The organism is Marivirga arenosa (assembly GCF_030503875.2).
GTDB lineage: Bacteria > Bacteroidota > Bacteroidia > Cytophagales > Cyclobacteriaceae > Marivirga > Marivirga arenosa.
The window spans coordinates 576,716-692,058 of record NZ_CP129968.2; the positions used below are offsets into that span (position 1 = coordinate 576,716).

Here is a 115,343-nt window from a genome sequence, read left to right on the forward strand (position 1 = left end):
GTTGTAAATACTCAAAAAGATAGAGTAATTGTATATATAGAAAGTTTAGGCCTAGCTTTAAAAGCAGAAGTTAGTTCAGCTAAGTTGAAGAAATTAGGGAAAGATGAAGAAAATGAAGGAGGGAAGTATCATTTTTAGTCGAAGTGTAGCGCAGATCGGCAATAGCGCAAGCGTCCGCTTGGGTTTGTTGCAGATACTGAAAAGCTTATATGTGAAGATAGCTAGTCCAATCAGACGCTTGAACCATTGTGAGGGAATGGAAATCCCTTTATAATTGATCGGGAAGACCTGAACTTCAATATTTCATAATAACCGTAATTGCGAATCCCCTTAGGGTGAAGCAATCTTAGTATATTTTAAATACCTGCTAAGTTCCAGAAATGGGACTGAAAGGGCGAAGCTGTAAACAATTACGAATTAGTAATTTTATAATTAAGAATTAAATAACTAAAAGCCTATTGAAACTATCCCCGTGAGGGGATCATAGGGATGTTTCTAAAGATAAAACCAAAAATTAAATGTCAGACATCGCGATTAGCGTACAAGACTTAGGTAAAAACTACATCATCGGCCATAAAAAAGAAGGTGACTTTCGACATGCCATTAGGAATAAACAGTGAAACAATTAATCCAATGCAAACTAGCTAGAAATTATGCAGTTTATGGATTAGTAATATAATGAAAGATTTAAAGGTAGATATAGCTATAGTAGGTTTTCAAAAAGCAGGAACCACCTCCATTTTGAAATACTTAGCGCAGCAAGATGAAATTCAGGCACACCCACAAAAAGAGATGACTTACTTTTCTTCTCAAGCTGAGTTTGATGAAGGGTGGGAACTGGCACAAAAAAGATATTTTTACTCTGTAGACCCAGAGAAAAAATTACTCATAAAGCATGCTACTCTCATTCGACATGAAAGCAGTATAAAAAGATTGTATGAGCATAATCCTAAAGCCAAGATAATAGTTTCCTTAAGGGATCCTGCAGAACGTGCGTATTCTAGTTATTTGATGGAAAAGAGTAATGGGAACCAAACACAAAGCTTTAGCGAAGTGGTTAAAGAAGCTTTTGAAAATCATCAAAAAGGAGAGTCAGATTGGCGGTATAATGTATTTATCAAACTGGGAGAATATGTCAATTATATCGATATATTGGTAAGCTATTTTGGCAAAAAGTCCGTATATATTTTAAATATAGAAGACTTCCACAAAAATAAAGAAAAAGAATTTACTCGCTTATGCCAATGGCTGAAAATCGAAACCCCTAGAATATCCGTAGTGCAAAACCAGCACAATGAATACAAAGAAGCAAGATCAGGCTTACTTGCAAAAACGATATCTTCATTATTAAGAGAGGGGAGCATTGTAAAGAGAACTTTTAAGAAAATAATACCCTTGGAAAGGCAAGCATTAATGGGTGAGCAAATCAGGAATTTTGTAAAAAGAAAAGCTGTAAAGGAACCCTTAGATAATGAAACAAGAGAATTTTTGAATGCACATTATGTACCTTACCAGAAAAAGTTAAACGAAAAATATATTTCAATTGAGTAATACCGCAATATCTGTAGAAAATTTAGGCAAAAACTACATCATCGGCCATAAAAAGGAAGGAGACTTTCGACATGCGGTGGGAAATAAGTTGAAAAACATTTTCAAACCCGATGCCAGTGAGAAAGAAGTTTTCTGGGCTCTAAAAGATATCAACTTTGAAATTAAGCATGGTGAGGCAGTAGGCATTATCGGCAGAAACGGAGCAGGTAAATCTACCTTGCTGAAAATATTGAGCCGAATCACCGATCCAAGCACAGGTCGCTTTGAAATCAATGGTAGAGTATCTTCTTTACTTGAAGTAGGCACTGGTTTTCATGCAGAGCTTTCTGGTAGGGAAAACATCTACCTCAACGGCACTATACTCGGTATGAAGCGTGCAGAAATTAGGCAAAAATTTGATGAAATAGTCGATTTCAGTGGAGTTGAAAAGTTTTTAGATACACCAGTAAAGCACTACAGCTCTGGGATGAAGGTACGTTTAGCCTTTTCGGTAGCCGCTCACCTAGAGCCTGAAATCCTGATAGTAGACGAAGTATTAGCCGTAGGTGATGCTGAATTCCAAAAAAAGTGCCTAGGTAAAATGGATCAGGTTAGTAAGAATGAAGGGAGAACGGTGCTTTTTGTGAGTCATAATATGGTTGCAGTTAATCAATTATGCAGTAAGGGGATATTACTAAATTCTGGCAGATTGAATATGGTAGGTTCTATGAATGATATCATCAAGCAATATATAAATAGCAATGATGAAGGGGGACTAACTATTTGGAAGAACCACAATTTTAACAAAGATATCCCAATTGATTTAAAATCGGCTGGAACCTCTCTCGAAGGAAAACAACCAAATCTAAAGCTTGATATAAATCTTAGTGTACAATCTAATAAATATCATTCAAAATGTTTTCTTGCCTTTGATATTTTGAATGAAATGGATTCCGCTATTTTTCAATCGATTCCTATCGAAAAAGGCTTTATATCACCCTCGATGTCAGAAAAACATTTTACTTTTAGAGTACATTTGCCAGCTCTCATTCCTGGTAGATATTTTGTTTCAGTTTGGTTGGGTTCAAATTATACAGAAACAATTTTTTGGCATAAGAATATTCTTAGTTTTGATGTTAATGATAGCCCAATCGAGGGTAGAACAATGCAGCACTCAAAATCAAATGGTTCATTAATTTGTAATTCCGAAATGATTTAAAAATGAAAAATTTATTTCGAAAAATAATTAGAAAAATTGGATATGATATTAAATCATTCGATAAGTTTCATTTCAGAGCAGCCGAAATACAAAGGAGATTTAGTGATTATACAATGATCCCTAAAATGATATATTTTGATAATCTAAGTTTAGTGAGTAAAATTAGAGATATTGATGGTGTTGTTGTAGAATGCGGTGTTTGGAGAGGTGGTATGATTGCAGGGATTGCAGAATTAATGCCTGAGAGAGAATATTTTCTATTTGATAGTTTTGAAGGGTTACCAAAAGCCAAAGAAATAGATGGTCAAGCAGCTCAGGAATGGCAAAAAGATATATCATCCCCAAAGTATTATGATAACTGTAAAGCTGAAATGAAGTTTGCAGATGAAGTAATGAAACAAGTGGGTGTAAAATACGAGTTAGTAAGAGGCTGGTTTAAAGATACTATTCCTAAGAATAATAATATCAAAGATATCGCTCTCCTAAGGTTAGATGCAGATTGGTATGATTCAACAATTGTATGTCTTGAACATTTATATCCTCGCTTAAAAACTGGAGGGTTACTAATTATTGACGATTATTTTTCATGGGATGGATGTTCTAGAGCAATTCACGATTACTTAAGTAGTATAAAATCTAAATCCAGAATAAATCGAACACAAAATGGCGTCTGCTATATATTGAAAAATGACTAATAATACCCCGTATATTCATACTGAAAAAATCCATAATTTTGTTTCTCCAAACATTATTATTCCTATTATTAATAATTATTTTCAACCCAAATCATTGTTAGACGTTGGTTGCGGAACTGGAACATGGTTAAGAGCTTTTGAAAACCTTTACGGTATTAAAAACTATATTGGAATAGATGGTGATTTTATAGACAAGTCCAAGCTAGTAATAGATCCTAAAAAATTTGAAGAAACAGATTTAAATGAAGGTTTTAAACTTAATAAAAAATTTGATGTAGTACTTTGCCTGGAGGTAGCTGAACATCTAGATAAGATATCTGCAGCAAGATTAATCGAAGATTTAACTTTACACAGTAATATAATAATATTTTCAGCAGCAATACCGGGACAAGGTGGTCAAAATCATGTCAATGAGCAATGGCCTGAATACTGGGAAAGGCTTTTTAATTCTAAAAATTTCAAGAAATATGATATTATTAGAGGAAAAATATGGAATCATCAAGATGTAGATGTTTGGTATAAGCAAAACATTTTTGTTTACTCTAACTTAGATTTGACCTTTTCAGATGTTATAGTTCCTTCTTATATACACCCAGATTACTGGTTGAAAAAAACAAAACTTATAGAAGAGGTATCTAACTACAAAAATGGAGAATTAGGAATCAGGATTTCATTTAATTCTTTTATTAAAGCGTTAAAGAGAAAGCTTATTAATGGATAACCTTATAAGCGTAATTGTACCAGTTTTTAATGCTTCACGGTTCATAAAAGAATCTATAAATTCAATTCAAAATCAAAGTTTTAAAAATTTAGAAATATTAATCTGTGATGATTGTTCTATTGATAATTCTTGGGAAATCGTTAAAGATCTTTCAAATTTTGACCAAAGAATTAAGCTATATAAGAATCAAGAAAATATAGGGTATTTAAGAACAATAAATTTTCTGGTATCAGTGGCTAGTGGTAAATATCTAGCTTTTCAAGATGCGGATGATGTTTCACACCCTGAAAGATTGAAGAAGCAAATTAACTTTTTTAAAAAAAATTTAGATTATGGAATTGTAGGTACTAATTACATTAGGATAAGTGAAAGAGGTAGAAATATTGGCGATACAGTTCAATTATCTTCTAGTGATATTCAATTAAAAAATGAACTTAGAGAGCGTAATCCATTCATGAAACCTTCTATTATGTTCACGTCAGATGTTCTTGCATTTAGTGGGATGTATCGAGAAGAATTTTTGGAGATAGGAAATATTTCTGAAGACTTTGATTGGATCCTTAGAGTATCAGAAAAATTTAAAGTGGCAAATATTAATGATCATATACCACTTTACTACTATAGATCTGTTCCTACTGCAATGACTAAAGTAGTAGAAAATGTTGATCGCTTTTTTGGAACTGAGATATGTTTGAGACTGGCAAAGGAAAGAAAATTGAATGGAATTGATAGCATTGAAAGTAGTAATCTTCATATAATAGAAGAATGGAAAACTGAATTGAGAAAACCATTCCTTCAAAATAGAAATTTAATCTTTGAAAAGCTGTATGCAATCTATTTATATTCTAAGCTTAACAATCAGGCTATCTTAATATCATTAAAACTAATCATTAGAAAGCCATTCAATATCACTTATTGGAAGAAATTTATAGTCGCAGTCAAAGGTGCTATTACATGAATATAATAAACAGAATTGGTAATAAATTTATAAGAGTTAAAATGGATATATATTCGAAATTTCCTTTTTATTATCTTATAAAGTCAAATACTCCCTTAATATTAATGTACCATGGGATAGCTCCAAGATCTCCAATCTACCTTAATGAAAGGCATATTTATCCAGAAGTGTTTGAACAACATTTGAAATATTTAAGATCTTTTTGCAACCTAGTAAAGGTAGAAGATATCTTCAATAATAAAATTGATAAAAATAAAAAGAATGTTGCGATAACATTTGACGATGGTTATTGGAATAATCTTGAGTACGCACTACCAATTCTTGAAAAATACAAAGTACCTGCTCATTTCTTTATCACTGGCTTAAATACAACTAATCAGAGTATTCTATGGTCCGATTATCATGATCTAATTGCCAGTTCAAAAGTAAGTGAGATCAAAACTAACTATGGTATTTTTACTAGGACTAATCAAAAATATATGCCGTTTTATTCTAAATCAGGTGAGAACCTTCATGCATATTTAAAAGGACTTTCGTTTGAAGAAAAGTATAAAATTTTAAATAGTGGAGTTGATCAAGATATTTTATTGGATGAAAGAATGTTTCCTTATTGGAAATTATTAACCGATAGAGAAATTATTGAGCTAAGTTCCTCATCATTCGCATTTATAGGTTCGCATGGTTTCTATCATGACAACCTTGGGTATTTGGATAGAAATAATAATTATCTGGAATTGAATCGTTCGAAAACATATTTAGAAAATATTGTAGGAAAGGAAATTGATACAGTTGCATTTCCTGATGGTTCATATAACAAAAACACCTTGGAGATAGCTATGGAATTAGGATATAAATATCTTCTTGGGGTAGATCCACATAAACAGGATATAGATAATTATCCTTTAAAGAAAAGGATAGGGCTTTATATGTACGAGACGCTATCAATGCAAAAGGTAAAAATGATGAAATGAATTTTTCCTTTAAAATTGTTGATCTGTCAAATATTGAAGATTTTGAATACTTATTCTATACTGTTTTTAATAAGAATAAAGATATTGAAACTATAAATATTAGAAAAAAACTTTTCCCTAATGGTGCTCAAGATTTTAATGTTGGATTACTTGCTTACGATGAGAATAATAAGTTGGCAGGTGGTGTTGGTTTGTATGCTTCTTATTTATTTCTAGGTGAAAAAAATAAAGCTATAGTTTCACAAATAGGAGACGCTATGGTTCTTGAGTCTTATAGGAAGAAAGGTCTTTTCAAATCATTGGTAAAAGCATTGATAAATGAGGCGAAGAACCGGAATCACAAGTTTATTTTTACATTTCCCTCAATTGAAAATTTGGGTTCTTATAATACTTTCAAGAAAAATGGCTTTATTGAAATTGCTTCATTATATAAATACCATAAAAAAGTAAAACCCTTATTATTTTCAAGATTATTAAAAAAAATTAATTCTAGACTATTTGAAAAATATTCAAAACGCAAGAAGCTGATGCCGTTTGCGAAATTGGCGGAACAAAGATCTTCAATTAAGAGAAATGGGATCTTTTTCAATTCTAAATCATATAGTATAAATCATATGGTTCATCTTAATACTGTTAAAGCTTGGGTTAGTCTAAAAAGATTTAGTGTTTTAATTGGAGATTTTTCAGTTTTAGAGAAAAATAATATTGACAGTATGATTAATGATCTGAGTAATTATACAAAAAGTATTGGAAAAGAAGAGATTATTTTTTGCACTAATATAGACCTCGAAAAGGAATTTCTAGATCAGTATAAGTGGGATCATGTTGATTCTAGTCTTAGAGTTATGGTATGTCCTGTCAATATGGATGAGATATCAATTAATTCATTAAAATTCAATTATACTGATATCGATACTTTTTAGCGCATGAAGGTACTTCATATTACAGGTTGGTATCCAAACAAAATGAATACGAATGAGGGGATTTGGATTAAGAACCAAATTGAATCACTTCCAAAAGAAGTAATAAATAAAGTATATCATTTTGAAATACAAAAAAGTGAAAAACCTGGTATTATAGTCAATACCGACCATGTTCTCATTCAGAAAATAGTGTGTTTGCCATTTAGAAACTGGGTTATATATGAAATAATATATTTTTTTTGGTTGGTTAATTTGTTAATTATTAAGTCAGTTCATAAAGATTATGACATTATTAATTTTCATATAGCTTATCCAATGCTATCATATTTTCATAGAATAAAGAAATATATTAAAAAACCTGTAGTAATAACTGAACATTGGAGTGCGTACCATTTTAATTTTGGGGTCCCTAAGCCATTACCTAGAATTCAAAGAATTTTTAAATATAAAATTCCTGTAATTACAGTCTCATATGCTTTAAAAAGAGATATTGAAACTTTCTCAAACAGTGAATTTCCTAGTTATATTCTCCCAAATACTGTTGATGAGAATGTTTTTAAACCACCGATAGAATCACAGAAGAAATGCAAATTATTTATGATTAGTAATTGGTCTTATCCCAAAAGGCCTCTTTTAGCGTTTGAAGCATTTGTTAAAAGTGAGTTGTATAGAAACCATGAATTAATAGTTGGTGGAAAAGGTTCTCTGTGGGGGGATATGAAGGAATGGATATTATCAAATGATTATTTACATAAAATCAAACTAGTTGGAAGATTAAGCCCAATAGAAATAGCGAATTATTTAAGAGATAGTAAAGCGCTACTTCATCCCACAGAGTATGAAACTTTTTCAGTTGTATGTGCAGAAGCAATTTCAATTGGTTGTTTAGTCATTACTCATAAAGTTGGTGGAATTTCAGAGGTTCTAGAAAACAACGCATTATTTGTAAAGTCAAATTCAATTAACAGTTGGGTTGAATCAATAAATCAAGTTGATAGTAAACGAGAGATATTGCCTACTAAAAGATATTCTAGAAAGAATATTGGACAGTCATATTTAAAAATATTAAATGACGTGATTAGATCATATTAATGGAAGTATTCAAGAATATTTTAATTATTTCTTATCAGTTTCCGCCAGAAAATTCGGGTGGAAGTTTAAGGCCTTACAGGTTTGCACAGAATTTGTATAAGTATGGCTTAAAACCTATCGTTGTAGCTCGTTCTATTGGAAATGAAAAATTCGAAAGAATAGATAATGATAATTTCATTGAATATCGAATTCCTACAAAAAAGAAAAATTATTTATACAAGCTTAGAACGAGCTATTATTTTAATATTTATGATCCTGATTTTTATATCTGGAAAACTAATCTATATACTTATCTTGATAGAATTATAATAGAAAACCAGATTGATATTGTACTTATTACTATGCCTCCTTTTAGCATGTCTAGAATAGGTTATCGGTTAAAAAATAAGTACAAAATGAAGCTAATTTTTGATTGGAGGGATCATTGGTCACAATGGAATACAACTCCCTATGCTACTTATTTTCATTATATTGCTAATTTATGGTTAGAAAGAAAATGTCTCAAAATTGCAGATGTTAATATAGTAGTTACACCGCAAATGAGAAAGGATTTACTTAATCTGCATAAAAAAATATCCAACAAAAAGATAAAAGTAATAACTAATAGTTTTGAAGGTGGTATTGATTCATACAAATTGAAGCCAAAAAATTCGACCATTAAAATTGGTTATGTTGGTTCATTTTATTTTAATCCAAAATCAGAATTTCTAATGAAAGCCAAATGGTATTCTAAAAAACCTTATCAATGGTTTCAATACATACCTTTTGAAGAAGACTGGAAATACAGATCCCCCTATTATTTCCTAAAAATTATAAAATATCTAAAAGATCAGAATCAAATTAAACCTGATGATTTTAAATTAATATTTGCTGGTAAAAAGGAAGATTGGTTAGAAAAAATGATTTTAAGTATGGAGCTTACAGAATTTGTAGAATTTAAAGGTTTTTTAACCTATAAAGAATCTATGGATTTTCAAAGTGATTGTGATTATTTGCTTATTACCTCTTCCAAAGTGATTGGAGGTAGGGCATATACAATTGCAGGTAAGACATTTGAATATTTTCAAAAATCAAAGCCTATTATTGCAGTTGTTCCAGAAGGGGATCAAAAAGAAATAATATTACATACAAAAACAGGATTTATCCTTGATCCTGATGAAGTTGAAAAATCTTCTGATTATTTATTACAAATTGTCTCAGGGGCAGCATCCGTAGTGCCAGATACTGAAAGCATTTTACAATACAGTGCCGAAAATACTACCAAAAAAATTGCAAATATAATTAACAAATTTAATTGATTCTATTCGTATTGGAAGGCTAAGCTTTTTATAAATTAAAATTGAAAAATTTACAATAGATAGATTTAAAAATCATAATTATAAAATTATTCAAGGTTTAATTGACTTCAGATAACAAAATGTAAATTAACATATGGACAAAATTTAATTGTAAAAAAATATCAGTTGTATGGATTAAATCAATATCTAAATGTTATAATAAAGTCCAGAAAATATCTTAAAAAAAATTAAAATAGTGATTATAATTGGTGCTAAACGGATTCTAAAGATTATTTAAATTATTTTATAAAAATGGTAGAAATTATAAAATCTTTCCCACTACTAGTAAATAAAAAAGGTGAAGATTTAATTTGGAATCTCTTGCAATTTTTAATTAAGAAAAAAAGCACTTATAAAACAATCATCATTTCAGGTGATCCAAGAGGTGGAACAACATGGCTTTCAGATATAGTTTCTGAAATAAACAATAGTTCTTTAATTTGGGAGCCCTTAATGTTGGGTTATAATAATGAATTTAAAAGAATAGATTTTGATTATAGACAATATATACCCGAAAATAAAAATTGGGAAGAGGCTAAACTATTATTTAGAAAAACTTTTGAAGGTAAATCATTAAGTTCCAATTTATGTAATCGAAACACTTTTAATGAATTAATTAAAGCTGATAGAATAATTGTTAAATTTTGCAGGGCAAATCAATTATTACCTTGGCTTAGAAAAAACTTTCAATTTGAATATGATCCTATTTACATAGTTAGACATCCCTGCGCAGTAGTAGCCAGTCAGCTTAGGCAGGGTGGATGGGATAGAATATCACCTGATTTTAAAATTCCAGATTGCAAATTCCAAGAATTTTACAGTACACATTCTAAGTTTCTTCAAAATATTAATTCAAAGGAAAAAAGATTGGCGGCATACTGGTGCCTAGTAAATAGGATACCATTGAGTCATCCTAAAAATAATAAGGATTGGATTACCATTACTTATGAAGATCTTTTATTGGATGGGGAAAACCAATTAAGCAGAATAGAAAAACGTTGGAATTTAAAGCTTCCTGCTTCTTCTTATGAAAAACTAAATAAAGTCAGTACAACAACCTTAAAAAGCAGCCCGATCAATGAATTAGAAAAAACAGATCAGTTAAATCAATGGAAAAATTATTTGTCAGAAAAACAAATTCAGGATATTTTGAGTGTACTGAAATATTTTAATATCAATGTCTATGACTATGACTCAATGCCAAAAGTTAGGTTCTTATGAAAGTTTCAATTATTTGTGCTTTATATAATGAAGAGGAATATTTGGTTAAAGCAATTAATTCTGTTTTAACTCAAAATTATACAAATTGGGAATTGATATTAGTAAATGATGGTAGTACAGACTGTTCTAGTCAAATAATTAGGTCATATTCTGATCCTCGAATAAAGTATTTCTATCAATCAAATAATGGGGTTGCATCAGCCAGAAACTTAGGCCTTAAAAAGATGTCAGGTGATTTTTTTTGTTTTTTAGATGCCGATGATGAATTAACTCCAAATAGTCTATCTTCCAGACTTAGAGTTTTTCATAAAGATCAAAATATTGAATTTGTAGATGGAATAGTTATTTCCATTGAAAAGGAAAAAGAATTATACAGACCAAGATTTATTGGAAACCCATTCAATGACTTGATTAGTCTTTCAGGTAAAACATTTTTTGGCCCCACATGGATGATAAGAAATACAGGGAAAGTATATAAATTCAAAGATGGATTATCTCATGGTGAAGATTTACTTTTTTATATTTCAATTTCCAATTCGGGTAAGTTTGGATTTGTTGATGAAATAACATACAAGTATCGTCAACAAAATCAATCAGCAATGTCAAATCTTAAAGGGTTAGAAAAAGGCTATTTAGATATTTATAATGAGCTTAAAATTAACCCATTAGTAACAAGTGATCAATTGATTACATTTCATAGGAAATTTAAATCAATAATGGTAAAATGTTACTTTGCCAATTACAGATTTATAGATGCACTTGAAATTTTATTTAGATGAAAATTATATAGAATTTTAAAAGGTAGTCTTTATAATGAATTCAATAGTATTTTTATTAATTAGTCCAATGTATACTAAATACCTTGTCAAAGTAAAGAATATAATCTATCCTTAATTAATTCTTATATAGAATTTAATTATAGGGTTTATTGTATTAAGTTTTTATGAAAAACAAGTACAGAATTTTGTTTGTAGGTTATTGGAATGTAGATGATGGTTTGACCCATGCTACCATTTTCCCTCATTTAGAAATTTTGAAAAAAATGGACTCAGTCGAATATCTACATTTCTGTAATACGCAACGAGAGGGTTTAAAAGAAGTAAGCCGTAAGAAGGTTATAATCTTATCAGATGATTATACCCCTTTGTACTCAAAAAACCTACCATTAAATCATCTCAACAAAGTTTATGATTTTATTCAATTTCCTAAGTTGATAAAAGATTTATGTATAAAACATCAAATCAACTTTATTATTAGTAGAGGAGCTCCAGCAGGAGCTTTGGCATATTTGGCAACTAAAAAATTAAAAATTCCTTTTATTGTTGAATCCTTTGAGCCTCATGCAGAATACATGAAAGCTGGAGGAACATGGAATGAGTATGATCCTCGCTATATTTTTCAGAAGAGATGGGAAAGAAGACAAATAAAGAAAGCAAAAGCTCTAATAACAGTAACTCAGAATTATCGTGAAGCTTTAATTCATAAAGGAGTCTCTAAAGAACGAGTGTTTGTTGTGCCTTGTGCTATTAATCATAATCAATTTTTTCAAGATAATTACATAAGAAACAAAATAAGAGATGAGTTAAAGGTTACACCAAGTTCAATATTAGGAGTCTATGCTGGGAAATTTGGAGGACTTTATCTGGAGGAAGAAGCATTTGAAATTTTCCAGCAAGTCTTCAAATCAATTGAGAACTTCGAACTATTGTTACTTACAAATACTGACAAAGACTGGATTAAAAAAATGATTGAGTTATATCAACTACCTTCCAACCGAATCCATACGAGGTTTGTCGGTTACCAAAAAGTAAATGATTACTTGAATGCCGCAGATTTTGCCTTTGCTTTGTATAAATCAAATGAAGTGAGTTCCTTTCTAAGTCCTGTCAAACTTGCCGAATATTGGGCAGTTGGATTACCAGTGCTTTTAACACCAAAAGTAGGCGATGAACAGGATTGGTTGGAGGAGAAGGGATTAGGTGTTATCTGGGATAATAAGTCTAAAAAAATATTTGATCATATTTTAAGTTATGATTCGGAAAAAATAAGCAAAGTAGGACGAAATATAAGAAGTATTGAAATTGTTAAGTCAACATATAAAGACATATTAATTTGAAGCAGTTATTTATTTTAGTGGTTTTTCTCTTTTGCTATGAGAATATTTTTGGACAAATAGTAAATGCGGATTTTGACCTTCCGAATTCAGTTTGTCTCGAGGAAAACATATCATTAACTAATAATTCTATTAATTTTGACAGTTTAGAATGGGATTTTTGCTTTACTTCAATTACAGATGAAACAACGGTCTCGGAATTAACCAGTTTAACTGATGCAAGACGTCCACTTTCAGCTGATTATATTAGGCTTGATAATATTTGGTATGGATTAGCTGTAAATTGGGCTTCAAATACAATTACAAGAATGACCTTTAGAAATGGTATTGATTCTGCTCCCACTTTAATTGAGGATTTGGGAAATGTTGGAAATCAGCTAAGCCAGCCAGCATCTATAAGGATGATAATTCAAGAAGACACAGTTTACGCTTTAGTTCATAACTGGTCTGGTCAAAAGTTGGTAAGTTTGAAGTTTGCAAATGGTATATCGAACGTTCCAATTGCAAAAGAGGTATATTCAGGTGTTGGGCAATCGTTTCCCAAAATGGAAATAATTAACAGTCCAACAGAGCTTATTGCAGGAATCATAAATCCAAATGGAACATTGCAATTAGTCGATTTCCGAAATAATATTCAAAATAATATTACTGCCACAAATATTTACACTTCTTCAACAATTTCTGGAATGAATGATACACGCTCAATTAAGTTCATTGAAGAAGGTGGTAATTGGTATGGATTTGTTGGATCATTCGCGAATGGAAATATAGGTAGGTTAGATTTTGGATCGAACTTAATGGATGGTTTTGAGAATAGTGTTTCTAATGTCACATCGAATTTATACGAAGGTGGGAGTATAAATAATATTGAAATTATAAAAGAAGGCCTTGAATACAGATTACATATTTTGACGTTTCAAGGTAGGATATTCAAGGTAAACCTGGGAGTGAATATAGATACAGTTGGTATCATAAGTGGTTCTACAAGATATGGAAATGAAAGCAGTTATGCAGAAGGGTATAATATAAGATTTATCAAGGATTCTGGCGAACACAAGGGAATTTTAATAAATGATAGAAACAGGAGAGTTTATATAATTAATACCTATTCAAATTGTTCTTCGAATGTTACATTTAGTGTTGAAATGGAACCATCTCCATTTTATTTGAATAATGGTGTGAAAGTAATTGAACTGACTGCCTTCGACTCCAACGGAAACTCCTCCACCATCACCAAAGAAATAACAGTCACCAACAACCAAGCCCCTAATATCACCTACACCACTGGTGATAATTTATGTATTTCAAACCCGATTCAATTTAGCAGTCAAAGTACAGCCAATATCAGTAGTTATAACTGGGATTTTGGAGATGGCAATACCAGTACAGCTGAGAATCCAGCATACAATTACAGTACTCCAGGGGATTATGAAGTGCGTTTAAATGTAACCGATGCAAATGGTTGTAATAACCTTTTTGTCGATACGGTGAGCGTTTATGCAGAACCCGTAGCGGACTTTCAAGCAACAGCTCAGGGAAGTATTTGCTCTCAAAAACCTATCATGTTTGAGAATTTAGCTTCTTTACCAACTGAAGCCACCTTTGAATGGGATTTAGGAGATGGAACTACTTCAACGGAAGAAAACCCCGTTCATGAATATGCAGCAGCTGGAGATTATACCATTACTCAAATTATTAATATGGCAGGGTGTGTTGTGGAAAAAACCAAAACCATTACGGTAAATCCTGGGCCATTAGTTTCTTTTGAAACCAATAATAATTGTTTAGGTGAACTCATTCAATTTGCTAATACTTCAGAAGGGGAGTTTTTGGATAATTACACTTGGGATTTGGGGGATGGAACTCAAACTACTCAGGCAAATCCAAGTCATCAATATGATACAGCGGGAGTGTATCAAGTGCAACTAACCGCTTTTACGACCAATGGCTGTGACTTTACCATTACGCAAGAAGTGGAGATCTCACCTTTAGCCAATGTGGCTTTTGAAGCTGATGTGGCATGTGCCAATCAGGATACTCAATTTACGCAATTGGTCACTGTCGATCAATCAAATATTACAGATTACTTATGGGATTTTGGTGTGGCTGGCGTTCAAACGGATATTTCCTCAGAAGCTGATCCCGAATTTATTTTTCCAGAAGCAGGAACCTATGAAGTAGGCTTGCAAGTGACGACTTCCGATGGCTGTACCTCCTTTTCATCACAAAGCATTACAGTAAACGAAGTACCTAATGCTGAATTTGATGCCGAGAATAACTGTATAGGTCAATTAAGAAAATTCACTCCACAAGATACTATCAATAGTATTTCTCATTTTTGGGAATTGAGAGATAATGTTGGCAGTATAGTTCAGACTAGTCAGGAGACTGTATTTGAATACCAATTTGATGTTGAAGGAACTTACGAACTGACTTATAGACAAGAAAATGAGAATTTATGCAGTTCAACTAATAGTCAGCTTATTGAGATTTATGAAGAACCTCTCCCTGATTTCAGCTGGGATAAAGCCTGTGTTGGAACTGCCATTCAAATCGAAAATCTGAGTGATTTAAAAGGCAATTCATTAAAAAGTTATAACTGGAGTATTGATGGAGAAATTAGATCCAATGCTTTAAATCCAGAGTTTATTTTTGAAGATACTGGCTCTTATGAAATTAATTTGATCTTGGAAACGCAATCCGGTTGTTCTCAAAATATTAGCAAAATCATTGATATTAAACCTTCGCCAGAGTCCTTCTTCCAGCTTAATCAAAAGGTAGGAGCTTATCCATTTGATATCGCTACTACTGCCGATAATGCTGATATCATTTCATCAGTTCTCTGGACATTAGATGGGGATAGTATTTCTAGCGATCAAGAATTAACCTATACTATTAATGAAGTGGGTACTTATTTGCTAGGCCTAAGATTAGTCAATGCTGAAGGCTGTGTGGATGAGTATTTTGAGCAGATAAAGGTTAGAGAACCAAGCCTTGATGTGGCCCTGAATAATTTAACTGTGAATGAAGATTGTGAGTTTACCTCTTTTATTCTTAATATCAGAAATAGGGGATCATTGGTTCCAGAAAGAATTGATCTTAGAATAGATTTAGGTTCCTATGAAGTAACAGAAACAGTTAATGCCCCGATCTATCCAGAAGACAATAGAAATTATTCTTTAAGCCTAAAATTAACGGAGGAACAACGTAAAGGCTTGAAGAAGATCTGCATAGAAGCTAGCGCCAAATCTTCTATTATTGATGAGGACAATCTTGTAAACAATAAAGTTTGCACGAATCTGGAAAGTGGTTTTCAGGTATTGGAAATCTATCCTAATCCAGCTATTAGTCAAATTACTATTCCAATTATCACCCCAGAAAGTGATGTTTTAAGTTTTAGATTAGAAGACAGTAATGGTAAAAATATTAATAACTTCAATTATTCTCTAGAAGCGGGTTATAATGAAATCTCTTTCCAAAGAGATAACATTAGTTCTGGCGTTTACTTCTTGAGATTCCGTTTCCAAGGCGAAGAAGTCATCAAGAAGTTGATTTTCCAATAATTCCCCACTATTCCCTCCCTTTTAAAATTTCTCTCGCAAAGACGCTAAGGCGCAAAATTCCATTTGGCACACCCCTATAATCCCCTCAAGGGGATAGCTTCTCGAAAAAACTTCAATTATGAATTTAAGTATAAATCAAAAATTGCAATTAGTGGTATATAGTTTCATTATTTGAAAAGTATTCTCATGGCAGGTTTCCCCCTTGAGGGCGATAAGGGGGTGTTAGTTTTAATAACCCTTCTAATTTTCAAATAAAATCTTAGCCACAAGTACTTTCACCCTTTTGTTTTTCTAATAAATAGCTGTAGCACAAGCTTTACACCCCTATAATCCCCTCGAGGGGATATCACCTCGGAATTTCTTTCAGATTCAATTGGTATTTTTACCACATTGATTTAACTATCGAGATTTCTAATTATAAGTCTCAAATAAATCCTAAGAACAACTTTCCCCATTATGGACCTAACATGGCTTAACTTTATTATCGGTTAAAGAATATACACTTATACTGTAAAAGTAATGAACTAAAAAAATATGTTCATAGCATAGCTTCCCCCTTGAGGGGGGTAAGGGGGTGTTTTAATGGCTAAGACCTTCTACATTCTTGATGTATTCAAAAATAGAGTTTACTACTCATTCAGTCTGGGTTTTCACATCTTCATCATCGAATCTTAAAAACTTTACTCCCAAGCTTTCTAATTTTGATTGTCTCTTTTGGTCTAACTTAATTGCCGACTCATTATCATGTGAGCCCCCATCGACTTCAATGGCTAACATCAATTCATGACAATAAAAATTAACTATAAAACAATCTAATGGGACTTGTCTGTGAAATTGATAGCCTAGTCTTTTGCCCTTAATTTCTTCCCACAATAGGATTTCAGCTAATGTGCTATTCTTTCTGAGTTCTCTAGCTAGCTTTTTAAGATAGGGTTTGTAGGGAATAATTCTATTTCTGGTCAAAATTCTGCAGTTTGGTAGAACGTATTTCAAATTAATCAAAATTTTAAAATACTACTAGAACACCCCTATAATCCCCTCAAGGGGATATCACCTTGGAATTATTTTCAGATTCAATTGGTATTTTCATCACATTGATTTAACTATCGAGATTTCTAATTATAAGTCTCAAATATATCCTAAGAACAACTTCCCCCTCACGGGCCTAACATGTCTTAACTTTATTATCGGTTAAAGAATATACACTTATACTGTAAAAGTAATAAACTAAAAAAATATGTTCATAGCATAGCTTCCCCCTTGAGGGGGATTAGGGGGTGTTTTACTTTTGCGTCTTAGCGTCTTAGCGTCTTTGCGAGAGTTTGTAATATCCTCTTAAATCCCTACATTTGTATCACCTATCCAAGATCTCCGCACGAGGAATCTGCCCCTAATTCAAAACATTAAATTTCTTATTATGCAAAAGTGGAAAAAGCTATCTCAAAATGAGATAAGACAAAGGATATTTTCTGCACTTTCAGAAAATGTAGATTACTATAATGAAAATATTATTGGGTTGCCAGCTTCTCATTTAGATGATAAGGTGTTTTATCAAAATGCACCTTTTCTTGAGGATGCTCCTTATTTATCAACGCTAATTCACAATCCCAATCATATTGGGTGTCATACATTAGGAGAGTCTGAAAGCTTTTTTAGAGGCACACAGGAATTAGAAAAAGAGGTGATCAAAGTTTGTGCTGAAGATATACTGCATTGTGATTCTGAATATGATGGCTATGTAGCTTCGGGAGGTACAGAAGCAAATATGCAAGCAGTGTGGATTTACAGGAATTACTTTTTACAAGAGAAGAAAGCGAAGCTAAATGAAATAGCGCTACTCAGTTCCAGCGATGCTCATTATTCTTCAGCAAAGGCTTCTAATGTACTTCAAATTGATTTTTTTAAAGTAAAGGTTGATGAGAATGATAGATCTATCAGCAAAGAGACTGTTCATGAAACTATAGAAGAAGCTCAATCTCAAGGCAAGAAGTATTTTATAATAGTTGCCAATATGATGACCACTATGTTTGGCTCGGTGGATGATGTAAGTGTTTATACAGATACTTTTCAAGAGAAAGGTCTAGATTTTAAACTGCATGTTGATGGAGCTTATGGTGGATTTTATTATCCATTTGCTAAATCGGATAATGATTTGAATTTTAGTAATCCTCATGTAAACTCTATTACCTTAGATGCGCATAAGATGCTACAGGCACCCTATGGAACTGGAATTTTCCTGATTCGAAAAAACTGGATGCATTATGCTAATACACAAGAAGCAAGCTATGTTGAAGGTCAAGATTTTACCTTAATTGGATCTCGATCTGGAGCAAATGCAATAGCAATTTGGATGATTTTGATGACTTATGGACCGAACGGATGGTTCGAAAAAACATTGGTATTAAACCATAGAACTAAATGGCTTTGCGATCAATTAGCAGAGCAGGAGATTGAATTCTATCGATATCCCGATGCCAATATAGTCACCATTAAAGCCGAATATTTGAATCCGTTAATTTGTAAAAAATATGGACTAATACCAGACAATCATAAAGATCCAAAATGGTACAAAATTGTGGTAATGGATCATGTTACTATTGAAAAGCTTGAGTTATTTTTAAATGAAATAGACTAAAAAAAAGCGGTTAGAGAAATTAATTTCCCTAACCGCTTTTTTTAAATTTATTATTTAAATTTTTACTTATTCATATGGAATAATTTCGATAGGTAATCTGCAAAGATTTGCAAAATCTTCACCAATCTCCATCATATCATCATCAGATTCTCTATAGAACCATTTAATTTTAACTTCTTTCCCATCTTTATCCGTTAATGTTTCCATTTTATGGATCATATCTAACATTAATTTTGAAGTACTAGTATTAAAATAATCTAGTCTGAAATGCAATTCAGTTACCGGTAAAGGGTTTTCTAAATAACGGTTTAGATGGTCAAATATGGGAGTGAAAACATCCATTGGATTCTCAGGAATTGAAGAACCGGATATTTCAAAAAACCCCTTTTCAATATCTATTACTACAGTGGGGCGCTGGTGTGTGCCTGACATTCTAAACATATGGTATCAAATATGATAACAAAATACGTTAACTTCAAAATCTTGTTTTAAATTTCGACAGTTATTGGTTTTTTTACTGTTAATTTTTAAAAAGCTTACGAATTTAGTGATTTACTTTTAAGGTAGCGCTTTTTCTTGAGCAAATTTAACAATTATCTTAATTTTCATAAATAATAGAACAATAACAAGAAAATTGAAAATAATCTATCCAAATAGAATGTATAAATTAACAGTATTGTCGTGTTTATTAATGGCATTATTTTCTTGTAATGAGAAAAAAGATATGGAAAATAATAGAGTAAGTGTAATTGATTATAAGGGAAAAGATATGCATACCTTTTCGAATTCTGAAGAGGCAAAAATTAAGCATTTGAATTGGGAGGCATTTGTAGATTTTGAAAACAAAATTATTAATGCCATTGCTCAATTTGATATTGAAAAATATCCAAATGCAGAAAAAATAATCTTAGATACTAAAGGACTTGATATTGAAAAGGTATGGAGTAATGATCAAGTATCTATTGATTATGAATTAAAAAGTAAAGATGATTTATTGGGTACAGCCCTTCTTATTCCGATTAATAAATCAACTCATACAATCAGCATTGCTTATAAAACAAAACCAAATGCAGAAGCTTTACAATGGCTAAATCCTAATCAAACCTCAGGAAATCAACCCTTTTTATTTTCACAATCTCAAGCCATTTTGTGCCGATCATGGATTCCTATACAGGATTCACCAGGTATTCGATTCACCTTTAATGCAAAGGTGGAAGTACCTAAAGGATTTTTAGCTTTAATGAGCGCATCAAATCCTCAGGAAGTAGATACTACAGGGGTTTATGAGTTTCAAATGGAACAACCCATTCCTGCTTACTTAATGTCGTTGGCGGTAGGTGATTTGCAATATCAAAAAACTGGAAAAAACACAGGCTTTTATGCTGAACCCGCTACCATTGATAAAGCTAATCAAGACTTAGAAGATTTACAGTCCTTTTTGGAAACTGCTGAAAACCTTTATGGTAAATATAGATGGGAACAATTTGATGTTTTGGTTTTGCCGCCTAGTTTTCCTTTTGGTGGAATGGAAAACCCTCGTTTAACTTTTGCAACTCCAACAATTTTGGCAGGAGATAAGTCGCTGGTTTCATTAATTGCACATGAATTAGCTCACAGCTGGTCAGGCAATTTGGTAACTAATGCTACTTGGAATGATTTCTGGCTTAATGAGGGCTTTACTGTTTATTTCGAATATCGAATTATGGAAGCTATGTACGGAAGGGATTATTCTGAAATGTTGGCTTCTATTTCTTACAAGGAATTAAAAGAAGAGGTTAAGGAATTAATTGATGAAGGAAATGAAAAGGATACTCAACTTAAATTAAATTTAGAGGGCAGAAATCCTGATGTTGGGATGACAGCTATAGCTTACGACAAAGGATATTTCTTTTTAAGAAGGTTGGAAGAACTAGTAGGTAGAGAAAAATTCGACATCTTTTTAAATCAATACTTTGGTGAGTTTGCGTTTCAATCCATTAATACGGAGAAGTTTTTATATTATTTGGAACAAAATTTATTTGGAAAAAATGACATAAAAATGCCAGAGGATTTACTGCAAAACTGGGTTTATGAATCCGGAATTCCACAGGATATCCCAGCTCCCAATTCCCAAAGATTCTTAGCTGTTAATAATGCAATTCAAAATTGGTTATCTACTGAAAATATAGATACTCTTCAAACTTCTAATTGGAGTACGCATGAGTTTTTACATTTTTTTCATCAGCTGCCGGATAGCATAACGTATCTACAGGTACAAGAATTAGATCAAAAATTTAATTTCACTAATAGCGGGAATGCGGAAATACTAAGCGAATGGTTTTTACTTGCTATTAAAGCAGACTATAGACCTGCCTTTGGTAAAATGGAGGAGTTTTTAATAAACACGGGAAGAAAAAAGTTTTTAATGCCAATTTATACTAAGCTTTATAAATCAGATAATTATAGGGCGCTAGCGTTACGTATATACAGAAAAGCAAGAGAAAATTACCACTTTGTCAGCTACAATTCGTTAGATAAATTACTAAATTACAGTATCAACTGATTTTTAATCAAAAATAACTGGACATGTATAAAATTGAAAGACTTTTAGTTGCTCTTGATCTTACTAAAATGGATGAAGTACTTGTGAAATATACTTCTCATTTAGCTCAATTTCTAAAGAGTGAAAAAGTTTACTTTATTCATATTGCAAAGGATTTAGAACTACCAGAAGAGTTAAAAAAGAATTACCCTGATCTACTAGCCCCAACTGATGAGTCTATGATGGAGTCAATGAGGAAAGTGGTAGATAAATATTGGGAGACAGACCGCAAATGTGAAATCTCAATTGAGGTTAAGGAAGGAGATCCATCAGAGCAAATTTTGAAGTGGGTTGATATTAAGAACGTGGATATGATGGTGATGGGAAGAAAAAAGGAACTAAAGGGAGGCGGAATCATGCCGCACAAGGTTGCAAAAGTTGCTCATACTTCTTTAATGATGGTTCCCGAAGATTCTAGTTTTAAACTTAATAAAGTAGTAGTACCTGTTGATTTCTCAAAGCATTCTAAATTAGTGGTAGAACAAGCATTAGAAATTACTAAAGATAGAGATGTTTCTTTATCACTATTAAACATATTTAGAGTACCAATCGGTTACAACAAAACTGGTAAGTCTTATTCTGAATTTGCAAAAATTATGGAATCTCATGCTCAGCATGATTTTCAGGAGTTTGTTAAAAAGAATGATTTTCCAGATGACCTTATCTGTCATTATGGTTTAGATGATGATGATTTGCCAGCGGATAAGATTTTTGATTTTGCCTCAGAGCAAAATGCAGATATGATCATTATGGGATCAAAAGGAAGAACAGGGCTGGCCTCTCTTTTCTTAGGAAGTGTGGCTGAAAAAGTAATTAGCTATGATAGCCATATCCCTCTCATGATAATTAAAGAAAAAGGTGAGAACATGGGGTTTATTAAAGCCTTATTGAAATTATAAATTTAATCTTTTGAGTATAAAAAAGCCGAAGCAATTTAAATTACTTCGGCTTTTTTGTGAGTTTTGTCTAGTGCTGAAATAGCGTTACATGAACGCAATATCTTGAAATAATCAGATTATACTGTTTTTTGTTCATATAGTTCAGCAACTGCAGCAACTGCTTTATCAATATCATCAGCAGTATTAAACTTACTAAATGAAAAGCGCACATTAGGTCTTTCTGATGCGTTTCCTAATTCAGCAATTACATGTGAGCCAACATCACTTCCACTGCTACAGGCAGAACCACCACTAGCGGATATTCCTTTTATATCTAAGTTGAATAAAAGCATATCGCTCATGTTAGTTGGCGGTAAGCTAACGTTTAATACGGTGTATAAGCTATTATCTGAGTCTTCGCTTAATCCATTAAAAGCAACACCTTCTACTTTAGCTTTTAATTTTTGGATCATTCTGTCCTTTAAGCCTTGAATGTGATTATGGTGTTCCTCCATATCTCGGTAAGCAATTTCCATTGCTTTGGCTAGCCCAACAATTCCATATACATTTTCAGTACCCCCGCGCATATTTCGTTCTTGCGCACCACCATGAATAAAAGGATGAATTTTATGATCGTTGTTGATATATAAAAAACCAACACCTTTTGGGCCGTGAAATTTATGTGCGGCACCCACAATATGTTGAGCTTTTATCTCCTGAAGATCATGTGTGTAATGAGCCATGGTTTGAACAGTGTCGGAATGAAAAATGGCTTTATGTTCTTTGCATATCCAACTCACCTCTTCAATATCCAGAATATTGCCAATTTCATTGTTGCCATGCATTAATGAAACTAAACTTTCAGGGTGTTTCTTTAACCAATCTTTCAAAGCAGATAAATCTATTACTCCTTTATCATCAAGTGGAACGTAATCTAATTTGATTTGACCTGTTTTTTCAAGATGCTGTAAAGTATGTAAAACAGCATGATGTTCAATTTTTGAAGTGATCACATGTGTTATCCCTCTTTGCTCAATGCTGCATCTTAAGGCTGTATTATCAGCTTCAGTACCACCTGAAGTGAAGAATATTTCAGAAGGAGATGTATTCAATAATTCAGCAATAGTACGCCTTGATTTCTCAATTGCAGAACGAACTTCTCTTCCATGTGAATGGATTGAAGATGGGTTACCAAAATGATTGAGCATGTAGGGCTTCATCGCTTCGAAAACCTCAGGATCCAATGCGGTGGTAGCTGCATTATCTAAATAAATCCCTGCCATTGTTTAATTTTCTTTATTTGAAATAATTTCTTTTATATCAGATATCATTTTCTGTGCTAAATGCTCAGCTTTTGATTCTGAATCTGATTCTGAATAAATTCTGATAATAGGCTCTGTATTAGATTTTCTTAAATGAACCCATTCCTTATCAAATTCTACTTTAACTCCATCAATAGTGTTGATTGGTTGCTTTTTATATCGCTCTTGAATTGCTTTAAGAATTGCGTCAACATCAATTTCAGGTGTTAATTCAATTTTATTTTTAGAAATATGATAATTAGGGAATGAGGCTCTTAATTGAGAACATGATTTACCTGTTTTCGCCAAATGCGTTAAGAATAAAGCAATTCCTACCAAGGCATCTCTACCGTAATGAAGTTCAGGATAAATAATTCCACCATTACCTTCGCCTCCGATTATAGCATCGGTTTCTTTCATTTTGGTGACTACATTTACCTCTCCTACTGCTGAAGCTTCATATTTACCCCCTCTTTTTTCAGTAACATCACGTAATGCTCTAGTACTAGAAAGGTTTGAAACGGTATTCCCTTTTTGTTGACTTAAAACATAATCAGCAACTGCCACCAAGGTATATTCTTCTCCAAATGGCGTTCCGTCTTCATTTACTATAGCCAACCTATCAACATCTGGGTCCAACACAAAGCCTAGGTCGTATTGACCATTTGCTAATTCATTACTAATATGAGTTATATTCTCGGGTAATGGTTCAGGATTATGTGGGAAATTCCCATCCGGATAGCAATATAATTCTCTTACTTCAGCTACACCTAGTGATTTTAATAGTTTTGGGATAGCAATTCCTCCAGTACTATTTACTGCATCCACTACTACTTTGAATTTTCTTTCACGTATTGCAGCTACATCTACTAAAGGCAAATCGATTACCATGTCAATGTGCTTTTGAATGTAGTGATCTTGAGTAGTGTATTTGCCTATTTTCTTTACTTCGCTAAAATCATAATCAGCGTTTTCAGCTAAATCTAAAATAGCCTGACCATCTTCTCCTGAAATAAATTCACCTCTATCGTTTAATAATTTTAAGGCATTCCACTGCACAGGATTATGGCTTGCCGTTAGAATGATTCCACCAGCAGCTTTTTCTAAGGTAACGGCCATCTCTACTGTAGGAGTAGTAGAAAGACCTAAATCAACCACATTCATTCCCATACCTTGTAAAGTTGCAGAAACCAATTTCGAAACCATTTCTCCTGTTGGTCTTGCATCTCTACCAATAACAATTTTCTTGTTGTCGCTCTTGCTCTTAATCCAGGCTGCATATGCACTGCTGAACTTTACGATATCAACAGGCGTTAAACCTTCTCCCGTCTTTCCTCCTATGGTTCCTCTTATGCCAGATATTGATTTTATTAAGGTCACTTATATTTTTTTTTGATTCGAACGGCAAATGTACTAAAAAATGGAAAGCCAATGAATAAATTTCCTGTTTGATAGAAATATTAATGAGGTTAATCGTTTTTTATGGTACAGGTCATATTTTATTTTTTTACATTTAATTGAACTATAAATTATAATCAACCTTGTCATTAAGTTTAAAAAAATGGACTCATTCAGGTATCACAATGGATATGGATGATACTGCTAAACGCAAGTTATTTCTTGCAAATGTAATGGCTTTATCATTAGCGCTAGTGATGATTGTAGTGGGCTTAAATGATATAAGCAATGAGAATTACTTTGCTTCCTATCGAAGAATGGGAGTTTTAATAATTATGCTTTTTATCCCCATATTAAACTTCTATCGTTATTACAGATTATCAAAAAGTATATTATTGTTACTACCTAGTTTGATTTTATTAGGGGTTCCAATATTAATAGGTGATTTTTTTCCTGGTCAATTCATTTGGTTTCAATATGCAGCGGCCATTTTTTGTTCTGTTCCATTTATAATTTTTGAACATCAAAATGATAGATTATTCATTATCTTATTTTTAGTTTATTTCTTAACTATTACTCTCTTTATAGATAAGGTGTTATTGTATTATAGTAATCCACCTGAAGCTATGAAGGAATTAGTATCTAATTTTACAGATTTTAAAATCCCACCTCTTTTTATTGCTCTATTTTCTACCACTACATTTTTATGGTATAATAGGACCAATGCAGAATATGAAAGAAAGTTAAAACAAGCCAATATTGAATTAGAGGAAACGCATGAAGAATTAATTGCTAAGAATGAGGAATATGAAGCGATAAATCGCAATCTTGAAAATTTAGTAAAAGAAAGATCACGTTTAATTGAAACTAAAAACCGACAAATTATTGATTATGCTAATATAAACGCCCATAAAGTAAGAGGTCCATTGGCACGGATCATGGGTTTAATCAATATTTCCGAATACTCACAAGAACCTGAAGAATTGAAAAAGCTTTTCTTAAAACTAAAAAAACCATCTCAAGAGCTAAATGAGATTATTCAAGAGATAAATAAAACACTTGACCAATCAGAAGAGGGGAATTAATTGAATGGATGATTTGCATAACTATTCCGACTCTACTTATGATGTTATTGTGATAGGTGGCGGCCAAAGCGGCTTAGCTTGTGGCTATTATTTAAGAAGAACAGATTTAAGGTATTTAATTATTGATGATCAGCCAAAGTGTGGAGGGGCTTGGCAAAACGCATGGGATTCTTTAACCTTATTTTCCCCTTCAGAGCACAGTTCATTACCAGGTTGGTTAATGCCAAAATCTGAAAATGAGTTTCCTGTTAAAAATGAAGTTATCCAATATTTATGTCAGTATGAAGAGCGATATAAGCTCAATATAAAAAGACCAATTAAGGTCCTAAATGTAGCTAAAAAAGGAAATATTTATACAATAATCACAAATAAGGGAATTATAGAAAGCAGGGCTATAATATCCGCTACAGGACAATGGTCTAAACCCTTTATTCCAGAAATTGAAGGGTTACATAGATTTAATGGGCAGCAAATCCATTCTGCACACTACAAAACTCCAAAAGATTTTAAAAATAAAAAGGTTTTAGTAGTTGGAGAAGGAAATTCGGGAGCTCAAATATTATCTGAAGTTTCCAAATTAGCCAGAGTGAAATGGGCGACCAATAAAGAACCTTCCTTCTTACCAGATGATGTAGACGGTAGGGTTTTATTTGACCAAGCAACTGCCAAATATTATGCTGAGAAGAAGGGTATAAAATGGTCAAATGAAAAGTACAATTTAGGAAATATTGTAATGCTTCCATCAGTGAAGGAAGGAAGGAATAGAGGTGTATTACAATCTGCGGGAACGATTAGTTACTTTAATCAAAATGGGGTAGTATGGAAATCAGGAAAGGAAGAAAGTTTTGATGTTATAATTTGGTGTACTGGATTTAAATATGCTACTGATTTTCTCAGAAATGTAATTGATCTTGATGAAAAAGGTCAGGTAAAAACAAAAACAACACCTTCCGTTGATGAAAAATCAATATGGTTTGTAGGTTACGGTTCATGGACTGGATTTGCTTCAGCTACTTTGATTGGGGTAGGTCGTTCGGCTCGATCCACAATAAAAGAAATCCAATCATATATCGGTAATTTATAATAAAGTTACTGTATAAATATCACAATTCTAAGCTAACAAGCATTCGTTCGTTATAATACAGTTGTTTTCTTTTACATAGAAAATGTTTTACTATTCCAACAAAAAAACAATATATTTGGTATAGTACCTATATATATCAATAAAATTTCTCATATTAAGTTTAAACCAAAATTTAAAATCTATGAAAAAACAGTATCTATTAATGATCATTCTCTTCCTGATCGGGACATTTTCCTACGGGCAGGATCGGGTAATTGAGGGAACAGTAGTCAGCGCCAGTGATGGTCTTCCGTTAATTGGAGCTACAGTTGTGAAAAAAGGATCTACTTCAGGAGTAACTACTGATTTAGATGGAAAATTTAAATTATCTATTTCACAACCAGAAATTTTGGTAGTTTCTTTTATCGGCTTTGCTGAGAAAGAAGTTGCAGTTAATCTAGGTCAATCTGGCCCATTAACAATTAGTTTAGAAGAAGACATTACAAAATTGAATGAGGTTGTGGTGTCAGGTTTGGCATCAAGTGTCAAGCGTTCGAACTTAGGTAATGCGGTAGCAACGGTTTCAGCTGAGGAATTGACCGGTACAACAAATCAGCCAACTATGGATAATGCATTGTATGGTAAAGTAACTGGAGTGAATATTACTTCAAGTTCAGGTGCTCCAGGTGGAGGTATTGCCATGCGATTGAGGGGGGTAACTTCTATTACGGGTAATAACCAACCATTATTCATTATTGATGGAGTATATGTGAGTAATGCAGAAATTCCAAGTGGATTAAGAAATGCATCCGGTGCAAATGCAGGTAATGAGGAAAATGCATCTAACAGGATTGCAGATTTAGCACCAAGTGATATTGAGAATATAGAGGTTTTAAAAGGTCCTTCAGCTGCAGCAATTTATGGTGCTAGAGCAAACGCTGGGGTGGTAATCATTACAACCAAAAGGGGTAAAAGAGGTGAAACTAGAGTAAAAGTTTCTCAGGATTTGGGTTTCAATACTATTCAGAGATATGTTGGAATTGGTGACCGTCCTTGGACAGCGAGCTTAGTAGAAGAGACATTTGGACCAGGAGAAGTAGCAGCCTATAATGCAGCAGTGAATGGTGGAGGTCTTTATGATTATGAAGAAGAATTATATGGTGAAACAGGTTTAATTTCTGACACTCGTGTTAGCGTAACAGGTGGTGATGAAAAAACTAAATTTTTTGTGGGTGGATCTTTAAGAGATGAAAATGGTATAATAAAAAATACTGGCTATCAACGAGCAAGTGTTAGAGCCAATATTGATCATAAGTTAAGCGATAGAATTTCATTTACTACCTCAAGTAATTTTGTGAATTCGCTTACTCAGAGAGGCTTCACTGGAAATGAAAATGAGGGTGGTTTAAGTTTAGGTTATAACTTAGCTTTTACAAGACCATGGGCTAATCTATATCCTGATGAATTCGGCAATTATCCTGACAACCCGAATACTGCTGGTAATATGTTGTTAGTAAGGGATCAGGCAATTAATGATGAAAATATAAATCGTTTCATTCAAGGTGCCAGTATTGATGTGAACCTTTATGAAACTGATCAATCTTTCTTAAAGTTTAAATGGAATGGTGGTTTCGATTCTTATAATTTAGAAACTTATGTATACGTTCCTGAATATCATCAGGCGCAGAGAGGATTGCAAAACGGATTTATTGGAGTGGGTAAGAATAGTATTTTCAATACCAATAATCAAGGGTTCTTGGTATGGGATAACTATTTAAGTGGTGGTTCCTTACAATTAACTTCTCAAGTAGGATATACTTATATCACTTTCTCAAGAGATTTAGTGTATAACCAGGCAACTCAATTAATTCCAGGACAAACCACTTTAGGTCAGTCGGGTACACAAGAATTAGATCAAACTCTTCAGGATGTTAGAGAATTCGGGTATTTTGCTCAACAAGAAATGAATTTTGAAGATAAAATCATTGCAACTTTAGGTGTTAGAGCAGATAAATCTACTTTGAATGCCGAGCAAAATAAGTTTTATTATTTCCCTAAAGCATCATTAGCACTAAACATTGCAAACTACCCATTCTGGTCAGTAGATGCAATTAACCAATTGAAGGTTAGAGCGGCATATGGTGAAACAGGTTCTAGTGCAGGGTTTGGATCGCTTTTCACAAGTTTTGGTCCTGTAAATATTGGAGGTTCACCAGGAGTTTCAATTGGTGGCTTAAGAGGAAGTGATAATTTGATACCTGAAACAGCTGCTGAATTTGAAACTGGTTTTGACATGAGCTTACTGGATAATAAATTATCATTTACTGCAACATATTACAATAGGACTATTAACGATTTAATTCTTCAGAGAGCTTTACAGCCATCTACAGGGTTTAGCTTAGAAGTAACTAATCTGGCTGATTTAGTAAATAGAGGTCTGGAACTTTCTATGAATGCTCAGCCAGTTCAAAATGAGAACTTCACTTGGAATTCTACTACTAATTTCTGGTTTAACAGATCTGAAATAACAAGACTTGATGTAGCTCCTTTTGCGCCAGCGGGTGCAGGGTTTGGATTAGGTTTAGGAACCGCTTTTATCGAAGAAGGGGAACCTGTAACTCAAATTAAAGGTAGAGTTGATGGTGAGGTAGTGACTGTTGGAGATGCAGAACCAGATTTTCAAATGTCGTTCTTTAATAATATGACCATTTTTAAAAATTTCGACTTTAGTTTCTTAGTTCACATCAGACAAGGAAGTGAAAACGTTAACTTAACGACTTTCTTAACTGATTTAGCAGCTTTGACTGGAGATTTAGATGAAGCTTCTGGACAGGAAAGAACATCAAATCCGAATACTGACAGATTTGTAGAAGATGCATCTTATATGAGATTAAGAGAGATAGCGCTTTATTATAGAATGCCTGAAAATATATTAAGTGCCTTTAATGGTACTATTAATAAAATTAGAATTGGTGCTTCAGGTAGAAACTTATGGACGGTTACTCCTTATTCTGGATATGACCCAGAGGTTTCTACAAAAGGGGGTACAGGACTTTCTACAGGTTTAGATGTAAATCCATTCCCATCATCTAAGCAAGTGTATTTTCATGTAGAATTAGAATTTTAAATCAGAAGAATCATGAAAAAATTTAATATAAATAACTTAAAATACATTTTGATATTAGGCTTATCTTTTGGTATGCTTTCATGTGAATTTGAAGATCAGGTTGATCCTAATAATCCAAGTTTACAGCAATATGATCAAGATGCGACTGTTAATGAGCTTAATAACTTAGTAGTAGGGATTGAGTCTGAGATGCGCTCTGGTTACCCGCTATATGTTACAGCTACAGGTACAATAGCAAGAGAGCTTTATTTATTTGATGCAGATCCAAGAAATACTGAGGATTTATTAGGGAAAAATGGAGCTGTGTTAGATAATAATACTTTTTATTTAACTAGCCCTTATAATAATAGCTATCAAAATGTAAAGAATACTAATATCTTATTGGATGCTTTAGACAATACAGCATTAGTATCTGAGGCTGAAAAAAGTGGCTATAGAGGTTTTGCAAATACTATTCAGGCTTTACAATTATTAAGAGTCTTGAATATGTTAGACGAAAATGGAATTCGAGTTGATGTTTCAAATGTTGATAATTTAGGTCCATTTGTTTCTAAATCAGCAGCTCTAGAATTTATTTCTGGTTTATTAAATACTGGTTTTACTCAATTAGGAAATGCAGGTTCAGCTTTCCCTTTCGAATTATCTTCGGGTTTTGAAGGATTTAATACGCCATCTACTTTTGCTCAATTTAATAGAGCATTGGCTGCAAGAGTTGCCATATATAGAGAGCAATGGGGTACGGTTGCAGGTTTATTATCTGACTCATTTTTCGATCCAAATGGTGATCTTTCTGTAGGGCCAAAGCATAGCTTTTCAAATGCTTCAGGGGATCAATTAAACGGATTATTTAAAATTCCTGGTAATAATGGAGATATGATCGTGGTTCATAATAGAATTACCGATAACGCTGAAGAGGGAGATTTGAGAATAGACCGAAAAATGAGTCTTCGTGAAAATCCTTCTACTCAAGATGGATTAACAGGTGATTATGAAACCGCTTTATATCCAACCCCTACTTCTCCTATCGATATTATTAGAAATGAGGAGTTAGTATTAATTTCTGCAGAGGCTAAATTACAAACGGGTGATATTACAGGTGCTATTTCTGACTTAAATATCATTAGAGATTATGCTGGACTTGATCCATATAGTGGAGCTCAAACTGCTGATGCGGTTACAGATGAATTATTGACGCAAAGACAATACTCATTATGGTGTGAAGGTCATACTATGGTTGATTTAAGAAGATACGGTAGACTAAATGCAAACAATCTTCCGATCGACAGAGAAGGTGATCAAGTTTTTAGTCAATTCCCAATTCCATTGACCGAAGCAGAGTAAATCATAAAAAAATCTATTTTTTAAAGAAATCTCCAATTTGCTTTTTGTAGTGATTTGGAGATTTTTTTTATCCACAAAAAAAGGTGTTTAATCTATATTTTCACAAGCTAATTCTAAAAATCCTTAGATTAGCTAAAAAATATATTTTTTGCCTAATGAAAAGCACATATATATACTTCTTTATATGTATTAATTTATTTCTTTTTGAAGAAAGTAAGGCAAGTGATTTCATTGAATTGTTTTCAGGTAAATCATATGAAAATATTGGAAAGAGAGTTAAGTTTTTAGAAGACCCAACAAACAGCTTAACTTATCAAGATATAAAATCATCAAAATACCAAAGTCTCTTTAAGGCTGGCGACAGTCAAGTACCTACATATGGTTTAAAAGACATTTCTCTTTGGGTGAAGGTAGAGCTAAAGCATTCATCTAATTTTGAAGTGCCGTATGTTTTAGAAATCGCATACCCTACTTTTGATTCAATTCAATACTTCATCGAAAAAGAAGGAGGAATTTCAGCAAGTGGCTATTTAGGTGATCAACAAGAATTTAATAATCGCTTAATTAATCATAAGAACTTCATAATTCCACTAGATTTAAATTCTTCTGATAGTTCTATAGTTTATTTAAGAATTAAGAATAAGGGATCATTAGTAGTTCCTTTGAATATCATTTCTAGGCAGATGCTTTATTCTGATGATATTATTGAGGAGTTATTATATGGAATCTTTTATGGAATCATGTTAGTAATGCTGCTTTATAATTTATTTTTAGCAGTTTCAGCACGGTCTATAAATTATCTGTACTATGTAGGCATTATAACTGGTAACCTTTTAGCCCTATCAGCATTAAACGGACATGCTTTTATGTATATATGGAGTTCGTTTCCCTGGATTGCTAATCATGTAGTTATTTTTGGTATTGGCTTATGGATTTCTTCAAGTAATTTATTTGCATCAGCCTTCTTTGAAACCCAATATCAATTTAAAAAATATCATAATTATTTTCGAGCTTTAGTGGTAGTAGGGATAGTAATTATTATTTTATCCTTAACAATCGATTATTCAGTAGCTTTAAGAATTTCAAATTATTCATTGATTATTAACTGCTTTGGATTGCTCTATAGCGGTATTTACTTTTGGACAAGGAAGGTAAAGGTGGCTAGTGTTTTTACTCTGGCTTGGACTGGGTATTTGCTTGGGGTTTTACTTATTACTTTCAGAAATCTTGGTATTGTACCGGTTAATTTCATAACAACTCATTTTTTAGAATTTGGAGCAATATTAGAGGTAATATTGCTTTCAATTTCATTAGGCTATAAGTATCGACTGCTTGAAATAGAAAAAAAAGAAGCACAATTGAATTCTTTAGATTTAATGACTCAAAGCCAAAAATTGGTGCAAGAGCAAAATGAAGAATTAGAACGTAAAGTAGTTCTTAGAACTCATGAATTAGAAGAAAAGCAAGAAGAGATTCTGCAACAAAATGAAGAATTAAACGCCAAAAATGAAAAGTTAACTGAAGCACAACAGATTATTGAAGCACAAAATGCCAAATTAAAACTTTATACTGATGATCTTGAGTCTCAAGTAGAAAAGAGAACAGAGGATTTAAGAAATACTAATACGGAATTGGCACAGAATGTTCAGAAATTAGAGCAATACGCCTTTATGACGGCTCATAATTTGAGAGCACCAGTAGCTAGATTATTAGGCTTAACGCACTTAATAGAAATAACACCGAATCCTGATTTATCAGAATGGACTAATATAGTATCTAAAATAAAGGAAGAGGGGGATAGTCTGGATGCTGTAATTAAAGATTTAAACGCCATTTTAGAATTAAAAAAAGAAGCTGAACAAAATCAAAGCATTATTAATCTTACAGAAACGCTTAATCAGACTAAGCGAATTTTAAAAAATTCAATTGAAGTGAGTAAAGGTAAAATCATTTTTGATAATCATGATTTTAATGAAATAAAATGTAATCCTACCTATATCGATAGCATTTTTTATAATTTACTATCGAATGCAATAAAATATAGATCAGAAGATAGAGAATTAGAAGTTTTAATTCAGACTAAAATTGAAGAAGGTAAAAAGCTTTTAATATTTTCTGATAACGGAGTAGGAATAGATTTAAGCAAAAATGCGGATAAAATCTTTGGCATGTACAGAAGATTTCATACCCACGTTGAAGGAAAAGGTTTAGGCTTGTATTTAGTAAAAAGCCAAATTGAGATTTTAGGAGGTGAAATAAAGGTGGAAAGCGAATTAGATAAAGGAACTACTTTTACTTTGTCATTCCCCGTTGCGTAATTTCATTCTATATTCAACTGCACCTATGAAAAAATTATGCTGTATGCATTCGCCTTCATTATTATATTTAATTATCGTTTTTTCCCCTTCTTCATTCACCATCATATACCGACTTTCTTCAGGTAACTTAGCAATTCTGTTATATTTATGAGTCGCTTCTGAAAATATTGAATCCCTTGATTTTGGCTTTTTAAAATAAAGCTTTAACTCACTTTTTATTATAGGTTTTTCATGCCAACCTTTAGTAGTATCCATTAAAGTGTGGTAATAATTCTTCGATAGAAGTTTCTCAATTTTAGATTCTGCTATTTTGCTATCATTTCTTTTATCTACAAAATAGGCTTGAATTAAGGTGTCATTTTGATAAATGGCTTCTCGTAGTTGAACCATTTTTGTAGGTGTAAAAAGCTTGTATTCTAAGTTTAACAAGGCTGAATAATATACTTTCCCACTATCTAGATCTTTTTGAGTAACCAGTAAATTTCCTACAGGTTTTTCTTCCACGAAGACATCATAAATCAATTCTTGCGAATATAGATTAGTGCTAAAATGAATAAATAATAAAATGATTAATACTTTTAACCTGCCCATTCTTCTCTATCTAAACTTCTATATTGAATTGCTTCTGCTAAATGTTCAATTTTGATGTCTTCACTTCCTGCCAGATCAGCTATTGTTCTGGAAACTTTCATGATTCTGTCATAAGCTCGAGCAGAAAGTCCTAACTTTTCCATCGCATTTTTCAATAACGCTTTGCCTGCTGTATTTATTTCACATACTTCTTTCACTATTTGTGAGGGCATTAAAGCATTCGAATGAACCTCATTTAATCCCTCAAAACGTTTTTTCTGTATTTCTCTGGCAGCTATTACTCGTTTTCGGATTGTTTCACTGTTTTCTGCTTTCCTGTTTTCGGTCATCTGGTCAAATGAAACGGGAGTCACTTCTACATGCAAGTCTATTCTATCCAATAAAGGACCGCTTACCTTATTCAAGTACCTTTTTACTGCTCCCGGAGGGCAAACACATTCCTTTTCAGGGTGATTGTAATAACCGCAAGGACATGGATTCATGCTCGCAAGCAACATGAAATTAGCTGGAAAATCGACTGATACTTTTGCTCTTGATATAGTTACTCTTCTTTCTTCTAAGGGTTGCCGCATCACTTCCAAAACCGTTCTCTTAAACTCAGGCAGTTCATCTAAAAAAAGCACCCCATTATTAGCAAGGGAAATTTCTCCTGGTTGAGGGATTCCTCCCCCACCCACTAAGGCTACATCAGAAATAGTATGGTGAGGGGCTCTATAAGGTCTTGTCGCAATGAGTGAAGCGTTTGAACCTAACCTTCCAGCTACAGAATGAATTTTAGTAGTCTCCAAAGCTTCGGTTAAACTAAGCGGAGGTAAGATAGAAGGAAATCGCTTAGCTAACATGGTTTTACCTGCTCCTGGAGGACCTACCATGATAACGTTATGACCACCAGCTGCAGCAATTTCTAATGCTCGCTTTATATTTTCTTGACCTTGTACATCAGCAAAATCTGCTTCATAATCATTTAGATTGGTAAAGAAAATATCACGAGTGTCCATCTCAATGGGCTTAATATTGGAGCTACCTTCTAATACTTCTATCGCTTCTTTTAGATTTTCGACTCCTATAACATCCAGGTTATTTACAATAGCAGCCTCTGCTGCATTTTCTTTTGGAAGGATAAAGCCTTTAAACCCATTTTTTCTGGCTTCGATAGCAATGGGTAATACTCCTTTTATGGGTCTTAAAGTGCCATCTAAAGCTAGTTCTCCCATTATCATAAAATCTGCTAGCTTATCAGTGAATATTTGTTCGGATCCACTTAAAATTCCTAAGGCAATAGGTAAGTCGTATGCAGAGCCTTCTTTCTTAACGTCAGCGGGCGCTAAATTAACTACCACTTTTTGTCGAGGCATTCTATAGCCGCTGTATTTAATGGCTGCATCTATTCTATGCTCACTTTCTTTAATGGCATTATCGGGTAAGCCAACCATATGGAATTTTGTGCCTTGGCTTACATTAACTTCTATAGTGATGATATTTGCATCAACCCCATATACAGAACTTCCAAAAGTTTTAGCTAGCATAACCTAATCTTTTTTCGATTAGTAATATCATGATATGGATGATCTTGATATGCATTTCTTGTATTCTGTCTGCATATCCATGGTGCGGAACTCTAATTTCAACATCACATTCAGATGCTAAATTTCCACCATCTTTACCTGTGAGGCCAATAATTTTCATGCCTTTGGCTTTTGCAGCTTTACAAGCTTCTAAAATGTTTTTTGAATTTCCACTTGTACTGATGGCTAATAAAATATCTTCTTTTCTTCCTAAGGCCTCAATTGATCTGCTAAATATAAACTCAAAGCCATAATCATTACCCACACATGTGGTATGGCTAATGTCTGATAATGACATGGCAGCAATAGCGGGTCTGTTTTCTCTGAACTTGCCACTTAATTCTTCTGCAAAATGCATGGCATCACAATGAGAACCTCCATTACCACAACTCATTACTTTTCCGTCTTGCTGAAGTGAATTGGTAATGAGTTCAACGGCAGCTTCAATATTGGCTAATTGATCAGCTTGGGTTAAAAAGTTATTCAGCGTTTCTTGAGCTGAATTCAATTCGTCTTTAATCAGATTAATCATTCATTAATTATGATTGGGAATTTAAATCATCAGTTTTGGTCGAGTCTGAATCTGAGTCTTCCTTTTTATTATCTTTTGCTTTTTCAACATCTTCAGTTGTAGAAGTTGAAGCACTTTTGACTTCAGATTCTCTTTTATCATAAAGTTTAGCTTTAATTTGATTGATTTCATTTTCATGATTTTCAATCAGTTTAGCTTTAGATTTTTCTTGTTGCTGGAAAAGGAAAATAACTATTAAAAACAAAATAAGGCCACCGATAGAGCTATACTGTACCAAATCCATTTGTTTGAATAAATCAAAAAGGAAGTTCAAATCATTTTTACCTATTGAAATAATAACAACTGTGGCAATGTGAAAAATTAATAGAGCCACAAATAGTACAGTTTTAAAAGTCTTCATAAAAGTGGTGTTGTCTGTTTTACTTATGAATATAAACAAATATAGAAATTATTTAATAACTAGCAGTATATACATCTGCTAAAGCCTTTTTTAAAGATACTAGGCTAAGAAACTGACTGTATTTCAATTAGCTTTTTATAAACCCCATTCTTCTTTAATAAATCATCGTGCTTACCTTTTTCAATGATCTCACCTTCTTGCATTACGTAAATCTGGTCAGCCTCCTGAATAGTACTAAGCCTATGGGCAATAACAATTGAGGTTCTGTTTTTCATTAAATTAGTTAAGGCATCTTGTACTAATTTTTCAGATTCAGAATCCAAGGCTGAAGTAGCTTCATCCAATATTAAAATGTCAGGATTCTTTAATATGGCCCTCGCAATACTAATTCTTTGTCTTTGTCCCCCTGAAAGTTTTGTACCCCTTTCTCCAATCATGGCCTGGTAGCCACCATCCATTTGACTGATAAAATCATGGGCATTAGCTACTTTTGCTGCTTGAATTACCTCTTCAAGTGTGCATTCAGGTTTCCCGAAAGCAATATTATTAAAGATGCTATCATTAAATAAAATGGATTCCTGACTTACAACTCCCATTTTTGATCTGATGGATTCCACAGTAAAATTTTGTAAAGGTTGACCATCAATTTGAACTTCCCCAGAATTAGGATCGTAAAACCTTGGAATTAAATCAGCTAATGTAGATTTACCACCACCTGAAGGACCAACCAATGCAATGGTTTGACCTTTTTCAATAGTAATATTTATATTCTTCAATACGGGTTCTTCGCCATATGCAAATGAAACATTATTGATTTTTATCTCTTTTTTAAATTCAGTTAAGTTCTTCGCTGAAGGCTTATCTTTAATAGCAGGCTCTAAATCAATAATTCCAAATATTCTTTCTGCTGAAGCTAATCCTCTTTGAACATTGCTAAAAGCAGTTGATATTTGTTTTGCAGGTACCAGTAATTGTGAATAAATCGCAATAAATGTAATGAAGCTACTAGCGCTCAATTCTGAATTTCCATCTAAAATCATAGAGCCACCGATAAGCAAAACGCCAACCACAACAAATACTCCTAAAAATTCTGAAATGGGGCCAGCAAGAGATTGACGTTTTTGCATGCTTACATTATAGTGAGCATAATTTTTAACTTCTTTTTGGAATCTGTTTTTTGAGAATGTAATAGCATTGAATGCTTTGATGATTCTCATCCCACTTAATGTTTCTTCTAATATTTCAGAGATCTTCCCTATTGATTCCTGACTTTTTCGGGCTTTCTTTTTTAATGAAATTGCTATGTAGGAAATAATAAAGCCTGAAATTGGTAAAATTATAATAGAGATCAATGTTAGCCTTGCTGATATAAAGAACAGCGCAACAAAATAACCAATCAATAAGAAAGGCTCTTTGATAATAACCTTTAAGCTATTTACAACTGTTTGTTCTACTTCCTGCACATCAGCCATTACTTTAGACATGATGTTTCCTTTACGCTCTTCTGTATAATAACCAATGTGCATATTAACTAGCCGGTTATATAGAGCGTTCCTAAGGTTTGAAATTGCATTTGCTCTAACAATGGCAGATATAACAGCTAAAAGGTATTTGAAAATATTGGCTAATAGAATACAAATTATCAGGATCACACAAACAAATTGCAAGGCCTCAAATTTGTCTTCTTGCATAATGGAAAGAAAGTAATAGTCGAAAGCATTTTTCAGATAATCAATGCTTAAACTGAAATCAGGAATGCTTTCAGGTATATTTTTTGCCTCTTCAACCTCGAATAATACGTTTAAAACTGGAGCTAATATCCCTAAAGTGATAACACTAAAGGCAGCCTGAAGTACTGCATATATGAAATATTGAGGAGCTAGCCAGCCTAGAGGCTTGGCATAAGCAAGTATCCTAAAATATGTTTTCATTAATACTTTATATTTAAATGCAATTTAAGAGAATAATGCTCTTTATTAGAATGTAGGAAAAGATATGATATACTATTGAAAAGAAAAAAGCCGACTCATATTGTACGAGTCGGCTTATCATTTTATAAATATTTAACTAAACTATTCTTCAATAACCTTTTCAGCTAGAACAGTAATGTTGTTATTTAATACTTCAACTACACCTCCTTCAACTACAATAGTTGTATCGTTCTTTCCATCAGAGTATTTTAAATCTCCTTTGTCCAAAGAACTGATTAATGGTGCGTGATTATTCAAAACCTGAAAAGAACCATTGCTTCCCGGAAAAGTAGCAGAATCTACATTTCCTTTAAACACATTTTTTTCCGGTGTAATGATTTCTAAAAGCATAATTTTAATTTTAAGCTTCAGCTAACATTTTCTCTCCAGCTTCGATAGCCTCTTCAATAGTACCTTTCAAGTTGAAAGCTGCTTCTGGTAGGTGATCTAATTCACCGTCCATAATCATATTGAAGCCTTTGATTGTTTCTTTAATATCAACTAATACCCCTTTCAATCCTGTGAATTGCTCCGCAACATGGAAAGGTTGTGACAAGAATCTTTGAACTTTTCTTGCTCTATATACAGTTTGTCTATCTTCTTCAGATAACTCATCCATACCTAAGATGGCGATGATATCTTGTAATTCTTTGTAGCGCTGTAAGATCTCTTTCACTCTTTGAGCACAGTCATAATGCTCATCACCTACGATGCTTCTCTCTAAGATTCTTGAAGTTGAATCTAATGGATCCACAGCAGGATAGATACCTAACTCAGCAATTTTACGAGAAAGTACTGTAGTAGCATCTAAGTGAGAGAAAGTAGTAGCAGGAGCAGGGTCAGTTAAATCATCCGCAGGAACGTAAACGGCCTGAACTGAAGTAATCGAACCATTCTTTGTAGAAGTAATTCTTTCCTGCATAGCTCCCATCTCAGTAGCCAAAGTTGGCTGGTAACCCACAGCAGAAGGCATACGACCTAACAAGGCTGATACCTCAGAACCTGCCTGAGTGAAACGGAATATATTATCAATAAAGAATAGAATATCTTTACCGCTTTCGTTTTTGTCTTTATCACCATCACGGTAGTATTCCGCAAGAGTAAGACCAGATAATGCCACTCTAGCACGAGCACCTGGAGGCTCATTCATCTGACCGAAAACGAAAGTAGCTTTAGATTCTTTTAGTGCATTTTTATCTACTTTAGAAAGATCCCATTTTCCTTCTTCCATAGATTCCATGAAGTCATCACCGTATTTTACAATACCTGACTCCAACATTTCTCTTAATAAATCATTTCCTTCACGAGTTCTTTCACCCACACCAGCAAATACAGATAAACCACCGTGTCCTTTTGCGATGTTGTTAATTAACTCCTGAATCAATACGGTTTTACCAACACCAGCACCACCGAACAAACCAATTTTACCCCCTTTTGAGTAAGGCTCAATTAAGTCAATTACTTTAATACCAGTATATAAAACTTCTGATGATGTAGATAAATCTTCAAATTTTGGTGCTTCCCTGTGAATAGGTAATTTAGTTTTGCCTTCAGGTTGATCGATACCATCAATAGCATCACCAATTACATTGAATAATCTACCTTTGATATCTTCACCGGTTGGCATTGAGATTGGTTGTTCAGTATCTAAAACTTCCATACCTCTAGTCAAACCTTCAGTACCATCCATCGCGATGGTTCTTACCCTATCTTCTCCTAAATGTTGCTGACATTCTAATACGATTGAAGAACCGTCAGATTTCTTTACTGTAAATGCATCAAAGATGTTAGGTAATTTTGCGCCTTCTGCTTCAAAGCTCACATCCACTACCGGGCCAATCACTTGGGTAATCCTACCAATATTTGCCATGATTTAATAATTATAATAAAATAAAGTTGCTCTTATTCTTTCAGGGTGCAAAGCTAAGGTTTAATTCAATTATAACAAAGCATTTTTAGCTTTCGCTTATCAACTCGTAAGAATTTTAATCTTAATCGCTTAGTAAAAATTAATAGCCTTAAGCTTTTTAAATTTTAACTGTGAAATTTACAGGCCAAAAGCTGCTTTTACTTTGTCAACGTAATCTAATTTTTCCCATGTAAATAGTTCTACCTCTTTCGAAAAAACTTCTCCATTGCTTGCGGTGAAAGTCTTCTGGATTGTACGAGGCTCTCTTCCCATATGGCCATAAGCAGCTGACTCGCTGTACATTGGGTTTCTAAGTTTTAATCGGGTTTCGATAGCATATGGACGCATATCGAAAATTTCTGATACTTTTTTAGCAATTTCACCATCAGTCATATCAACATTAGCACTGCCATAAGTACTGATGTAAATACCCATAGGTTCTACTACACCAATGGCGTATGAAACCTGAACTAATATTTCATCTGCAACTCCGGCAGCCACCAAATTTTTAGCGATATGTCTTGTAGCATAGGCAGCTGACCTATCTACTTTTGAAGGATCCTTCCCTGAAAAAGCGCCACCACCATGAGCCCCTTTTCCACCGTAAGTATCTACAATGATTTTTCTACCTGTTAGACCAGCATCACCATGTGGTCCTCCTATTACAAATTTTCCAGTTGGATTAATATGATATTTGATGTCATCATTAAATAACTTTTGTAATTCTGGTTTAAGCTGAGCCTTAACCCTAGGGATTAAAGTATTGATGATATCACTCTTGATTTTAGCTAGCATTTTAGCATCATCCTGATCAAAAGCATCATGCTGAGTAGATACAACTATTGTATCTATTCTTTGAGGCATATTGTCATCAGAATATTCAATCGTAACCTGTGATTTTGAATCAGGTCTTAAATATTGAATTTCGTTATTCTCTCTTCTGAGGTTCGCCAATTCCATCAAGATCTTATGAGAAAGATCTAATGCTAGGGGCATATAGTTTTCAGTTTCTTTGGAGGCATATCCAAACATCATACCCTGATCTCCTGCTCCTTGTTCTTCAGGATTACCTCTATCAACTCCTTGATTAATGTCCTGTGATTGCTCATGTATAGTTGAAATCACACCACAAGAATTGCCATCAAACATATATTCTCCTTTGGTATAGCCAATTTTGTTGATCACATTTCTTGCCACTTGCTGAACATCAACATAAGAATTACTTTTAACCTCACCGCTTAAAACAGTTAGGCCAGTAGTAACTAATGTTTCGCAAGCTACTTTAGAGTCTGGATCAAAAGCTAAGAAATTATCTAATAAGGCATCAGATATTTGATCTGCTACTTTATCTGGATGTCCTTCTGATACTGATTCGGAGGTAAATAAATAAGGCATAATGTTTTTAATTTTCGAGCCGCAAATTTAACAGACTATTTATAATTATTTTAATTAATTGTTGATTAATGTCGGTAAGTTGTCAATCCCTACCAAAAAGAAAGATACACGGAACTTTATGTAGTTCGGGTTTATTCTTTTTCCAGTTTTGAACAGTATCCGTCATAATCATCTCATCTTCCCCATTAATGTTTTTAGCAATACATAATTTAAGTTGCGGGGCACAAGTTTTTGTAATATCCGCTATTAACTGATTATTGCGGTAAGGTGTTTCCATAAATATTTGAGTTTGCCCTGTTTTGAAAACGGCTTGCTCAAGCGTTCTTATGGCTTGTGTTTTTGCTTTCTTTTCGATGGGTAAATAACCGGAAAAAGCAAATGATTGTCCACTAAAGCCTGATCCCATTAAAGCTAAAAATATTGAAGATGGGCCAACCCAAGGTTCTACCCTTATATCGTTTTCATGCGCATAGGCTACTGCTCTTGCACCTGGATCTGCTATTCCTGGGCAACCTGCTTCTGACATGATTCCAATTGATTTCCCTTCGAGTATAGGCGCCATTAATTTAGGAATATCAACACATTCCGTATTCTTGCTAAGCTCGTGAAAAGTGATTTCCTGAATAGCTTTGTCAATATTCATGGCACTTAAACACCTTCTGGCAGTACGGATATTCTCCACTAAATAATAATCTAATTGACTACAAAGCTTTATTAAATCAGGCGGTAATGCTTTTGATTCAGTCTGTGGAGCAATAACTGTCGGTATCAAATAAAGTACTCCTTTTTCCATACTTTAATACGTTATATAATTGAAGCGATTAGGATATTAAATCCATTTTTTGAATTTGAAAACAGCTAAGGTAAGGATAGCAATTCCAGTAATTAGTGACCAGAAATAAGCATAACCGTATTCCCATCCAAATTCTGGAACATTTTCAAAATTGATTCCATAAACACCCGCAATAAAAGTCATGGGTATGAAAATAACAGAAAATATTGTGAGGGTTTTCATTACCTGATTTAGTTTATTACTAATCACGGATTGGTATAAATCACCCAAACTCGAGATAAAATCTCGATAGGTTTCTACAGAATCAATTGCTTGAATGGTATGATCATAAACATCACGAATATAAAAGCGTGTTTGCTTACGAATTAGTTTTATTTCATCTCTTTCAAGTTTGCTGATAACCTCACGAAGAGGCCAAACAGACCGCCTAATATGGATAAGTTCACGCTTCAAGGTGTAGAGCAAATCAAAATCTTTCTTTTGACCTGAAAACATGATGCGTTCTTCAATTTCTTCCAGTATATCTCCGAATTTCTCTAGTACTATAAAATAATGGTCAACGACTGTATCTACGAGCGCATATAGCAAATAGTCAAGACCTTCTTTTCTGATTCTACCTTTACCTGCCCTCAGTCTATTACGAACTGCTTCAAAAGTATCTCCTTTTCTTTCTTGAAAAGTAATTAACAGATTATCGGTTAGAACAAAGCTGACTTGCTCATTGATAGTTTTGTTTTTCTCCTCATCGAACTGGAGCATTTTCAAGGCAATGAAAAGATAATTTTCGGTATCATCAATCTGCGGTCTTTGTCCTACAGATAAAATATCTTCCATGGTTAGTGGATGGATTCCTAAAGCTTCACAAATAGACCTTACATTATCTACATGATGTAGACCTTCAATATTCAACCAATGAAAATTTCCATCTTTAGGCATATTGATAGCCTCTTCAAGGCTAAGGTTTGTTCTTTCTTCGAGATGTTTTTCGTTGTAGGTGAACAGGTCAATGTTGAATGGGGTGTCTTTCCTAGTTCCTGTATATACAGCACTTCCGGGGGGTAAACCGGCAATTTTTGAACTTCCGTGGAACATTCCACGAAGGCCGGAATATAAATTAAGCGGCTCCTCAACAAGAAGCCGCTTAGGTAAGTTTATTATTTTCTTTGCTATCTTATCCATTCATGGAAATCAAGAACTCATTATTATCAACAGTACCTTTCATTTTCGTTAATAAAAGTTCCATTGCTTCACCTGAGTTCATGTCTGCCATGAATTTACGTAATATCCATACTCTTTGCAATTCTTCTTTGCTCATCAATAGATCTTCTCTTCTTGTACCAGAAGCAGGAACATCAATAGCAGGATAAATTCGTTTGTTCGCTAATTTTCTATCTAATACTAATTCCATATTACCAGTACCTTTGAATTCTTCAAAGATCACCTCATCCATTTTGGAACCTGTTTCAATTAATGCTGTTGCTAAAATGGTTAATGAACCACCATTTTCTAAGTTACGAGCAGCACCAAAGAATCTTTTTGGTTTGTGTAAAGCATTCGCATCCACACCACCGGATAATATTTTACCTGATGATGGAACAACAGTATTATAAGCTCTAGCTAAACGCGTGATAGAATCTAATAAGATCACCACATCATGACCGCATTCCACCATTCTCTTTGCTTTTTCCAATACCATGCTGGCAACCTTTACATGGCGATCAGCTTGCTCATCAAAAGTTGAACTTACAACTTCTGCTTTTACAGAACGCGCCATGTCAGTAACCTCTTCCGGACGCTCATCAATTAATAAAATTAATAAGTAAGCTTCAGGGTGGTTTTCTGCCATTGCATTTGCAACCTCTTTTAGTAATTCAGTTTTACCTGTTTTTGGTTGTGCTACAATCATACCTCTTTGACCTTTACCAATTGGTGCAAATAGGTCAAGGATACGAGTAGAATATTTGTTAGGCTTAGTACTTAAGTTGAATTTCTCTTCAGGGAAAAGTGGAGTTAGGTATTCAAAAGGAACCCTATCTCTAATTTCTTCAGTGGTTTTACCGTTTACAGAAGAAACTCTTAGTAAGGCGAAGTATTTTTCTCCTTCTTTTGGAGGTCTGATTTGACCTTTTACAGTATCACCCGTTTTTAAACCAAATAACTTAATTTGAGATGGTGACACATAAATATCGTCTGGGCTGGCAAGGTAATTATAGTCTGATGATCTTAAGAAGCCATAGCCATCTTGCATCATTTCTAATACCCCTTCATTTTCTATAATGCCATCAAAATCCTTAATGTCGGCTTTTTTAGAACGGTTGTCATTTCTGTCGTTTCGATCATTACGATCGTTTCTGTCATTTCTTCCGCCTTTTTCCGGTCTGCTTGGTCTGTCGTTTTTATCACTAGAACGTTCGCTTCTTTCAGGGCGAGGGCTTTTTTCTTTAGTAGCAGTTCTAGGTTTACGTTCTGGCTTTTCTTCAGCTTCAGATTTGTCAGCCACAGGCTTTTCTTCGGCTTTTTTCTCAGTTTTAGCTTCAGGTTTTTCTTCCGCCTTAGCTTCTGATTTTGTTGCCCTTGGTTTGGCTTCTTTTTTTACAGCTGGAGCAGCTTTAGATTCCGTCTTAGCTTCTGCTTTCTTTTCTTCTTTTTTTGGCAATTCACTTTCAGGTAAAAGTGCTTGTTGATCCAAAATTTTGTAAATTAATTCTTTCTTTGGCAATTTCTTGTACTGAGCAACTCCCAGTTTCTCGGCTATTTCTTTAAGTTCAGAAAGTAGCTTTAAGTTTAATTCTTCAATATTATACATAAAGGGATTTTTACTTGTTCAGGCTTTGAGAACCTGATTTCTTGGTATGATAAATTTGATATAATGTTTTGGAAAATTTTGATCGAGACTTATGAACTTAGTCCCGTTTTGTTTTTAGATACTACAATGATATGCTAAGCATTTCTAATTGTCAAGCAAATTGAGAAATATAAACTAGTTTTTGCCATTAAAGCGGTCTTTCTATTTATAATACCATTAAAAATAGCTTATTTTGCCAAAAATTTTTGAAGATGTTACAAGTAGCAAATTTGCGTGAAAATAAAGCCAATGCTATAAAAGGCTTGCTTAAAAGAAATATTGATAATGCTGAAACTCTTATTGATGAGGTAATTGCATTAGACGATAAAAGAAAATCAATTCAGCAAGAATTAGATGCTGTTTTAGCTGAATCAAATCAGATTTCAAAAAGCATTGGTCTTTTAATGAAAGAAGGGAAGAAAGAAGAGGCAGAAGAAGTGAAGGCGAAAACTGCTGAGTTGAAGCAAAAGAGCAAAAGCCTTCAGGAAGATGCGCAAACTGTAGAGCAGGAATTAACCACTAAATTATATCAGCTTCCAAATGTGCCACATCCATCAGTGGTGAAAGGAAAGGGAGAAGATGATAATGAGATTTTATTGGAACATGGTGAGAAGCCTGATCTTTATGCTGGAAAAAAGCCTCATTGGGATTTAATTAAGGATTATGATATCATCGATTTTGATTTAGGAATAAAAATCACTGGCGCAGGATTCCCAGTTTACAAAGGAAAAGGTGCTAGAATGCAACGAGCTTTATTAAACTTCTTCCTTGATGAAGCCGAAAAACAAGGCTTTAAGGAAATACAACCACCAGTTGTAGTAAATGAAGCGTCAGGTATTGGCACGGGGCAATTACCGGATAAGGAAGGGCAAATGTATCATATTGAAGATACTGATCTATATTTAATTCCTACTGCGGAGGTTCCGGTTACGAATATATTCAGAGATGAAATTATCAATGAAGAAGATTTACCGATTAAACTAACGGCTTATACTCCTTGCTTTAGAAAAGAAGCAGGTTCTTGGGGAGCTCATGTAAGAGGTTTAAATAGATTGCATCAGTTTGATAAGGTAGAGATTGTTCAGGTGCAACACCCGGATAAATCATATCAAGCACTGGAAGAGATGAGCGAGTATATTCAAAGCTTACTCAAGAAATTAGAACTACCGTATCGAGTTTTAAGATTGTGTGGAGGTGATTTAGGATTTACTTCGGCACTTACTTACGATATGGAAGTTTGGTCAGCTGCTCAAGAAAAATGGTTAGAAGTTAGTTCGGTTTCTAATTTCGAAAATTATCAGTCGAACAGATTAAAATTAAGATATAAGGATGCTGATAAGAAAAAGCATTTATTACATACTTTAAATGGTAGTGCTTTAGCTTTCCCTAGAATTTTAGCCGCTATTCTGGAGAATAACCAAACAGAAAAAGGGATTAAAGTTCCTGAAGTACTTCAAAAGTATACTGGCTTCGAATGGATTGATTAAGAGTGATTATTCTACATCATGCTAAACCTGTCAGGTTTAAGAATTTAATTACACTTCCTAATTATTAAATTCTTGTATTCATTTACTAAGAAAAACCTGACAGGTTTTTGTTTTTTCACCTGTTTACACTTGAGAGTTTTTTCATAAAAGCTCGAATTTCCAAAACTTTCAGGATCCTTATCGTATTAATTAAGGGTATAATACAACTTAAGATATTATTTAAGATGCAAAAAGTAGATGTATTAATTATTGGTGCAGGGCCAATTGGATTAGCGTGCGGAATCAAAGCAGAATCAGAAGGTTTATCATATTTAATAGTAGACAAAGGGACATTGGTAAATTCACTTTACAACTATCCCTATGCCATGACATTTTTCAGTACTTCTGATAAACTTGAAATTGGAGGTGTACCTTTTATTTCACATAATCCAAAGCCCACCCGAATGGAAGCATTAGAGTATTATCGTAGGGTGGCGAGTTCACATCAATTGAATACATCATTATATAATGAAGTGAAATCAGTTGAAAAGGTAGCTGATACTTTCAAGGTGGAAACCAAGAAATTCACTATTGAAGCAGAAAACCTAATTGTAGCCACTGGTTTTTACGATTTACCCCATCATTTAGGAATACCTGGAGAAGATTTGCCTAAAGTTTCTCATTATTATAAAGAAGCGCATCCTTATTTTGATATGAAATTAGCAATAGTGGGCGCGGCTAACTCAGCGGTTGATGCTGCATTAGAGTGTTATCGAAAAGGGGCGAAGGAAGTGACCATGGTGATTCGGGAAGAAGAAATTCGTAAAACTGTAAAGTATTGGGTGAAACCTGATATTGAAAACCGCATTAAGGAGGGCAGTATAAAGGCATATTTCCAAAGTGAAATTACTGAAATAAGAGAGGATGAAATTGATATCAAAACTCCAGAGGGAAATGTGACCATTGAAAATGATTTCGTTTTAGCCATGACGGGCTATGAACCGAATTATTCTTTCTTAAGCGAAATGGGAGTTAAAAAGAATAAAGAAGCGCCTTATGCCCCGGTTTACGATCCCAAAAGTATGGAAACCAACGTGGAAGGCATCTATTTAGCTGGAGTAATCTGTGGTGGAATGGAAACCAATAAATGGTTCATAGAAAACAGCCGTGTGCATGCGGATATGATCATGAGCAATATCAAAAGTAAAAGGATGATTGAGGGGTGATTTGATGTTTTATTAAGTCAGTTATTTCACCAAATATCAGCCCAGAAGATAATGGCGCTTGTTTCATCATTTATTGCAATACCTTTTGAGTAACCATGTTTCCAATCTTTAGGGGTGTATAAACCATTAGGTAATTTTGTTGAATCCATATATATCCCTGGTTTTGCTTCTAATACGTATAAATCGTACCCCTTGAGTCGAGTTGGGTTGCTATTTGTTTCGGACCAATCAGTTGAATAGAAGTTCGGAACTGGATATTTATTATGATGACAAGGCTTATCATTATAATCTATCTTCTTAGGGATTCTTTTTGACTTGTCAATTTTATACCAATTTGATTTATTTAAATGTTTATCAATTACCAATAGGCAAGAGTCACTAGTTTGGTATTTTGCCACAGCTACGTTTTCAATGCTGTCTTTCAGTAAATCTAATTCATTTTCTGATTTATAATATTTCAGCCAAACATGAGGGTGTGAATTTGTAGTGTTTTGACTGATTACATTTAAAGAAAATTCAATCGGAACGGTCTTTGGAAAATGAGAAATAAAATCTTTATGAAAATAATTAATTGCTGTACCGAATATTAATTCTCTTTCACCAAAAGAACATCCATTTAGTATTAAAACAAGGAGTATTAAAGATTTTAATATTTTCATATATTCCCTTTAGACTATTTAAAATTAAATAGCTTTAAAATTTCTTTCTTTAGCGAATCCAGAATCCCAATCATCACCTTCAAACCTTTCTAGAGTCTTTAATTTGTTTTCAGATACTTCTAAAATTTTGATGTAGTAATTCTGTTGGTCTTCTAAATTGTTTTCGGAGCCCTCAATCTCAATGTTTTTAAACTGTAAGTAAATTTCATTATCATCTGTCCAGTTCCACTCTCCTGTTACTGTCATTTCATTTGCTTTTAAAGAATATTGACCGTCTTTATGGAAGCTGTGGTATTCCTGCCACTTTGATTCTCCATCTTTCACTGTTTTGGTTTCCTCAAGCCAGTTAGTGGAAGTTAATAAATCAGTTTTCGCTTGTTGGTTAGTTGTATTGCATGATGTTATGACAATGCTGATAATGATGAGTAGTCCGCTTATTTTAGTTTTCATATTTTTAGTTTGAATTCAATTTAATAAATACTGATTTTCAACTTAGCGATTTATACTCTTTCTACAAACACTTATTAAGTCAATCTTACAGCTCATCTTACTTTCTACCAAGTGATTTCTTTAAAATATCTTCAATGTTTCGCATAATAGTCCTAATCTAATTAGGTGGCTATTCAACCCATGATTTTTGATCTGTAAATAAGATTAACCTAAAACAACTCACAAAAGCATTTCTAATCTTGATAAGTTTTTCTGTATATTCAAATTAAAATCAGGATGTCATGCAAAAGATACTAATCGCGATACTTTTATTGGCTTGTGCTAATCTTGCCTTTGCTCAGAAACGTAAGCTTCCACCTAATATTTCTACCTGGAATTATAATGAATACGCACCAAAGTTGACGGCAGATGGTCGAACTCTCATTTTTCTATCAGATTATACAGACTCAGGTGAACCTGAATTAGTAATTAGCTCTGCTGTAGGTAATAATTGGACTAGCCCCAAAGAGGTGAATATTCTGAATGAAGATTTGGTGCCTTTTGGGTCATATAATATATCGTATGATGGCGAGCAACTTTTCTATTCTTCGAAAAAAGGCCCTAAAATTGGAGGTTATGATATTCTATTTCAGACTAAAGAAGGCAATGGCTGGTCTACCCCCGTTAATCCTGGAAAACCGCTTAATTCTACATTATTGGAAATGGATCCTACCTTATCGGCTGATGATAAAACAATGTACTTCAGTAGGTGTGAAACCTTAGACCCTGAAGGTGGGAATTGTAGAATTTTTGCTTCAGAGTATTTGGGTAATAACTATTGGAAAGAACCACAGGAAATTGAGTTGGACTTGGCCTCATCCTCTTTTGTGAATCCTGTTATTTTACCCGATAATAAAACACTTTATTTTGCTGCTTTGAACAGCAGTGGTGATTATGACTTTTATATGAGTCGTAAAGAAAATGATAGCTGGAGCAAGCCAGTACCCATGGACTTTATCAATACCGAAGCTCACGATCGCTATATGGGCGTTACGGCTTTGGGTAATGTGGCCTATACTCATCAGAAAGATGAGCGTGGATATGATTTGATTATGGTGAAAGTGCCAGAAGAGTTTCAACCGGCTAAAGTGTATTATTTGGAAGGAACAGTAACTAATTTGCCAGATAAGGCTCTGGTAAGAGCCACCGATCTTGAGACAGGAGATGAATTGGCAAGGCTAATACTTGATCCTGCTGAGGAAAAGACTTTTGGCATCTATTTACCAGAAGGTCATAAAGTTGATTTTTATATTGAAACCAAAGAATCAGGCTATGGATACTATAGTGAATTCTTAGATCTTGAAGACTTAAGCAGCTCTAAAAAGGTAGTTAAAGATATCAAATTGCCTATTCTGAAAGCTGGAGAACAATACCCGATTGGAATTAGCTTTGAAGAGTTTTCAGAAGACTTTGATGCAGGAGCTGAGGAAGAGTTGGCCAGGCTGATTACGCTTATGAAGCAAAATCGTGATTTTCAATTTAATATTTCAGTATATCAAAAAAGTGTAAGTGAATCGGAGCAATATGTGGATAGTTTGCCCGAAACTCGCTTTGATACAATAATGGTTAAAATAGAACAGCCGGAAATGGATAGCACTTTAATGAGTGACACCACCAATATTGAAGTTGATAGTTCATCCATTATGCAAGAAAGCAGGGAAGAAATTGTGACCATTTACCATAATGATTTAACGCCAAAACGGGCGGAGGCGATCAAAACCTATTTATTAGATAAGGGTGTACCTGAAAGCATGTTTACGGTAAGTGGTGAAGGGGTTCATCCTGAATTACAATATTCAGAAAAAGAGAAGGTAAGAAATGCGAAGGTAGTTTTGAGTTTGGACTGATGATCTAGAATTAACTATAAGAAATTCAAATTTAAACTGGCTCAAGTATGTCTTTGAGCCAGTTGGTAAAATTATCTTATGATTCAATATCCTAAATTCTTTGTCAATATAGTTTTTAACTAGGCTGATTAAGGATCCAATTTAAAATGGGGTCGTCTCCCTGCATGTATTCAATAAAACTTAATTTGATTTCTTTATTTACAGCTAAGCTTTTTGCAGGAACTCCATAGAAATAATTAACCCAGAATGATTTGCCAAAGGTAAATTCATTATCCTTCCAATCATGTTCTGCATCAGAATCATAAATGTTTATACCTGAATTGGGTAATTGATAAGAATCATTTTCAGCCCAGAATTTTAAATTATCGCCCACTTCTTCACCCACTATCACAATTTTTTCTTCTGCATAGTATTTAATTTGAGCAGCCGTAACTAGTCCTGCGGAAAAGGTCTTATTACTTGTAATTAGATATATTTTTTTGTTAGAATCAATAATTTTTGGAGGTTCAGTAGCCAAGTCTACTGGGATGATGTAGTTACCACCTGTGAAGTATCTTAAATCCATGATTACATTATAATCAGTTTTTGTTTCTAGTACTTCTAAAAAGTCTTCAATCTTATCTTCAAAGTCATCTGATTGATTCCAATAACCATTAATACTAAAATAAGCTGATTTAGTAGAGTCAATAAATTTATAAAATACACCCTCTTGCATTTTATCTAAATAAAGAGGTTTCTGGATGTTGGGATTCAATGCATAATGCCAACCACTATCAGCAGGATCAGGATAAAGATCAGACCAATTTTCATAATACTTTTTCTTCATTTCTTTAGTTGTGAAAGTGGCTTTCAGGGTGTCTTTATCTTTTAATAAGGTAAGTGTCATACTATTTTTTTCAGATAAGCCAATGCCATTTAGTATTTCAGGACTGCATAAATAATTAGAGGCTTTATAGCTTCTCCATCTGTCTATTCCAGAAAGGTAGGGCTTCAATTTTTCTTCAACATCTTCAATAGTTAGGTCATTGATTTTTAGAACTTTTGCGCCCAAATAAGGAGTTGATGCACTGTCCGTCTTTACGATATGCATTCCATCTGAAAACTTATAGAACCTCAGAGGTACTTTAGCCATAAAATGAAGAGGAATTACGGTGTGGCCATTGTTGGCCATGGTAACACATCTGGAAAATTTTAATATCAATTCATTATCATCTAAGGAGTCAACTTGCTGTTTTAATTGATCTAATATGCTTTGGCATTTATCTAAAGAGTCTTTAGGGAAAGTGTTGGATTCCTGCAAGTAAACATTTTCAAAATAAGCAATATCATCGAGCCATTGTTGCTTTCGTGATTTGATTTCTTTTTGCTCGCTGCATCCAATCAGGATAGTTAATAAAATAAATAATAAGCCTAGGTTGTATAGTTTTCTGATGTCCATTAGTTCTATTCTTAAAATGATTGATTAATTCAAAACTCAGACTTTTAATATAAAACTAATAATTTTTATGACTGAACTACAGAATTTAAAGGCTGTAGTGTAGGGTTCAAGGTATGGAATGATTTATTTAATAAAGTATTTAAGGGCTAAAAGTACTTAAGGACTAGAAAAAGTATGAAAAATTATGCGCATATCATTTTTGACTAAAAAAATATGCGTGATCAAAAATTCAAATCACGCATATAAAATTTTCAAACTGCGCATATATGCGTTGTTAAAATACGGTACGCATATATGCGTGGTTCAAACACAGTGCGCATAAATGAAGAAACTGTAACAAAGAAAATGTATAGTAATACAAGGACTATCAAGCTAAACCGTAAAGTAAATTTAGGATGAGACAGAGAATATATGTCACACGGTACACTTGTTCGCCAGCTGGGGACTATTATTTATAATCAGGAATATTCAGCCCTAAAGTTATGTCTCTATGTGCTGTCCAGATACCATTTTTCATTTTCAGTTTTATGATTCCTGACCCACCTCTATTTTTAAGCGCAAGGTTTTTTTCATCGGTTAGTAAAGTATCACTTTCGAAAAAGTAACTATCAATGTAATATGGGATGGTATTAGGTTCTTTTACATAAATATGAATGTGTTCAGGCTCTTGAACATTTGGATATGGCGCAGGCCTAAAGGAGTAAAAAGTAAATTTTCCATCTTTTCCTGTTTTTAACCAAGCTCGATATTGTCCGTGCGTTTCTTCCCAACCAAAAGCTTGATCGCCTGCCAGATAAATTCCATTCCGATCCGTTTGATATATGTATAGAATCACATTCTCTGCTGGCGTTTTTCCATCCTTTTGAAATACATTTCCAGTTATTTTTAATTTAGGCTCATTATTATCAAAGCCTGGTAAGGTATCAGTTGATTTAGGTTGAATATTTAATCTTTGAAAATCTAAGACTGACTCGCAATCCTGACAAGGCCCTCCTACATTTCTTTCCACATTAGAATTTGATTGTCCTTGGCAAGAGAAGGTAATTGATATCAATAATACTATTCCGAAGTATTTTTTCATTTTCGATATTTACTTTATGAATGATTCAATATACCAAAAACTAAATTAGTGCTATAGGTTTCGGTTATAGTGGAACTTATAACTTAAATATAGAAAAAATTCAGAATTAAAGTCATTTAGAAATGTGTTGATGTACATGCGGTAAGTGTGCGCTAAGCGGGCTATTATTTAAATGTTTGTAAAGGCACATGCTTTACAAAAGTTAAAGGTTAGGGTTTACACTATATTTTGGCTCAGCCTTATTGATTTTTGTTTGTCTCTTAAATGTTTTTCATCAAAGTATCCTAAAAATAAGCTTCTATAGAATACCCTCCAAATTCCATTATCCATATCTAGCACTCCCACATATTTTCCCTTTAAAGCTGCTGTCAGATATACCCAGTAATAGGACCGCCATCGCACGGCTCCGTTTTGCGTTACCTTTAACACTTTCATGTCTGAATCGTAGTCATAAACGAGTATCTTTTCAGGGAAAGGGCGGGTTGAAAAGCTATGTGCAGAAGCTGGGGTTTCCATCCCTAAAGCTTCGTGTGGACGTACATGATTGTATTCCTTTACAAAGTTGTTTAAGCGTCTTTGCTGTGCCTTCAAATCGTAGGCTGAAGGCTTTGCACAAGAGGCTTTTAAATCACGGTGCATGCGTTCATGTCTGCCGTTTTGTTCCGGGTGTGCAGGATCAGAAAATACAGGAATTATACCTAATTCAATGAACCAATAAGAGAGCTGGGTAAAGCGCTGAATGGAAGCTACCGATCCGAACGGACTTCCATTATCAGTATGGATTTGCTTTGGGATCCCATATTGCCTAAAAACCCTTGTAAACTCTGTTTTAACTGCCTTTAAGTTCTCTTTATAATGTCCTTTGGCTGCAAACAAAAACCTGCTCCTGGAGTCTGCAATTGTCAAGGGATGGCAGTATATTTTATTGCCCATTAAAAACTTCCCTTTGTAATCAGCACTCCAAACTTCATTGCATTCCTGAGGATCAAATATGGGGAAAACAGGCTTCACTCTCCTGAGCCTTTTTTGAGGCTTCACAAACCCATGCTGGTTAAGGATTTTGTGAACTGTAACCACACTGGGTACATCCTCCTTGCAGCATTCGTTAAACAATAATCTCCTAATCTTTTTAGCACCCCAGCGTGCATACTTTTCCTTTATTTGAATGATTTTTTCTTCAATCGCTGCACTGGTTTTGTTGGGATGAGCCCGAGGTGTTCTCGACTGCTCTACAAGCCCTTCCAGTCCTTCATTTTGGAAGCGATTTATTAACTTATAGGCTGTTGGCCTGGAGATATTAAATGCTTTACAAAGTTCGGTGATGCTGTACTTCTGAGTACGCCACTCACAAATAAATTCTACTTTCTGTTCCATAGTTGTTGTTTCTTTCCAAGGCATAGCAATCTGATTTTTTAATCAAATTACTGCTTAAAAAGTGTAAACCATGTCCCTTTAACTTTGTAAACGATGTCTCTTTACCGTACCAAATTATTACCAACGTTTAGTATATGGCAAGTAGGCGATTGCGGGCTTCAAACCTATCAAACCGAGACGAAGTTGGAGCGGGTTACAACCGTTGAATTTACTACTGTCGCGCCTATTTGCTATATACATTGTAAGCGGTATGTTGTTTTTAGTTTTTCATTTTTCAGCTTTCAATGAATAAATCATCGGTATCTTATCTTCTAATCCTTTAATTTTAAATTTTTGGTCATCAACTTTGACAGTGTTTTCAAAGCAATTATAAGGTGAATAATTGTATTCTTTGAAATCCGCAATTTTTAATCCTGTTTTTATAATCGAATTTATGACAGTACTCAATCCGTGATTCCAACTAACTGATTCTTCTTTAATCTTGGCATTCCTGTCTGTATAAGTTCCTTCTAATTCTTCAATTATTGGGTTAGAATCCTTATAATTAAACTCTATTTTTTTAAAGTCATAACTAAACATCCAAACAATTGGATGAAACTCAACCATTATAAATTTTCCTTTCGGTTTTAGAAAGTGGTTTATTATTTTCGCCCATTCTTTCATATCTGGCAGCCAGCCAATCACTCCGTAAGATGTGTAAACAATATCAAATTGTTCATCAAGAATCTCAGGAAGTTTGTAAACGTCAGATTGAATGAATTTTGCATTTGTCTCTAATTGCTCATTAAGTTTTTTTGCTTTTTCAATTGCATTTTCTGAAAAATCAACTCCTGTAGCTAAAGCTCCATGTCTTGAAAGAGAAATAGTGTCTTGTCCAAAATGACATTGTAAGTGTAAAATTTTTTTGTCTTTAATATCTCCGAGCAATTCAATTTCAATTGGATTTAACGAATCTTTCCCCTTAATAAAGGAATCAACATCGTAAAAATCAGAATCGTAATGAATTTCTGTTTTTTGATTCCAAAGTCTTTTGTTTATGTCAATATAATTTAAATCCATTTAAACGCTGATTTTGTGTTCGTTACAATTACCGCTAACTGCCAGACATGGCACGTGCCTCTGAACTTTTTTAATATTCACTAAAGTATCGGTTTTGCATTTCAGTTTCAAGTAAATCAATAGAGGCATGTGCTATATCATTTGTTAGAGGCTTTTTTTACCATTTATTCGGGTCTTGAATACACGATTAACTCCTCGACATACAAAAAATCACCCTGAGACTGATTCAGTTTAATAAAGTTCTTAACTGCCGGGGCATACAACCAAATCTCCTCTTCATCTGCATTATATCCTCTGGAATTAGTGGTTTTACCGGTATATTTTATGGTGTAAGCCATGAATGTTCCGGCTTCTACTGTTTCCTCCTGATACGATAACACCTCTGCATTCTGACTTTGACTTCCTGTAGTACCATCCTGGCTTGTCCAATTGTTCTCGTATCTCCATTTTTTACCGACTTGCAATGGCCAGTCATACTTAGGAGTTTCGCTTTCATCTGGCTTTACAATTTCGGTGAGAGGAATGGTGTCTTTGCCTATGATCATGCCAAAGCCTTTATCAGAATTCACTATAGTTCTAGTGTCTATTCCTTCCGAACGAACTTCCCCTTCCGTAGTTACACCCTTATATTTCCAAACCCATTTTTCGCCAACTTGATAATCGGCTAAAGTTGGTTGTTGTGTGAGGTCAGATTTTTTTGAGGTATCGCAAGCACAAAATATGATCGCGGATAAGAGTGTTAAAAATTCAATTCTCATGTTTTTCATAATTTAATTTAAAGTTGTTAGGGTTAAATACTGTGTTTTATTAACAGAATCAGCTATCCTGTTGCTTCAACCATTCTAAAATCACCTGGTTGGTCTCTTTTGGTTTCTCTTGTTGGATCCAATGTCCACAGTCAAGACTTACTTCTTCAACATTGGGAACAAACTGTGACAGTCCTTCAAATTTTGGGATCAGATCTTGTTCGCCATAGATCATCAGCGAAGGTTGTGCTATAATGGGGTTAGCATTGGCTAATAAGTGCCAGTTACGATCAAGATTTCGATACCAATTTATACTTCCGGTAAACCCTGATGATTCGAAAGCAGAAACGAAAACGGCCAATTCATCCTCACTCATGACAGGCTCACCTTTTGGTTCTTTCGCGCTTGCAAGGTTGATGATGGTCATGCCTGGTTCTGGTGGCATCTTCGGAATATTCTTTCGAAAAAGATTGTGAAGGAACTGGTGAACGTTTTCATCTAAAATTCTATCGGCCACACCTGGTTGCCTATTGAAATGGACGAAGTAATAGTCGCTGCCTAAAAACTCTTCCATCCACTCTATCCAGGGCCTTTCTCCCCGAACTTGGTAGGGTACTGCCAAAGCAATGAGTTGCTTTACCCGATTTGGATTTAATAAGGTCAACCACCAGGTGACCATGGCGCCCCAATCATGACCAATAAATGTGGCATTCTCATATTCATAATGATCTAAAAGAGCGACAAGATCATCGGCAAGGTGTTTAATATCATATGCAATAACCTCAGAGAAATGAGATGAGTTACCATAACCTCGTTGGTTTGGAACTATTACATGGTATCCTGAATCAACTAAAGCAGAAATCTGGTGACGCCATGAAAATGCATGCTCTGGCCAGCCATGTAATAGAATGATCGGTTTTCCTGCATTTTGCTGACCCGCCTCAAATACTTCCAACTCTATCCCATTTACCGGAATAATTGTTGGCTGAGGAAATCCGATTGTTTCTAAAATTGAATTCATATTGTTTGTCATTTCTCTTTTTCGTTTAATGTGAATTACCAATAATCATTTGCTGAAAATTGAATTGTGGATTATCATCTTTGATTAACCAAAAGTCTATTGTCTCACGGCCTTTTGGCCATAGAGCGAAAATGAATTGAAATTATCCTCTTGGAGAAAGGAAACTTCAATACCCGTATTGGGGTGGACAAAATCTAGTTCGTCACCAATCACGTGAACAAGCTTATACTCATCACCATTAGGAAAATTGAGTGCTATGAGCTTCTCTTTTTCATCATATCTCATATTAAGGTTGATTTGATCGTTCCATTTAAACTCTCCCATCAGCGTTTTTAAAATTTCGGTATCAATCTCCTTGCGATGAAGCTGATTTTGTTCGAATTGTTTCCAGCCGTATACCTGCGCAGCAGACAGTAGGATTTCATTACCCAGATTACCTCCGTTATCAGAGTTGATTAAGTAAACCAGTCCATTTCCAGTTGTCAGACTAATGGTCATAGCCGTTCTATACCCAGCATTTCCTCCATAATGAGTGATGGCAAGATCATCATCGGTTCGGTTGACTATAAACCCATAAATATGGCCTTCTCTTTCGTCTCTTATCATCGATTTTACGTCTGATTGTGAGAATATCGATGGTTTGCCTTGATAGGCATTATAAATTTCCGTCATAAACTTTGCCAAATCCCTGGCATTGCTCCAAAGCCCTGCTGCTGCCTGCTCCGGATGGTTCCGCCAGCCACCTTCCAACGGTTCTCCTGATTGGGTGTGTCCTTTGGCCACCCGGTCGGAGTATGATGCAGGTAATGGTTGAGTGAATTCCGAGTTTTTCATGTTAGCCGGATTCAGAATCCACTTTTTCATGATTTCAGAGAAATCTGTACCGTAGATATCTTGTAGCGCTAATTCCGCCAACGTATACCCCCCTCCTGAATAGACCAGAGTTTGATTTGGAGACCAAACCACTTCAATGGCCGCGGAATTAACTCCATCGTTTCCCATTAGAATATCTACATCAGATGGCATATCAATATTCCTATTATATCCCTGGTAACCACCCCCATTTATCCCTGAAGTGTGGGAAAATAGATTACGAAATGTCACCGGGTTATCGATAGTTTGTTTACCCTTTGGGAGTTGGAAACTCCTCAGATAATCCCTTATGTTTTTGTCCAAATCAATTTCCCCGGCAGCATGCATACGCAAGGCCGCCATAAATGTAACAGGCTTCGATAGAGATGCTGCTTGAAATATGCTTATGCAATCCAGTCTTTGATTTCCTGCTAATTCTGCATTCTGATAAGTCTCCGACCATTCGATCTGACCTTCCTTAATGACCGCAAGAGACATTGCCGGTATGATGTATTCTGACATTTTATCAGATATGGAGCTCAGAGTCTCAGTTTCACCGATAAACTTCACTTTACCACGCATGCCATTTTCCAACTGAGTCTTTAAATCAGCTGCATACGCTGGATTTAAACAACCTTCTGCAGCTGTTTCTGCCTTCTCAGTATCAGTTGGCTTAATTGAGCATGAACCCAAGAGGATGAGCAAGAAAAAGTAAAGGAATTGCGTATTCATATTTGTATTAATTTTCATTGTCTGTATTTTGTTATGCGTAATGATTCTCGAGACTTACTCCTTTTGCCAAAAGCCAAATACCAAATGTCAATTCGAAGAAGGCTCCTGGAGCCATCACTATCATAAGAACTTTAATAGGAAATTCAGGTAATAGTATTTGCAAAGTAAAACCTAAGAATACAGTGACATATGTAAATGCTCCCCAATAGCCAAGCCATTTTGGAATGTAGGCGGCAGATAGTAGTAACGATATGAAAATAAAGGCACCAATACTCATTAATATGAGGTGAAGATTCGAGCCCATACCGTAAATATTAAAAAATACAGATGCTAGTGAATGAAGACTGTCTTTATTTAACTGATAGTTATCTGCGTTCTTTAATATAACAAGAGGGGCTAAATAAATGAGCACGATCACAAAACCCATAACCGCCTCTGCTGTTCTGAAAATAAAGCCTAGTTTAGCGCGATTTTTATTAATAGATTTTGTGAGTAGATACAGTGCAACAGCCATCCACATGACAAGTGCATACATGGTTACATCTAACATCACACCTATTCGAAATTGAAATTCAGATGTCACCAGCGCTTCAGGATTATGTAAGCCGGGTTTTACCAGGAAATTATTGACAGCGCCAATGAGTGTAGTCACCAAATACGTGAATCCTACTATTTTGGCTTGCTCCTGTACTTTGGTTTCCATATTCATTTCAATCAAAATTTTTAGTTTTCGTTTTCCTTGTTTTGAGATGATTCTTTTTTTCTTGTGTAGTCGATCGCCACACCGATGGCCAATCCTAGGCCTATCCATAATCCAATGTTGTCCTGAGCGATTCCTATAATTACTCCCAAAAGGACTCCTAGAGCCATTCCCGTGATATTGCTAATTCTTTCATTCATGATTTTTAGTTTTAAGATGTAACAATTACAACATTACCTCTCTTATGACCTGAATCAATATAGCGATGTGCTTCGGCCACTTTCTCTAATGGAAACTGGCGGTCAATGACCGTCTTTAGCCTTCCCTCTTTGTAGATATCCAACACTTCTGAAAGCAGGTAGCGTAGTTTTTCTTCCTTGTTGGCACCCGTTGCTTCAAACTTGGCTTTCTTCTGACCAAAAAGTGATGTTTTAATCATCTGTAGAAGCAAAGAAAATTTCAGAACAGGGGATAAATACACACCCTTTTCTGAAAGGATAGCTTTGCACGCTGAAAAGGAGCTTTTCCCAATCGTGTCGTATACGTAATCGTATTTTCTGTCACCCTTTGTGAAATCTTTCTGTTGATAGTCAATCACCTCATCAGCACCCAGTGACCTCACTAATCCAGTGTTTCGGCCACTACAAACTGCTGTGACTTGTGCTCCCATGAACTTAGCTATTTGAATGGCAGATGTACCTAGTGCACCAGAGGCTCCATTGATCAATACTTTCTGGCCGGGCTTCACTTTAGCAATTTCTTTCAAGAAATTAAAGGAGGTTAAATGTCCATCGCAGAAGTTGGCAGCCTCAGAAAAATCCAAATTTTCTGGCATAGGAAGAATGACACCATCCTCCGATATTGTCAGGTATTCTGCATTTGAACTGAATCCAAAAGCTGTTTCCCCAAATACGCGATCACCGATTTCAAAGTCTGTAACGTCTTTGCCCACCTGCTCCACGACTCCCGAAAAACCGGTTCCCGGAATGGCTTTCTTGGGTTTTGTTAGACCCACAAACAGCCTCGCGATATAAGGTTTTCCTGTACGCATCATGGCATCCGCTGTGGTGGCGGAGGCTGTCATGACCTTCACCAAAACTTCATTGGCTTTGGGAACTGGTCTTTTTACTTCTTGTAACTGGAGTACCTCAGGCGATCCGTACCCTGTTGCTACTGTTGCTTTCATTTTCTGTGTTATGGCTTAGTTTTTTAATTCATAACAAAAAAAGGAAGAAGTGAAAGGGTATTTGTTCGGTATACTAAGAAGTGGTTCGGAATTATAATTTAGAACTAAAAAATCTGATTACGCCTGACTTTTCAGAAATTCTTTTGGCGTCATACCCACTTCTTTTTTAAATACCGTATTGAAAACTGTTTTAGAATTGAAGCCACTTTCGTAGGCTAGCCCGATCAACGAAATATGTGAATTGTCTGGATCAAGAACGAGTTGCTTGAAGTACTCAATACGCTCATTATTAATAAACTCGTTGAAGTTTTTGCCAATGGATTCATTCAATAACCATGAAAGCTGATTGGGGTGAATATCTACCTGCTCGGCTAGAGAACGTAAAGTAAGTGAAGGGTTGAGGTACGGTCGCTCTGATTTCACATAAGCTTGTATTTTCTTCACCTGTTCTCTTGTGATGGTTTGATCAGGGTTTCTGGTTTTTTTTTCTTTTGGTTTTTCTACGATTTTCGGATAAACCCTATCATGAAATTCTTGATATCTTGGGTGTGATTGAATGGGTTCTCCCAATGGATCACTAAAGGCAAGAAGCAGGATTGAAGAGGCACTTTCGAAAAGCTTCTCTAAAATAGCAAATGCTTCGTCATATCGACCCAGATTGGCATAGGTAAGGAAAAGGTAGGAATGAGCATGGTGGGCTTCTGGTTCCTGAGCATACTTCTCCAGCTTTTGTAAATGTGTTGTACTTTTTCCATCCATCGCATCGATCAGGGCAAGGAGGCCCAGTCTTTCATCCGGGGTGAAGGCCTGCTGAGGAACATCATCTATTGTTTGGCGAGCTGCTCTGAGTTGACCTTCTCGAATAAGGATATAGATACTGACGATAATTGCCGGAAGGTTTTTGTCATTTGATTCCAGCAATTCCTGTAAAATTTCTTTGGCTTTGTCATATTCACCCACTCGATAATAATAATTGGCCTCATAGAATTTGGTCTCAGGATTAAGTGGGTCTGAGGATTTGGCAAAAAGTATATGCTTCCGGGCCTTATTAAAATGACCATGAAGCGTGTGAAGAAAGGAAACAAATTGATGTGCTTCTGAGTAGGTGGGTTTGGCAGTTAATGACCTCATGCCATATTGCATGGCTGCAGCAAAATCTGCTTCGGTAAAGAATGACTGCATACCCAGCATGTAATTAAGTCCTGCATGGTCTGGGTCAAGCTTTTTCGCTAAGGCTAAAGCTGTTATGCTTTTTTGCCAGGCTTCTTCACGTGGGGCAAAACCAGCCACAGCCATAAAACTGTAGCTATCAGCTATTCCGAGATAGCCCTCTATGAGTTCTTTATCTAGTTCTACGGATTTTTCAAAGTGCTCAATGGCTAGGTTAGCATCCTCAGGATTCCACTTGTAGAAATGATGACGTCCTTTTAATAGATGCTCGTATGATGAAACGCTCTTTGTAGGGCTGTTCACTACCTGGTTTGAGATGTTCAAATGGCCATGTTGCTCACGAATTTTATCAGCAATGAGCAAGCTGATTTCATCTTGAGTTTCAAAAAGGTTCTCTAGCTTTCGATCCCAGGTCTCTGACCAGAAATGTGTGTCCTGTTCGACATCTATTAGCTTAGCACGAACTCGAATTTTACCATCATGAATCTGTGCACTACCCTCTAAAAGTATTGCCACACCTAGCTGCGCGGCAATTTCCTCAAGAGAAGCTTTGTGGTTTTTGAAAAAGAAACTGGATGTGCGAGAGATGACTTTCAAGCCATCGATTTTGGCCAGGGCATTGATGATTTCCTCTGTTATACCATCACAGATGAATTCACTGCTACCATCAATACTGAGGTCACTAAAAGGGAGGATTGCTATGGATTTTTTAGTGTTCACTTTCAATTGAGTTGTTGATAATTGCCTCTAACGACTAGCTATGATGAGTGGGGATTAGAATGCACTAACCTTTCCAGTTCCTCAAAGCCACGCCTTGATTTAAATTTAAAATTTGTGGCGGAATTTCCAATTCCAACCAAACTTTCCTGACAGATGAAACCCCATTCATTCATAGCATTTGTTATGCACTTAGTTCTATTAATTTAAGATTGGTTTTATCTCTTCTAGTTTGTATCCAAGGAATTGGTTGCAAATGCAAAGTATCAGGCTCAACCAGGTTGTCAATAAATGCACTTTGATTGATGTCTGTAGTGATAATTGGAAACTTAAAGTTATCTGCGTTTATCATCAGAACTAAGTTGTAATCGCCAAAAGTAATAGGTACTGTAGTCTCATCAACAACCTCTCCGTGTATACTCAAAAATGCTTTAGATTCTGTTCCATCATACATCAAAAACTTACAATCGTGTAGCAACGCCAAAATACATACGATTATACATTCCATCGATTTCTCTATTTCCTTAATGCTGAGATTAAAACCTGATAGCTTGTTTATTCTATTTAGAGCGTTTTTTAGATCGTTTCTTAAGGCATCACTTGTCACTACACCTTTTGGAGTTATCGTTCCTCGTAAGAATTTCAAGATATCCTCCAAGAGTTGGAACTTTCTACCTGTTATTGACGCCTTTAGTTCGTAAACACCATTCTTTTTTTGATAAGAGTTATTAATTAAGTTTTGTATCTCTTTTCGTTTGAGCTTGTAATATTTGATAAATAGTGATTCGTCAATATCTTCTAAGCTATTTCTTACAAAAAGATCAAAATCAGTCTTATTAATCTTCCTTGGATTTATATAGTCCAGAATTTTGTCGGAAAAATAGCTTTCTGGTTTGTCTGCATTATTATCAAATTCCTTTTTTTCGGCTAATTCACGAGCCCCAAGTCTAGCCATTTTCATTCTAGCATATCTGGAATCAATAGCTTTGTGACAAATCCCTTGGTTTCTTTCAGGATGTGCGATTGAGTCGGCAACTTCTCTTAAGAATGTTTGCTCGCGAATAAATTCTCTAATATCAATTAATAGCATTTTAACATCGTATTCGTCAAACGATTCCAGTCGAACTTTTTCAAAGAATCGATTTAGAGATGTTTTTAACTTGATATTGTCCATTGAAGGTGATTGTGCACAACAACTGAATATAGTCACCCCCTGGTGACGATATATCTTTTATATCATTCATCACAACTCAAAAAATAATAGAAATAGGTTTTGGTTGTATATGAACTGATGCTATAAATATAATTAAATTCCTGGCGATTAAAAAAGGCTTGAGATGTATCGTTTCTCAAGCCTTTTTAAGTGTTGTGATTTGATTTTTATCAACCGTAAATTTCATTTAGCAAACCTGCTAATCGGATGCCGGCTTTCATTAATTGTTCTTGAACTCCATCCCAATTTTTGTACATATACTCATAACCTAAGTACATGTCTTCAGGTAATGCATATACTTGGTCTCTCATTCCCATGGCTTCTTTATACCAATCATCAATAGTAGCGCTTTGCAATGCTTCTACTTCTTCTTTTGTAGTGATGTTTACGGCTTCCGCTAATTCAGTATAGCTAAAAGCTTTTGAATCAATCATTTCACTATCCCACACTCGGTGTAAATTTGAATTTTTACCAAACCACTTTAGCTTCACAGCATTGCCCCCTATATCTTCACCTGTTCCCACGTGCAATGGTTGATGAATATCGCCTACTAAGTGAATCAACATTTTCAGTTGGTTCTGCTCTTCCTGTGCACTTAAATTCCCTGCTTTGAGGTTTTTAACGATCTCTTTTATTTTCATAATCGCATCGCCATCAGGATTTTTTTCTGTCTCCTCATAAGTCAAGCCATTTGGAATAGTTACATAATGCCAAGGCTTCATAAAATCATATTTATCCTCAGACTTAATATTGTCCATCCATACGCTGGCTACCGCCATGGATTGACGATTCAGGATGTCATTCACCCTTTTTGATGCTTTCTTTTTTAGGTAAAAAGAAGCAACTTCACCCACTACTCTATGACCTGTTTGTCCCCAGGCTAAAGCTTGTGATATTGAAAAAATGCTTAAAATAAATACGCTAATAATTCTAATTTTCATATGATTTCAATTTCTATTTGCTCGTAATTAAACCGATCTAAATTTGTGCAAATATAATCTTTTAGTGTTTCCAAAAGGTTATTTTTTGTCTTTGAGTTTCTGAAGTTCCTGCCATTCGTCTCGCAACCGGGCAGCTTCCATGAAATCAAGATCCTTAGCCGCTTTTTCCATTTTCTTTTTAGTAGCGGTAATCATTTTATTTAAAGCTTCTTTATCCATGTATTGAACCACCGGATCGGCCGCCACTGAAGTTTCTTCAGCACCTGCATAATATTTGTCCTGAGAAGTTTTCTTAGAATCCACTGCAACGGTTTGTCCTAAAATACTTTCTCTTGATTTAAATACCGTTTTAGGAGTGATGCCATGCTCTTCATTATAGGCTTTTTGAATAACCCTTCTTCTGTTGGTTTCATCAATGGCTTGCTGCATGGAATCCGTCATTTTATCAGCATACATGATTACTTTACCTTTTTCATTTCTTGCCGCACGACCAATGGTCTGAACTAATGATCTTTGATTTCTTAAAAAACCTTCTTTATCAGCATCCAATATCGCTACTAATGAAACTTCTGGTAAATCTAATCCTTCACGAAGGAGGTTAACGCCTACTAAAACGTCAAACTCGCCTAGTCTTAAATCTCTTAAGATTTCAACTCTATCTAAAGTGTCAACTTCTGAATGGATGTAGCGGGATTTAATGCCCGCTCTTCCTAGGAATTTATGCAGTTCCTCCGCCATTCTTTTGGTTAGGGTAGTGCATAATACTCTTTCATTCAATTTTACTCTTTCATCAATTTCCTCTAATAAGTCATCAATTTGATTTCCACTAGGGCGCACATCGATTTCAGGATCTAGTAATCCTGTTGGCCTGATGACTTGTTCCACCACAGCCCCTTCAGTTTGTCTTAACTCATATTCAGCTGGGGTAGCACTCACAAAAACTGTTTGTCCCATCAGGTTCTCAAACTCATCAAATTTTAGAGGACGGTTGTCCATTGCTGAAGGTAATCGATAACCATAATCAACCAAATTAATTTTTCTTGCACGATCCCCGCCATACATAGCCCTAACTTGCGGCACCGTAACATGGCTCTCATCAATCACCATCATATAATCATCTGGGAAATAATCTAACAGGCAGAAAGGCCTTGACCCAGGTGTTCTTCTATCAAAGTAGCGAGAGTAGTTCTCCACTCCAGAGCAATAGCCTAGTTCCCGCATCATTTCAATATCAAATTCAGTTCTTTCTTGAAGTCTTTTGGCTTCCAGGAATCTACCATCGCGCTCAAAGAATTTTATTTGAGCTACCATATCATCCTGAATTTCCTTTATCGCTTGATTTAGAACATCTTTTCCAGTTACGAATAAGTTAGCTGGGAATATGCTAATCATGCGCTCATCCGAAATCTTTTTACCCGTTTCAGGATCAATTCGTTGGATCGATTCGATTTCATCTCCCCAGAACATTATGCGATACGCGAAATCAGCATAGGCTACAAATATATCTACTGTATCACCTTTTACTCTAAATGTTCCTCGCTTGAATTCAGCGGTTGTTCTGTTGTATAAAATATCCACAAAAGCAAAAAGCAGTTGGTTTCGGGCTACTTTATCACCTTGCTGTAGTCGGATAATATTTTTACCAAATTCATCTGGATTCCCAATACCATAAATGCAGGATACGGAAGCGACTACAATTACATCTCTTCTACCTGAAAGCAAAGCTGAGGTAGCACTCAGTCTTAACTTTTCAATTTCCTCATTAATGGATAAATCCTTTTCAATATAGAGGTTACTAGAAGGAATAAAGGCTTCCGGCTGATAGTAATCATAATAGGAAATAAAGTATTCAACCGCATTCTCAGGGAAGAACTGTTTAAATTCTCCATATAGCTGGGCGGCTAAGGTCTTATTATGACTAAGTATTAAAGTGGGCTTTTGTGTTCTTTCAATAAGGTTGGCTATACTAAATGTCTTTCCAGAACCGGTAACTCCCAAAAGAATTTGATTCTGTTCCCCTTCTTCGATGCCTTTTTGAAGTTCAGCTATTGCTTTAGGCTGATCTCCAGTCGGCTTATAATCACTGATGATTTTAAAATCCATACAAACAACAAACGTAAAGACTGGAAAATGTTTGAGAACAAATATACTATGATTTCACTAGTAGCAACTGATTTATGCAATTCAATTCTGTAAATCAGGACTTTAATGAATGAAGTATGTAACAAGCATTACAGACAGAGGCTTCAAAATCATATTTAAACCCTATAGCTAATCTTTCAATTATCGCAGACGTACAATAAAGTGAATCAAAAGAAAAACGTATGAATTACTATAACTCTACTATGATTAAAGGTAAAAATTTTAAGCAGGTAAGAGAGGAAGTTGAGGCTGCTTTAAAGGAAGAAGGTTTTGGGATATTAACTGAAATTGACTTTAAAGCTACAATGAAAAAGAAGTTAGATAAAGAATATTTACCACACCTTATTTTAGGTGCTTGTAATCCCGGTTATGCTGACAAAGTGGTTTCATTAGAACCGCATGTAAGTACTTTATTGCCTTGCAATGTAACCGTAAGAGAATTAGAAAATGGTGATGTGGAGGTTAGTGCTATTGATCCTTCTGCAGCTATGTCAGTCGTAGAGAATGAGGAACTGGTTCAATATGCTGAAGAAGTAAATAATATGCTGAAAAAAGCTATCAATAGCTTATAATAAAAATTTAAGAAAGGGAGGATTTCTCCTTTTCTTAACTTAATCAAATTCATCCTCTATATCCCCTACAATAGTTTCTACTAAATTTTCTAAGGTAATCATCCCAACCACTGCATCATTTGACTTAACAAAAGAAATGTGAAATCTATTTTCATTCATACTTTTCAATAAGTTTATGATAGGGGTATTCTCATCAATAAATATAATTGGCCTGATAAATTCGGTCAGTCTGGATTCTTCTTTTTCATTTAATGCAATTTCTTTGAAGTTTATATAGCCATATACATCCTCAATTGAATTCGTTCTGCTTATAGGATATCGCGTATGTTTGTGCTCAGCTGCCAATTGATAATATTGATCAAAACTGATATTTTCTCTAAAATAAATGATCTCTTCTGCTGGGAGCATAATTTCTCTTACAGGTCTTTTTTTAAGAGTGGAGGTGTTGATGATGATACTTTCCTGATTGGTGTCAATCACCTTTTCCATTTTTGCCATTTTGGTAATGGTTCGGATATCATCTAAGCTGTAGGGGGTGCTTTTTTTCTTATTACCTACCAAAAGCCGAGTGAAAGCTTGAGTCACCACAATTAATGGATGCAATACCTTGATGATAAATTTTAAAGGCAAGGCCATTTTTTTAGAGATCGCATTTGACTTGTTTACGCCTATCACCTTTGGGATAATTTCAGTACCGAATAGAATCACTACAGTGAAGATGATGGAAAATACCCAGATGTATTTATCTCCATAAATTTTATCAAAAGCACTTCCTGCAATGGTAGCGCCTCCGGTGTGAGCAATAGTGTTTAAGATTAAAATAGCTGAAATAGGGCGATCAATGTTCGATTTTAGCTTATGCATAATCTCAGCATATCGCATTCCCTTCTGCTTGTCTGTTTCAATCTTAACCTTATCAAGGCTTAGAAGGACTGCTTCTGCCATGGAACACAAAAAGGAGACAAAAACAGCTACAAAGGTGCTTAGTATAAAAATAAGCATGATTTATTCTTTTGATTTCAGAATTAACTACTAGTTCTTAGTAAATACTCTAACTCGTTTAATTCTTTTTTGATCTACTGCTACTACGGTGAAGGTGAAATTTTTGTATTTAATTTTTTCCCCTGTTCGTGGTAATTTGCTGTTTAGCTCAAGTAATAAGCCTCCAAGGGACTCGCTTTCACCTTTCACTTCATCAAATACGTTTACTTCCTCATTTATTATTTTACAGAAGTCATTTAATGAGGTTCTTCCTTCAAAAATGTAGGTATAATCGTCTAATTTATTGTAGGCTACATCAACATCTTCATCAAACTCATCATTAATTTCACCGACTATCTCTTCAATTACATCCTCAAGTGTGATTAATCCAGAGGTGCCGCCATATTCATCTACAACTATGGCCATATGCACTCTTTTCTCTTGGAAATCTTTCAACAGGCTATCAACCTTTTTCGATTCTGGTACGAAAAAGCCAGGTCTTAAAAGCTTTTGCCATTCAAAGTCTTCTTCTTTTTCTATATAAGGCAGTAAATCTTTAACATATAGGATGCCTTCAATTTTGTCTATCGTATCGCAATAAACTGGGATTCTACTAAAACCGCTTTTATTGATTTGATCCATCAACTTGTGGTAATCATCTTCAATATCAAAAGCCGTAATGTCTAATCGAGAACGCATAACCTGTCTTACGGATAAGGTTCCGAAGTTTACAATCCCTTTTAAAATTCCTTTTTCCTCTTCTGTGGTATCTTTATCAGCCGTAATTTCTAGTGCATGATGAAGTTCATCTAAAGAAACACTAAATCCTTTTTGCTCAACTCTCTTTTCTATGATATTACTAATGCTCATCAAAGAGATAGATAATGGACTGAATATCTTCGCTGAGAAATTCAAAGCTAAGGACATGCGAGTCGCAAAACTTAAGTTGTTTTGATTTGCATAAACCTTTGGCACAATTTCACCATAAAATACAATCAGAAAAGTAATGATGGCCGTTAGAGAAACAACTAATAAACCTTCTGTTTCTTTTGTTCCTACTATTTCCCAAGTAACATAGGTTGAAAGGGTGACGATGGCTACATTTATAAAATTGTTGAGAATTAATATAGTAGCTAAAAGTCGCTTAGGGTTTTTAAGTAATTCAAGTATAGTTTGCTGTTTGGGTGATGAGCTAACTTTACATTTAGCCAAATCTTCATGCGATAATGAGAAAAAGGCCACCTCAGAGCCAGAAACAAGTGCAGACATTAAAAGTAAAAACATCATCAATAAAATATTGATGATGTAAAACCAATGATTGCCACTTTCGGCTAAGCTCGTTAATATAAGTATACTAGGGAAAGGGTCTTCCAATTTTGTCTCTTAATTTAATTAAAATGGTAAATCGTCCATTTCACTATTAGTATCAGGTGTTTGACTAGCCGCAGGTGCTGCTGCTTGGCTCTGTCCCTGATTTCCTTCATAGCCTGAAGACTGACCACCGCCATCACTTTTCTTGTTTCCAAGCATGGTCATCTGATCACCTACTACTTCCGTAGTGTAACGAGTAACGCCATCTTTTTCCCAAGATCTTGTTCTCAATTTACCTTCTATATATACGCTGTCACCTTTTTTCAAATATTTTTCGGCAACTTCTGCCAAACCTCTCCATAATACAATATTATGCCATTCGGTTTGATCTACTCTTTCGCCAGAGTTTCTATCTTTATATGATTCAGTAGTAGCGATTGAAAAATTTGCAACGGCAGCACCGTTATCTAAATGTCTTACTTCTGGGTCTTTTCCCAAATTGCCAATCAAAATGACTTTGTTTACTCCTGCCATAAATTCATAAAGTTTAGGTTCAAAATTACTGTTAATAGTTGAGCTATGTTGCTTAGAAATGGAAAAAAATTTCTTGAGCAATAAAACTTCAATTATAAATTTACCTAAATATTTCTACTAGACAAATAATTCTCAATCAATCTAGGCTTAGGTAATTCCTCAATTTCATCCTGTGTATAATACACCAAATCATTATCATGTAGCGTATTATCAGTTTTTTTGTTTAGCTCTATAAATACTGCCTCTAATTTTTGATGACTTAATATATGTTGATACGCATCTGAGATTTCAATTATCTCAACATCCTGATGTAAATTTTGAATTTTCGATATGATGTCGTTCATATCTAAAGCCTTTTCAGTTTCAATTAATTCAAAATCAAATAATCCTTGCCAAATATCCTGTGGACCTCTTTTCTTCATGGCAATTTTATTCTCATTTTGCCATATCAAGTAGTACAGATATCTACGTTTTACCTTTATTTTTTTCTTTTTAACAGGAAGTTCTGCTTGTTTATTATTGATTCTTGCCTCACAGCCTTCGGCTATTGGGCATTCACTGCAGTTAGGGCTTTTAGGAGAACAGACGGTGGCTCCTAATTCCATCATGGCTTGATTATAATCAGCGGGCTGCTTTTCAGGAATTAAGTCTTCACTAACTTCAAAAAACTTTTTAAACGTTTTAGGTTGCGCAATATCATCCGTGATGTTAAAATAACGCGCTAAAACTCTAAAAACATTGCCATCCACTACAGGGGTAGCCTCTCCAAATGCAAAGGATGCAATTGCAGCGGCAGTGTACTTACCAACCCCTTTAAGTTTTAATAATTCACTGTAGGTATTTGGAAATTGACCTCCATACTGCTCTACCACCATTTTTGCACAAGCATGTAAGTTCCGTGCTCTAGAATAATATCCTAATCCCTGCCAAAGCCTCATTACCTCATCTTCTGGCGCATTTGCTAAATCAAATACATTAGGGTATTTCGCAATGAATTTTTCATAATAAGGTAGACCTTGAATTACCCGAGTTTGCTGCAAAATAATTTCCGATAACCAAATTTTATAGGGGTCAGAAGTGTTCCTCCAGGGCAGATCTCTTTTATGGTTTTGATACCAATTAATTATAAGATTTGAAAAGCTTTCAGTCATGAGAATGCAAATATGGACAAACAAATGTTAAAATCTAAAGATTTTATATTCTGTTCAATTCAATTCTTATTTCCGTAAAATATTGAATGTTAAAAGGTTAAATGTTAGAATATGTGCTTAAGCTTACATATCTTTAAAAGATTTTACTTTTAAATTCAAAAATGTAAGTTTACCTTTGCAGACCCAAATTGAAAGGGAGAAATTTTTTAACAATTTTAAAATACAAGGAAGCGTGACTAAAGCAGACGTTATATCAGAAATTTCTGAAAAAACAGGTATAGACAAAGCAGATGTAACCGCTACAGTAGAAGCATTTTTCTCTGTTGTGAAGGATTCAATGGCTGAAGGTGAGAATATCTATGTGAGAGGTTTTGGAAGTTTTGTTAATAAAAAGAGAGCTAAGAAAATTGCTCGTAACATTTCCAAAAACACTGCTATTGTCATCGATGAGCATTTTGTGCCAAGTTTCAAACCATCAAAGGTTTTTGTTGAGAAGATCAAAAGCTCAAATAAAGTAACTGAAGAGGTATAAGCTATTCAATGTTGAAGTCCAGAATCATATTATTAGTAGTTGCAATTACATTAGTAGTGGTGATATTTACTCTGCCTAAAGTAGTGGTGGATAATGAGAATGAAAGTATTGAATCTGGTACTCAAACTTCTGAAGAAAATACAGCAGAAACATTAGATTCTAGTCCTTCTTCGTCAGAACCATTAACGGATTCGCATTCAGGAACTATTCCTGCTGAATTTAGGAATACAATCTCCAGATTAAGAAATAGTTATTTGAAGGCTGAAAGTCAGGAAAATAGTGTTATCTTTGCAGATTCTTTAGCTGCTATATTCACAGATCTTAATAGATTCGATAGTGCAGCTAAATATATTGAGTTATCTAGACAGGATAACGAAGTAATAGGAAATGCCTATTATGAAGCTTTTAGTTTTGCAGCTGATGTTGATAAAGCAAATCGTTTAGCATTAAAGACAAGAGAGTATCTTCAAAAGGTATTAGAAGAATCTCCAGATAACAATAGTGCTAAAATAAAGATTGCTATGACTTACGTTTCATCAGATAATCCGATGAGGGGTATTTCTATGCTGTTAGAGGTTATAGAAGAAGAACCTAATAATGAAGAAGCATTATTTAACTTGGGGATTTTATCTGTTCAATCAGGTCAATATGACAAAGCAATTGATAGGTTTGAGACACTTTTAAGTCAAAATCCTGACAATATGCAAGCTAAATTTTATATGGCATTGAGTTTGATGAATAGCGGTCAGAAAGCAAAAGCTAAAGAGCTATTTACGGAAATTAAAAATACAAGTAATGATGAACAGTTGTTGGCAGCTGTTGAGAGTTACTTAAATGGATTATAATATTATTGTTTAACAAAAAATTTTAAAGTTATGCCTTGCGGTAAAAAAAGAAAAAGACATAAGATTTCAACTCATAAGAGAAAGAAAAGACTAAGAAAAAACAGACACAAGAATAAGAAGTAATTTGCATTACTTCTTATTGTCTTGTTAACACAAGACATTTTTTTAGTTTTTCACTTAAACTTATGGAGCTTTGAGCAATGAATTAATTATTAATTCAACTCAAAATGGCAGTCGTATTGCCCTTCTTAATGATAGGAATCTGATTGAGATTCATTATGACAATAAAGAAGAGCAATTTAGTGTGGGTGATATTTATCTGGGCAACGTTCGCAAAGTTATGCAGGGGCTTAATGCTGCGTTTGTGGATGTTGGATATGAAAAAGATGCATTTCTTCATTATCATGATCTAGGACCCAAAGTAAACTCACTTTTAAAATATACTAAATTTGCCACTACTCGTAATAACACCTCCTATAAATTAGGTAAATTTAAGTTAGAGCCTGAGATAGATAAATTAGGAAAGATATCTCAGGTTTTATCTAAAAATAAGCAGGTGTTGGTTCAGGTTATTAAAGAACCTATCTCTACGAAAGGGCCAAGACTATCATGCGAGTTGTCGCTAGCAGGAAGGTATTTGGTATTAGTACCATTTGCTAATGGAATAAGCATATCTAAAAAGATATCAACGAGTGAGGAACGTAAAAGACTCACTAGATTAATTTCTTCAATTAAGCCAGAAAATTTTGGCGTAATAATCCGTACTGTAGCTGAAGGAAAGGAAGTAGCTGAACTCGATACTGATCTAAGGAATTTATTAGAAACCTGGGAAAAAGGAGTTAAGAAACTTAAAACTGCCAAACCAAAAGATAAAATCATTGGTGAAGTAGGAAGAGCGTCCTCTATTCTCAGAGATATGATGAATGAGACCTTTGATAGCATCCATGTTGATGATGAGGAAACATTCAAAGAGATTCAATCCTACATTCAGAAAATTGATCCTAGCAAGGAGAAAATTCTGAAGCTTTATTCAGGACGCAATAAGATTTTTGAACATTTCGGTATTGAAAGGCAACTAAAATCCTTATTTGGTCAATCGGTTAATATCAAAGGTGGTGGCTATTTAATTATTGAGCATACTGAGGCACTGCATGTTGTTGATGTAAACAGTGGGAATAAATCAAATAGTGAAGAAAGTCAAGAAGATACTGCATTAAATACAAACTTAGAGGCAGCTAAGGAAGTAGCTCGACAGCTACGTTTGAGAGATATGGGTGGAATTATTGTGGTGGATTTCATTGATATGAAGAATCCTGACAATAAAAAACTTCTTTTTAAGAAAATGAAGGAGTTTATGGAGACTGATCGCTCAAAACATACTGTTTTGCCTTTATCTAAATTTGGTTTAATGCAAATTACTCGTCAAAGAGTAAGGCCCGAACTTAATATTGTTACTAAGGAAGTATGTCCTACTTGTAATGGCACAGGAAAAATTACAGCTTCGATCTTAGTATCGGATAAGATTGAGCAAGATTTAGATTATTTATTAACCAAGCAAAATGAAAAATCTTTAAGCCTAGCTATACATCCTTTTCTGTATTCATATTATACAAAAGGGCTCATTTCATTACGTGTAAAATGGTTCTTTAAATATGGTAAATGGATTAAACTTATTCAGGATAGTTCTTTAGCATTAACAGAATATCATTTTATGAATGCAAATGAGGAGATAATAGAGATGGGATAACGAATAAAATATTGCATTATACTAATAGCCCGCACAAATATTTTTGTGTGGGCTATTTTTTTAATATTACATCAAACTGAATACAGCAATAGCCTAAGATTTTTTTGCATAATAAAATTATGTCTAAATTTAAGTTGTATTGGATATTTTGTATATGGCTTTTTTTTCCGGCTGGTCTTTTAAGAATTGTAAAAAACTAAGTTTTTTAATTGTTCTTATATTTTTTCGCCTTTCTATTCTCAGTTCTTTTGCATCAGCGCAATCGCTAGATTCGGCAAATTTCAAACTAAGTGATTCACTAATTTTCAATGATTTTGATGGTTCTAATTATAGAGCTAGCTCATATAATTATATGTCTGCAATTGATGAAGACGGGATAGTTTATTTTGGAAATGAAAATGGATTATTAGAATTTGATGGTACACATTGGCAATTATATAAGACCCCAAGTTTCACGCCTATCACTTTTCTAAAAATAGTAGAAGATAAAATATATACATTCGGAAAAAATAAGTTCGGCTATTTTCAAAGAGATAAATCTGGATATATGAGCTATCATTCATTAAATGAAAGGATGCCAGACAATAAGGAAATACCTTATATTTCTAATGTAGTTCAATTTGAGGGAGATACTTATTTTAGTACTGATAGTTCTCTCATAAAATGGGACGGGGAAGTATTGAATAGACTGAATATGGGGGCTAATTTGACGATGTACGAATTTGAGGATAAAGTATTACTTTCCTTTGCAGGTGATAATGGCGGATTGGCTTTTTTAAAAAATGATACAGCTTCTTTAATTAATTCTGATTTTAAATTTAGTAATGATTATGCCTGGGAGTTTTTAAGACAAAATGATAGCAACTGGCTTATTTTTACTTCCGAAAATGGTATCTATAATTTTAATCCTGATACATATGAAACCTCGGAGTTTCAGGGCGAAATAAATAATTTTTATAAAAAGGATAGTACCTTTCTTTATTCTGCCGAAAGAGTGTCTGATTCTCTTTTTATAACGTCCAGCTGGGATGATGGATTACAACTATTTAATGCAAATGGAGATATTATTAAAAGACTTGATGATAAGTCTGGCATTTTGTGGAAATATAATACCCATTCAACATTAGATAATAGAGGAAACCTTTGGTTAAGTACTGGTTTTGGTGTGCAGTATCTCGAATTTTATAATCCCGATAAAAAATCGAATTTTAAACCAGAAGCTAAGGTTAGATTCATTAAAGCTGGCGATAGCTCATTATTTGTCCGAGATTCAAGCCATATTTTATCCGTTTCTGTTGATAAATCGAATTCATTAGACTTTTATTTTTCAGTGCCTGGATTATTCACCAAGGATTTGAAATTCTCCTATTATCTTGAAGATTTCGAAAAGGATTGGTCCGATTGGACAACCAATTCTCGAAAGGAATATACCAACTTACCAGGGGGAACCTATACCTTCCATTTAAGAGCTAAACACGCTACTCAGGAAAATATAGATATTAAACCCTTTAGTTTTAAATTAAAAATTCCAAAAGCTTGGTATGAATATCCAATCAGCTATGTTGCGGTTGGTGCTTTACTAGCCTTATTAATTTTTGGTTTAGTAAGATATAGAACACATCGCCTAAGCATCACAAATAAAAAATTAGAGCAACTTGTAAATGAACGTACATCTGAAATTGAATCACAAAAAGAGCAACTTCGTGCCGCCAATGAAGAACTTAAAACTATTAATAATGAGTTAGATAATTTCGTTTATCGTTCTTCTCATGATTTAGTTGCCCCTTTGAAATCTTTGAGAGGACTTATTACAATAGCAGGCATGACCGATAATGTGGATGAAATAAGAGAATATTTCAGACTCATGAATATCAGTATTAATAAGCTGGAGGAATTTATTAGAAGCATTATGGATTTTTCAACTAATACTAAAAAGCCTCTTGAAATGAAGGAGATCAGCATGGATACTATTTTGGATAGTATAGTAGAAGATTTGAAATTTTATGAAAATGCTGAGAAAGTTGAATTGATTAGAGCTTATGACTCTGATTTTAAAATCAAGACTGATGCAAAAAGACTAAATATTGTATTAAGCAACTTAGTTACCAATGCATTAAAATATCATGATTTCAAGCAGGATGATGCTCCATATATAAAAGTAACTGCTAAGAAGAAGGACAATAACTACATCTTAGAAGTTGAGGATAATGGTTCTGGTATACCTAAAGAGCATCAAAGGAAAATATTTGATATGTTTTACAGAGCGCATGAGGGTATTGAAGGCTCTGGTTTAGGTTTATACATTGTAATGGATACTTTAAATGTTTTAAAAGGTAAAATCGACTTAAAATCTAAAACAAGAGTAGGAACCACCTTTAGAATTGTATTACCACTTATTGATTAGATTGACCGTCAATTTCTTCATCTAAATCAAGTAAATTTTTAAGATTAAAAATCACCTTGTCTAATTCTTTTGCGCATGTTTTAAGATGCTTAAGAACTGTTGGATCAATTTTCCCATCTTTTGACAACTCCATTACGTTTATTAAACCCAATACATTGGCAACCGGTGCTCTTAATTTATGTGAGTTATAGTAGGTGAATTCTGCTATTTGCCTATTTCGTTCATTTAATTTTTTTGTCCTCTCTATTACCCGGCTTTCCAAAGTAGAATTTAACTTGTTCAATTCACTGTTTACTTTAGCAAGAGCCAATGATTTGGACGATAGTTTTTTCTGTTTATCTTCAATTTCTTCTTTCTGTTTCTTTAATAATATATGTGCCTCCCTTAATTGGTTTCGATTATTTCTTAAGTAGATGATCAAAATAATTGATACTATTAAGATTAGACTAATGAAAATAATCATTTGAGTTCTGAATTCAATTTCATTCGCTAATTCAGCCTGCTCTAGGGCTAACCTATAGCTTTCATTTTCTTTTTCAGCCAAATTATATTGAATACTTAGTTCGTTGATTTCAGCTCTTGACTCTGCATTATAAATTGAGTCCTTAATTTTAAGATATTTATCAAAGTAATATACAAGCGAGTCTTTAGTACCAATTATTTCTTTTAAATCAATTTTTGTTTGATATATTCTTAAAAGAAGGTCTAATGTGTTAATAGTTAGAGCTTCCCTTTCAGCTATTTCTAAATATTGATTAGCCAGTTGAGATTTTCCTGTGATAATGTATACATTAGCCAGTTCAATTTCACTCTCAATCATACCTCTTTTATAATCAGAATCTGCCCAATAAGTTCTACTTTTTTCCAAGTAATAAATTGATGAATCAATGGAGTTAAGCTCCCTATTAATAATTCCTTTGTATAAATGAATAAATCCTAAAGTTCTACTTTTAGCATCAGGCTTATTTAGTACTCTATTTAAGTAATAGTTTGCGCTATCATAATTTTCTTTGAGCATAAATAACTGACCTAAATTGACCAGTATTAATTCAGGAGATAAAGAATCATTTTCTTTTACTTTATCTAAGGCTTCACTAATAAATTTAGCTGATTGAGAATAGTCTTTTTGTTTTTTGTAGGTCTCACCTATATTATTAAGCATTTTAATAACTTCGGTTGTGTTGTTTTGTGCTTCGAATAGTGAGAGTGCTTCAAAGTAAGCTTTTAATGCGGCATCATAAATTCCTTGAAGCCAATAAAAAGCTGCTTTTCTTTTTAGAGTGTAAGCTAAGGCTTTTTTATCATCACTATTTCTTAATTGAGACTCTAAATTATTGATTAAGTAAAGAGCTTCAGAGGGTGAGCTTTGATATAAATCATTAATTTCATCAAGATATAAGTCTATACTATCGCCTGTTTCATAAGCGATTAGATTTATATCATTTTCTTCATAGCTATTATTTTGTAAAGCCTTTAGATCAGTTACAAACAATAGAGGGAATAAAGCTAATAATACGTATTTATAATGATGCTTCATATTCGAAAAACATCATTAATATAGTTAAAATTATTACGTATTTTATCCTAAACCAGACTAATTTTTTAAAACTAAGTCCTTTAAGGTTAGTACCCAATCCTTGTCATCGTTAAGGCTTTCAACCAAATCCCATCTTTCCCCACCAGCTTCTTCAAATTCTTCTTTAAATTCTTCACCTACTTCAATGGTAGTTTCTAAGCAATCAGCCACGAATGCAGGTGAGTAAGCTAAAACCGATTTTTTACCTTCTTTAGCAAGATCTTTCAAAACATCATCGGTGTAAGGCTTAATCCAAGGATCATTCCCCAATCGACTTTGGAAGGTTACAGTATAATCATCTTCTGATAAATTCAATTCTTTTGCGATCAATCTTGAGGTTTGAAAACACTGAGCTCTATAACAGAATCGGTTTTTATCATGATAAGCATTACAGCAGCTGCCTAATTTACAATAATTATCAACAGAGCCTTTCCTGATTTGTCTCTCAGGCAATCCATGGTAACTGAATATAACATGGTCATATTGATGTTTATCAAGATGTCTTTTTCCAATTTTAGCGAAGGTTTTATAGAAACCAGGTTCTTCCACAAAAGTACTTATGAAATTGATTTGAGGGATGATTTGCCATTTTTGTACTATTTCCATCACCTTATCGTGAACAGAACCACTCGTTGCAGATGCATATTGAGGGAATAATGGTATTACAATAATTTTGGCTACTTTTTGATTCCTTAATTCCTCCAAAGCACTTTTAATACTTGGGGATTGATATCGCATTCCTAATGCCACTACATAATTATCGTCTAATTCTTCTTGAAGCATTTTAGCAACATCTTCGCCATAAAATTTCAATGGAGATCCTCTTTCAACCCAGAGCTTTCTATATTCTTTAGCCGATTTTGGCGCTCTGAAAGGTGCAATAATCAGATTTACTAGCATCCATCTGAATATAAAAGGGAAATCAATCACCCTTTTATCCATTAAAAATTCTCTTAAATATTTCCTTACATCTCCTGTTTTGGTAGAATCTGGCGTACCCAAATTAACTAACAAAACTCCTGTTTTGCCTTGATTTGCTTTGTTCATATTGCGGTTAATAACCTAAATGGAAATTATATGTTTCCTGAAATTTCAGTTTTTTGACTGGAAATATTAAAGTCCTAAATCTTTCTTTTGTTTTTCTAAAGAAGCTTTTAATTCTTGCTCTGTCTTCTTAAGCTTATTTAACAAAGTGTTTCTAAGTTCTTCTTGATATGATTTTAGGTCTTCGATATTTCTATTTTCAGATTTTTCAATATCTGAATTGATATTTTCAAGTTGCTTTAGTAGCTCTTCTTTTTCTTTTATGAGTTCATTCGATTTCTCAACAATATCGGTGACATCTACAATAAATTTAAAAACTTTTACGGGTTCACCATTCGTGTTTCTTACATCTGAATATGCTCCTTTAAGATATTTCTTTTTGCCTGTTTTTGTATATCGTTCAAAAACCCCAGTAACTAATTTTCCATTTGAAATATCCTCTCTAAACTTTTTATACTCTTCACTTTTAGCATATTCAGGACTAACGAAAATTTGATGGTGTTTACCCTCTAATTCATCCATTTCGTATTCCATCAAGTTTAGGAATGTTCTATCAGCTGAAACGATATGTCCCGAAGGTTTGAATTCAATAAATGCCAACCCACTTTTCTCAATAGACTGCATCCTTTCATTACTTTCGCCTTGAGAACGCTCCATTTCCTCCTGAGTGGCTTGAAGCTCTTCCATATTTTGGCGCATCTCCTCTTCTTGAGATCGCATCTGTTCAGTCATTTCTTGAGACTCAGCCAATAATTTATTGGTTCGCTCATTAATTTTTACTGATTGTACAGATGATGCAATATTTTCACCCACATCTTCAATGAATTTTCTTTCGTTTTCATTGAATTCCGTAAATGTTCCTAATTCAATAACTCCATATACTTTTTCATTGGCAATTAATGGAACTATGAAAATACTTTTAGGAGTAGCGTTGCCAAGCCCAGAAGTAATATTAATATAATCCTTAGGCAGCTCTTTTAAGTAAATTGATTGTTTCTCTAAATATACTTGTCCTACAAGTCCTTGACCTGGTTCTATGGTTTTCTCTAAGAATTTTTTTCTATCATATGCATAAGTGGCAGTAAGCTGAAGCCTAGGATTATCTTCATCACTATCATCTACAATAAAAATGCTTCCTTGGTTAGCTTCTAGGTAATTTACCATAAATGTGATAACATGATCACTTAATTCACTAATATTATTGTTGAATTTCCTTAAGATATCACCAAATTCAGCAGTGCCTTTATTGGTCCAGTTTCTAACTCTTGCTTCTTCAGATACATTCTTCAAGCTTTCTCTCATTTCAGCTAAAGATGTGCCTATATCGCCTTTATTATTAAAAACTGATATGTTACTATCAAAACTACCTTTGCCTACTTCTAAAGCAAAGTTTTTCACATTTGATAAGTTTTCCGATAATATGTGAATTTCTTCTAAGATAATATCAAGCTCATCATTGGTGTGTGCTTTCGTTTCAGGAATATTACCTTCACTGAGAATCTTCACTTCACTTTGAAGCGCATCAATACTGTTTTTAATTTGGTTTCTAGCGTATCTGAAAAGTATCAAACACAGAATAATGGATATTAATACTATAATCAATTCAGAAATTAAAAATCTATCTCTAGCAGAATAAATTTCATCAGCAATATCTAAAGCTTCTTGCTCTAAATTAACATAGAGCTGACTGGAAAGATCATCGAATTCATCGCTTAAAGGCTTTACATTTTCAGAAAACAATTGAGCATTCTGATTTCCTTCTGAACTTTGATTACTTAATTCACCATCTATCCAAGTTTGAAGGTCATTGGTTCCATAAATAGTATCACCTGCTAAGTTAGGATAGTCACTTATATAAATATTGGTGGTGCCAGAACTAAAGCTTGCATTATTAATAGCTTCTTCTTGCTTGTTTTTTATTCGGTTAGCTAATCGGTTTATTTTTTCATAGAGAATAATATTTTCGGGGTTTGACCAATTTGTTACTAAAGAATCTAAGCTATCTTTCGCTGCTTTAACTTCTTTATTCCATATTTTATTGAGCTCTTGTTTGGTGGTTTCACTCCCGCTTAATAAGTAATTTTGAAATGAAATATTAGAATTGCGGATTCCGCTCTTATAGGCATCAACATATAATCTTGAAGGTTGCTTATTCTCTAGAACATCAGTTCCTTTTTCTAAAATTCCGGAAATTTGTGAAAGCGTAATTAAAACAACAATTACAATAAGTAAGGCCATGCTACCATAGCCAATAATCATTTTACTTTTGATGGAATTGAAATTTATTTTCTTCATGGGAATGCGCTCAATTTTCAGAAGGTCAATTTATCCTTTCTAAAGCTAATTAAAAAGCTTCAAACATAAATTTTGAGCAATTGGTTAGCATCACATATAAAATTCAATACTAAATGGCTAAAAAGTATCAAAAATCATTAATCTGGTTCAGGAGAAACTTAAGACTTGCCGATAATGAAGCTTTATCGGAGGGAATTAATAATTCGGACAATTATCTTCTGCTTTACATATTTGACGAAAAAGAATGGCAGAATAATCCTTTAAACAGTAGAAGATCTTCCGATATCAAACTTAATTTTCAATGGGAAGCAGTTAATAATTTAGCTCAAAATATAAAATCAAAAGGCGGTGAAATTCTGATTCAAAAAGGAAAGCCTGAAGAAATAATCAAAAGGCTTTTTGAGGAGCATGACTTTGATGCACTTTTTGCTCCAAAAGAATCTGGAACAGAAGAAAAACAAGTAGAAAGTACTATTGAGGATCTGTTTTTAAAGCAAAAGGCAGTAGTCAATTTTTATGCTCAATCTACTCTTTTTCATGAAGAAGATATTCCATGGCCGATTGGTAAACTGCCAGATATTTTTACTCAGTTTAGAAAAGAAAACGAAAAGCAAACCAAAGTAAGGGAGCTATTTGAAACACCAGAAGATTTTAAAAGCTCTATCCAAGTTGAAGTGGATTTTAATTTTGAAGAATTAGAGATTAATCCAGTTCAATTTAATTTAAAGTCTGCTCTTGATTTTAAAGGCGGAGAAGACCAAGGATGGGAAAGACTTCAACAATATTTCTGGCAAAATGACCAATTAAAAGAATATAAACACACCAGGAATGGACTAATTGGAGAGAGTTACTCATCAAAATTTTCCCCATGGTTGGCTTTAGGGTGCATTTCTCCAAGATCAATATATTTTGAGGTTAAACGCTATGAGAAGGAGCGGAAGAAAAACCAATCTACTTACTGGCTAGTATTTGAATTAATCTGGCGAGATTATTTCCATTTTGTATTGAAAAAGTTTGGGGATGACTTATTTAAGAAAGGTGGAATTAAAAAACTAGACTCCAAATGGAAATGGGATTTGGAACTTTTCAATAAATGGAAAAATGGTGAAACGGGTGTTCCTTTTATTGATGCTAATATGCGAGAACTTAATGCATCAGGTTTTATGAGCAATAGAGGAAGACAGATTGTGGCCAGTTTCTTAGTGAAAGATTTGGGCTTAGACTGGCGAATGGGGGCATGGTTTTTCGAGCATCAACTAATTGATTATGATGTTGCAAGTAATTGGGGTAATTGGGCCTATGTTGCAGGAGTAGGAAACGACCCTCGAGAAAATCGATATTTCAATATATTAAGTCAGGCAAAAAAATATGATGCTAAAGGCGAATATATTAGACATTGGATTCCTGAATTAAACCAGATTGAAGGCTTTAATATCCATAAACCATCATTACTAAAAGAGGAGGAAATGATAGGTGAGGGTCTTGATATTCCCGAAATTTATATGAAACCAATAGTAGATATGAGGAAATGGGAGTATTAAATATTTTAACTTGATCCTATTTATTACCTAACTGCTACTTAAACTGCTATCGCTTAGCTTTATGCTTAAAACTTCTTATTTTTGTTTTTTAGCTGAACCAAAATAATCAGAACAAAATGAGACAAAAAATAGTAGCAGGAAACTGGAAAATGAATAAGACTTTATCAGAAGCTCAATCTTTAACTTCTGAAATTGCAAATATGGTTGAAGATGAAGCTCCATCTGATGTAAAAGTTATTATTGCACCGCCATTTCCATTTATATATGCTGTTCAAAACTTAATTCCTGAAATGGGTAAAATAGTTTTAGCAGGTCAAAATTGTCATCAAGAAGATTCAGGTGCATTTACTGGAGAAGTTTCAGCTCCAATGTTAAAATCTTTGGGTGCTCAATATGTTATTTTGGGTCACAGCGAAAGAAGAGAACAATTCTCTGAAACAGATGAAGAACTAGCTCAGAAAACTAATAATGCCCTTAAAAATGATTTAAAAGTTATTTTTTGTTGTGGGGAGCCTTTGGATATCAGAGAAGCTGATACTCAGAATGACTATGTTACAAAGCAACTAACCAATAGCTTATTTCATCTTTCAGAAGAGCAATTTAAAAATATTGTAATTGCTTATGAACCCATTTGGGCAATTGGGACTGGCAAAACAGCATCATCAGAGCAAGCTCAGAATATGCATAGAACTATCAGAGACCATATTGCATCAAAATTTGGACAAGCTTTAGCAGACGAGACTTCAATTTTATATGGTGGCAGTTGTAAGCCAGATAATGCTCAAGAATTATTCTCTCAAGCCGATGTTGATGGAGGATTGATTGGCGGAGCATCTCTAAAATCAAGAGACTTTACAGATATTATTAAATCATTTTAAGAATTAATACAGGCCATAATATTAAATGAGTTACATTTCATTGGATGTGAGTTGCCAAGAAGATTTCATAGAAGTTTTCATGGCGGAATTAGCTGAAATTGGTTTTTCTACTTTTCAAGAAAAGGAAGATGCTACTGGTTTAATGGCCTATTCTGAAGAAAATCAAATTATAGAAGCTTCTCAAATTGAGGAGCTTTTTGCAAAGTATAAAGAGTTTACGCAAGCTTCATATCAGCTAGGTAGTGTTGAAAAAGAAAACTGGAATGAAGACTGGGAAAAGAATTATGAACCTATCGAAGTAGAAGGAAAAATTTTGGTTCGTGCTAGTTTTCATCCTCCTAAAGAGGGTTTTCCTTTTGAAATAATTGTAACGCCTAAAATGTCTTTTGGAACCGGGCATCATGAGACGACCTACCAAATGCTTAATTTAATGTATGAGATGGATCTAAAGGATTCAAATATATTAGATGCGGGTTGTGGTACTGGAATATTAGCCATTTTTGGAGGTTTAAAGGAAGCTAAGCATTTAGATGCTTATGATATTGATGAATGGGCAGTTGATAATACAAAAGAGAATTTTTCGTTCAATTCTATTGATGAAAATAGCTATAATATTTGGCAAGGTGAGGTGGAAAGCATACCAAATCAGCAATACGACCTAATCCTTGCAAATATTAACAAAAACATATTACTAGAAGATATACAATATCTTCAGAAACATCTAAGCGATGAAGCTTATCTCATGTTAAGTGGGTTTTATGAGAAAGATGTTAAAGATATTTTAAATGAATGCGACAAATATTCATTAAATCTTGTTAAACAATCATCTAGGAATAAATGGTCAGCATTATTACTTAAGAAAAACGCATGAAGTCTCTTTTGATTTGCATATTGGTTCTATTTAGTTTCACATTCTCCTATGCACAGGATGATGAGAATACCGATGTAGTAAGTACGCCAAATTTTTTGCAAACTGTTCAGCTTGATTTGTCAGAATTAAAATCTGAAAAAGGAGAAAGCGTTTCCTTGTTTTTCCAAAACTATTGGAACAAACCTAACTTCTTTACTAAAGCAAATAAGGATTTAATTCAAGAGATCTATAATCGAATGCGAGAGGATAATCTTTCAGTAAAAGATTTCCGATTACCTTTTATCAGCACCCTTTCTGGCGCTTCGTCAAATCTTAAGGATCCAGCAAAAGCAATAAACTCCTTTCTTGAAATAGCAGAAAAAGCTTATGATGAACTTGATAATAATCAGTTTAAAATAATATTAAATAAGGCTGAGCAGATACTAGAAAAGAAGGCAATTTATTACAGCCGATATTATCAAGTGGCTTTTAATGGAGGCAGTGTTAGTTTTGAATGGGATAAAGAACCTGAACAAATTCCTGTGGAAGAAACCCCAGTAGAAGAAGCAAAAGAAACTTCAAGCGAATGGGGTTCAGAATCAAATGATGATTGGGGGAGTAGTGAGGATGCATGGGGGAGCAGTGATAGCTCTTGGGGAGATGATAGCTGGGGAAGTGAAAATAATGAAACAGCAAATAATTCAACCAGCACAGAAGAAGATGAAGGTATCGATTTAACAGCTTTTGCTGAACCCATGCCCATACTAGAAGGTCCTGTTGTGAAATTAAAAAATATTAATCTTAGATTTTTTAATACGGTTGATTCCATAAAAATTAATGGAGTAACGGGGAGTTTAGAATTGATAGGGAACACTTTTGTTGCTGAAACTGGAACTTTAACATGGGAACATTTAGGAAAAGATCCTAAAGAACTCAATGCTGAATTCTCAGATTTTACTTTTGAAGTGAATGAAAAAGAATTTTCAGCTGAGCAGGTTACGCTTAATTACCCTGAAATATTGAGTGAACCGGTTAAAGGATTAATTGACTTTAAGGTTGAAAATAATAGTAATGGAGAAGTAAATTATCCATTCTTCCAGTCTTATAAATCAGGCTATGATTTAAACTTTGTGAAAAAAGAAGGGCTGTATCTTAAAGGTGGAATTACGGTAAAAGGTACTACTTTAACTACAGCGGCAAATAATAAAAACTTAGGAAGTTTGGAACTTCAAGGTGCTGCTGTTAAAAAATTCAGGGCAGAATCAAGAGAATTTATTTACAAGGATAGTAGTTTTTCATCCGATATAAGTAGCGTTTCAATTTACCAAAGAAAGGATTCTATTTACCATCCTGGTTTAACTTTTAGTTATGATATCAATAATAACTCAATTAATTTATTAAAAAAGAAAGGAGACTTTAAAAATACTCCATTCTACGCAAGTTATTTTAATATGGACTTTACAGCTGATAAATTGACTTGGGATATGGATACCACTATTCTTGATATATCAATTTTAATTGCAGGAAATCGAGTACCTGCACTATTCGAATCAGCTGAGTATTATAATGAATACCGATATAGTAGCCTTTCAGGTTTATATAGATTTCATGCCTTACAAGTAACTGTAAACTACAGTAGAGAAATTAGGTCAAATGATTTCTACTTAAATGAAATGGCTGATTATACGAAGATAGAAGAAAAGAAATTAAGATCAGGAATGAAGCTACTAATGCAAAATGGCTTCATTAAGTTTGATATTATAAGTGGTAAGATAGAGGTTCTGGATAAGGCATACCATTATGTTGATTCCAGGTGGGGAAGAAAGGACTATGACAATATCCAGATTACATCTGTTGCATCAGGTTTGCCCAACGGAAAACTGAATTTAGACAAAGGGACTTTAGATATTGTTGGAGTTGAAGAATTCATTATCAATGATAAACTTGGTGTAAGTGTTGAGCCAGATAGTGGGAAAGTTGTGTTGAGGAAAAATAGAGATATTCAATTTGATGGAATTGTTTACGCTGGAAATTACCAATATATAGGGGAAGAGTTTAGAATGGATTATGATAGTTTCCTTATTTCGATGCCTCAAATCGATAATATTAAATTTAATTTAGCTACTGATGACGACAATAAAAGATCGAATAAGGAGCAAATTCAAAACCAATTAGTAGAAACTGCAGGTGTACTATATATTAATGAGCCCAATAATAAGTCAGCTCAAAAAGAATATCCGAAGTATCCAGTATTTAATGCTACAAAAGGAGCTACGGTTTATTTCTTAGGAGAAGAAATTCTTAATGGAGTGTATGATCAAAGCCTTTATTTCATAATTCCTCCTTTTGAAATTGACTCAGTAAGTAGTAGTGACCCTAATTCTATTGCCTTTGATGGTGTATTCCACTCAGGAGATATTTTTCCAGAGTTTGAAGAAAAGTTAAGAGTAATGCCTGATAAATCATTAGGTTTTGATCACCCCTTACCAGATGAGGGGATTGATCTTTTGGATGGTGAAGCTACATTCTATGGTAAGATTAGACTCGATAATCAAGGCTTAAGAGGGGGAGATAGAATTGAATATCTCAGTTCATCCATACGATCTGAGAACTTTACTTTCTTTAAGGATTCAATTACAGCTGTGGGAACTTATGCCACAATTGATCCAGGCGATTGGGAAGGAGTATCTTTTCCTCAATTAGAGATCGCAAATTTTGATATGCGATGGTTAACCGCCAAGGATAGTTTATATATGACAAATCGATCTGATCCTTTTAAAATGTATAATGAAACAGCTTCTCTGGAAGGCCGGACTATTATCTCCAAAAAAGGTCTTTTCGGTGAGGGAGATATGACCACAAGAGGTTCTAATACAAGCTCAAAAGAATACAGCTTTAAAGAGGATGGGTTCTCTGCACGACATGCAGCCTTTAGAATTGAATCAACTGATACAATACCAGCCCTTTCTTCAGATGATGTTAGATTAGACTTCGATTTTGAAGCTAATACTGCAACTATCAATCCTGAAATTGAAGGGGATGCGGCTTTAGATTTCCCTTATGCAAGCTACAAAACCTCAATTCCATCAGCATTGTGGAAGCTAGATGAAAAAGTGGTGGAAATGACCAAGCCTGCTGATATTAATATTAGAAATTCATATTTCTATTCAACCAACCCAGATCAAGATTCATTGGTGTTTAATGCAACTAAAGCAGTTTATGATATTGAAAGTCAAGCTTTAAATGTTTCAGGAATTCCTTATATAACTGTAGCGGATGCAAACATAACACCAAGTGGAGGCGAAGTAATTATTGGGGAAAATGGAGAAATCAACAAATTATATAATGCTACTTTAGAATTGGACACTCTAACAGGATACCATAACCTTTATGATGCTGAAATTGAAATTGCTTCAAGAAATAAGTTTTCTGGAAATGCAACTTATAGATATGTAAATTCAGTAGGAGATACATTTTCTATTAAGATGGGCGAGTTTAGCTTAGAACCCATTCCTGATGCTTCCAAAAATGACAAGCAATTAAGAACTGTTTCTTCAGGTGTGGTTCGTAAAGAGGATAGATTGTTGATGAGCCCAGGCATGTTTTTCAAAGGAGATGTAACCATGTATGCAGATAAACCTGCATTGGAATTAAAAGGCTATATACAACCTGATCTAAGAGATATTCCTAATTATGATACTTGGATAGCTTATACCAGCGATGGTAGTGCAAAAGAAGTAGTCATTGATTTTGATAATAGTACTACTGAAATGGGTGAACCACTTCAAGCTGGTATTCATTTCGATAATGTCAGCAATCAGTTGTATGCTACTTTTATGACTGAAAAAAGAGACTTTACTGATGCTGATTTCTTTAAACCTTCTGGTTTATTAACCTATAATGCAAATGGAAATCAATTCGTAATTGAAAGTAAAGGTAGAAAGTCAGGAACATCCTATGCCGGTAAATATTTTGCCTATAATGAAGAGGATCAAAAGTTGGAATTTGAAGGGCCATTCAAGTTCATGAATAGTAGAAAGGAAGCCGAGTTTAATTCAGCGGGTTCAGGATCAGGAGATTTATTAAATCAAGAATTTATTTTTAATTTGATGATGACTGTTGAGTTCGACTTGCCAAATGGGTTTACTCAAATCATCGGAAATGATATGATAGAAGTGATCCAACGTTTAGGTCTGCCAGAGTCAACAAAGGATTTAGATAGACTGCTTCCAAAATTAGCAGAAATAGCTGGTAACTCCGCTGCTAAGAGATATGAGGAATACATTTTTAATGAATACATTCCATTACATGCCTTATCTTCAAATTTAACCAAAACGCTAGTCTTGAATAATTTGGATATGAAATGGTCAGACATGGAGCAAGCTTGGTATAGTGTAGGAAAAATTGGTTTTTCAAACACTGGTGCTCAGGATATAAATGCTAATGTTGATGGATTTGTAGAAATTCAAAAGAAAGAAATGGGCTCTGCTATTAAATTATTTTTACAAGTTTCGCCATCATGTTGGTATTTCTTCCACTATGAACAAGATAGACTCATATTCTTCTCTTCCAATGCTGGCGCAAATGATTTAATAACTAAAAAATCGAAAGCTGATAAAGCAAAATTTGGAGAGTTTGTATTCTTAACCGGTGATAAATCAGAAGTGATTAGTTTTATAGAAGAATATAGAAGAAAATATTTCGATATTGATGCTCCTTATTACTTAGAGATGGCGAGTGAAGCAAGTAGTGGAGCAGCGGCACCAGTAAATAGTAACCCAACTCCAACTCAGGAGCCAACTCCTGCTGAGGATGATGACGATGGATTTTAATTGAATATTTGGATATAAATTTTAATAAATGATTACGAAAGAGGAAACAGGAAAATACTTACAACAGAACAAACAAAGATTTTTAGACGAGCTATTTGAATTGCTTAGAATTCCTAGTGTAAGTGCAGATCCTAAATTTAAAGCAGATGTAAAAAAGGCTGCTGAATTTATGAAAGCTAAGTTTGAGGAAGCGGGGGCTGAAAATGTGGAAGTTTGTGAAACGAAGGGGCATCCAATTGTATATGCGGATAAGATTATAGACCCTAACTTACCTACTGTTTTAGTATATGGTCATTATGATGTTCAACCTGCCGATCCTTATGAATTATGGGAATCAGAGCCTTTCAACCCCGTAATTAAAAATGATAAAATTGTAGCTAGAGGTTCGGCTGATGATAAAGGTCAAATGTACATCCATGTGAAAGCATTTGAAATGATGATGAAGAATGGTGGTGTACCTTGCAATATCAAATTTATGATTGAAGGTGAGGAGGAAGTTGGTTCTGAAAACCTTGAGGTATTCATAAAAGAAAATAAAGAGAAGCTAAAAGCTGATGTAATTGTTATTTCGGACACTTCAATGATTGCTAATGATCATCCGTCAATGGCAGTTAGTTTGAAAGGATTAAGCTATTTGGAAGTTGAAGTCACAGGGCCTAATAGAGATTTACATTCAGGTGTTTACGGAGGTGCAGTTGCCAATCCAATCAATGTATTATGCAGAATGATTGCCTCCCTTCAAGATGAGAATAAAAGAGTAACTATTCCTGGCTTTTATGACAAAGTATTAGAACTTACTGCTGAGGAAAGAGCTAAAATGAATGAGGCCCCATTTGATTTAGAGGACTTTAAAAAGGATTTAAATATTGAGGATGTAGAAGGTGAAAAATCTTATAATACTTTAGAGAGAATGGGAATCCGTCCTACTTTAGATGTAAATGGAATTTGGGGAGGATATACAGGAGAAGGTGCAAAAACAGTATTACCCTCAAAAGCAAATGCTAAAATTTCAATGCGTTTAGTTCCGGATCAAAATCATTATGAAATATCAGAATTATTCCAGAAACATTTTGAAAGCATTGCTCCAAAAAGTGTGAAGGTAAAAGTAAAACCTCATCATGGAGGTATGCCATATGTTACCCCAACGGATACCGATTCTTATAAAGCAGCAGAGAAAGCGTTTGAAAAGGTTTGGGGTAAAATGCCAATTCCTACTCGTGAGGGAGGTAGTATTCCAATCGTATCTTTATTTAAGGATATATTAGGCTTAGATAGTATCTTAATGGGATTCGGTTTGAATTCTGATGCAATACATTCACCTAATGAAAGTTTTGGAGTTGAGAATTACCTTAAAGGAATTGAAACTGTAGCTTTGTTCCATCAATATTTTTCAGAATTAGATAGAAAATAAGTATTTGAAAAAATACTAATTGGTAGTGCCTGCTTTTAAAGCGGGCTTTTTTTATTTAATCACTATTGAAGTAATGCCTATGGTTTCGAATATCATCCAGATCACGAATAGAACGTAAAGGCCTAATAATACCATCCCCTCCCATTTAACTAAGGCTAAGTTAGTTCTTAAGAAAATGAACATTATAATGGTAATTATTGCTAGGAATAGCATTAAAGGTGCAGCTACTGTAAAATTAACTATTGCAGAACCAGCTATTAATACCCCCACTGGAACTGCGACTAGCAAATCAAAAATATTGCTCCCTAATACATTACCCAAGCTAATTGATCCTTTAAATTTCTTTGCAATTTTAATGCTTACCACTGCATCAGGAATGCTGGTTGCGCCAGCTACAATTGTAATACCCCAAATGAAATCAGGAGTATTAAAGAAATTGCCTAAGAAAATTGCACCACTAACTAAGCCTTCCACACTGGCTACAATTAATACTAAGCTAATAATAAGTTTAATCCAGTCCTTTCGGATATTTGTAATTTCCCTATCAACACCAAGAACAGCTCTTTTTCCATGATCCCTTCTATAATCACGAGTTTCCATTCCCTGAATGAAAATGTATAATATATAAAAGAAAATTGGAAGGCAGGCAATCCATCTAGTCATATTCCCTTCCATATTTCCTGCTGTTATATTTACTGGATAGTATATATAGGCTAAAGCAAATGAAATGAATAATACAAAAACTGAAATTATGTAATATTGGGTGTCTTTGTATATCAAGCTAAGATCTGCGGGCATTCTTTTCACCATCACGGCTGAAATTCCTGGAATTACAAGAATGTTAAAAATCGCTGAACCTACTATAGCGGATACTCCTAAATCGAATTTACCATGAAGTAATGTTGATAAAATTGTAGCTGCTAATTCAGGGAAACTTGACCCTACGGCCGTTATAATTGTACCTTGAATAAGTGGAGGTAAATGATAATAATCAGAAAGTTTTTCAGACGATTCTTCTAGGAGACTACCGCCTTTCCATACCGCCCATGTGGAAATTGAAATTATTCCAATATAAAGTAATAGTTCTCCCATATCTCCTGTCAAATATGAGCAAATTCAAATTCTAAAACAACACTGTACTTTAAATTCAGATTAAAAATATGTACTGACGGTTATATTTAATATCACTCTGTATATATTCCCAAATTAATTCTGATTAACTCTTACAAATAAGTTGTTACTAATTTGTGTATAGTTATTACTATCAATGTTAAGTCTATTCTGAATTGAAACGAAATACCCAGATTGATCAATAATGATTTCAGGTTGATTTGATTTAATATCATTATACAGAGTTATCATCCTTTCTTTTTCATTCATATCACTTAAAATTTGCTCACTTAATTCAGGATGATAAAAGCGTGTGGATATTGATTTAGCATTCATATAAAGGCTTGTTTTTCCGCCAATAATCATAGCATCTTTATCAAGAGTTGCTCTAGCATATATAGAATTTTGAGCTTTTAATTTGTTAAAATCACCTGACTCATGCAGTGATGTGTTTTCAAAAAACAATGCATAGTTTATAGAAATTAATAAAATGCTAAAAGTTATGGTAAAGATTTCTGCTCTAACTTTTCTTTTAAATTGTAGTATTAAATGAATAGTAAAAAATGCGAAAGAAGGAACGAATAATAATAATTCAAACGGAGCCTGCTGCTCTGAAATCCACCACCCTCCAAATGCAGCTAAAAACATAATAAACATCACTTGCTGCACTCTTAATTGGTAATTTGTAAATCGAGTGGCACTAAAAGTTTTATATAGCGCAAATAGAAAAACAATTGAAGGTAATGCTGCAATAATAAGGATTGATTGCAGGTTTATAACTGGCTGTATGGAACTAAAGAGGTTGAATTTTATCCATTGTGATAACAATTCATCTAATCCTCCCTGCCAGTAAAAATAAATGAATACTAGCATAAAAGGGAAAAGAAAGCCATAAAGAAATAATAGATATCTTCGAATCACTAAACTTGTAAGTAAAGCGAATGATAAGATTGTTGCAATTAAAAATACAACTGAAGGCAGATAAAAAAGCACTGCTATTCCCATAAAAAAACCCGTTTTTAAGATGGTGGAATCCTTCAGTTTATTTTCAATACGTAAATAGATATTATCTAAAACTAATAATATAAAAGTTAGACTTATTAAAGCTGGCGATAAAGTGAAAAAGTCATAGAATACCAACATTATTAAAGCATAAATTAATGCGGGTATATAAGAGTTTTCATTATATGCTTTATTTCGAAGCATAATATTATTAAATAATGAAAACTGATAGGTAACCAATAAAATGGAAAGTATTTGTAATAAAAGAATTGACCTACCCCCGATAGAACTTATTAGCATATACATCCAGGCAGCAAGTGGTGCGATCGGGCTTACAAGGTCTTTATATAAAACTTTTCCAGTGCTTAAACTTTCTCCAATCATTAGCCAATTGATTTCATATACCAATGGCTCAGACCCAATAAGATAAGGCAGTCGTATTAAAAATACTGCTAAAAAAAGAATCAGTAAGCGGTAAGGGTCGTTTATACGGAAAAATCCTAACAATTCTATTGGGTTTTGTTTGATGTTCGATTGCTAAATTAGGCGATTAAGCACAAATTGTATAAAATATCATGCATATTTGTAAAGAAATTAAAGAATAATATGGCCTCAGGTTCAAGACAGAAAAAATATTCCAGTTTATTACAGAAAGATTTAAGCGAGATATTCCAAAAACAAATGGCAAATGCTTTTGGTAAAGCCTTTATCACCATAACAGATGTGGAAGTTTCTCCAGACTTAAGCTTTGCTAAAATTTATTTGAGTTTGATGCTTTCTGATAAGCCTAGTGAAACTTTAGAATTAATACAAGCTAAGAAAAGTGAGATTCGAAAACACCTAGGGAATAGAATTGGGAAGCAAGTACGAATCATTCCTGAATTAGCCTTTTTCATGGATGATACACTAGAAAGAGCGAATAGAATTGATGATATATTATCTAAATTGGATATCCCGCCTGCTGATGAAGAGGACGAAGATGACCAAGATAATTAATGAATCAAAAATAGTATTTTGAAGAATATTTCATTTTTTATAGCAAGACGTTATTTCCTATCTAAAAAGAAAAAAGGATTTATTAATGTGCTTTCTATTATTGCTATGGTAGGAGTGGCAATAGGAACTGCTGCATTGGTTATTGTTTTATCCGTTTTTAACGGTCTTGAAGACTTAATTCGATCATTATACAGTTCTTTTGATGCAGATATAAAAATTAGCCTGAAAGAAGGGAAGTTTTTTGAATATGATGAGGAATTAAAAACTCAAATTCAAAATATTGAAGGCCTTGCCACGATAGTTGAAGTGGTAGAAGACAATGTATTAGTACGTTATAATGATGGAGAGTCAGTAGTGAGAATGAAAGGAGTATCTCCTGACTTTGAGAAAAATGCTGAATTAAGAAATCATATTACAGAAGGTCAACTTAAACTCACCGAAAAAGAACAGAATTTTGCTGTGGTGGGTCAAGGTATTCGATATGATCTATCGATAAATTCAAGAAATAATTTTCTGGCATTACAGTTTTATTATCCTAAAAATATTAGTCCTGGTAGATCCAATCCATCCAGTATGTATAATTCCGGAATACTAATGCCTGCAGGTGTTTTTGCAATTGAAAAACAGTATGATGAAAAATACATATTTGTTCCGTTACGGTTCGCACGAAATTTAATAGGAAAAGATAATGAGTGTACGTCTTTAGAAATCGAATTAGAGGATGGAGTCTCCGTCAGTGAAATTCAAAACATACTAAAGAGAAAATTAGGGGACAGCTTTGATATAATGAATTCAGATGAGCAACATGCTTCTCTACTTAAAGCCATCAAAATTGAGAAATTATTTATCTATCTAACTTTCAGTTTTATACTAGCCGTAGCTTCGTTTAATATTTTCTTTGCTTTAACAATGTTAGCTTTAGATAAAAAAAGAGACATAAGTATTTTGTTTGCGATGGGTACACCTATAAAAACCATCAGGAATATTTTCTTAAAAGAAGGGGCTATAATATCCCTGTCAGGAGCATTAACAGGAGGGTTATTTGGGTTTATCATTTGCCTACTACAACAGGAATATGGATTGATATCCATGAATATGGCGTCAGCAGTGCAGGAGGCTTATCCAGTAAAAATGATAGCCACAGATTTTATTTTTACGATGTTGAGTATTGCAATTATTACAATTTTAGCTTCATTCAAACCAGCCCAAGTAGCTGCGAAGTCAGTAGAAATACAGCGTTTGTAGTAATTTATTGTAAAAATCATTATTTGTTCCATCCTATTTTATTAAATTTCAATTCTGATTTTACTAAAAAGCTAACGTTAATTGTTTGATTGATAAGTTTTATTCATGGAGGTATACACCACACAACCTTTTCAACTAATCTATTCATTATTCGAGCACGAGTATTTGGGCTATACTTTTGAGTCTTTTGTCGTGCAAAAAAATTCAAGGGGAGAGTTAACCTTTTCTCATCAAAATATTTCCTCGAAAAATGCTAGAGAGTTTGCAAAAGGATTAGATGATGTTGATTATGAGTTGATAAAGCTGATGGATGAAATGCAGCAGGATGTGGTGGTTAGGAAGTTTGCGAAGAAGAAAATGAAACCTGTTGAATTCTTTGATAAAAACTATAATATTGATGGTGGCAATGAACTAGTGAAAAATGAGATTGAGCGCTATATGGAAAAGAGGCGTTCGGAAATTCTCAGTCGTATTAAAGGCAAAATGCTTTTTGAAATGGGAAATGATGGAGAACCCGCATGGCGCCAGATTGAAATAATGGAAGAAAAGGCAACCATACTTTTCCACTTTGTAAAAAATGAAGACAATACGCATTACTTTCCTACCATAAAGCATGCAGGTGAAAAACTTGAGTTTCAATATAAAGGAGCTTATCTCATTTGTAATGAACCCGCATGGTTAATAGTAGATCAAAAATTATATTCTTTTGAGAAAAACCCTGATGGTAAAAAAATAAAGCCTTTCCTAAATAAAAAATTTATAGCTATTCCACAGAAAGTGGAAGAAACGTATTTCAAAAAATTTGTAGCTCCTTTAGTTGCTTCTTTTGATGTATTCGCAAGAGGCTTCAAGATTAAGACATATAGAGAAGAACCTTTTCCAATTTTAAAGATTTCTGAATTAACCGCTAGTTCTGGTAAAAGCATTGATCTGTTTAATGATGATAAGTCCGGAAACAACGAAGAGGGTAAGTTATTATTAGAACTTAAATTTAAATATGGTGACCATATTTTTTCACTCGGAAAGAATGAGCAAGTTTCTGTTAAAGTTGAAAAGGAAGATGGACAATTTGTATTCAAACGATTAGTTCGAAATATTCTGAAAGAAAAGAGCTTGAGAGATGCCATGGTGAGCAGAGGTCTTGATATTTTAAAAGGCAAATTAACAGCCCCTAAAACACAGGCTTTCAGCTGGATTTCTAAAAATGTTGATTGGCTAGAAGAAAATGAAGTTGAAATTCAACAAGAAAAACAGAATTCTGATAAGAATTACTTTGTAGGTAAATCATCCATCTCTATTGATATTTCAGAAGGGATTGATTGGTTTGATATCAATGCTGTAGTAATGTTTGGAGAGTATGAAATTCCATTCAAAGAACTCCGTAAACATATATTGAATAACCAAACTGAATTCCAGCTGCCTAATAACCAAACGGCTGTTATTCCATCGCACTGGTTTGAAGACTACTCTGAATTATTCAGCTTCATGGAAAATGGAGAAGATGATAGAATGAAAATGAGAAAGCATCATCTATCATTGGTTAATGAAATGGATAAGAGTAATCTAGCGAAAGTTCAGATGGATCGTAAACTAGCAAAGCTGAAGGATTTCACTCAGATTGATGACCATCCTATGCCAGAGGATTTTTCTGGTGAACTGCGTCCTTATCAAAAGGAAGGATTTAATTGGCTGCAGTTTTTGAATCAATATAATTTTGGAGGTTGTTTAGCGGATGATATGGGGCTGGGTAAAACAGTTCAGACTTTAGCAATGCTGCAATCTGAAAAGGAAAATGGCAGAACTAATGCTAACTTACTCATAATGCCAACCTCACTCATATATAATTGGCAATCGGAAGCAGAAAAGTTTACTCCTGACCTTAAAATATTTGTTTATACGGGTACCAATAGAATTAAAGACAGTAAACAATTTGAAGATTATGACCTTATTTTAACGTCTTACGGAATCACTAGATTAGATATTGATATCCTTTCTGAATTCCTTTTCAATTATATTATTCTTGATGAATCTCAGGCTATTAAAAATCCTGATTCACATATTGCCAAAGCAGTTAAGAAGCTGAAGTCTAGAAGAAAATTAGTACTTACAGGTACTCCTGTTGAAAACAGTACTATGGATTTATGGTCTCAAATGTCATTCGTTAATCCGGGACTTCTGGGGAATAAAAAATTCTTCAAAGATGAGTTTGTAACGCCAATTGAGAAAAAGCGTGATGAGCATAAATCTCAAAAACTAGCGACTCTAATAAAGCCTTTCATTCTCCGAAGACATAAGTCGCAAGTAGCAACTGAATTACCTGATAAAATTGAAAATATTCATTATTCAGGTATGACTACCATGCAGGAAGAAAAGTATGAAGAAGTAAAAAATTACTTCAGAGATATGATCTTGGATGAGATAGAGAAGAAAGGAATTAGAAGTTCTCAAATGATTCTTTTACAAGGGTTAACTCAGTTGCGTCAAATTGCAAACCACCCTAAACTTACCGATGCTGAGTATCAAGGGGATTCTGGTAAAATGGAGGATGTAACCCACATGTTAAGCTCCATTATATCAAAAGGACATAAAATATTAGTGTTTAGTCAGTTTGTAAAGCATTTGGCCTTATTTAAAGATTATTTAGAACGTAGTCATATTAAATACGCTTATTTAGACGGTACTACTAAGGATAGGCAAAAACAAGTAAAGTTATTCCAAGAAAGTGATGACATTCCTGTATTCTTAATTTCTTTGAAGGCGGGTGGACTAGGATTAAATTTAACAGCTGCTGATTATGTGTTTTTATTAGATCCTTGGTGGAATCCTGCTATTGAGCAGCAAGCTGTGGATAGAGCGCATAGAATAGGCCAAAAACAGCAGGTTTTTACCTATAAATTCATCACAAAAAATTCAGTAGAAGAAAAAATTCTTGCCTTACAACAAAAGAAGCTAACATTAGCTAGAGATTTAATTAGTACAGAAGAGAGCTTTATGAAAAGCTTAAGTAAAGAAGATATTGAAGGGATCTTGTCTTAAAATCAAAATATGGCTAAAGTAAAATCAGCATATTTCTGTCAGGAATGTGGTCATGAATCACCAAAGTGGGTAGGTAAATGTCCTTCTTGCGGAAAATGGAATACATTTGTGGAGGAGGTTATCAGCAAAGACAAATCCTCAAGTGGATATCAGCCTTCAAAAAAAAGAGCTAATAAACCTATTCCTATTAAAGAGGTAGAAAGTACACAGGAGGCCAGAATAGAAGTTGAAGATAGAGAATTAAGCCGAGTGCTAGGAGGAGGAATCGTTCCTGGATCTCTTGTACTAATCGGTGGGGAGCCTGGTATTGGTAAATCTACATTAATGCTTCAAATTGCCTTGCAGTTAACCAATTTGAAAGTATTATATGTAAGTGGTGAAGAAAGTGCTCAGCAAATTAAAATGAGGGCTGACAGAATGGAAAATAAATCTGATAACTGTTTCATTTTAACCGAAACTCATACCGCAGATATATTTAGAGAGATTGAAGAACTCAATCCTGATTTATTAGTAATAGATTCAATCCAAACTTTACATTCACCTAAGATAGAATCGGCAGCAGGAAGTGTAGGTCAGGTCAAAGAATGTACGGCTGAATTAATGCGTTTCGCTAAGGAAAATAAAATACCAGTATTTCTTATAGGCCATATCACTAAAGATGGAGCAATTGCTGGTCCTAAAGTTTTAGAGCATATGGTGGATGCAGTTTTGCAGTTTGAAGGGGATCGACATTTGACTTACAGAATCCTCAGAACTACAAAAAACCGATTTGGCTCAACCAATGAATTAGGAATTTATGAGATGCAACAATATGGTTTGCGTCAAGTGAGCAATCCATCCGAAATATTAATCTCTCAAAAAGATAAAGACAGTAGCGGAACAGCTATCGGAGCCACTTTAGAAGGAAACAGGCCATTGCTAATTGAAATACAAGCCTTAGTTAGCCCAGCTACATACGGTACTCCTCAAAGATCAGCTACCGGTTATGATAGTAAGAGAATGAATATGCTTTTGGCCGTATTAGAAAAAAGAGGAGGCTTTAGATTGGGGATTCAGGATGTTTTTTTAAATATGGCAGGAGGGGTAAGAGTGGAAGACCCAGCTATTGATTTAGCGGTTTGCATGGCGATTGTTTCATCTTTGGAAGAAATTCCTTTGTCATCTAAAACTTGTTTTGCTGCTGAAGTAGGATTGAGTGGGGAAATACGAGCAGTAAACAGAATTGAAAACAGAATAGCAGAAGCTGAAAAGTTAGGGTTTGATGAAATTATAGTTTCAAAATTTAGTATGAAAGGTGTAGATACATCCCGCTATAAAATTGAAATTAAAACTTTTAGCCAACTAAGAGAGGTAGTGAGTTATTTATTTGGATAATAGTATAAAGCTTTGGAAATAAATAATATTGAATCTAATTATTGATTTTATGAAACTCTGTTTTTTGAAGTTCAATATCAGAAATATAAAATGATCCCTCTTCAAAATGCATGGTCGTTTTTTATAGAATTAAATCAATCATTTGTTATGGGAGCGTAATTAATAAGCTCCAATGAAAAGAGCAGATTCCTACCTAAAGGATTTCACATATTCTAAAATAATTTTACGTTTTTTTTCCACTCCGAAGAAATCAGAGTAGCCAGTAATATTTTTGAATCATAAATCTAGTATTCATAAAATAGTTTAAAAAGATGGCTAATGACAATCAAAAATGGCTAGTGAGTGAATCGAATCCTAGACCAGATAATTATGTAGCAATATTTTGTGTGACCAAAGCGAGTAAAATTAAAAGATTAGGATGTTCTGTTTATCCAAATGTAAATGAAGCATTAAAAAGAGCTAAATATCTTCAAGTTAAACATAAGACCAAAAACATTAGGATTTTCTATCCCAATAGTGTGAGTATTATTATTAAAAAAGGGAGGGAGATCAATAATGAAAAACTAGAAGTAGCTTCAAACTAATAATAGAAATATTTTACAGTGATAATCTCTATAAAACAATCACCAGCAACCTTGAATAGATTTTATTCGTTTGGAAGCTGGCTGTTTTATGTTAGAATTTATAATTCAATAGTTCGATATATAATTAACCTTTATTAACATATAAAATGAAAAAGACCAATTTAATGATTTTAATAGTAGGCTTTATTTTTTTAAACCACCAGCTAAAAGCGCAAGAAAGTGAAAAGCCTAAAACTCTGATGGATAGTGAATCAATTAATACAGAAGCCATCGGTTTTTTTGTTGCACCTTCCTTTGGATTTACCCAAATGGACGGTAGCACGACTTCTTTGCTTAATTTAAGAAGTGGTGTAACTTATAAAGATGTATCAATAGGTGCTTATTTCAGTACGTCATTGAATGAAATAAATCCTGAGAGTGAGACTTTGCCCAATATTTATATGGATTATTGGACAGCAGGAGGATTTGTAGAATACACCCTTCTTTCTAAAAATATATTTCATTTGACCTTTCCCTTATACTTAGGTTATGGAGAAGTTCAAATGGATAATGAAGATGGAGATCCTGGTTTAGGAGAAGCTAATTTCTTTCAAGTTGAGCCTTCTGCACTACTTGAGGTGAACCTTCATCCAAATATCAGATTTAATTTAGGAGCTGGCTATCGATTTGTTGGGGAGATGAACTATCGAAATTTTAATCAGACAGATATGAGCGGTTTTACAGCCTATCTTGGTTTTAAATTTGGGCTCTTTAAATAAGAAATAAAAAATTTCAAAATCAGCTGAATATTAAGAAAGACATTCGATTTCGCTCTAATTGAAATCGAATGTCCTTTTTTTTAAATTAAATTATTTAGCTTTTGATTATTTTTAAAGCCTATGTGGAGTTTGCCCTCCTTTTCATAAATATATGATCGCCTATTATGACAATAGCGAATAGGTGCTAATAAAACACTTCTCATTACTTCAATATATTCATAAAGGGTACTCGGAGATATTTCTAATCGGTCTGCCAATTCTTGTGGCTGTCCTGTTGCTTTCAAACGAATAAGCTGGTCAATCCTTTGTAGCTTATCCACCATTTTAGGAAATAGTTTACTCATTGGTCTATGATTTTTAAAATGTAACTTTTGAAAAAAATTCAGTGAAACATTCTTGCATTTCAAATCAGAAGACGCGAGTGAAATAAAAATATTTTTTGAACTATTTTTATAGGAATGAATGATGTTTTTTGAATATTGAATAGAAACTTGGGGAGTTCTATGGGAAGAACATCATCATCAATATTCTTAAAAACTAGTCTGTTTGGAAGTCTATGACTTTGAGAAAAATATTCAATTCTTTCAACTTCATTCTTTTCAAAAGCTTCTATTTGCTTCGAATCAAAAGGTAAAAGCACGATGAAGGATAGAAAGAATAACAGATTTTTCATTTTTTAAATATTTCCTAAAAAACGCATGTGCTGACGAATGGTTTATGAAATTATTTAAAAAAATATCTTTCTTCATATTGAAAGGTCATGGAATAAGCTCACTATATTTCAATATTTACTTTGCTATACCTGCCGATTCAGAATGATATCTTTTCTGTTTTGACCTCGCACATTCCTTTCTTTGCTACACTTCTAAATTTTCCCATCTGAAATAATTTTCTGATATTTAAACTCAATCTGAAATGCAATCTGTAATGCAAGAATTTTTTAATGAGCTTGGATTTTCAAATGAGATATTTGCTTTTGTCTTATTTCCCATCTTAATATTTTTTGCGAGAGTCGCAGATGTTTCAATTGGAACAATGCGGGTAATTCTTGTAATGCAAGGAAAAAAAGGTATTGCCCCATTATTAGGATTTTTTGAATCCTTTATTTGGCTTTTAGCAATAGGTCAAATCTTTCAACATATTGATAATCCGATTAGCTATATTTCATATGCCTCAGGCTATGCATTTGGAACATTTGTGGGGATAATTTTAGAGGAGAAAATGGCAATCGGTAGAGTTGTGGTTCGGATTATTACTGCTTTACCTGCTAATGACTTACTGCACTATTTAGAAACAAAAAATCATAGATACTCTAATATTGATGCCATGGGAAATGATGGTAAAGTAAATGTTATATTTACTGTAGTAAAAAGGAATACTTTGAAAGAACTAATACCAAAAATAAAAGAATATAATCCTAAGGCATTTTTTACTATAGAAGGGGTTAAAAAGGTAAGCGATGAAGAATTTTCTTATAAAGAAAATAAAGGTATTGTATTAGGTAAAATGCTAGATATAAGAAGTAAATAATGTATTATGCCACATTAATTTAAATTAAAGGCTAGCTTTTTGCATACTCAGCTGCATTGTGCTAATTTTAATATAATTTTGCTTTGTTATGCGTTAGAATGGCATAATTTTAGCTGAATTGATAATTCAATAGAATTTAAAATCCTTATGAAAGGAATTACTATAAAATTATTCTTGATATTTCTGCTTTTGAGCTTTTTTACTCAAAATGGGTTTAGCCAAAATGAATCTTTATTTGCAGAGGTTCGCTCGGCTCTCAAAGCAGGGAGTTCAAAGGAATTATCACAATATTTCAATGATAATATTGAATTAAATATAAATGGAGAATCAGGGAATTATAGTAACGTTCATGCAGAAATTTATTTAAAGGAATTTTTCAAAAATCACGAGCCAGTTAGCTTTGAATATGCTCATCAAGGGAGTTCTAATGAAGGTTTAAAGTATGCCATTGGAAATTATGTATATTCTGGAGGTACTTATCTTGTGCTTATTAGAGCTAAAAAGATAAACGGAAAAGAGAAAATATATATTATAGATTTTTCAGAGGATTAAATAATCTTTAATTCAGTTTATCCTCATTAGTTTTATAGATCATTATTCTTCCTATCACAATTAAATTCTTTTTAATTAACCCCATCAAGATATCCAATTTGAATTACTCGGTAATAGAGGTGAAAGCTTAATTGTATTACCGTAAATTAAATTCCATTTTGTAATTCATGGCGTAATTATTGCTAATCAATCATCTAAATTATCATAGATTTTAATGAGAGGAATAAGTATTAAACTTTTCTTTTTTCTGGTATTATTAGGCTTAGATTATAGCAATTCTTATGGCCAAAATGAGTCCTTACTTGCAGAGGTTCGTCTTGCACTAAAAGCAGGTAGCGCTAAGGAGCTTTCTCAATATTTCCATGATAATGTAGAAGTTAACATAAAGGATGAATCAGGGAATTATAGTAGAATCCATGCTGAGATTTATTTAAAAGAATTTTTTAAAAATATTGAACCTATCAGCTTTGAATATGTACTCCAAAGAAGCACAGATAATGGTTTAAAATATGCAATTGGAAATTACACATATTCAGAAGGTAAATATCTTGTGCTTATTAGAGCTAAAATAATCAATGGTAAAGAGAAAATTTATATTATTGATTTCTCAGAAGATTAAGTTAAGCTTATTTCCAGCTTAATTTCTCTTCTGGCATTACAAACCATAATATGATATAAACTAGTATACCTGGAAAAGCCGCGCTTAAAATAGATATTAAAACATAAAGTAACCTTACTTTTCCTGCATCCCATCCAAAATATTTTGCAATTCCTCCGCATACACCTGCAAATACTCTTTCTCTTGTTCTTTCTAAATTCTTAGTCATAATTGTTGCTCGTTTTATTTAATAAAACGCAATATAAATGCCAAAACCTAAAATATGCATTTATTTAGAATTAAGGCTTATTGCGTAATTCTGTATGTTCGAATTCGAACACATAATTTCTATATTGAACACTATTTAATTTCATTATATTTGTGGCTTTATTTTAAGCTCAGCTCAATGTATAAAATAATTAGATCATTAATTTATTCATTTATCCGCGTTTTTTTAAACGTCAGTTTATCTTTTTCATATAGAAATATAATTGTAACGGGATATGAAAAAGTTAAAAAGCGAAAGCCAGTATTGTTCGTAAGTAACCATCAAAATACTTTTATGGATGGTTTAGTGCTAGTAAAAGTAGCTAAAAATATAAATCCTAACATATTAGTAAGAGCTGATATTTTCCAATCAAAATGGGCTGCAATCGCATTAGATATAATCAGACTTATTCCTATTTATCGTAAAAAAGATAAAGTAGGAAGTGTAGCTCAAAATTCAGAAATATTTAAAAAATGTATTGACCTATTTAAAGAAGGTAAACCAATTTTAATATTTCCTGAAGGGAATCATGATATAAAAAGGTTTTTAAGACCTATAAAAAAAGGCGCTGCTCGTTTAGCATTTCAAGCAGAGGAAGAAAATGACTTTAATTTAAAACTAACAGCAGCACCATTTGGGCTAGAATACGAAAATCATCCTCAGAGATGGTATGATTTACACGTTCATTTTGCTGAGCCGTTTTTAATAGATGATTACGGGGAACTTTATAATAAGAACCCTCTTGAAGCACAATCTCAATTTACAAATAGAATTAGGGAGGAGATTTCTGCTGAAATGGTGGATATCAAATGGAAAGAGGAATATGAATTTATGGAAGATGTTAGGCAACTTATTAAGCCATATGCTGTAGATTGGGCTAAAAATAAAAAATCAATTGTTCATGCGGAAACGGAAGTGATAAATCATATTGCAGGTCAATTAAAAGAGGATGAACCCAAGACAAATAGTTTGAAAGAGAAGCTTTCTGCTTATTTCAGAGATGTTCAAAAAGCAGGTTTAAGCTATGACTATAATATTAAAAAAATTGGCCTATTTCAATCTATCATAAAATCCATTGGAGTAGTAATTGGTGCCCCATTTTGGTTATTAGCAAAGCTTATCAATTTTATTCCAGAATACATTATTGAAAGAAAGGTTATAGATAATGTTAAAGATATAACTTGGCATATTTCATTGAGAGCAGGAATTTCTATCTTTCTATATCCAATATTTTATTTGATTATATTTTTAATATTAGGCTTTAGTATTGATTGGTTAATTGCGGGAATAGCTGTGTTTAGCCTTCCTTTAATTTCTGTAGTAATGTATGAGACAGAATACCATTTCAAAAGGCTAAAAAGTGCTTTTATTTTATCAAAGAATAAATCAATAAATCAGCAAGAGTCAGAATTAGTTAATGAATTTAAAAAGCTGGCACTTGACTAATTAATATAAGGAGCTAAAAATATGCCGGCAAGTACAAGAATAATAATTGCAAATAGATTCAATATTATTCCCGCTCGTACCATTTGTTTGATGTTGATATAACCACTGGAAAATACAATGGCATTAGGTGGAGTACTTATTGGCATCATAAAAGCGCAACTGGTAGCCATGGCTACTGGTATAGCAAGCAAATAAGGGTTAACTTCTAAGCCTGAAGATATACTTAACACCATAGGAATTGCAATAGTGGTTAAGGCTACATTACTCATAATTTCAGTTAAGAATAATGATAAAGCGGTTAAAACTAATATTAATAACCATATAGGAATGTCCTTATAACTACCGATTGCTTGTCCAATCATATCCACGAAGCCTGCTTCCTCCATTGCTTTTGCTAAAGCCATTCCGCCACCAAATAAAATAAGAATTCCCCAAGGGAGGTTTTTCATATCTTCCCATTTCATTAGCATTTTTCCCGATTTATTAAGAGGAATTAAGAATGTGGCTAATCCGCCAGACATGGCTGTAACCGTATCGTTTAAAATTTCCGATCCAATTAATGAATTAATCTGTGATTTGCCTATCCAGCATATAGCAGTAATGCCAAATATTATTGCGACCCATTTTTCTTCCTGTGACCATTGCCCTAAGGAAGCAATCTCTTTATGAATATAACTTTCAGCACCTTCAATTTTTTTAATTCCATGTTTGAATAAGACTTTGGTTAATAATTGATAGATAACTATTATCATAACTGTAACAGTAGGGATACCAATTATAAGCCAGTTTACAAAATCAATGGTTTCGCCTAATATGTTCTGTACTAATCCTACTAAAACTACATTGGGCGGAGTACCAATAATTGTAGCCATGCCTCCCACATTAGCTGAATACGCAATGCTTAAGAATAAGGCAGTTTTAAACCTACCAAAGCCTGAAAAACTATCATTATGTTTTTCTAATAGTTTAACTACAGAAAGCGCAATAGGCAACATCATTACTGTTGTGGCTGTATTGCTAATCCACATACTCAAAACCGCAGTAGCTAACATGAAACCCAGGATTATTCCATTTGCATTGGTCCCAGTTAGATGAATTAGGTTAAGGGCAATTCTTTTATGGAGTTTATGTTTTTCCATAGCAAGCGCTAACATGAAACCACCCATAAATAAAAAAATAATAGGACTAGCGTACGGGCTAGTTGCCTCAGCCAATTTAAAAACTCCAGTACTTGGGAATAATATCATGGGTAATAAAGCGGTTGCAAAAATCGGGATGGCTTCAAATACCCACCAAATAATCATCCAAATCCCAATTGAAAAAACATCCCAAGCAATTTCTGGAAACCAAATTTGAGGATTAACTATTTGGATTAACAGAAAAATTATTGGGCCAACTAATAAAGCCAAATACTTTACCGAAGTCCTGGAACTCATTTTTATAGTTGGTTTTCTAAAGGTTTATTCTTTTCGAAATATCTACAGAAATGTGTGATCTTACATTCCTCGCATTTTGGTTTTCTTGCTACACAAACATATCTACCATGTAAAATTAGCCAATGATGTGCCACATGTACATATTCAGCAGGAATATGCTTAATAAGAGTTTTTTCTACTTCAAGTGGGGTTTTAGCATTTTGATTTACCAAGCCCAATCGCTTTGAGACTCTGAAAACATGTGTATCAACGGCCATTGCAGCTTTATTAAAGACTACTGAAGCAATAACATTTGCTGTTTTTCTACCAACACCTGGCATTTTTTGTAAATCTTCAACTTTTTCTGGCACCTCTGAATTGAAATCTTCTACCAGAATTTTGGCCATACCAATTAAATGCTTGGTTTTATTATTCATGAAGGTCACGCTTTTTATATAAGGTAAAACTTCATCAAAATGTGCGTTAGCTAAATGCTCAGGAGTAGGGAAGGCCTCAAAAAGAGCTGGTGTAACCATGTTTACTCTTTTATCAGTACACTGAGCTGATAAAATAACAGCCACAAGCAACTGATACGGATTTTCATAATTCAATTCCGTTTCTGCCTGTGGCTGGTTTTCAGAAAAATATTCTAAAAATGATTCGTAGCGTTCTTTGCGTGTCATTTGCTTAATCCTCCTTAACAGGATGCAAATTAACAGCTTTTGAATATTCTAAAATAGTATTGATGGTTTTTTCTGAGGGGTTCATCATTCCCCCATCCATTTGCTTTTTCAGCCATAAAAGTTCATGATATTGATCGAGCAATTCCATGTCTTCATTTAAGGCCAGTTTGATTTGCCGATTTTCTTCCGGCTCTGTTTCTTCATAAACATATCGGATTAAATCGTCATGAGTAAAAATTTTGGTCATAGGCTATATTATATTGTTGCATCTTTTTCCTCAAATTAATGAGGGCATAGCGCATTCTTCCTAATGCAGTATTGATGCTTACGCCTGTCTGATCCGAAATTTCCTTAAAGCTCATGTCCATATAATGACGCATAATTAAAACTTGCTTTTGAGCTTCAGGTAACTCCTGTATCAATTTACGAAGCGATTTATGTACATCTTTCTTCATTTGGATGTCCTCAAAAGTGCCTTCTGCAAATTCGAGGGTTTCGAATACACTGTTTCCATCATCCATAACGATGGTAGGGTATCTTTTATTTTTCCTGAACTTATCAATTGCTAAATTATGTGCAATCCTTAAAATCCAGGGCAAAAATTTACCTTCCTCGTTATAACGACCAGATTTTAAAGTTCGTATAGCTTTTATGAAAACTTCTTGCATTAAATCTTCAGCTACATACTGATCCTTCACGATCATGTAGATAGTAGTGAAAATTCTTGATTTGTGGCGGTTTACTAATTCTTCAAACGCTACTTCATTACCATTGATATACTGGCTCACCAATTTACTGTCTTCCAGCATTGTTTTTTGATTATTCATCTTAAAACACCTTGTTTAGTTTGGTAAAAGTTTATTCTATAGCGTTCTGTTTAGGGGTGAAAAATTATAATTATAGTTTCGAAAGTATTCAAATGATTTTAAATCACAAAAATATTTTTCGATTTATTTTATAGTGACAAGATAAATATCAAAAAGGTTGGAAAACATATAATAATATTTTTTAAAGTACGTTTTCTACAGTTTTTTTGATAAAATCTTATTAGGTTTTTAACTTGTTCTTACTCCTAATTAAAGTTTTAGCATATTTAACCAGTTATAATATTCTTTTTTTATAAATCTTTATTTTATCTAAAAAAATAGTAGATTTATACATTAAATTCTTTATATTTATCGAATTATTATGGTGAATACAGGAGAAATAACGCAATTATTGGTAAAAGTAAACAATGGAGATTTGGATGCTTATAATAAAATCTTTCCTGTTGTTTATAATGAACTTCGTCATATAGCACACAGGATAAGATTTCAATATTTTGGAATCGAAACTATGAATACTACCGCGATAGTTCATGAAGCCTATTTAAAAATAATTAATTCTGAGGCAGATTGGAATAGCCGTGCTCATTTCTATGGTGTTGCAGGAAAAGCAATGCGTCATATCTTATTAAATGCTGCTAGAAGAAAAAAAGCAATTAAAAGAGGTAGAGATGCACAGCACATTTGTTTTGAAGAATGGGAAGAAAAAATCAATCTATCTGTAGATTGCTCTGAAGAGTTATTGAATCTTGACGAGATTCTCAACGAATTAGAAAAAAAAGATAGTAAGCAAGTGAAATTAGTAGAGTGTAGGTTTTTTGCTAATATGACTATTGAAGAAACTGCCATAGTTCTTGATGTTTCACCTTCCACTGTTAAGAGAAACTGGCAAGTAATAAAAGCATGGATCTACAGCCAGATTCAATCTAAGAAAATAGCTTAAGTAATGGGGTATTCCTGGAGTGAGTTAGAAACGATCTTCCAAACTGCATTAAAGTTACCCGAAAAAGATCGTATAGAATACGTGAAAAATCAAGCTGAGGGTAATTCTAAATTAGAGCAGACTGTATTATCAATGCTGAAGGAGTCTGAAAATGCCAATCACTATTTTGATAAGCTTCAAGTAGATATAGCGCAAGGTTTTGAGGAAAGGAAAGAGGATATTTTTAACATTGGTGATATAATTGATAAATATGTTATAAAAGAAAAATTAGGTGAAGGAGGGATGAGTCAGGTTTATCTGGCTGAGAGAAATGATCAACAATATGATCAACTAGTAGCTATAAAATGTTTTTCAATTTCTAATGAGAAGCACGATTTATTTAAAAATTTCCAAAAAGAACGCCAATTTCTTGCCAAGCTGAACCACCCAAATATTGCCCATATTCTTGATGGAGGTGTAACAGATCATGATATACACTACATCATTATGGAATATGTAGATGGGATGCCATTAGTTGACTATATCAATCATAATAATTTTGATCTTAAGAGTAAGTTAAAAATTTTTAAAAAGGTATGTAATGCAATTAATTATGCTCATAACCATTTAATTCTTCATTTAGATATAAAACCTTCAAATGTTTATGTGAATAAGGAAGGAAGCATAAAGTTATTAGATTTTGGCATTGCGCAAAAAATAGGAGAACCACTAGCTGATCGATATTTTTTGGCTTCGCCACTTTATGCATCACCAGAACAAATTAAGAATAAAACTATAAGCGTAGCTTCTGATATCTATCAACTCGGGATATTATTGCATCAAATACTTTCAGGAAAATTACCCTTTAAATCGAGAGAAAACAGTTTAAAATCAAATAAGGAATTAATTCTTTCTCAAGATAGCATTGACAAAGAATTACTATCTATTATAAAGAATTGTTTAAAGGAAAATCCTGATGAGCGTTATCTTTCTGTTTCAAGTTTAATTCAAGATATAGATTTCTTTTTGGATAATAAGGCAATTGCAGTTCATAGTAAATCAGTCTTTTATCAAGGAAAAAAGTTTTTTATAAGAAATAAAATAAAAATGTCTTTAGCGATTCTGCTTCTGATATCTATGACAATGGGAATAATTTTTACCTCTCATCAAGCAGAAATAGCAAAGAAAAATGAATTAAAAGCGAAAAAGACTAGTGAATTTTTATTGGACATATTTAATAATGCAAACCCAAATTTGACTAAAGGAAGCTTGACGGTTAAGGAAATCTTAGATAATAGTACAAAAAGTATTGAAAATAAATTTGATGAAAGAGAGTTCAAATTGACCTTATATGCTCAACTTATTGATATTTACACGAATGTGTATTTGTGGGAAGATTCCAAAAAGTTAGCGGAGAAAGTACTAACTGATTATACGGATCTTTATAATTATTCTTCCCTGATAATCATGAGTAATTTAGCTTCGAATTACAGAGAATTATCAGAATACAAGAAGGCGGATTCAGTTTTTTCTAAGATTGTTAGCAGCTTTGAAATTATTCCAGTAACACCAGAATTTAAGGTTGAAAATTATTTAGCTTATGGAAAATTAAAACAGATCGAAAGTAATTATGATTCAGCATTACAACTAATTCATAAAGCGGATTCTATTACTAAGATGAGGAAAACTAGACCTAAAGAAGCAGCAGATATTTTTAACCATTATGCCTCAGTTTATAAAGATCTGTCGAAGTATGATACAGCTTTAAGTTTTCAGAAAAAAGCAATAAATACCATCAGTGACATTGATGGGCCTGAATACCAAAACTCATTATCCATTTATTATAATAATCAAGGGAATATCTATGAAAAGCTTTCATTATATGATTCAGCAATTCTAGCTTTTGAGAATTCAATTCAACGCAAAAGGCAAATTCAATCAAAACCTAACTTAGATTTGGCAATTACCTATAGTAACTTAGGGGGGGCGTATTATAAGAAAGAAGCCTATGACAGTGCTTCAAAATATTTGAATACTGCAATTACAATATTCAGTATTGAATTAGAGCCTGACAATAATTTCATAATTTCTTCTCGCTATTCTCTTGCCAACATCTATTATAGCCAACAACAGTTTAAGAAAGCCTTTGAAGAATATAAATTAATACTCCAAGCAGACACTAACAATTTTGGATCTGAACACCCCTACGTGGCAGATGATTATATTTCTTTGGCTAATTGCCAAAGGGAGATGGGAGAATTAAATAAGGCACTAAAGAACCTGAAGAGAGCGGAAGTCATAATAAATAATAAATTTGATAAATCGCATCAAAAAACATCATACCTAAATAATAAATTTGGGATGTTGTATGAAGCTATGGAGAATTATACTTTAGCTCAGTTGTACTATCAACAATCATATGATTTAGCTTTTCAATATTTAGGTTCAGATCACCGCTATACAAAACTTTACAAAGAAGATGTTGAACGGGTGTCTAAAATCATCAAAGCATCTATCAAGAATATGTAAAGCTAACTTTTCTGACTCAATATTTAAATTTTTTAAACTATTCGGTTTAATATTAATTAGATTGAGAAATATTTTTAAATATTCATATGAAAGCTGTAATTATAGGTGCTGGAATTGGTGGAATCGCAACTTCTATCCGCTTAGCTAAAAAAGGGTATGAAGTAGAAGTTTATGAACAAAATAGCTACCCTGGGGGTAAGTTATCAGTTTTTGAGCAAGATGGTTTTCGCTTTGACGCAGGCCCTTCTTTGTTTACTTTACCAGAACTTGTAGATGATTTGGTGTCTTTACAAGAGGATTCAGAAGATATTGATTTTCCCTATAAGAAATTAGATGAATCGTGTAGATATTTTTGGGAAGATGGGAAGAGGTTGACTGCTTATACAGATCCAGAAAAGTTTGGCCAAGAGGTTGAAAAAGTTTTTGGTGTTCCTCCTAAGGTAATTGTAGACTACATAAAAAATGCAGAATTTAAATATGAAAAGTCTGCGAGGATATTTTTAGAAAAATCATTACATAAGCGCTCTACCTTTTTATCAAAAGAGATTCTTCCTGCCTTGTTGAATATATATAAGTTTGGACTTTTTAAAAGTATGAATCAGGTCAATAAAAAGGCATTAAAACACCCTAAATTGGTTCAGCTTTTTAATCGATTTGCAACCTATAATGGTTCTGATCCTTATCAGGCTCCAGGCATTCTAACTTCAATAGCAAATTTGGAATTGAATAAGGGCACATTCTATCCACAAAATGGTATGTTTCAAATAACGGAAACGTTATTAAAAGTAGCTGAAAGCCTTTCTGTTAAATTTAACTATAATTCCAGAGTAGAGCAGATTCTTATAAAAGAAGGTAAGGCAGTTGGAATCATTAATAATGGGGAGAAAATACTTGCTGATTTAGTAGTAAGTAATATGGATATTTACCCTACTTACCGAAAGCTGCTATCTGATCAAAAACAACCTGAGAAAATATTAAAACAAGAAAGGAGTAGTTCAGCCCTCATTTTTTATTGGGGTATAAATAAGGGTTTTGATGAGCTCGGTTTACATAATATATTTTTTAGTGAAGATTATGAGAAAGAATTTAATCATATCTTTCAAAAGAAAACAATTGTGGATGATCCTACGATTTATGTTAACATCACATCTAAGCATACACCCTCTGATGCACCCAAAGGAAAAGAAAATTGGTTCGTAATGGTAAATGTACCTTCAAACAGTGGGCAAAATTGGGATGAGTTAATTCCAATAATAAAAGAATCAGTTATTAAAAAGCTAAATAGAATTTTAGGTACAGATCTGGAAAATCTAATCAAAACTGAAAGTATTCTTGAGCCTAGGACTATAGAAAGTAAAACTTCCTCTTATGGTGGAGCACTTTATGGAAGTAGTTCTAACAATCAATTTTCAGCATTTTTAAGGCATCCGAATTTCCATCAAAAAATTAAAAACTTGTATTTTTCTGGGGGTAGCGTACACCCAGGTGGAGGCATTCCTTTATGTTTACTTTCAGCTAAAATTATTGATGACTTAAGTCCAGCTGCAAAATGAAAAAAACATCAGTTCTGAACTTTATTGAAAAAATAAGAGATAGGCCTTTAATTGGTATAATAATCATTTCTGCTTTTTACTTTTTCGGTATTATTGGAATTATATCCCCCTATCAAGATTGGTTTATTGAGAAAACTGCGTTCAACTTAATGTTGTCATTTTTGATAGTGATTTTATATCAACAAAGTCATGATTTACGGTTAATATCAGCTATTATCTTTTGTTATGTTATTGGCTTCTTTGCTGAATTTTTAGGAGTTAATTATGGGTTGATTTTCGGTAATT

General features: G+C 33.7%; 96 protein-coding genes (2 of these 96 running past the window's edge). 49 read left to right on the top strand and 47 right to left on the bottom strand.

From position 1 onward, the window contains the following. From QYS47_RS02485 to QYS47_RS02550, 14 genes are all read left to right on the top strand, one after another. Positions 1 to 138: the 3' portion of a UpxY family transcription antiterminator gene (locus tag QYS47_RS02485; protein WP_322347603.1), read on the top strand. It extends 387 nt beyond the left edge of the window; the window shows 138 of its 525 coding nt (coding positions 388-525); its start codon lies beyond the left edge, outside the window; it ends in the stop codon at positions 136 to 138. A gap of 540 nt (positions 139 to 678) precedes the next feature. Next, the gene (locus QYS47_RS02490; protein WP_322347604.1) at positions 679 to 1,551 is read left to right on the top strand and encodes a sulfotransferase family protein; all 873 of its coding nucleotides are present in this window, start codon (positions 679 to 681) and stop codon (positions 1,549 to 1,551) included. Next, positions 1,544 to 2,749, top strand: a complete 1,206-nt coding sequence (locus tag QYS47_RS02495) for an ABC transporter ATP-binding protein (RefSeq protein ID WP_322347605.1) — start codon at positions 1,544 to 1,546, stop codon at positions 2,747 to 2,749. Before QYS47_RS02490 ends, QYS47_RS02495 begins: the two co-directional genes overlap by 8 nt. Before the next feature lie 2 nt (positions 2,750 to 2,751). Continuing rightward, on the top strand, positions 2,752 to 3,444 hold the full coding sequence (locus tag QYS47_RS02500; protein ID WP_322347606.1) for a TylF/MycF/NovP-related O-methyltransferase: 693 nt from the start codon (positions 2,752 to 2,754) through the stop codon (positions 3,442 to 3,444). Continuing rightward, complete coding sequence (locus QYS47_RS02505) at positions 3,437 to 4,165, top strand: class I SAM-dependent methyltransferase (RefSeq protein ID WP_322347607.1); 729 nt, start codon at positions 3,437 to 3,439, stop codon at positions 4,163 to 4,165. Before QYS47_RS02500 ends, QYS47_RS02505 begins: the two co-directional genes overlap by 8 nt. Next, positions 4,158 to 5,123 carry a glycosyltransferase family 2 protein gene (locus QYS47_RS02510; RefSeq protein WP_322347608.1) on the top strand — a complete coding sequence of 322 codons (966 nt, stop codon included), beginning with the start codon at positions 4,158 to 4,160 and terminating at the stop codon, positions 5,121 to 5,123. The genes QYS47_RS02505 and QYS47_RS02510 overlap by 8 nt, the downstream gene beginning before the upstream one ends. Further along, positions 5,120 to 6,094, top strand: coding sequence for a polysaccharide deacetylase family protein (locus QYS47_RS02515; RefSeq protein WP_322347609.1), 975 nt, complete (start codon positions 5,120 to 5,122; stop codon positions 6,092 to 6,094). Before QYS47_RS02510 ends, QYS47_RS02515 begins: the two co-directional genes overlap by 4 nt. Beyond that, positions 6,091 to 7,017 carry a GNAT family N-acetyltransferase gene (locus QYS47_RS02520; RefSeq protein WP_322347610.1) on the top strand — a complete coding sequence of 309 codons (927 nt, stop codon included), beginning with the start codon at positions 6,091 to 6,093 and terminating at the stop codon, positions 7,015 to 7,017. The genes QYS47_RS02515 and QYS47_RS02520 overlap by 4 nt, the downstream gene beginning before the upstream one ends. 42 nt (positions 7,018 to 7,059) lie before the next feature. Then, the gene (locus QYS47_RS02525) at positions 7,060 to 8,109 is read left to right on the top strand and encodes a glycosyltransferase family 4 protein (protein ID WP_322347611.1); all 1,050 of its coding nucleotides are present in this window, start codon (positions 7,060 to 7,062) and stop codon (positions 8,107 to 8,109) included. Continuing rightward, on the top strand, positions 8,109 to 9,407 hold the full coding sequence (locus QYS47_RS02530) for a glycosyltransferase (protein ID WP_322347612.1): 1,299 nt from the start codon (positions 8,109 to 8,111) through the stop codon (positions 9,405 to 9,407). The genes QYS47_RS02525 and QYS47_RS02530 overlap by 1 nt, the downstream gene beginning before the upstream one ends. A gap of 291 nt (positions 9,408 to 9,698) precedes the next feature. Beyond that, positions 9,699 to 10,667, top strand: coding sequence for a sulfotransferase domain-containing protein (locus tag QYS47_RS02535; protein WP_322347613.1), 969 nt, complete (start codon positions 9,699 to 9,701; stop codon positions 10,665 to 10,667). Next, a complete protein-coding gene (locus QYS47_RS02540; RefSeq protein WP_322347614.1) occupies positions 10,664 to 11,446 on the top strand; it encodes a glycosyltransferase family 2 protein in 783 nt (260 codons plus the stop codon). The genes QYS47_RS02535 and QYS47_RS02540 overlap by 4 nt, the downstream gene beginning before the upstream one ends. Positions 11,447 to 11,610: 164 nt before the next feature. After that, a complete protein-coding gene (locus QYS47_RS02545) occupies positions 11,611 to 12,783 on the top strand; it encodes a glycosyltransferase (protein ID WP_322347615.1) in 1,173 nt (390 codons plus the stop codon). Then, the gene (locus QYS47_RS02550) at positions 12,780 to 16,343 is read left to right on the top strand and encodes a PKD domain-containing protein (RefSeq protein WP_322347616.1); all 3,564 of its coding nucleotides are present in this window, start codon (positions 12,780 to 12,782) and stop codon (positions 16,341 to 16,343) included. The genes QYS47_RS02545 and QYS47_RS02550 overlap by 4 nt, the downstream gene beginning before the upstream one ends. A 633-nt stretch (positions 16,344 to 16,976) precedes the next feature. On the opposite strand, the gene QYS47_RS02555 is transcribed toward QYS47_RS02550, so the two are convergent. Beyond that, a complete protein-coding gene (locus tag QYS47_RS02555; protein ID WP_322347617.1) occupies positions 16,977 to 17,306 on the bottom strand; it encodes an endonuclease domain-containing protein in 330 nt (109 codons plus the stop codon). A gap of 454 nt (positions 17,307 to 17,760) precedes the next feature. Here QYS47_RS02555 and QYS47_RS02560 point away from each other — a divergent pair, with 454 nt between their 5' ends. Further along, positions 17,761 to 18,978: a pyridoxal phosphate-dependent decarboxylase family protein gene (locus QYS47_RS02560; protein ID WP_322347618.1), complete on the top strand. Its 1,218-nt coding sequence runs from the start codon at positions 17,761 to 17,763 to the stop codon at positions 18,976 to 18,978. 66 nt (positions 18,979 to 19,044) lie between these two features. Here QYS47_RS02560 and QYS47_RS02565 read toward each other — a convergent pair whose 3' ends face one another. Further along, complete coding sequence (locus tag QYS47_RS02565) at positions 19,045 to 19,419, bottom strand: DUF1987 domain-containing protein (RefSeq protein WP_308357899.1); 375 nt, start codon at positions 19,417 to 19,419, stop codon at positions 19,045 to 19,047. Positions 19,420 to 19,636: 217 nt separating this feature from the next. On the opposite strand from QYS47_RS02565, the gene QYS47_RS02570 reads away from it, so the two are divergent. Further along, the gene (locus QYS47_RS02570) at positions 19,637 to 21,520 is read left to right on the top strand and encodes a M1 family metallopeptidase (protein ID WP_322347619.1); all 1,884 of its coding nucleotides are present in this window, start codon (positions 19,637 to 19,639) and stop codon (positions 21,518 to 21,520) included. A 23-nt stretch (positions 21,521 to 21,543) separates the two neighbouring features. Continuing rightward, a complete protein-coding gene (locus tag QYS47_RS02575; protein WP_308357897.1) occupies positions 21,544 to 22,458 on the top strand; it encodes a universal stress protein in 915 nt (304 codons plus the stop codon). Positions 22,459 to 22,574: 116 nt separating this feature from the next. Here the strand turns inward: QYS47_RS02575 and QYS47_RS02580 are convergent, their stop codons facing one another. Beyond that, on the bottom strand, positions 22,575 to 23,720 hold the full coding sequence (locus QYS47_RS02580) for a cysteine desulfurase family protein (RefSeq protein ID WP_322347620.1): 1,146 nt from the start codon (positions 23,718 to 23,720) through the stop codon (positions 22,575 to 22,577). 3 nt (positions 23,721 to 23,723) lie between these two features. Then, a complete protein-coding gene (gene glmM, locus QYS47_RS02585) occupies positions 23,724 to 25,118 on the bottom strand; it encodes a phosphoglucosamine mutase (protein ID WP_322347621.1) in 1,395 nt (464 codons plus the stop codon). A 161-nt stretch (positions 25,119 to 25,279) separates the two neighbouring features. Here glmM and QYS47_RS02590 point away from each other — a divergent pair, with 161 nt between their 5' ends. From QYS47_RS02590 to QYS47_RS02610, 5 genes are all read left to right on the top strand, one after another. Next, entirely contained in the window at positions 25,280 to 26,221 is a 942-nt protein-coding gene (locus tag QYS47_RS02590; protein WP_322347622.1) for a hypothetical protein, read from the top strand. A gap of 4 nt (positions 26,222 to 26,225) precedes the next feature. Further along, a complete protein-coding gene (locus tag QYS47_RS02595) occupies positions 26,226 to 27,305 on the top strand; it encodes an ArsO family NAD(P)H-dependent flavin-containing monooxygenase (RefSeq protein ID WP_322347623.1) in 1,080 nt (359 codons plus the stop codon). Between the two features lie 181 nt (positions 27,306 to 27,486). Continuing rightward, the gene (locus QYS47_RS02600; RefSeq protein ID WP_322347624.1) at positions 27,487 to 30,411 is read left to right on the top strand and encodes a SusC/RagA family TonB-linked outer membrane protein; all 2,925 of its coding nucleotides are present in this window, start codon (positions 27,487 to 27,489) and stop codon (positions 30,409 to 30,411) included. Between the two features lie 12 nt (positions 30,412 to 30,423). Continuing rightward, complete coding sequence (locus tag QYS47_RS02605; RefSeq protein WP_322347625.1) at positions 30,424 to 31,752, top strand: RagB/SusD family nutrient uptake outer membrane protein; 1,329 nt, start codon at positions 30,424 to 30,426, stop codon at positions 31,750 to 31,752. Between the two features lie 155 nt (positions 31,753 to 31,907). Then, positions 31,908 to 34,070: a 7TM diverse intracellular signaling domain-containing protein gene (locus QYS47_RS02610; protein ID WP_322347626.1), complete on the top strand. Its 2,163-nt coding sequence runs from the start codon at positions 31,908 to 31,910 to the stop codon at positions 34,068 to 34,070. Here the strand turns inward: QYS47_RS02610 and QYS47_RS02615 are convergent. The 11 genes from QYS47_RS02615 to rho form a co-directional block, all read right to left on the bottom strand. Further along, positions 34,053 to 34,661: a DUF6134 family protein gene (locus QYS47_RS02615; protein ID WP_322347627.1), complete on the bottom strand. Its 609-nt coding sequence runs from the start codon at positions 34,659 to 34,661 to the stop codon at positions 34,053 to 34,055. The two genes, QYS47_RS02610 and QYS47_RS02615, sit on opposite strands and share 18 nt — an antisense overlap. Then, a complete protein-coding gene (locus tag QYS47_RS02620; protein WP_322347628.1) occupies positions 34,649 to 36,187 on the bottom strand; it encodes a YifB family Mg chelatase-like AAA ATPase in 1,539 nt (512 codons plus the stop codon). The genes QYS47_RS02615 and QYS47_RS02620 overlap by 13 nt, the downstream gene beginning before the upstream one ends. After that, positions 36,177 to 36,758 (bottom strand): D-sedoheptulose 7-phosphate isomerase, encoded by a 582-nt coding sequence (gene lpcA, locus QYS47_RS02625; RefSeq protein WP_302103163.1) that lies wholly within the window; start codon positions 36,756 to 36,758, stop codon positions 36,177 to 36,179. Before lpcA ends, QYS47_RS02620 begins: the two co-directional genes overlap by 11 nt. A 7-nt stretch (positions 36,759 to 36,765) precedes the next feature. Next, positions 36,766 to 37,158 carry a hypothetical protein gene (locus tag QYS47_RS02630; RefSeq protein WP_302103164.1) on the bottom strand — a complete coding sequence of 131 codons (393 nt, stop codon included), beginning with the start codon at positions 37,156 to 37,158 and terminating at the stop codon, positions 36,766 to 36,768. Positions 37,159 to 37,262: 104 nt separating this feature from the next. Beyond that, complete coding sequence (locus tag QYS47_RS02635) at positions 37,263 to 39,089, bottom strand: ABC transporter ATP-binding protein (protein WP_308357887.1); 1,827 nt, start codon at positions 39,087 to 39,089, stop codon at positions 37,263 to 37,265. 141 nt (positions 39,090 to 39,230) lie between these two features. Further along, the gene (atpC, locus tag QYS47_RS02640; RefSeq protein ID WP_302103165.1) at positions 39,231 to 39,479 is read right to left on the bottom strand and encodes an ATP synthase F1 subunit epsilon; all 249 of its coding nucleotides are present in this window, start codon (positions 39,477 to 39,479) and stop codon (positions 39,231 to 39,233) included. A gap of 10 nt (positions 39,480 to 39,489) precedes the next feature. Further along, positions 39,490 to 40,998, bottom strand: coding sequence for a F0F1 ATP synthase subunit beta (atpD, locus tag QYS47_RS02645; protein WP_322347629.1), 1,509 nt, complete (start codon positions 40,996 to 40,998; stop codon positions 39,490 to 39,492). Between the two features lie 177 nt (positions 40,999 to 41,175). After that, positions 41,176 to 42,432, bottom strand: a complete 1,257-nt coding sequence (gene metK, locus QYS47_RS02650; protein ID WP_308357886.1) for a methionine adenosyltransferase — start codon at positions 42,430 to 42,432, stop codon at positions 41,176 to 41,178. An 82-nt stretch (positions 42,433 to 42,514) separates the two neighbouring features. Further along, on the bottom strand, positions 42,515 to 43,225 hold the full coding sequence (locus QYS47_RS02655) for an SAM-dependent methyltransferase (RefSeq protein WP_322347630.1): 711 nt from the start codon (positions 43,223 to 43,225) through the stop codon (positions 42,515 to 42,517). A gap of 36 nt (positions 43,226 to 43,261) precedes the next feature. Then, positions 43,262 to 44,404 carry a magnesium/cobalt transporter CorA gene (corA, locus tag QYS47_RS02660; protein ID WP_322347631.1) on the bottom strand — a complete coding sequence of 381 codons (1,143 nt, stop codon included), beginning with the start codon at positions 44,402 to 44,404 and terminating at the stop codon, positions 43,262 to 43,264. Beyond that, positions 44,397 to 46,031: a transcription termination factor Rho gene (rho, locus tag QYS47_RS02665; protein WP_322347632.1), complete on the bottom strand. Its 1,635-nt coding sequence runs from the start codon at positions 46,029 to 46,031 to the stop codon at positions 44,397 to 44,399. The genes corA and rho overlap by 8 nt, the downstream gene beginning before the upstream one ends. Before the next feature lie 251 nt (positions 46,032 to 46,282). Here rho and serS point away from each other — a divergent pair, with 251 nt between their 5' ends. Together serS and QYS47_RS02675 are read left to right on the top strand one after the other, a co-directional pair. After that, the gene (gene serS, locus QYS47_RS02670) at positions 46,283 to 47,557 is read left to right on the top strand and encodes a serine--tRNA ligase (protein ID WP_308357883.1); all 1,275 of its coding nucleotides are present in this window, start codon (positions 46,283 to 46,285) and stop codon (positions 47,555 to 47,557) included. A 224-nt stretch (positions 47,558 to 47,781) separates the two neighbouring features. Beyond that, positions 47,782 to 48,762, top strand: a complete 981-nt coding sequence (locus QYS47_RS02675; protein WP_322347633.1) for a YpdA family putative bacillithiol disulfide reductase — start codon at positions 47,782 to 47,784, stop codon at positions 48,760 to 48,762. A 26-nt stretch (positions 48,763 to 48,788) separates the two neighbouring features. Here the strand turns inward: QYS47_RS02675 and QYS47_RS02680 are convergent, their stop codons facing one another. Further along, positions 48,789 to 49,421 (bottom strand): hypothetical protein, encoded by a 633-nt coding sequence (locus QYS47_RS02680; protein WP_302103170.1) that lies wholly within the window; start codon positions 49,419 to 49,421, stop codon positions 48,789 to 48,791. Between the two features lie 24 nt (positions 49,422 to 49,445). Next, positions 49,446 to 49,871 carry a hypothetical protein gene (locus tag QYS47_RS02685; RefSeq protein WP_302128062.1) on the bottom strand — a complete coding sequence of 142 codons (426 nt, stop codon included), beginning with the start codon at positions 49,869 to 49,871 and terminating at the stop codon, positions 49,446 to 49,448. Positions 49,872 to 50,152: 281 nt separating this feature from the next. On the opposite strand from QYS47_RS02685, the gene QYS47_RS02690 reads away from it, so the two are divergent. Beyond that, positions 50,153 to 51,757, top strand: a complete 1,605-nt coding sequence (locus tag QYS47_RS02690; protein ID WP_322347634.1) for a hypothetical protein — start codon at positions 50,153 to 50,155, stop codon at positions 51,755 to 51,757. Positions 51,758 to 51,872: 115 nt separating this feature from the next. Here the strand turns inward: QYS47_RS02690 and QYS47_RS02695 are convergent, their stop codons facing one another. The 14 genes from QYS47_RS02695 to uvrB all read right to left on the bottom strand — a co-directional run bounded on the left by QYS47_RS02695 (position 51,873) and on the right by uvrB (position 68,090). Next, a complete protein-coding gene (locus tag QYS47_RS02695) occupies positions 51,873 to 53,195 on the bottom strand; it encodes a S41 family peptidase (RefSeq protein ID WP_322347635.1) in 1,323 nt (440 codons plus the stop codon). A gap of 448 nt (positions 53,196 to 53,643) precedes the next feature. Next, positions 53,644 to 54,276, bottom strand: coding sequence for an intradiol ring-cleavage dioxygenase (locus QYS47_RS02700; RefSeq protein WP_322347636.1), 633 nt, complete (start codon positions 54,274 to 54,276; stop codon positions 53,644 to 53,646). A 216-nt stretch (positions 54,277 to 54,492) separates the two neighbouring features. Then, on the bottom strand, positions 54,493 to 55,674 hold the full coding sequence (locus QYS47_RS02705; protein WP_322347637.1) for an IS481 family transposase: 1,182 nt from the start codon (positions 55,672 to 55,674) through the stop codon (positions 54,493 to 54,495). A gap of 243 nt (positions 55,675 to 55,917) precedes the next feature. Continuing rightward, positions 55,918 to 56,709 carry a class I SAM-dependent methyltransferase gene (locus QYS47_RS02710; protein ID WP_322347638.1) on the bottom strand — a complete coding sequence of 264 codons (792 nt, stop codon included), beginning with the start codon at positions 56,707 to 56,709 and terminating at the stop codon, positions 55,918 to 55,920. 164 nt (positions 56,710 to 56,873) lie between these two features. After that, positions 56,874 to 57,476: a hypothetical protein gene (locus tag QYS47_RS02715; protein WP_322347639.1), complete on the bottom strand. Its 603-nt coding sequence runs from the start codon at positions 57,474 to 57,476 to the stop codon at positions 56,874 to 56,876. A gap of 49 nt (positions 57,477 to 57,525) precedes the next feature. After that, positions 57,526 to 58,476 (bottom strand): alpha/beta fold hydrolase, encoded by a 951-nt coding sequence (locus tag QYS47_RS02720; protein ID WP_322347640.1) that lies wholly within the window; start codon positions 58,474 to 58,476, stop codon positions 57,526 to 57,528. Between the two features lie 96 nt (positions 58,477 to 58,572). Beyond that, the gene (locus QYS47_RS02725; protein WP_322347641.1) at positions 58,573 to 60,078 is read right to left on the bottom strand and encodes a serine hydrolase domain-containing protein; all 1,506 of its coding nucleotides are present in this window, start codon (positions 60,076 to 60,078) and stop codon (positions 58,573 to 58,575) included. Between the two features lie 13 nt (positions 60,079 to 60,091). Then, on the bottom strand, positions 60,092 to 60,763 hold the full coding sequence (locus tag QYS47_RS02730) for a DUF4386 domain-containing protein (protein WP_322347642.1): 672 nt from the start codon (positions 60,761 to 60,763) through the stop codon (positions 60,092 to 60,094). Between the two features lie 20 nt (positions 60,764 to 60,783). Further along, positions 60,784 to 60,930 carry a hypothetical protein gene (locus tag QYS47_RS02735; RefSeq protein WP_322347643.1) on the bottom strand — a complete coding sequence of 49 codons (147 nt, stop codon included), beginning with the start codon at positions 60,928 to 60,930 and terminating at the stop codon, positions 60,784 to 60,786. A gap of 41 nt (positions 60,931 to 60,971) precedes the next feature. Then, positions 60,972 to 61,946: an NAD(P)-dependent alcohol dehydrogenase gene (locus QYS47_RS02740; RefSeq protein WP_322347644.1), complete on the bottom strand. Its 975-nt coding sequence runs from the start codon at positions 61,944 to 61,946 to the stop codon at positions 60,972 to 60,974. Between the two features lie 117 nt (positions 61,947 to 62,063). Further along, positions 62,064 to 63,836, bottom strand: coding sequence for a helix-turn-helix domain-containing protein (locus QYS47_RS02745; protein ID WP_322347645.1), 1,773 nt, complete (start codon positions 63,834 to 63,836; stop codon positions 62,064 to 62,066). A gap of 181 nt (positions 63,837 to 64,017) precedes the next feature. Beyond that, a complete protein-coding gene (locus QYS47_RS02750) occupies positions 64,018 to 65,007 on the bottom strand; it encodes a hypothetical protein (protein ID WP_322347646.1) in 990 nt (329 codons plus the stop codon). A 209-nt stretch (positions 65,008 to 65,216) separates the two neighbouring features. After that, positions 65,217 to 65,987, bottom strand: coding sequence for a S1/P1 nuclease (locus tag QYS47_RS02755; RefSeq protein ID WP_322347647.1), 771 nt, complete (start codon positions 65,985 to 65,987; stop codon positions 65,217 to 65,219). A gap of 78 nt (positions 65,988 to 66,065) precedes the next feature. Next, on the bottom strand, positions 66,066 to 68,090 hold the full coding sequence (gene uvrB / locus QYS47_RS02760; protein ID WP_322347648.1) for an excinuclease ABC subunit UvrB: 2,025 nt from the start codon (positions 68,088 to 68,090) through the stop codon (positions 66,066 to 66,068). Positions 68,091 to 68,311: 221 nt separating this feature from the next. Between uvrB and QYS47_RS02765 the strand changes: the two genes are divergently transcribed. Next, positions 68,312 to 68,701, top strand: coding sequence for a DUF302 domain-containing protein (locus tag QYS47_RS02765; RefSeq protein ID WP_322347649.1), 390 nt, complete (start codon positions 68,312 to 68,314; stop codon positions 68,699 to 68,701). Positions 68,702 to 68,740: 39 nt separating this feature from the next. Here QYS47_RS02765 and QYS47_RS02770 read toward each other — a convergent pair whose 3' ends face one another. From QYS47_RS02770 to mutY, 4 genes are all read right to left on the bottom strand, one after another. Beyond that, positions 68,741 to 69,703 carry a CNNM domain-containing protein gene (locus QYS47_RS02770; protein ID WP_322347650.1) on the bottom strand — a complete coding sequence of 321 codons (963 nt, stop codon included), beginning with the start codon at positions 69,701 to 69,703 and terminating at the stop codon, positions 68,741 to 68,743. 30 nt (positions 69,704 to 69,733) lie between these two features. Beyond that, the gene (gene gldE, locus QYS47_RS02775; RefSeq protein WP_308357872.1) at positions 69,734 to 71,056 is read right to left on the bottom strand and encodes a gliding motility-associated protein GldE; all 1,323 of its coding nucleotides are present in this window, start codon (positions 71,054 to 71,056) and stop codon (positions 69,734 to 69,736) included. 18 nt (positions 71,057 to 71,074) lie between these two features. Continuing rightward, a complete protein-coding gene (locus QYS47_RS02780; RefSeq protein ID WP_308357871.1) occupies positions 71,075 to 71,527 on the bottom strand; it encodes a single-stranded DNA-binding protein in 453 nt (150 codons plus the stop codon). 104 nt (positions 71,528 to 71,631) lie between these two features. Beyond that, positions 71,632 to 72,678 carry an A/G-specific adenine glycosylase gene (gene mutY, locus QYS47_RS02785; protein ID WP_322347651.1) on the bottom strand — a complete coding sequence of 349 codons (1,047 nt, stop codon included), beginning with the start codon at positions 72,676 to 72,678 and terminating at the stop codon, positions 71,632 to 71,634. 175 nt (positions 72,679 to 72,853) lie between these two features. On the opposite strand from mutY, the gene QYS47_RS02790 reads away from it, so the two are divergent. From QYS47_RS02790 to QYS47_RS02805, 4 genes are all read left to right on the top strand, one after another. Further along, a complete protein-coding gene (locus QYS47_RS02790) occupies positions 72,854 to 73,210 on the top strand; it encodes an HU family DNA-binding protein (RefSeq protein WP_302128033.1) in 357 nt (118 codons plus the stop codon). Positions 73,211 to 73,218: 8 nt separating this feature from the next. Then, entirely contained in the window at positions 73,219 to 74,055 is an 837-nt protein-coding gene (locus QYS47_RS02795; protein WP_322347652.1) for a tetratricopeptide repeat protein, read from the top strand. A gap of 193 nt (positions 74,056 to 74,248) precedes the next feature. Beyond that, positions 74,249 to 75,802 (top strand): Rne/Rng family ribonuclease, encoded by a 1,554-nt coding sequence (locus QYS47_RS02800; protein ID WP_308357869.1) that lies wholly within the window; start codon positions 74,249 to 74,251, stop codon positions 75,800 to 75,802. Positions 75,803 to 76,154: 352 nt separating this feature from the next. Beyond that, complete coding sequence (locus QYS47_RS02805; RefSeq protein WP_322347653.1) at positions 76,155 to 78,206, top strand: HAMP domain-containing sensor histidine kinase; 2,052 nt, start codon at positions 76,155 to 76,157, stop codon at positions 78,204 to 78,206. On the opposite strand, the gene QYS47_RS02810 is transcribed toward QYS47_RS02805, so the two are convergent. The 3 genes from QYS47_RS02810 to QYS47_RS02820 form a co-directional block, all read right to left on the bottom strand. Next, positions 78,196 to 79,743 (bottom strand): hypothetical protein, encoded by a 1,548-nt coding sequence (locus QYS47_RS02810; protein WP_322347654.1) that lies wholly within the window; start codon positions 79,741 to 79,743, stop codon positions 78,196 to 78,198. The genes QYS47_RS02805 and QYS47_RS02810 overlap by 11 nt on opposite strands. A gap of 57 nt (positions 79,744 to 79,800) precedes the next feature. Then, positions 79,801 to 80,829 carry a ferrochelatase gene (hemH, locus tag QYS47_RS02815; protein WP_322347655.1) on the bottom strand — a complete coding sequence of 343 codons (1,029 nt, stop codon included), beginning with the start codon at positions 80,827 to 80,829 and terminating at the stop codon, positions 79,801 to 79,803. A 66-nt stretch (positions 80,830 to 80,895) separates the two neighbouring features. Continuing rightward, positions 80,896 to 83,121 (bottom strand): GAF domain-containing protein, encoded by a 2,226-nt coding sequence (locus tag QYS47_RS02820; protein WP_322347656.1) that lies wholly within the window; start codon positions 83,119 to 83,121, stop codon positions 80,896 to 80,898. Between the two features lie 113 nt (positions 83,122 to 83,234). Here QYS47_RS02820 and QYS47_RS02825 point away from each other — a divergent pair, with 113 nt between their 5' ends. The 5 genes from QYS47_RS02825 to QYS47_RS02845 all read left to right on the top strand — a co-directional run bounded on the left by QYS47_RS02825 (position 83,235) and on the right by QYS47_RS02845 (position 92,633). Then, entirely contained in the window at positions 83,235 to 84,662 is a 1,428-nt protein-coding gene (locus QYS47_RS02825; RefSeq protein WP_322347657.1) for a DASH family cryptochrome, read from the top strand. A 116-nt stretch (positions 84,663 to 84,778) separates the two neighbouring features. After that, entirely contained in the window at positions 84,779 to 85,540 is a 762-nt protein-coding gene (tpiA, locus tag QYS47_RS02830) for a triose-phosphate isomerase (protein WP_308357863.1), read from the top strand. A 25-nt stretch (positions 85,541 to 85,565) separates the two neighbouring features. Further along, the gene (prmA, locus tag QYS47_RS02835) at positions 85,566 to 86,411 is read left to right on the top strand and encodes a 50S ribosomal protein L11 methyltransferase (RefSeq protein WP_322347658.1); all 846 of its coding nucleotides are present in this window, start codon (positions 85,566 to 85,568) and stop codon (positions 86,409 to 86,411) included. After that, positions 86,408 to 91,222 (top strand): hypothetical protein, encoded by a 4,815-nt coding sequence (locus QYS47_RS02840; RefSeq protein ID WP_322347659.1) that lies wholly within the window; start codon positions 86,408 to 86,410, stop codon positions 91,220 to 91,222. Before prmA ends, QYS47_RS02840 begins: the two co-directional genes overlap by 4 nt. Before the next feature lie 28 nt (positions 91,223 to 91,250). Then, complete coding sequence (locus QYS47_RS02845) at positions 91,251 to 92,633, top strand: dipeptidase (protein WP_322347660.1); 1,383 nt, start codon at positions 91,251 to 91,253, stop codon at positions 92,631 to 92,633. A 51-nt stretch (positions 92,634 to 92,684) separates the two neighbouring features. Here the strand turns inward: QYS47_RS02845 and QYS47_RS02850 are convergent, their stop codons facing one another. Together QYS47_RS02850 and QYS47_RS02855 are read right to left on the bottom strand one after the other, a co-directional pair. Then, the gene (locus QYS47_RS02850; RefSeq protein ID WP_302103208.1) at positions 92,685 to 93,725 is read right to left on the bottom strand and encodes a sodium:calcium antiporter; all 1,041 of its coding nucleotides are present in this window, start codon (positions 93,723 to 93,725) and stop codon (positions 92,685 to 92,687) included. 114 nt (positions 93,726 to 93,839) lie between these two features. Beyond that, positions 93,840 to 95,129 carry a hypothetical protein gene (locus QYS47_RS02855; RefSeq protein ID WP_322347661.1) on the bottom strand — a complete coding sequence of 430 codons (1,290 nt, stop codon included), beginning with the start codon at positions 95,127 to 95,129 and terminating at the stop codon, positions 93,840 to 93,842. A 222-nt stretch (positions 95,130 to 95,351) separates the two neighbouring features. On the opposite strand from QYS47_RS02855, the gene rbfA reads away from it, so the two are divergent. From rbfA to QYS47_RS02885, 6 genes are all read left to right on the top strand, one after another. Next, a complete protein-coding gene (gene rbfA, locus QYS47_RS02860; RefSeq protein ID WP_302128010.1) occupies positions 95,352 to 95,741 on the top strand; it encodes a 30S ribosome-binding factor RbfA in 390 nt (129 codons plus the stop codon). 18 nt (positions 95,742 to 95,759) lie between these two features. Continuing rightward, positions 95,760 to 96,986, top strand: a complete 1,227-nt coding sequence (locus QYS47_RS02865; RefSeq protein WP_322347662.1) for an ABC transporter permease — start codon at positions 95,760 to 95,762, stop codon at positions 96,984 to 96,986. Between the two features lie 105 nt (positions 96,987 to 97,091). Then, positions 97,092 to 100,022, top strand: a complete 2,931-nt coding sequence (locus QYS47_RS02870) for a DEAD/DEAH box helicase (protein WP_322347663.1) — start codon at positions 97,092 to 97,094, stop codon at positions 100,020 to 100,022. Between the two features lie 9 nt (positions 100,023 to 100,031). Further along, positions 100,032 to 101,396, top strand: a complete 1,365-nt coding sequence (radA, locus tag QYS47_RS02875; protein ID WP_308357856.1) for a DNA repair protein RadA — start codon at positions 100,032 to 100,034, stop codon at positions 101,394 to 101,396. A gap of 311 nt (positions 101,397 to 101,707) precedes the next feature. Then, positions 101,708 to 101,980, top strand: a complete 273-nt coding sequence (locus QYS47_RS02880; RefSeq protein ID WP_302128006.1) for a hypothetical protein — start codon at positions 101,708 to 101,710, stop codon at positions 101,978 to 101,980. A gap of 146 nt (positions 101,981 to 102,126) precedes the next feature. Continuing rightward, entirely contained in the window at positions 102,127 to 102,738 is a 612-nt protein-coding gene (locus tag QYS47_RS02885; protein WP_302128005.1) for a hypothetical protein, read from the top strand. A gap of 80 nt (positions 102,739 to 102,818) precedes the next feature. Here the strand turns inward: QYS47_RS02885 and QYS47_RS02890 are convergent, their stop codons facing one another. Next, complete coding sequence (locus QYS47_RS02890; protein ID WP_302128004.1) at positions 102,819 to 103,082, bottom strand: HTH domain-containing protein; 264 nt, start codon at positions 103,080 to 103,082, stop codon at positions 102,819 to 102,821. Positions 103,083 to 103,141: 59 nt separating this feature from the next. Further along, positions 103,142 to 103,411 (bottom strand): hypothetical protein, encoded by a 270-nt coding sequence (locus tag QYS47_RS02895; RefSeq protein ID WP_322347664.1) that lies wholly within the window; start codon positions 103,409 to 103,411, stop codon positions 103,142 to 103,144. A 254-nt stretch (positions 103,412 to 103,665) separates the two neighbouring features. Here QYS47_RS02895 and QYS47_RS02900 point away from each other — a divergent pair, with 254 nt between their 5' ends. The 3 genes from QYS47_RS02900 to QYS47_RS02910 all read left to right on the top strand — a co-directional run bounded on the left by QYS47_RS02900 (position 103,666) and on the right by QYS47_RS02910 (position 105,439). Beyond that, positions 103,666 to 104,268 carry a DUF2179 domain-containing protein gene (locus tag QYS47_RS02900; RefSeq protein WP_302128003.1) on the top strand — a complete coding sequence of 201 codons (603 nt, stop codon included), beginning with the start codon at positions 103,666 to 103,668 and terminating at the stop codon, positions 104,266 to 104,268. Between the two features lie 147 nt (positions 104,269 to 104,415). Beyond that, the gene (locus QYS47_RS02905; RefSeq protein ID WP_302128002.1) at positions 104,416 to 104,820 is read left to right on the top strand and encodes a DUF4783 domain-containing protein; all 405 of its coding nucleotides are present in this window, start codon (positions 104,416 to 104,418) and stop codon (positions 104,818 to 104,820) included. 214 nt (positions 104,821 to 105,034) lie between these two features. After that, the gene (locus tag QYS47_RS02910) at positions 105,035 to 105,439 is read left to right on the top strand and encodes a DUF4783 domain-containing protein (protein ID WP_322347665.1); all 405 of its coding nucleotides are present in this window, start codon (positions 105,035 to 105,037) and stop codon (positions 105,437 to 105,439) included. A gap of 7 nt (positions 105,440 to 105,446) precedes the next feature. On the opposite strand, the gene QYS47_RS02915 is transcribed toward QYS47_RS02910, so the two are convergent. Then, positions 105,447 to 105,647: a PspC domain-containing protein gene (locus QYS47_RS02915; RefSeq protein ID WP_302103219.1), complete on the bottom strand. Its 201-nt coding sequence runs from the start codon at positions 105,645 to 105,647 to the stop codon at positions 105,447 to 105,449. A gap of 177 nt (positions 105,648 to 105,824) precedes the next feature. Here QYS47_RS02915 and QYS47_RS02920 point away from each other — a divergent pair, with 177 nt between their 5' ends. Further along, positions 105,825 to 107,132 (top strand): 1-acyl-sn-glycerol-3-phosphate acyltransferase, encoded by a 1,308-nt coding sequence (locus QYS47_RS02920; protein ID WP_322347666.1) that lies wholly within the window; start codon positions 105,825 to 105,827, stop codon positions 107,130 to 107,132. On the opposite strand, the gene QYS47_RS02925 is transcribed toward QYS47_RS02920, so the two are convergent. The 4 genes from QYS47_RS02925 to QYS47_RS02940 are packed head-to-tail and all read right to left on the bottom strand — an operon-like array spanning position 107,129 to position 110,057. Beyond that, positions 107,129 to 108,568, bottom strand: a complete 1,440-nt coding sequence (locus tag QYS47_RS02925; protein ID WP_322347667.1) for an SLC13 family permease — start codon at positions 108,566 to 108,568, stop codon at positions 107,129 to 107,131. The two genes, QYS47_RS02920 and QYS47_RS02925, sit on opposite strands and share 4 nt — an antisense overlap. A gap of 2 nt (positions 108,569 to 108,570) precedes the next feature. Beyond that, entirely contained in the window at positions 108,571 to 109,230 is a 660-nt protein-coding gene (gene nth, locus QYS47_RS02930; protein WP_308357850.1) for an endonuclease III, read from the bottom strand. A 4-nt stretch (positions 109,231 to 109,234) separates the two neighbouring features. Next, complete coding sequence (locus tag QYS47_RS02935) at positions 109,235 to 109,477, bottom strand: hypothetical protein (protein WP_322347668.1); 243 nt, start codon at positions 109,475 to 109,477, stop codon at positions 109,235 to 109,237. Then, positions 109,455 to 110,057, bottom strand: coding sequence for an RNA polymerase sigma factor (locus tag QYS47_RS02940; protein ID WP_308357848.1), 603 nt, complete (start codon positions 110,055 to 110,057; stop codon positions 109,455 to 109,457). Before QYS47_RS02940 ends, QYS47_RS02935 begins: the two co-directional genes overlap by 23 nt. A gap of 361 nt (positions 110,058 to 110,418) precedes the next feature. On the opposite strand from QYS47_RS02940, the gene QYS47_RS02945 reads away from it, so the two are divergent. The 4 genes from QYS47_RS02945 to QYS47_RS02960 form a co-directional block, all read left to right on the top strand. Next, positions 110,419 to 110,997 (top strand): ECF-type sigma factor, encoded by a 579-nt coding sequence (locus QYS47_RS02945; RefSeq protein WP_322347669.1) that lies wholly within the window; start codon positions 110,419 to 110,421, stop codon positions 110,995 to 110,997. A 3-nt stretch (positions 110,998 to 111,000) separates the two neighbouring features. Continuing rightward, on the top strand, positions 111,001 to 113,505 hold the full coding sequence (locus QYS47_RS02950) for a protein kinase domain-containing protein (RefSeq protein WP_322347670.1): 2,505 nt from the start codon (positions 111,001 to 111,003) through the stop codon (positions 113,503 to 113,505). Positions 113,506 to 113,591: 86 nt separating this feature from the next. Next, positions 113,592 to 115,058 carry a 1-hydroxycarotenoid 3,4-desaturase CrtD gene (crtD, locus tag QYS47_RS02955; RefSeq protein WP_322347671.1) on the top strand — a complete coding sequence of 489 codons (1,467 nt, stop codon included), beginning with the start codon at positions 113,592 to 113,594 and terminating at the stop codon, positions 115,056 to 115,058. Continuing rightward, positions 115,055 to 115,343: the start of a carotenoid biosynthesis protein gene (locus tag QYS47_RS02960; protein WP_322347672.1), read on the top strand. 386 nt of this gene lie beyond the right edge of the window; the window shows 289 of its 675 coding nt (coding positions 1-289); it begins with the start codon at positions 115,055 to 115,057; its stop codon lies off the right edge, out of view. The genes crtD and QYS47_RS02960 overlap by 4 nt, the downstream gene beginning before the upstream one ends.

Excerpts from the sequence above, each read along its gene's own strand:
- crtD (WP_322347671.1), top strand. The coding sequence starts at position 113,592 with ATGAAAGCTGTAATTATAGGTGCTGGAATTGGTGGAATCGCAACTTCT.
- QYS47_RS02940 (WP_308357848.1), bottom strand. The coding sequence starts at position 110,057 with ATGAATAATCAAAAAACAATGCTGGAAGACAGTAAATTGGTGAGCCAG.
- QYS47_RS02895 (WP_322347664.1), bottom strand. The coding sequence starts at position 103,411 with ATGAAAAATCTGTTATTCTTTCTATCCTTCATCGTGCTTTTACCTTTT.
- QYS47_RS02755 (WP_322347647.1), bottom strand. The coding sequence starts at position 65,987 with ATGAAAATTAGAATTATTAGCGTATTTATTTTAAGCATTTTTTCAATA.
- QYS47_RS02620 (WP_322347628.1), bottom strand. The coding sequence starts at position 36,187 with ATGCTAGCTAAAACTTTTGGAAGTTCTGTATATGGGGTTGATGCAAAT.
- QYS47_RS02770 (WP_322347650.1), bottom strand. The coding sequence starts at position 69,703 with ATGCTTATTTTTATACTAAGCACCTTTGTAGCTGTTTTTGTCTCCTTT.
- QYS47_RS02565 (WP_308357899.1), bottom strand. The coding sequence starts at position 19,419 with ATGTTTAGAATGTCAGGCACACACCAGCGCCCCACTGTAGTAATAGAT.
- QYS47_RS02530 (WP_322347612.1), top strand. The coding sequence starts at position 8,109 with ATGGAAGTATTCAAGAATATTTTAATTATTTCTTATCAGTTTCCGCCA.
- QYS47_RS02630 (WP_302103164.1), bottom strand. The coding sequence starts at position 37,158 with ATGAAGACTTTTAAAACTGTACTATTTGTGGCTCTATTAATTTTTCAC.
- QYS47_RS02825 (WP_322347657.1), top strand. The coding sequence starts at position 83,235 with ATGGCTAAAAAGTATCAAAAATCATTAATCTGGTTCAGGAGAAACTTA.
- prmA (WP_322347658.1), top strand. The coding sequence starts at position 85,566 with ATGAGTTACATTTCATTGGATGTGAGTTGCCAAGAAGATTTCATAGAA.
- QYS47_RS02695 (WP_322347635.1), bottom strand. The coding sequence starts at position 53,195 with ATGGACATCAGAAAACTATACAACCTAGGCTTATTATTTATTTTATTA.
- hemH (WP_322347655.1), bottom strand. The coding sequence starts at position 80,829 with ATGAACAAAGCAAATCAAGGCAAAACAGGAGTTTTGTTAGTTAATTTG.
- metK (WP_308357886.1), bottom strand. The coding sequence starts at position 42,432 with ATGCCTTATTTATTTACCTCCGAATCAGTATCAGAAGGACATCCAGAT.
- QYS47_RS02900 (WP_302128003.1), top strand. The coding sequence starts at position 103,666 with ATGCAAGAATTTTTTAATGAGCTTGGATTTTCAAATGAGATATTTGCT.
- QYS47_RS02595 (WP_322347623.1), top strand. The coding sequence starts at position 26,226 with ATGGATGATTTGCATAACTATTCCGACTCTACTTATGATGTTATTGTG.
- QYS47_RS02710 (WP_322347638.1), bottom strand. The coding sequence starts at position 56,709 with ATGGATTTAAATTATATTGACATAAACAAAAGACTTTGGAATCAAAAA.
- QYS47_RS02855 (WP_322347661.1), bottom strand. The coding sequence starts at position 95,129 with ATGATTGGAGAAAGTTTAAGCACTGGAAAAGTTTTATATAAAGACCTT.
- QYS47_RS02510 (WP_322347608.1), top strand. The coding sequence starts at position 4,158 with ATGGATAACCTTATAAGCGTAATTGTACCAGTTTTTAATGCTTCACGG.
- QYS47_RS02845 (WP_322347660.1), top strand. The coding sequence starts at position 91,251 with ATGATTACGAAAGAGGAAACAGGAAAATACTTACAACAGAACAAACAA.
- QYS47_RS02610 (WP_322347626.1), top strand. The coding sequence starts at position 31,908 with ATGAAAAGCACATATATATACTTCTTTATATGTATTAATTTATTTCTT.
- nth (WP_308357850.1), bottom strand. The coding sequence starts at position 109,230 with ATGACACGCAAAGAACGCTACGAATCATTTTTAGAATATTTTTCTGAA.
- rbfA (WP_302128010.1), top strand. The coding sequence starts at position 95,352 with ATGGCCTCAGGTTCAAGACAGAAAAAATATTCCAGTTTATTACAGAAA.
- QYS47_RS02725 (WP_322347641.1), bottom strand. The coding sequence starts at position 60,078 with ATGAAAATTAATACAAATATGAATACGCAATTCCTTTACTTTTTCTTG.
- QYS47_RS02795 (WP_322347652.1), top strand. The coding sequence starts at position 73,219 with ATGTTGAAGTCCAGAATCATATTATTAGTAGTTGCAATTACATTAGTA.
- QYS47_RS02680 (WP_302103170.1), bottom strand. The coding sequence starts at position 49,421 with ATGAAAATATTAAAATCTTTAATACTCCTTGTTTTAATACTAAATGGA.
- QYS47_RS02570 (WP_322347619.1), top strand. The coding sequence starts at position 19,637 with ATGTATAAATTAACAGTATTGTCGTGTTTATTAATGGCATTATTTTCT.
- QYS47_RS02715 (WP_322347639.1), bottom strand. The coding sequence starts at position 57,476 with ATGAAAAACATGAGAATTGAATTTTTAACACTCTTATCCGCGATCATA.
- QYS47_RS02920 (WP_322347666.1), top strand. The coding sequence starts at position 105,825 with ATGTATAAAATAATTAGATCATTAATTTATTCATTTATCCGCGTTTTT.
- QYS47_RS02515 (WP_322347609.1), top strand. The coding sequence starts at position 5,120 with ATGAATATAATAAACAGAATTGGTAATAAATTTATAAGAGTTAAAATG.
- corA (WP_322347631.1), bottom strand. The coding sequence starts at position 44,404 with ATGGATAAGATAGCAAAGAAAATAATAAACTTACCTAAGCGGCTTCTT.
- QYS47_RS02655 (WP_322347630.1), bottom strand. The coding sequence starts at position 43,225 with ATGGAAAAAGGAGTACTTTATTTGATACCGACAGTTATTGCTCCACAG.
- QYS47_RS02880 (WP_302128006.1), top strand. The coding sequence starts at position 101,708 with ATGGCTAATGACAATCAAAAATGGCTAGTGAGTGAATCGAATCCTAGA.
- QYS47_RS02580 (WP_322347620.1), bottom strand. The coding sequence starts at position 23,720 with ATGGCAGGGATTTATTTAGATAATGCAGCTACCACCGCATTGGATCCT.
- lpcA (WP_302103163.1), bottom strand. The coding sequence starts at position 36,758 with ATGATTAATCTGATTAAAGACGAATTGAATTCAGCTCAAGAAACGCTG.
- QYS47_RS02545 (WP_322347615.1), top strand. The coding sequence starts at position 11,611 with ATGAAAAACAAGTACAGAATTTTGTTTGTAGGTTATTGGAATGTAGAT.
- QYS47_RS02805 (WP_322347653.1), top strand. The coding sequence starts at position 76,155 with ATGTCTGCAATTGATGAAGACGGGATAGTTTATTTTGGAAATGAAAAT.
- QYS47_RS02840 (WP_322347659.1), top strand. The coding sequence starts at position 86,408 with ATGAAGTCTCTTTTGATTTGCATATTGGTTCTATTTAGTTTCACATTC.
- QYS47_RS02560 (WP_322347618.1), top strand. The coding sequence starts at position 17,761 with ATGCAAAAGTGGAAAAAGCTATCTCAAAATGAGATAAGACAAAGGATA.
- QYS47_RS02735 (WP_322347643.1), bottom strand. The coding sequence starts at position 60,930 with ATGGCTCTAGGAGTCCTTTTGGGAGTAATTATAGGAATCGCTCAGGAC.
- QYS47_RS02740 (WP_322347644.1), bottom strand. The coding sequence starts at position 61,946 with ATGAAAGCAACAGTAGCAACAGGGTACGGATCGCCTGAGGTACTCCAG.
- QYS47_RS02720 (WP_322347640.1), bottom strand. The coding sequence starts at position 58,476 with ATGAATTCAATTTTAGAAACAATCGGATTTCCTCAGCCAACAATTATT.
- QYS47_RS02675 (WP_322347633.1), top strand. The coding sequence starts at position 47,782 with ATGCAAAAAGTAGATGTATTAATTATTGGTGCAGGGCCAATTGGATTA.
- QYS47_RS02945 (WP_322347669.1), top strand. The coding sequence starts at position 110,419 with ATGGTGAATACAGGAGAAATAACGCAATTATTGGTAAAAGTAAACAAT.
- QYS47_RS02910 (WP_322347665.1), top strand. The coding sequence starts at position 105,035 with ATGAGAGGAATAAGTATTAAACTTTTCTTTTTTCTGGTATTATTAGGC.
- QYS47_RS02950 (WP_322347670.1), top strand. The coding sequence starts at position 111,001 with ATGGGGTATTCCTGGAGTGAGTTAGAAACGATCTTCCAAACTGCATTA.
- QYS47_RS02690 (WP_322347634.1), top strand. The coding sequence starts at position 50,153 with ATGCAAAAGATACTAATCGCGATACTTTTATTGGCTTGTGCTAATCTT.
- QYS47_RS02490 (WP_322347604.1), top strand. The coding sequence starts at position 679 with ATGAAAGATTTAAAGGTAGATATAGCTATAGTAGGTTTTCAAAAAGCA.
- QYS47_RS02850 (WP_302103208.1), bottom strand. The coding sequence starts at position 93,725 with ATGGGAGAACTATTACTTTATATTGGAATAATTTCAATTTCCACATGG.
- QYS47_RS02605 (WP_322347625.1), top strand. The coding sequence starts at position 30,424 with ATGAAAAAATTTAATATAAATAACTTAAAATACATTTTGATATTAGGC.
- QYS47_RS02765 (WP_322347649.1), top strand. The coding sequence starts at position 68,312 with ATGAATTACTATAACTCTACTATGATTAAAGGTAAAAATTTTAAGCAG.
- QYS47_RS02915 (WP_302103219.1), bottom strand. The coding sequence starts at position 105,647 with ATGACTAAGAATTTAGAAAGAACAAGAGAAAGAGTATTTGCAGGTGTA.
- QYS47_RS02820 (WP_322347656.1), bottom strand. The coding sequence starts at position 83,121 with ATGAAGAAAATAAATTTCAATTCCATCAAAAGTAAAATGATTATTGGC.
- QYS47_RS02730 (WP_322347642.1), bottom strand. The coding sequence starts at position 60,763 with ATGGAAACCAAAGTACAGGAGCAAGCCAAAATAGTAGGATTCACGTAT.
- QYS47_RS02925 (WP_322347667.1), bottom strand. The coding sequence starts at position 108,568 with ATGAGTTCCAGGACTTCGGTAAAGTATTTGGCTTTATTAGTTGGCCCA.
- QYS47_RS02685 (WP_302128062.1), bottom strand. The coding sequence starts at position 49,871 with ATGAAAACTAAAATAAGCGGACTACTCATCATTATCAGCATTGTCATA.
- QYS47_RS02905 (WP_302128002.1), top strand. The coding sequence starts at position 104,416 with ATGAAAGGAATTACTATAAAATTATTCTTGATATTTCTGCTTTTGAGC.
- QYS47_RS02635 (WP_308357887.1), bottom strand. The coding sequence starts at position 39,089 with ATGAAAACATATTTTAGGATACTTGCTTATGCCAAGCCTCTAGGCTGG.
- QYS47_RS02885 (WP_302128005.1), top strand. The coding sequence starts at position 102,127 with ATGAAAAAGACCAATTTAATGATTTTAATAGTAGGCTTTATTTTTTTA.
- QYS47_RS02535 (WP_322347613.1), top strand. The coding sequence starts at position 9,699 with ATGGTAGAAATTATAAAATCTTTCCCACTACTAGTAAATAAAAAAGGT.
- QYS47_RS02705 (WP_322347637.1), bottom strand. The coding sequence starts at position 55,674 with ATGCCTTGGAAAGAAACAACAACTATGGAACAGAAAGTAGAATTTATT.
- atpC (WP_302103165.1), bottom strand. The coding sequence starts at position 39,479 with ATGCTTTTAGAAATCATTACACCGGAAAAAAATGTGTTTAAAGGAAAT.
- mutY (WP_322347651.1), bottom strand. The coding sequence starts at position 72,678 with ATGACTGAAAGCTTTTCAAATCTTATAATTAATTGGTATCAAAACCAT.
- QYS47_RS02700 (WP_322347636.1), bottom strand. The coding sequence starts at position 54,276 with ATGAAAAAATACTTCGGAATAGTATTATTGATATCAATTACCTTCTCT.
- QYS47_RS02890 (WP_302128004.1), bottom strand. The coding sequence starts at position 103,082 with ATGAGTAAACTATTTCCTAAAATGGTGGATAAGCTACAAAGGATTGAC.
- QYS47_RS02600 (WP_322347624.1), top strand. The coding sequence starts at position 27,487 with ATGAAAAAACAGTATCTATTAATGATCATTCTCTTCCTGATCGGGACA.
- rho (WP_322347632.1), bottom strand. The coding sequence starts at position 46,031 with ATGTATAATATTGAAGAATTAAACTTAAAGCTACTTTCTGAACTTAAA.
- QYS47_RS02615 (WP_322347627.1), bottom strand. The coding sequence starts at position 34,661 with ATGGGCAGGTTAAAAGTATTAATCATTTTATTATTTATTCATTTTAGC.
- QYS47_RS02935 (WP_322347668.1), bottom strand. The coding sequence starts at position 109,477 with ATGACCAAAATTTTTACTCATGACGATTTAATCCGATATGTTTATGAA.
- QYS47_RS02500 (WP_322347606.1), top strand. The coding sequence starts at position 2,752 with ATGAAAAATTTATTTCGAAAAATAATTAGAAAAATTGGATATGATATT.
- QYS47_RS02750 (WP_322347646.1), bottom strand. The coding sequence starts at position 65,007 with ATGGACAATATCAAGTTAAAAACATCTCTAAATCGATTCTTTGAAAAA.
- QYS47_RS02810 (WP_322347654.1), bottom strand. The coding sequence starts at position 79,743 with ATGAAGCATCATTATAAATACGTATTATTAGCTTTATTCCCTCTATTG.
- atpD (WP_322347629.1), bottom strand. The coding sequence starts at position 40,998 with ATGGCAAATATTGGTAGGATTACCCAAGTGATTGGCCCGGTAGTGGAT.
- QYS47_RS02870 (WP_322347663.1), top strand. The coding sequence starts at position 97,092 with ATGGAGGTATACACCACACAACCTTTTCAACTAATCTATTCATTATTC.
- QYS47_RS02540 (WP_322347614.1), top strand. The coding sequence starts at position 10,664 with ATGAAAGTTTCAATTATTTGTGCTTTATATAATGAAGAGGAATATTTG.
- QYS47_RS02780 (WP_308357871.1), bottom strand. The coding sequence starts at position 71,527 with ATGGCAGGAGTAAACAAAGTCATTTTGATTGGCAATTTGGGAAAAGAC.
- radA (WP_308357856.1), top strand. The coding sequence starts at position 100,032 with ATGGCTAAAGTAAAATCAGCATATTTCTGTCAGGAATGTGGTCATGAA.
- QYS47_RS02525 (WP_322347611.1), top strand. The coding sequence starts at position 7,060 with ATGAATACGAATGAGGGGATTTGGATTAAGAACCAAATTGAATCACTT.
- serS (WP_308357883.1), top strand. The coding sequence starts at position 46,283 with ATGTTACAAGTAGCAAATTTGCGTGAAAATAAAGCCAATGCTATAAAA.
- QYS47_RS02505 (WP_322347607.1), top strand. The coding sequence starts at position 3,437 with ATGACTAATAATACCCCGTATATTCATACTGAAAAAATCCATAATTTT.
- QYS47_RS02575 (WP_308357897.1), top strand. The coding sequence starts at position 21,544 with ATGTATAAAATTGAAAGACTTTTAGTTGCTCTTGATCTTACTAAAATG.
- tpiA (WP_308357863.1), top strand. The coding sequence starts at position 84,779 with ATGAGACAAAAAATAGTAGCAGGAAACTGGAAAATGAATAAGACTTTA.
- QYS47_RS02520 (WP_322347610.1), top strand. The coding sequence starts at position 6,091 with ATGAATTTTTCCTTTAAAATTGTTGATCTGTCAAATATTGAAGATTTT.
- uvrB (WP_322347648.1), bottom strand. The coding sequence starts at position 68,090 with ATGGATTTTAAAATCATCAGTGATTATAAGCCGACTGGAGATCAGCCT.